This window comes from Zhongshania sp. R06B22, assembly GCF_040892595.1.
Lineage (GTDB): Bacteria > Pseudomonadota > Gammaproteobacteria > Pseudomonadales > Spongiibacteraceae > Spongiibacter > Spongiibacter arctica.
The window spans coordinates 1,381,974-1,497,316 of the sequence record NZ_JBFRYB010000001.1; the positions used below are offsets into that span (position 1 = coordinate 1,381,974).

The 115,343-nt window shown below is 49.6% G+C and carries 105 protein-coding genes (2 of these 105 cut by a window edge); 59 read left to right on the forward strand and 46 right to left on the reverse strand.

From position 1 onward, the window contains the following. Nucleotides 1–140 carry the 3' end of a cytochrome P450 gene (locus tag AB4875_RS06275; RefSeq protein ID WP_368375196.1) on the forward strand. It extends 1,279 nt beyond the left edge of the window, so only the last 140 of its 1,419 coding nucleotides appear in the window; the start codon falls outside the window, past its left edge; it ends in the stop codon at nt 138–140. A 13-nt stretch (nt 141–153) separates the two neighbouring features. On the opposite strand, the gene AB4875_RS06280 is transcribed toward AB4875_RS06275, so the two are convergent. Then, nucleotides 154–582 (reverse strand): DUF3010 family protein, encoded by a 429-nt coding sequence (locus AB4875_RS06280; RefSeq protein ID WP_368375197.1) that lies wholly within the window; start codon nt 580–582, stop codon nt 154–156. A gap of 52 nt (nt 583–634) precedes the next feature. Further along, a complete protein-coding gene (locus tag AB4875_RS06285; RefSeq protein WP_368375198.1) occupies nt 635–2,146 on the reverse strand; it encodes a protein adenylyltransferase SelO in 1,512 nt (503 codons plus the stop codon). A gap of 281 nt (nt 2,147–2,427) precedes the next feature. Between AB4875_RS06285 and plsB the strand changes: the two genes are divergently transcribed. The 5 genes from plsB (at nt 2,428) to trpC (ending at nt 9,202) form a co-directional block, all read left to right on the forward strand. Continuing rightward, nucleotides 2,428–4,905 carry a glycerol-3-phosphate 1-O-acyltransferase PlsB gene (plsB, locus tag AB4875_RS06290; RefSeq protein ID WP_368375199.1) on the forward strand — a complete coding sequence of 826 codons (2,478 nt, stop codon included), beginning with the start codon at nt 2,428–2,430 and terminating at the stop codon, nt 4,903–4,905. A 328-nt stretch (nt 4,906–5,233) separates the two neighbouring features. Continuing rightward, a complete protein-coding gene (gene trpE, locus AB4875_RS06295) occupies nt 5,234–6,754 on the forward strand; it encodes an anthranilate synthase component I (RefSeq protein WP_368375200.1) in 1,521 nt (506 codons plus the stop codon). Beyond that, the gene (locus tag AB4875_RS06300) at nt 6,754–7,338 is read left to right on the forward strand and encodes an aminodeoxychorismate/anthranilate synthase component II (protein ID WP_368375201.1); all 585 of its coding nucleotides are present in this window, start codon (nt 6,754–6,756) and stop codon (nt 7,336–7,338) included. Before trpE ends, AB4875_RS06300 begins: the two co-directional genes overlap by 1 nt. 5 nt (nt 7,339–7,343) lie before the next feature. Then, nucleotides 7,344–8,399 carry an anthranilate phosphoribosyltransferase gene (gene trpD / locus AB4875_RS06305; RefSeq protein ID WP_368377054.1) on the forward strand — a complete coding sequence of 352 codons (1,056 nt, stop codon included), beginning with the start codon at nt 7,344–7,346 and terminating at the stop codon, nt 8,397–8,399. Continuing rightward, the gene (gene trpC / locus AB4875_RS06310) at nt 8,396–9,202 is read left to right on the forward strand and encodes an indole-3-glycerol phosphate synthase TrpC (protein WP_368375202.1); all 807 of its coding nucleotides are present in this window, start codon (nt 8,396–8,398) and stop codon (nt 9,200–9,202) included. Before trpD ends, trpC begins: the two co-directional genes overlap by 4 nt. Before the next feature lie 21 nt (nt 9,203–9,223). Here the strand turns inward: trpC and crp are convergent, their stop codons facing one another. Further along, nucleotides 9,224–9,862, reverse strand: a complete 639-nt coding sequence (gene crp / locus AB4875_RS06315; RefSeq protein ID WP_368375203.1) for a cAMP-activated global transcriptional regulator CRP — start codon at nt 9,860–9,862, stop codon at nt 9,224–9,226. 176 nt (nt 9,863–10,038) lie between these two features. On the opposite strand from crp, the gene AB4875_RS06320 reads away from it, so the two are divergent. Together AB4875_RS06320 and AB4875_RS06325 are read left to right on the forward strand one after the other, a co-directional pair. Next, nucleotides 10,039–10,461: an OsmC family protein gene (locus AB4875_RS06320; protein WP_368375204.1), complete on the forward strand. Its 423-nt coding sequence runs from the start codon at nt 10,039–10,041 to the stop codon at nt 10,459–10,461. After that, nucleotides 10,454–10,864, forward strand: coding sequence for a VOC family protein (locus tag AB4875_RS06325; RefSeq protein ID WP_368375205.1), 411 nt, complete (start codon nt 10,454–10,456; stop codon nt 10,862–10,864). Before AB4875_RS06320 ends, AB4875_RS06325 begins: the two co-directional genes overlap by 8 nt. Nucleotides 10,865–10,868: 4 nt before the next feature. On the opposite strand, the gene coq7 is transcribed toward AB4875_RS06325, so the two are convergent. From coq7 to AB4875_RS06385, 12 genes are all read right to left on the reverse strand, one after another. Then, nucleotides 10,869–11,510 (reverse strand): 2-polyprenyl-3-methyl-6-methoxy-1,4-benzoquinone monooxygenase, encoded by a 642-nt coding sequence (coq7, locus tag AB4875_RS06330; protein ID WP_368375206.1) that lies wholly within the window; start codon nt 11,508–11,510, stop codon nt 10,869–10,871. Between the two features lie 40 nt (nt 11,511–11,550). Next, a complete protein-coding gene (locus AB4875_RS06335) occupies nt 11,551–14,346 on the reverse strand; it encodes a response regulator (protein WP_368375207.1) in 2,796 nt (931 codons plus the stop codon). Continuing rightward, nucleotides 14,297–15,574 carry a phosphoribosylamine--glycine ligase gene (purD, locus tag AB4875_RS06340; protein WP_368375208.1) on the reverse strand — a complete coding sequence of 426 codons (1,278 nt, stop codon included), beginning with the start codon at nt 15,572–15,574 and terminating at the stop codon, nt 14,297–14,299. Before purD ends, AB4875_RS06335 begins: the two co-directional genes overlap by 50 nt. A gap of 144 nt (nt 15,575–15,718) precedes the next feature. Next, nucleotides 15,719–17,299, reverse strand: a complete 1,581-nt coding sequence (purH, locus tag AB4875_RS06345; protein ID WP_368375209.1) for a bifunctional phosphoribosylaminoimidazolecarboxamide formyltransferase/IMP cyclohydrolase — start codon at nt 17,297–17,299, stop codon at nt 15,719–15,721. 58 nt (nt 17,300–17,357) lie between these two features. Continuing rightward, on the reverse strand, nt 17,358–17,669 hold the full coding sequence (fis, locus tag AB4875_RS06350; RefSeq protein WP_368375210.1) for a DNA-binding transcriptional regulator Fis: 312 nt from the start codon (nt 17,667–17,669) through the stop codon (nt 17,358–17,360). Continuing rightward, the gene (gene dusB / locus AB4875_RS06355; RefSeq protein WP_438273519.1) at nt 17,666–18,655 is read right to left on the reverse strand and encodes a tRNA dihydrouridine synthase DusB; all 990 of its coding nucleotides are present in this window, start codon (nt 18,653–18,655) and stop codon (nt 17,666–17,668) included. The genes fis and dusB overlap by 4 nt, the downstream gene beginning before the upstream one ends. A 121-nt stretch (nt 18,656–18,776) precedes the next feature. After that, nucleotides 18,777–19,628 (reverse strand): zinc-ribbon and DUF3426 domain-containing protein, encoded by an 852-nt coding sequence (locus AB4875_RS06360; RefSeq protein ID WP_368375212.1) that lies wholly within the window; start codon nt 19,626–19,628, stop codon nt 18,777–18,779. Nucleotides 19,629–19,645: 17 nt separating this feature from the next. After that, nucleotides 19,646–20,533 carry a 50S ribosomal protein L11 methyltransferase gene (gene prmA, locus AB4875_RS06365; RefSeq protein WP_368375213.1) on the reverse strand — a complete coding sequence of 296 codons (888 nt, stop codon included), beginning with the start codon at nt 20,531–20,533 and terminating at the stop codon, nt 19,646–19,648. A gap of 101 nt (nt 20,534–20,634) precedes the next feature. Then, on the reverse strand, nt 20,635–21,975 hold the full coding sequence (gene accC / locus AB4875_RS06370) for an acetyl-CoA carboxylase biotin carboxylase subunit (RefSeq protein ID WP_368375214.1): 1,341 nt from the start codon (nt 21,973–21,975) through the stop codon (nt 20,635–20,637). A 61-nt stretch (nt 21,976–22,036) separates the two neighbouring features. Beyond that, entirely contained in the window at nt 22,037–22,495 is a 459-nt protein-coding gene (accB, locus tag AB4875_RS06375) for an acetyl-CoA carboxylase biotin carboxyl carrier protein (RefSeq protein ID WP_368375215.1), read from the reverse strand. Nucleotides 22,496–22,528: 33 nt separating this feature from the next. After that, a complete protein-coding gene (gene aroQ, locus AB4875_RS06380; RefSeq protein ID WP_368375216.1) occupies nt 22,529–22,969 on the reverse strand; it encodes a type II 3-dehydroquinate dehydratase in 441 nt (146 codons plus the stop codon). A gap of 180 nt (nt 22,970–23,149) precedes the next feature. After that, entirely contained in the window at nt 23,150–24,850 is a 1,701-nt protein-coding gene (locus AB4875_RS06385; protein WP_368375217.1) for a protein-disulfide reductase DsbD family protein, read from the reverse strand. Between the two features lie 157 nt (nt 24,851–25,007). Here AB4875_RS06385 and AB4875_RS06390 point away from each other — a divergent pair, with 157 nt between their 5' ends. From AB4875_RS06390 to AB4875_RS06400, 3 genes are read left to right on the forward strand one after another with little or no spacing between them, the layout of a single operon-like run. Beyond that, nucleotides 25,008–25,472, forward strand: coding sequence for a copper chaperone PCu(A)C (locus AB4875_RS06390; protein ID WP_368375218.1), 465 nt, complete (start codon nt 25,008–25,010; stop codon nt 25,470–25,472). After that, nucleotides 25,472–26,506, forward strand: coding sequence for a DUF2333 family protein (locus AB4875_RS06395; protein WP_438273520.1), 1,035 nt, complete (start codon nt 25,472–25,474; stop codon nt 26,504–26,506). Before AB4875_RS06390 ends, AB4875_RS06395 begins: the two co-directional genes overlap by 1 nt. A gap of 3 nt (nt 26,507–26,509) precedes the next feature. Further along, on the forward strand, nt 26,510–27,097 hold the full coding sequence (locus tag AB4875_RS06400; RefSeq protein ID WP_368375219.1) for a YajG family lipoprotein: 588 nt from the start codon (nt 26,510–26,512) through the stop codon (nt 27,095–27,097). Between the two features lie 79 nt (nt 27,098–27,176). On the opposite strand, the gene AB4875_RS06405 is transcribed toward AB4875_RS06400, so the two are convergent. Beyond that, entirely contained in the window at nt 27,177–28,172 is a 996-nt protein-coding gene (locus AB4875_RS06405; protein WP_368375220.1) for an adenosine kinase, read from the reverse strand. A gap of 164 nt (nt 28,173–28,336) precedes the next feature. On the opposite strand from AB4875_RS06405, the gene mrcB reads away from it, so the two are divergent. Then, the gene (gene mrcB, locus AB4875_RS06410; RefSeq protein ID WP_368375221.1) at nt 28,337–30,631 is read left to right on the forward strand and encodes a penicillin-binding protein 1B; all 2,295 of its coding nucleotides are present in this window, start codon (nt 28,337–28,339) and stop codon (nt 30,629–30,631) included. A gap of 20 nt (nt 30,632–30,651) precedes the next feature. On the opposite strand, the gene AB4875_RS06415 is transcribed toward mrcB, so the two are convergent. Both AB4875_RS06415 and AB4875_RS06420 read right to left on the reverse strand, forming a co-directional pair. Beyond that, nucleotides 30,652–32,106, reverse strand: a complete 1,455-nt coding sequence (locus tag AB4875_RS06415; RefSeq protein ID WP_368375222.1) for an ATP-binding cassette domain-containing protein — start codon at nt 32,104–32,106, stop codon at nt 30,652–30,654. Nucleotides 32,107–32,190: 84 nt separating this feature from the next. Further along, nucleotides 32,191–33,066, reverse strand: a complete 876-nt coding sequence (locus tag AB4875_RS06420; protein ID WP_368375223.1) for an LOG family protein — start codon at nt 33,064–33,066, stop codon at nt 32,191–32,193. 272 nt (nt 33,067–33,338) lie between these two features. On the opposite strand from AB4875_RS06420, the gene nhaA reads away from it, so the two are divergent. Both nhaA and AB4875_RS06430 read left to right on the forward strand, forming a co-directional pair. Further along, nucleotides 33,339–34,523 (forward strand): Na+/H+ antiporter NhaA, encoded by a 1,185-nt coding sequence (gene nhaA, locus AB4875_RS06425; protein WP_368375224.1) that lies wholly within the window; start codon nt 33,339–33,341, stop codon nt 34,521–34,523. 200 nt (nt 34,524–34,723) lie between these two features. Beyond that, on the forward strand, nt 34,724–36,283 hold the full coding sequence (locus AB4875_RS06430) for a cation:proton antiporter domain-containing protein (RefSeq protein ID WP_368375225.1): 1,560 nt from the start codon (nt 34,724–34,726) through the stop codon (nt 36,281–36,283). Nucleotides 36,284–36,350: 67 nt separating this feature from the next. On the opposite strand, the gene AB4875_RS06435 is transcribed toward AB4875_RS06430, so the two are convergent. After that, the gene (locus tag AB4875_RS06435) at nt 36,351–36,671 is read right to left on the reverse strand and encodes a hypothetical protein (RefSeq protein ID WP_368375226.1); all 321 of its coding nucleotides are present in this window, start codon (nt 36,669–36,671) and stop codon (nt 36,351–36,353) included. A gap of 86 nt (nt 36,672–36,757) precedes the next feature. On the opposite strand from AB4875_RS06435, the gene AB4875_RS06440 reads away from it, so the two are divergent. From AB4875_RS06440 to AB4875_RS06455, 4 genes are all read left to right on the forward strand, one after another. Then, nucleotides 36,758–39,250 carry a YadA-like family protein gene (locus AB4875_RS06440; protein ID WP_368375227.1) on the forward strand — a complete coding sequence of 831 codons (2,493 nt, stop codon included), beginning with the start codon at nt 36,758–36,760 and terminating at the stop codon, nt 39,248–39,250. After that, nucleotides 39,244–39,771, forward strand: a complete 528-nt coding sequence (locus AB4875_RS06445) for a hypothetical protein (RefSeq protein WP_368375228.1) — start codon at nt 39,244–39,246, stop codon at nt 39,769–39,771. The genes AB4875_RS06440 and AB4875_RS06445 overlap by 7 nt, the downstream gene beginning before the upstream one ends. 249 nt (nt 39,772–40,020) lie before the next feature. Beyond that, nucleotides 40,021–41,334: a DUF2157 domain-containing protein gene (locus tag AB4875_RS06450; protein WP_368375229.1), complete on the forward strand. Its 1,314-nt coding sequence runs from the start codon at nt 40,021–40,023 to the stop codon at nt 41,332–41,334. Next, on the forward strand, nt 41,327–42,331 hold the full coding sequence (locus AB4875_RS06455) for a GDYXXLXY domain-containing protein (protein ID WP_368375230.1): 1,005 nt from the start codon (nt 41,327–41,329) through the stop codon (nt 42,329–42,331). The genes AB4875_RS06450 and AB4875_RS06455 overlap by 8 nt, the downstream gene beginning before the upstream one ends. Before the next feature lie 193 nt (nt 42,332–42,524). Here AB4875_RS06455 and AB4875_RS06460 read toward each other — a convergent pair whose 3' ends face one another. Beyond that, complete coding sequence (locus AB4875_RS06460; RefSeq protein ID WP_368375231.1) at nt 42,525–43,748, reverse strand: acyl-CoA desaturase; 1,224 nt, start codon at nt 43,746–43,748, stop codon at nt 42,525–42,527. A 417-nt stretch (nt 43,749–44,165) separates the two neighbouring features. Between AB4875_RS06460 and AB4875_RS06465 the strand changes: the two genes are divergently transcribed. Continuing rightward, nucleotides 44,166–46,682, forward strand: a complete 2,517-nt coding sequence (locus AB4875_RS06465) for a TonB-dependent receptor (protein ID WP_368375232.1) — start codon at nt 44,166–44,168, stop codon at nt 46,680–46,682. A gap of 85 nt (nt 46,683–46,767) precedes the next feature. Next, nucleotides 46,768–47,775, forward strand: coding sequence for a 2-dehydropantoate 2-reductase (locus AB4875_RS06470; protein ID WP_368375233.1), 1,008 nt, complete (start codon nt 46,768–46,770; stop codon nt 47,773–47,775). Here AB4875_RS06470 and AB4875_RS06475 read toward each other — a convergent pair. The 5 genes from AB4875_RS06475 to AB4875_RS06495 form a co-directional block, all read right to left on the reverse strand. Continuing rightward, nucleotides 47,755–48,528 carry a hypothetical protein gene (locus AB4875_RS06475; RefSeq protein WP_368375234.1) on the reverse strand — a complete coding sequence of 258 codons (774 nt, stop codon included), beginning with the start codon at nt 48,526–48,528 and terminating at the stop codon, nt 47,755–47,757. The genes AB4875_RS06470 and AB4875_RS06475 overlap by 21 nt on opposite strands. A 250-nt stretch (nt 48,529–48,778) precedes the next feature. Beyond that, nucleotides 48,779–49,186 carry a hypothetical protein gene (locus tag AB4875_RS06480; protein ID WP_368375235.1) on the reverse strand — a complete coding sequence of 136 codons (408 nt, stop codon included), beginning with the start codon at nt 49,184–49,186 and terminating at the stop codon, nt 48,779–48,781. A 115-nt stretch (nt 49,187–49,301) separates the two neighbouring features. After that, on the reverse strand, nt 49,302–49,550 hold the full coding sequence (locus tag AB4875_RS06485; RefSeq protein WP_368375236.1) for a DUF6868 family protein: 249 nt from the start codon (nt 49,548–49,550) through the stop codon (nt 49,302–49,304). 105 nt (nt 49,551–49,655) lie between these two features. Continuing rightward, nucleotides 49,656–49,979, reverse strand: coding sequence for an Mpo1-like protein (locus AB4875_RS06490; RefSeq protein ID WP_368375237.1), 324 nt, complete (start codon nt 49,977–49,979; stop codon nt 49,656–49,658). A gap of 13 nt (nt 49,980–49,992) precedes the next feature. Then, on the reverse strand, nt 49,993–50,754 hold the full coding sequence (locus tag AB4875_RS06495; protein ID WP_368375238.1) for a class II aldolase/adducin family protein: 762 nt from the start codon (nt 50,752–50,754) through the stop codon (nt 49,993–49,995). Between the two features lie 144 nt (nt 50,755–50,898). Between AB4875_RS06495 and AB4875_RS06500 the strand changes: the two genes are divergently transcribed. The 5 genes from AB4875_RS06500 to AB4875_RS06520 all read left to right on the forward strand — a co-directional run bounded on the left by AB4875_RS06500 (nt 50,899) and on the right by AB4875_RS06520 (nt 57,026). Further along, nucleotides 50,899–51,597, forward strand: coding sequence for a Crp/Fnr family transcriptional regulator (locus AB4875_RS06500; protein WP_368375239.1), 699 nt, complete (start codon nt 50,899–50,901; stop codon nt 51,595–51,597). Between the two features lie 528 nt (nt 51,598–52,125). Then, nucleotides 52,126–53,868, forward strand: coding sequence for a circadian clock protein KaiC (gene kaiC / locus AB4875_RS06505; RefSeq protein WP_368375240.1), 1,743 nt, complete (start codon nt 52,126–52,128; stop codon nt 53,866–53,868). Continuing rightward, on the forward strand, nt 53,868–54,167 hold the full coding sequence (locus tag AB4875_RS06510; RefSeq protein ID WP_368375241.1) for a circadian clock KaiB family protein: 300 nt from the start codon (nt 53,868–53,870) through the stop codon (nt 54,165–54,167). The genes kaiC and AB4875_RS06510 overlap by 1 nt, the downstream gene beginning before the upstream one ends. Continuing rightward, a complete protein-coding gene (locus AB4875_RS06515; protein ID WP_368375242.1) occupies nt 54,164–56,524 on the forward strand; it encodes a bifunctional diguanylate cyclase/phosphodiesterase in 2,361 nt (786 codons plus the stop codon). Before AB4875_RS06510 ends, AB4875_RS06515 begins: the two co-directional genes overlap by 4 nt. A gap of 256 nt (nt 56,525–56,780) precedes the next feature. After that, nucleotides 56,781–57,026: a hypothetical protein gene (locus tag AB4875_RS06520; protein WP_368375243.1), complete on the forward strand. Its 246-nt coding sequence runs from the start codon at nt 56,781–56,783 to the stop codon at nt 57,024–57,026. Between the two features lie 182 nt (nt 57,027–57,208). On the opposite strand, the gene AB4875_RS06525 is transcribed toward AB4875_RS06520, so the two are convergent. Continuing rightward, nucleotides 57,209–57,706 carry a TspO/MBR family protein gene (locus tag AB4875_RS06525; RefSeq protein ID WP_368375244.1) on the reverse strand — a complete coding sequence of 166 codons (498 nt, stop codon included), beginning with the start codon at nt 57,704–57,706 and terminating at the stop codon, nt 57,209–57,211. 35 nt (nt 57,707–57,741) lie between these two features. Beyond that, nucleotides 57,742–58,257, reverse strand: a complete 516-nt coding sequence (locus tag AB4875_RS06530; protein WP_368375245.1) for a thiol-disulfide oxidoreductase DCC family protein — start codon at nt 58,255–58,257, stop codon at nt 57,742–57,744. A 178-nt stretch (nt 58,258–58,435) separates the two neighbouring features. On the opposite strand from AB4875_RS06530, the gene AB4875_RS06535 reads away from it, so the two are divergent. After that, entirely contained in the window at nt 58,436–58,771 is a 336-nt protein-coding gene (locus tag AB4875_RS06535) for a c-type cytochrome (RefSeq protein WP_368375246.1), read from the forward strand. A 206-nt stretch (nt 58,772–58,977) separates the two neighbouring features. On the opposite strand, the gene AB4875_RS06540 is transcribed toward AB4875_RS06535, so the two are convergent. From AB4875_RS06540 to AB4875_RS06550, 3 genes are all read right to left on the reverse strand, one after another. Continuing rightward, the gene (locus AB4875_RS06540; RefSeq protein ID WP_368375247.1) at nt 58,978–59,715 is read right to left on the reverse strand and encodes a DUF481 domain-containing protein; all 738 of its coding nucleotides are present in this window, start codon (nt 59,713–59,715) and stop codon (nt 58,978–58,980) included. Between the two features lie 89 nt (nt 59,716–59,804). Then, nucleotides 59,805–60,629, reverse strand: a complete 825-nt coding sequence (locus AB4875_RS06545; RefSeq protein WP_368375248.1) for a mechanosensitive ion channel family protein — start codon at nt 60,627–60,629, stop codon at nt 59,805–59,807. A 184-nt stretch (nt 60,630–60,813) separates the two neighbouring features. Next, nucleotides 60,814–61,608 (reverse strand): glucose 1-dehydrogenase, encoded by a 795-nt coding sequence (locus AB4875_RS06550; RefSeq protein ID WP_368375249.1) that lies wholly within the window; start codon nt 61,606–61,608, stop codon nt 60,814–60,816. A 189-nt stretch (nt 61,609–61,797) separates the two neighbouring features. On the opposite strand from AB4875_RS06550, the gene AB4875_RS06555 reads away from it, so the two are divergent. From AB4875_RS06555 to AB4875_RS06570, 4 genes are all read left to right on the forward strand, one after another. Continuing rightward, nucleotides 61,798–62,274 carry a hypothetical protein gene (locus AB4875_RS06555; RefSeq protein WP_368375250.1) on the forward strand — a complete coding sequence of 159 codons (477 nt, stop codon included), beginning with the start codon at nt 61,798–61,800 and terminating at the stop codon, nt 62,272–62,274. 76 nt (nt 62,275–62,350) lie between these two features. Then, the gene (locus AB4875_RS06560; protein WP_368375251.1) at nt 62,351–62,617 is read left to right on the forward strand and encodes a DUF4404 family protein; all 267 of its coding nucleotides are present in this window, start codon (nt 62,351–62,353) and stop codon (nt 62,615–62,617) included. 146 nt (nt 62,618–62,763) lie between these two features. Next, entirely contained in the window at nt 62,764–63,291 is a 528-nt protein-coding gene (locus AB4875_RS06565; protein WP_368375252.1) for an O-acetyl-ADP-ribose deacetylase, read from the forward strand. Between the two features lie 25 nt (nt 63,292–63,316). Then, nucleotides 63,317–64,153, forward strand: coding sequence for a DODA-type extradiol aromatic ring-opening family dioxygenase (locus AB4875_RS06570; RefSeq protein ID WP_368375253.1), 837 nt, complete (start codon nt 63,317–63,319; stop codon nt 64,151–64,153). Here AB4875_RS06570 and AB4875_RS06575 read toward each other — a convergent pair. Beyond that, entirely contained in the window at nt 64,142–64,600 is a 459-nt protein-coding gene (locus AB4875_RS06575) for a TlpA family protein disulfide reductase (RefSeq protein WP_368375254.1), read from the reverse strand. The genes AB4875_RS06570 and AB4875_RS06575 overlap by 12 nt on opposite strands. A gap of 86 nt (nt 64,601–64,686) precedes the next feature. Here AB4875_RS06575 and arsC point away from each other — a divergent pair, with 86 nt between their 5' ends. The 4 genes from arsC to sppA all read left to right on the forward strand — a co-directional run bounded on the left by arsC (nt 64,687) and on the right by sppA (nt 67,925). Further along, complete coding sequence (gene arsC / locus AB4875_RS06580; RefSeq protein ID WP_368375255.1) at nt 64,687–65,040, forward strand: arsenate reductase (glutaredoxin); 354 nt, start codon at nt 64,687–64,689, stop codon at nt 65,038–65,040. Nucleotides 65,041–65,114: 74 nt separating this feature from the next. After that, complete coding sequence (gene wrbA / locus AB4875_RS06585) at nt 65,115–65,708, forward strand: NAD(P)H:quinone oxidoreductase (protein ID WP_368375256.1); 594 nt, start codon at nt 65,115–65,117, stop codon at nt 65,706–65,708. A 7-nt stretch (nt 65,709–65,715) separates the two neighbouring features. Then, on the forward strand, nt 65,716–66,108 hold the full coding sequence (locus tag AB4875_RS06590) for a DUF2069 domain-containing protein (RefSeq protein ID WP_368375257.1): 393 nt from the start codon (nt 65,716–65,718) through the stop codon (nt 66,106–66,108). Continuing rightward, on the forward strand, nt 66,105–67,925 hold the full coding sequence (gene sppA, locus AB4875_RS06595) for a signal peptide peptidase SppA (RefSeq protein ID WP_368375258.1): 1,821 nt from the start codon (nt 66,105–66,107) through the stop codon (nt 67,923–67,925). The genes AB4875_RS06590 and sppA overlap by 4 nt, the downstream gene beginning before the upstream one ends. Nucleotides 67,926–68,120: 195 nt before the next feature. On the opposite strand, the gene glpE is transcribed toward sppA, so the two are convergent. After that, nucleotides 68,121–68,441 carry a thiosulfate sulfurtransferase GlpE gene (gene glpE / locus AB4875_RS06600; RefSeq protein WP_368375259.1) on the reverse strand — a complete coding sequence of 107 codons (321 nt, stop codon included), beginning with the start codon at nt 68,439–68,441 and terminating at the stop codon, nt 68,121–68,123. 42 nt (nt 68,442–68,483) lie between these two features. Here glpE and AB4875_RS06605 point away from each other — a divergent pair, with 42 nt between their 5' ends. Beyond that, a complete protein-coding gene (locus AB4875_RS06605) occupies nt 68,484–68,870 on the forward strand; it encodes a diacylglycerol kinase family protein (RefSeq protein ID WP_368375260.1) in 387 nt (128 codons plus the stop codon). Here the strand turns inward: AB4875_RS06605 and AB4875_RS06610 are convergent. From AB4875_RS06610 to cls, 6 genes are all read right to left on the reverse strand, one after another. Next, nucleotides 68,867–72,010: an efflux RND transporter permease subunit gene (locus tag AB4875_RS06610; RefSeq protein ID WP_368375261.1), complete on the reverse strand. Its 3,144-nt coding sequence runs from the start codon at nt 72,008–72,010 to the stop codon at nt 68,867–68,869. The genes AB4875_RS06605 and AB4875_RS06610 overlap by 4 nt on opposite strands. Next, nucleotides 72,007–73,263, reverse strand: a complete 1,257-nt coding sequence (locus AB4875_RS06615; RefSeq protein WP_368375262.1) for an efflux RND transporter periplasmic adaptor subunit — start codon at nt 73,261–73,263, stop codon at nt 72,007–72,009. The genes AB4875_RS06610 and AB4875_RS06615 overlap by 4 nt, the downstream gene beginning before the upstream one ends. A 112-nt stretch (nt 73,264–73,375) precedes the next feature. After that, nucleotides 73,376–75,697 carry a PqiB family protein gene (locus AB4875_RS06620; RefSeq protein ID WP_368375263.1) on the reverse strand — a complete coding sequence of 774 codons (2,322 nt, stop codon included), beginning with the start codon at nt 75,695–75,697 and terminating at the stop codon, nt 73,376–73,378. Next, a complete protein-coding gene (locus tag AB4875_RS06625) occupies nt 75,690–76,310 on the reverse strand; it encodes a paraquat-inducible protein A (RefSeq protein ID WP_368375264.1) in 621 nt (206 codons plus the stop codon). The genes AB4875_RS06620 and AB4875_RS06625 overlap by 8 nt, the downstream gene beginning before the upstream one ends. Further along, entirely contained in the window at nt 76,307–77,005 is a 699-nt protein-coding gene (locus tag AB4875_RS06630; RefSeq protein ID WP_368375265.1) for a paraquat-inducible protein A, read from the reverse strand. Before AB4875_RS06630 ends, AB4875_RS06625 begins: the two co-directional genes overlap by 4 nt. Next, nucleotides 76,945–78,411: a cardiolipin synthase gene (gene cls / locus AB4875_RS06635; protein WP_368375266.1), complete on the reverse strand. Its 1,467-nt coding sequence runs from the start codon at nt 78,409–78,411 to the stop codon at nt 76,945–76,947. Before cls ends, AB4875_RS06630 begins: the two co-directional genes overlap by 61 nt. 280 nt (nt 78,412–78,691) lie before the next feature. On the opposite strand from cls, the gene AB4875_RS06640 reads away from it, so the two are divergent. From AB4875_RS06640 to chrA, 8 genes are all read left to right on the forward strand, one after another. Next, nucleotides 78,692–79,150: a MaoC family dehydratase gene (locus AB4875_RS06640; RefSeq protein WP_368375267.1), complete on the forward strand. Its 459-nt coding sequence runs from the start codon at nt 78,692–78,694 to the stop codon at nt 79,148–79,150. Nucleotides 79,151–79,314: 164 nt separating this feature from the next. Then, entirely contained in the window at nt 79,315–80,517 is a 1,203-nt protein-coding gene (locus AB4875_RS06645; RefSeq protein WP_368375268.1) for an amidohydrolase family protein, read from the forward strand. A gap of 166 nt (nt 80,518–80,683) precedes the next feature. Continuing rightward, a complete protein-coding gene (locus tag AB4875_RS06650) occupies nt 80,684–80,968 on the forward strand; it encodes a hypothetical protein (RefSeq protein WP_368375269.1) in 285 nt (94 codons plus the stop codon). 228 nt (nt 80,969–81,196) lie between these two features. Continuing rightward, nucleotides 81,197–81,883 (forward strand): PAQR family membrane homeostasis protein TrhA, encoded by a 687-nt coding sequence (gene trhA, locus AB4875_RS06655; RefSeq protein ID WP_368375270.1) that lies wholly within the window; start codon nt 81,197–81,199, stop codon nt 81,881–81,883. A 29-nt stretch (nt 81,884–81,912) separates the two neighbouring features. Continuing rightward, nucleotides 81,913–82,185, forward strand: a complete 273-nt coding sequence (locus tag AB4875_RS06660) for a hypothetical protein (protein ID WP_368375271.1) — start codon at nt 81,913–81,915, stop codon at nt 82,183–82,185. A gap of 36 nt (nt 82,186–82,221) precedes the next feature. Beyond that, on the forward strand, nt 82,222–82,608 hold the full coding sequence (locus AB4875_RS06665) for an acyl-CoA thioesterase (protein ID WP_368375272.1): 387 nt from the start codon (nt 82,222–82,224) through the stop codon (nt 82,606–82,608). A gap of 169 nt (nt 82,609–82,777) precedes the next feature. Beyond that, nucleotides 82,778–84,565 carry a DEAD/DEAH box helicase gene (locus AB4875_RS06670; RefSeq protein ID WP_368375273.1) on the forward strand — a complete coding sequence of 596 codons (1,788 nt, stop codon included), beginning with the start codon at nt 82,778–82,780 and terminating at the stop codon, nt 84,563–84,565. A gap of 67 nt (nt 84,566–84,632) precedes the next feature. Next, nucleotides 84,633–85,760, forward strand: a complete 1,128-nt coding sequence (gene chrA, locus AB4875_RS06675; RefSeq protein WP_368375274.1) for a chromate efflux transporter — start codon at nt 84,633–84,635, stop codon at nt 85,758–85,760. Between the two features lie 77 nt (nt 85,761–85,837). Here the strand turns inward: chrA and AB4875_RS06680 are convergent, their stop codons facing one another. Next, nucleotides 85,838–86,719: a LysR family transcriptional regulator gene (locus AB4875_RS06680; RefSeq protein ID WP_368375275.1), complete on the reverse strand. Its 882-nt coding sequence runs from the start codon at nt 86,717–86,719 to the stop codon at nt 85,838–85,840. Nucleotides 86,720–86,832: 113 nt separating this feature from the next. Here AB4875_RS06680 and AB4875_RS06685 point away from each other — a divergent pair, with 113 nt between their 5' ends. The 3 genes from AB4875_RS06685 (at nt 86,833) to AB4875_RS06695 (ending at nt 90,337) form a co-directional block, all read left to right on the forward strand. Then, nucleotides 86,833–88,275 carry an HAD-IB family hydrolase gene (locus AB4875_RS06685; RefSeq protein WP_368375276.1) on the forward strand — a complete coding sequence of 481 codons (1,443 nt, stop codon included), beginning with the start codon at nt 86,833–86,835 and terminating at the stop codon, nt 88,273–88,275. A 90-nt stretch (nt 88,276–88,365) separates the two neighbouring features. Further along, a complete protein-coding gene (locus AB4875_RS06690; protein WP_368375277.1) occupies nt 88,366–89,781 on the forward strand; it encodes a wax ester/triacylglycerol synthase domain-containing protein in 1,416 nt (471 codons plus the stop codon). Nucleotides 89,782–89,941: 160 nt separating this feature from the next. Beyond that, entirely contained in the window at nt 89,942–90,337 is a 396-nt protein-coding gene (locus tag AB4875_RS06695) for a group II truncated hemoglobin (RefSeq protein ID WP_368375278.1), read from the forward strand. 7 nt (nt 90,338–90,344) lie between these two features. Here AB4875_RS06695 and AB4875_RS06700 read toward each other — a convergent pair whose 3' ends face one another. Then, nucleotides 90,345–93,092, reverse strand: coding sequence for a winged helix-turn-helix domain-containing protein (locus AB4875_RS06700; protein WP_368375279.1), 2,748 nt, complete (start codon nt 93,090–93,092; stop codon nt 90,345–90,347). 555 nt (nt 93,093–93,647) lie between these two features. Here AB4875_RS06700 and AB4875_RS06705 point away from each other — a divergent pair. From AB4875_RS06705 to AB4875_RS06735, 7 genes are all read left to right on the forward strand, one after another. Then, nucleotides 93,648–94,400, forward strand: a complete 753-nt coding sequence (locus AB4875_RS06705) for a glucose 1-dehydrogenase (RefSeq protein WP_368375280.1) — start codon at nt 93,648–93,650, stop codon at nt 94,398–94,400. 37 nt (nt 94,401–94,437) lie between these two features. Further along, complete coding sequence (locus AB4875_RS06710; RefSeq protein WP_368375281.1) at nt 94,438–94,929, forward strand: flavin reductase family protein; 492 nt, start codon at nt 94,438–94,440, stop codon at nt 94,927–94,929. Between the two features lie 14 nt (nt 94,930–94,943). Continuing rightward, on the forward strand, nt 94,944–95,264 hold the full coding sequence (locus AB4875_RS06715; RefSeq protein ID WP_368375282.1) for a 2Fe-2S iron-sulfur cluster-binding family protein: 321 nt from the start codon (nt 94,944–94,946) through the stop codon (nt 95,262–95,264). A 45-nt stretch (nt 95,265–95,309) separates the two neighbouring features. Beyond that, complete coding sequence (locus AB4875_RS06720) at nt 95,310–96,374, forward strand: LLM class flavin-dependent oxidoreductase (protein ID WP_368375283.1); 1,065 nt, start codon at nt 95,310–95,312, stop codon at nt 96,372–96,374. A gap of 15 nt (nt 96,375–96,389) precedes the next feature. Then, a complete protein-coding gene (locus AB4875_RS06725; protein ID WP_368375284.1) occupies nt 96,390–96,980 on the forward strand; it encodes an NUDIX hydrolase in 591 nt (196 codons plus the stop codon). A gap of 83 nt (nt 96,981–97,063) precedes the next feature. Then, entirely contained in the window at nt 97,064–97,834 is a 771-nt protein-coding gene (locus tag AB4875_RS06730) for an SDR family NAD(P)-dependent oxidoreductase (protein WP_368375285.1), read from the forward strand. A gap of 202 nt (nt 97,835–98,036) precedes the next feature. Further along, a complete protein-coding gene (locus AB4875_RS06735) occupies nt 98,037–98,447 on the forward strand; it encodes a hypothetical protein (protein ID WP_368375286.1) in 411 nt (136 codons plus the stop codon). Nucleotides 98,448–98,755: 308 nt separating this feature from the next. On the opposite strand, the gene AB4875_RS06740 is transcribed toward AB4875_RS06735, so the two are convergent. Further along, nucleotides 98,756–99,781 carry an NADP-dependent oxidoreductase gene (locus AB4875_RS06740; RefSeq protein ID WP_368375287.1) on the reverse strand — a complete coding sequence of 342 codons (1,026 nt, stop codon included), beginning with the start codon at nt 99,779–99,781 and terminating at the stop codon, nt 98,756–98,758. A 330-nt stretch (nt 99,782–100,111) separates the two neighbouring features. On the opposite strand from AB4875_RS06740, the gene AB4875_RS06745 reads away from it, so the two are divergent. The 5 genes from AB4875_RS06745 to AB4875_RS06765 all read left to right on the forward strand — a co-directional run bounded on the left by AB4875_RS06745 (nt 100,112) and on the right by AB4875_RS06765 (nt 109,067). Then, nucleotides 100,112–102,478 (forward strand): TonB-dependent receptor, encoded by a 2,367-nt coding sequence (locus AB4875_RS06745; RefSeq protein ID WP_368375288.1) that lies wholly within the window; start codon nt 100,112–100,114, stop codon nt 102,476–102,478. A gap of 888 nt (nt 102,479–103,366) precedes the next feature. After that, nucleotides 103,367–104,671, forward strand: a complete 1,305-nt coding sequence (locus tag AB4875_RS06750) for a porin (RefSeq protein ID WP_368375289.1) — start codon at nt 103,367–103,369, stop codon at nt 104,669–104,671. Between the two features lie 49 nt (nt 104,672–104,720). Then, nucleotides 104,721–106,346, forward strand: coding sequence for a BCCT family transporter (locus AB4875_RS06755; RefSeq protein WP_368375290.1), 1,626 nt, complete (start codon nt 104,721–104,723; stop codon nt 106,344–106,346). 78 nt (nt 106,347–106,424) lie between these two features. Next, nucleotides 106,425–108,305, forward strand: a complete 1,881-nt coding sequence (locus AB4875_RS06760; protein WP_368375291.1) for a DUF294 nucleotidyltransferase-like domain-containing protein — start codon at nt 106,425–106,427, stop codon at nt 108,303–108,305. A gap of 9 nt (nt 108,306–108,314) precedes the next feature. Beyond that, nucleotides 108,315–109,067: a 3'-5' exonuclease gene (locus AB4875_RS06765; protein WP_368375292.1), complete on the forward strand. Its 753-nt coding sequence runs from the start codon at nt 108,315–108,317 to the stop codon at nt 109,065–109,067. A 57-nt stretch (nt 109,068–109,124) separates the two neighbouring features. Here AB4875_RS06765 and AB4875_RS06770 read toward each other — a convergent pair whose 3' ends face one another. The 4 genes from AB4875_RS06770 to AB4875_RS06785 all read right to left on the reverse strand — a co-directional run bounded on the left by AB4875_RS06770 (nt 109,125) and on the right by AB4875_RS06785 (nt 113,615). Beyond that, complete coding sequence (locus tag AB4875_RS06770) at nt 109,125–110,756, reverse strand: long-chain fatty acid--CoA ligase (RefSeq protein WP_368375293.1); 1,632 nt, start codon at nt 110,754–110,756, stop codon at nt 109,125–109,127. A 91-nt stretch (nt 110,757–110,847) separates the two neighbouring features. After that, nucleotides 110,848–112,098, reverse strand: coding sequence for a cytochrome P450 (locus tag AB4875_RS06775; RefSeq protein WP_368375294.1), 1,251 nt, complete (start codon nt 112,096–112,098; stop codon nt 110,848–110,850). Nucleotides 112,099–112,190: 92 nt separating this feature from the next. Continuing rightward, nucleotides 112,191–113,141, reverse strand: a complete 951-nt coding sequence (locus AB4875_RS06780; RefSeq protein ID WP_368375295.1) for an alpha/beta hydrolase — start codon at nt 113,139–113,141, stop codon at nt 112,191–112,193. Nucleotides 113,142–113,165: 24 nt separating this feature from the next. After that, nucleotides 113,166–113,615 carry a DUF3237 domain-containing protein gene (locus AB4875_RS06785; RefSeq protein WP_368375296.1) on the reverse strand — a complete coding sequence of 150 codons (450 nt, stop codon included), beginning with the start codon at nt 113,613–113,615 and terminating at the stop codon, nt 113,166–113,168. Between the two features lie 441 nt (nt 113,616–114,056). Between AB4875_RS06785 and AB4875_RS06790 the strand changes: the two genes are divergently transcribed. Next, nucleotides 114,057–114,434: a carboxymuconolactone decarboxylase family protein gene (locus AB4875_RS06790; protein ID WP_368375297.1), complete on the forward strand. Its 378-nt coding sequence runs from the start codon at nt 114,057–114,059 to the stop codon at nt 114,432–114,434. A 71-nt stretch (nt 114,435–114,505) separates the two neighbouring features. Here AB4875_RS06790 and AB4875_RS06795 read toward each other — a convergent pair whose 3' ends face one another. Beyond that, nucleotides 114,506–115,343 carry the 3' portion of a spinster family MFS transporter gene (locus AB4875_RS06795; protein ID WP_368375298.1) on the reverse strand. 494 nt of this gene lie beyond the right edge of the window, so 838 of the gene's 1,332 nt are visible here — the last part of the coding sequence; its start codon lies beyond the right edge, outside the window; it ends in the stop codon at nt 114,506–114,508.

Genomic DNA, 115,343 nt, shown 5'->3' on the forward strand with positions numbered 1-115,343 from the left:
GAGAGTTTTTATTGCGCACCAAAAATATGACAATAAGTGGTGATGCGCCGTTTGTCGCTTCGATGTTTGCCCATACTTTACAAAAACTACCGCTACGTTTTGATGTTGTCATAGCGGAGTCTCATGAGCGCGCGGCCTAGTGGCCGCGACTATTTATACCGTGGCTTGGAGGGCGATATAGGCGGTGACAAAGGCGGCTTCTTGAAAGCCTTTTAGCTCGGTGTCGGCAAACGGAATTTGCAGAGGATTTTCCCCTAAAACGGCTTTGGCCTGAGACGAGGTGATTACGATTACATCGATGTCTGCGATCAACTGAATGCATGCTTCCAGCTTGAAGCTGACTGCGCCACCGGCAAACTTACCTTTTGGCAAACGACCCTTGATCGCGACTTTGTCGACTTTATAGTCTTTCATTAGTTGCGCGAAAGCGGCCTGAAATTGCTTTATGTCATATTGATTGTGTTCTTTGGGTATGCTCAATTTGCGCACCCGGCAGTCCGGTATATTAAATTGTTGGTTTTCTAAATTAAGTAAGCAGACAACGGCATCGCTGCCGGTGAGTTCCACGCCGCAAATTCTCATTTTGTTTCCCTGGTGTTAGTTGCTGATATTCTGTTGTAAGCGCGAAGCATTATTAGGTTCCGCAAAAGGTATTTAACACCCTTTCGTTTGGTTTGGCCGGCATGGCGTAGCGCTGATTTTCTGGGTCGAAAGTATGGGGGTTTTCGAGCACGTCTACTAGCTGGTTAAAATAACTAAAGTCACCGTTGCTTTCAGCGGCAGCAATGGCTTCTTGGACCAAGTGGTTGCGAGGGATGAAAACCGGGTTTGCTTTAAACATTTTCGCTTGGCGTTGAGCGGGCGATTGCGAGTCGCTATTAAGACGCTGGCGCCACTCATGTAGCCAAGTAGTGAAGGTGTCGTTGAAGTCAAAAAGTTCGCGAATACTGCTATTAACGCAGGCGGCTTCATCGGCCAGCTCGGCAAGGCGACGGAAGCACAGGGTGAAGTCGGCTTTTTCTTGTTCCATTAGTTTGAGCAGGTTTTGATACAAGTCGTCATCTTGCTCGGTGAACGTAGCGATTCCCAATTTGTCTTTAATAATGTTTTGGTAGGCGCTGAGGAATAAGTCGGGGAAGGTGTTCAGCGCTTCTTGCGCAATGGCTATGGCGCGCTCTTCCTGGGTGCTTTCATTGTTATCAAGGCTGTTATCCAAAATCGGGATTAGGGCTTGAGCAAGTTGCGCCAGATTCCAATGGGCAATGCCGGGCTGATTGCCATAGGCGTAGCGGCCCTTTTGGTCGATGGAGCTAAATACTGTTGCAGGGTCGTAGTTATCCATAAACGCGCAGGGGCCGTAGTCGACAGTTTCGCCGCACAGCAACATATTGTCGGTGTTCATCACGCCGTGAATAAAGCCGATAGATTGCCATTGCGCAATAAGGGTAGCTTGGCGCTGAATGATCTTATTGAGCATGGCCAAAATTGGATTGCTGGCTTGAGCGGCCTCGGGAAAGTGGCGATTAATGAGATAGTCGCTCAGGCTTTGCAGTGCGGCGGTGTCTTGGCGGGCGGCAAAATACTGCATGGTGCCGACCCGAATATGACTTTGTGCAACACGGCTGAATACCGCGCCGGGCAGCGCCTGATCTCGAAAAACGAGCTCGCCGCTAGTCACCGCGCCGAGCGCGCGGGTCGTTGGTACATTGAGTGCCGCCATCGCCTCGCAGAGAATATACTCGCGCAGTACTGGCCCCAAGGGCGATTTACCGTCGCCACCTCGGGAGTAGGGCGTGCGACCTGAGCCTTTGAGTTGCCAATCGTAGCGGATGCCGCTGTCCGCAAGCAGTTCGCCAAGTAAGACAGCCCGCCCGTCACCCAACTGCGGATTCCAACCGCCGAATTGATGCCCGGCATAAACGGTGGCGATGGGTTCAGCGCCGGCAGGAATATGGTTGCCGGCCATGCTGGCAATGCCCTCGGGCGAGGCCAGCCACTGTGGGTCTATGCCTAATTCGCTCGCCAAGTGGACATTGATACGAATTACATTCGGCGCCGGCACTGAGCTTGGAGCCTGCGCGGTGTAAAATTGCTCGCCTTGTTTGACATAGCTATTGTCGAAAACGGGGCTGTTGGTAGATGTCATGGTATGGCCTGCATAAAGCGGTAAGACAATATCAGCTAAGGTTTTTATACCTTGGATTGCAGCTAATTATACAGTAATCGCGTGTTCCGGGGGCGCGGACCGTTGTTGCGGGCACTGCTTGCAAGGGGCCATCATTCGCATGCTCGGGTGCGAAAAACGCGACGCGGCGAGACAGACCAAGTAAAATCGCTGCCGATGGCTCATTTTGCTAATAAAAAGTCCCATGCCGAGCGACTTAACGGTGTGGACGACCGGCATCAGTTTATAAGGATTTGCGTATTATGCCTTGGTTTACCCGTTTATTTTTTGTGCTGTGTCGGATGTTGTCCGCGCCATTTCTTGCCGGTATTAAACCCAAGTTGGTGCAGTTCGATGAGTCATTACATGCGGAATTAGACGGCAAACCGGTTTGCTACGTACTCCGGCAGCATAGCTGGACCGATCGGTTTTTGCTGGAGCGCGTTTTTAAGACCCACAAACTACCGCTATTGAACGCCAGAGCGGGGAAGTTACCTGATGTTGATCGCGCCGCGTGTTTGTATTTGCCGGTATTGGGCGGTCAGCGAGGTGGTTCTCGGGGAGTGAATACCATGGCGGCCTTGGTTGCACAGGCGGCTGAAGGTGACTACCCCTTGCGGATTGTGCCGGTATCGGTGTTTTGGGGTCGGGATCCAGGCAGTGAAACCTCGTTTTTCAAATTATTATTAGGTGACGGAGAGCGGGCGGGTGCTTTTCGCAAGCTTATGGTTATATTGGCTCAGCGTCGCAATGTACTTATCCATATTGCCCAGCCTGTGCACTTCAGTACTTTTGTTGCCCGCAAACAGGATCCGGTGGCCGCGGCCGCAGTCATGGCACGCATGCTGTCGTTTTATTATTCCAGGCGCAAAACCGCAAGTCTTGGCCCCACCTTATTATCGCGCCAGCAAATAATTGATGTGGTATTGCGTCGTCAGTCGGTTCGCGATGCCATTGCTGAAGAGCAGGAAACATCCATTGCCAAGCCGGGCGTGGTCAATAAACAAGCCCGCAAAATGGCCGAAGAAGTGGCCGCCAATTTTGATGGGCGAATGATTCGAGCCCTCGAGTTGATATTGAGTTGGGCGTTTCGGAGAATTTTTTCTGGTTTAAAAATTCATCATATCGAGCGCCTGCGCGAGACTGCCAATAATCGGCAGTTAATTTATATGCCATCTCACCGCAGTCATTTCGACTATCTGCTGATTTCTTATACCCTCTATGTGCAGGGTCTAGTGCCACCGCATATTGCGGCAGGTGTGAACCTGAATTTTTGGCCAGTGGGTGGTTTGCTGCGTCGCGGTGGCGCCTTTTATATACGCCGTAGTTTTAACGGTAAAAAATTATATTCAGCGGTGTTTAAGTCGTATTTAGATGTGCTGTTGGGTCGGGGCTATCCGGTTGAGTTCTTTCCTGAGGGTGGCCGAAGTCGCACCGGACGTTTGCTGCCGCCGAAACGCGGTATGTTGAAAATGACAGTCGAGAGCTTTGTGCAGCAGCCTGGGCGCAAAGTGGCCTTGGTGCCGGTTTATGTTTGCTATGACAAGCTTGTGGAAAGTGCCTCTTACGTCAAAGAACTGCGTGGTGCGAGCAAGCAAAGTGAGTCGGCAAGTGGCTTATTAAAGGCCCGCAAAATTTTTAAGTCTTCCTATGGCAGTCCCCATGTGGCCTTTGGACAACCGATAAGTCTGGATGAGTGTTTTAGTCATATCGAGCCCAATTGGCGCAAGCTCAGCCAATCTGGGGACAATTCCTTTGTGCCTGCGGTAATTGATTATATTGCGCAGGAAAATATGGAGCGGATAAATGCGGCGGCGGTGGTTAATCCCATCGGCTTAGTGGCGATGATTTTGCTGTCTAGTCCGCAGCGCGCGATGGCCGAAGACGAGTTGCTGCTGCAAATAGATCACTTTATTGCGATTTTACGACGCCTGCCCTATAGCCCAGATATCACATTGCCTGAAGGCAGCGCAAAAGAGATTTTTGAGCAGGCGGCGCGGACAGCCGGCCTGTCTCGAATAGATCATCCCTGGGGCCCGATTATTACCGCTACCGGCCGCGAGGCGGTGATGCTGACCTATTACCGCAATTCGGTTATGCATGTACTGGCCTTGCCGAGTTTGATTGCGCGTTTCTTCCGCCACAGTCAAACCGTGAGCGAGGCAGAGCTAATAGAGGGTTGTGTCCTTTTATACCCCTTTGTTAAAAATGAATTATTCCTGCGGGTCAAACTTGAGGACTGCGCTGCGGCTGTAAAAGAGCAAATTAATAATCTCGTTGCGCTTAATCTACTTACTCGAGAGAGTGCGGGTGACAGTCTCAGTCGGGCCAATGTCGGCACCGAAGGCTATGCGGTGTTAACGGGCTTGGGCCGAATTTTGCGTGAGACCTTTGAGCGTTACACTATTACCAGTTTGCTTTTGGTGCAGGATATTTCTGAAGTACCCGCCCTGCGGGACGATGTTGAGCTACACACTATTGAGATGGCCCAGCGTCTGGCAATCTTGAGTGGTCGAGAAGCACCGGAATACTTTGATAAAAATCTTTTCCGTGGCTATATCGACACCTTGATTGAGCAGGGTTTATTGCTCGCGACTGAGCATGAGATGGGCGAGTTTCTGCGGGTTGATAAACGCTTGGAGGCTTTGTCGCAGCGCTGGGTGGCCTTGCTCGGACCCGACGTACAGCAAAGTATGCAGCAGCTTATCCGCAAGCCAGTAATGAATGAAAGTGATCAGTGATGGTATGAATGCCTTGGCTTGAAACATCCTACTTAAAAGCTTGGGTTGGCAGCGCCTTAGGCTCCTAATATTATCGGGCGTCTGATGCGGGCATAGGGCGCACTGATCGGCGCCTGCAGGGGCAACTATTTTTGAGGTTTCCCCAGGGTGCTGCCTCGGTTACAATATCCGCTATTCTAATGACGTGTGACGAGTCCGAAAAAATGGCGCATAACGCCCGCATAACACCGCTGTGTGATTGCCGTCGATGGCGATGGTAGCTCTTGCAATAAGCAAATTACTGCAACCAGCAGATTACTAAGCCGTCCCCCATTTTTAAGGATTTATCATGCAAGCCCAGCGATACAATGAACTGGCGCAGCAAGGCTATAACCGGATACCGGTTTATCGCGATGTGCTCGCCGATCTTGACACCCCTCTCAGTGCCTATTTAAAACTCGCCGCAGCGCCCTACAGTTTTCTGTTCGAGTCTGTGCACGGTGGCGAGAAATGGGGGCGTTACTCTATTATTGGTTTGGGCGCGCGCACGGTGCTGCGGGCCGAGGGCAAACAGGTCACCATTTCCTGTGATGGCGATGTAATAGAGACCCATCAATGTGAAGACGCGCTTGCCTTTGTAGAGGCTTTTCAGGCTCGCTATCAGGTGCCTGAAATCGACGAGCTGCCTGCATTTTACGGTGGTCTGGTCGGTTATTTTGCCTACGATTGTGTGCGTTATATTGAACCCAAGTTGTTGGCGGGTACGCCAGCTGACGTCTTGGGAACACCAGATATTTTATTAATGGTGTCAGAGGAATTACTGGTTTTTGATAATCTTTCTGGCACCGTTAAGATTATTACCCACGCTGATCCGGCGGATGACAAAGCCTATAAGAAAGCACAGCAGAGACTGGATTCCTATGAGCAGTTGCTGCGTGGTGTGTCACCGCTGCTACCAGAGCTAAATCTAGACGCCGACGGTGTCGCTGAAGCAGACTTTGTGTCGAGCTTTGGCGAGGATAATTTCAAAGATGCCGTCGAAAAAGTGCGTGAATATGTGCTGGCAGGTGACGTGATGCAGGTGGTGTTATCTCAGCGTCTAAGTATTCCATTCACTGCCTCACCACTTAATTTTTATCGCGCGTTGCGGCACCTCAATCCCTCTCCATATATGTACTATCTCAATCTAGACGACTTCCATATTGTCGGTTCTTCGCCGGAAATTTTGGCGCGGCTGGAAGATGGCGAGGTAACGGTACGTCCTATCGCAGGTACGCGTCGTCGCGGACATACTGAAGCCGAAGACTTGGCGCTTGAGAAAGAATTGCTGGCTGATCCTAAAGAGATCGCCGAGCATTTAATGCTCATCGATTTAGGTCGCAATGACGCCGGCCGGGTTGCCAAAACAGGCACGGTGGAGTTGAGTGATAAAATGGTGGTGGAGCGTTACTCCCACGTTATGCACATTGTGTCTAATGTTCGCGCGCAAGTGCGTGACGATATTACCGCCATGGATGTGCTGCGGGCCACCTTGCCCGCTGGCACATTAAGCGGCGCGCCGAAAGTCCGTGCCATGGAAATTATCGATGAGTTAGAGTCGGTAAAACGTGGTGTATATGGCGGTGCGGTGGGTTATTTAAGTTGGAATGGCAATATGGATACCGCCATTGCGATTCGCACCGCAGTGATCAAAGACAATCAACTTCATATTCAAGCCGGCGCCGGTATTGTTGCCGATTCCCAGCCCAGGCTGGAATGGAAGGAAACCATGAATAAGGCGCGAGCGGTATTCAAAGCGGCCTCGATGGTGCAGGGGGCGGTAAAATGCACGGCAGCCAGTGAGACCAATTCAAGAGGGGAGGCGTCATAATGTTATTAATGATCGATAATTACGACTCCTTCACCTACAACGTCGTACAGTATTTTGCTGAGTTGGGCGCCGATGTAAAAGTGCTGCGCAATGATGAGATTAGTATTGACGAGATCCGCGCACTGGCGCCCACCCACCTAGTGATCTCTCCTGGCCCCTGTACGCCCAATGAGGCGGGTATTTCACTGGCGGCCATTAAGGCTTTTGCTGGCGAGATTCCCATTCTCGGTGTGTGTTTGGGTCATCAGAGTATTGGTCAGGCATTTGGCGGCAAGATTGTGCGCGCGCGTGCGGTGATGCACGGTAAAACCTCGCCTATGCACCATCACAATAGCGGTGTATTCAGCGGTTTAAATAATCCGCTAGTGGCGACCCGCTACCACTCTCTAGTGATTGAAAAAGACAGCTTGCCGGATTGCTTGGAAGTCACGTCATGGACCCAACACGCCGACGGATCAGTAGATGAAATTATGGGCGTGCGCCACAAGATCTTAGATATTGAGGGCGTGCAGTTTCATCCAGAATCGATTTTGTCAGAGCAGGGCCACGAGCTGTTTAAAAACTTTTTGGAGCGCAGCGCATGAGCGATATGAATATTAAAGATGCACTGGCTTTGGTGGTGCGCAGTATAAGCTTGAGTACCGACGATATGGCGGCGGTAATGCGCGATATTATGACTGGTAAATGCAGCGATGCTCAGATTGCCGCATTTCTTATTGCGCTGCGCATGAAAAGCGAAAGTCTGGATGAGATTGAAGGTGCCGCCCGAGTTATGCGCGAGTTAGCGACACCGGTGAATATCGATGGCCTTGACCACGTGGTGGATATTGTTGGCACCGGGGGCGATGGCGCCAATTTATTTAATGTCTCCTCGGCCAGTACCTTTGTTATTGCCGCGGCGGGTGCCAAGGTGGCAAAGCATGGCAACCGCTCGGTGTCATCTAAAAGCGGCAGTGCCGATGTATTGGAAAGCGCCGGCATTGAACTCAATTTGAATCCCCAGCAGGTTGAACGCTGCATTCGCGAAGTGGGCCTTGGCTTTATGTTTGCGGTTAATCATCACAGCGCCATGAAATACGCAATTGGTGTGCGCCGTGATATTGCCCAGCGCACGATCTTCAATATCTTAGGGCCGCTGACCAACCCTGCGGGCGTGACGCGTCTAGTGTTGGGTGTGTTTAGTTCCGAGCTCTGCCGTCCCTTAGCTGAGGTCTTGAAGCGTTTGGGCGCCGAGCATGTGATGGTAGTTCACGCCAAAGACGGTTTGGATGAAATTAGTTTGGCGACCGCCACGGAAGTGGTGGAGCTTAAAGATGGCGAGATTCGTGAATACCTGCTGACACCTGAAGATGTGGGGATAAGCAGTCAGAGTTTGGTGGGCCTGGATGTTTCAGACAGCAAGGCCTCCTTGGCTTTGATTCGCGATGCCTTAGGCAAACGTGAAACCGAAGCGGGTAAAAAAGCGGCGGATATGATTGCCCTTAATGCTGGCGCCGCCTTATATGTGGCGGGTGTTGTCAGTACTTTAAAGCACGGTGTGGCCTTGGCCGAGGACACTATTCATGGTGGCCAAGCGCTAGAAAAAATGGGTGAGCTGGCGGCTTTTAGCCAGGGCCTGAATCCCACTCCTGAGGCCGAGCTATGATGACTAATAGCAGCACCCCAACGGTGCTCAAAAAAATTCTTGATCGCAAGCGTGAAGAGATCGCTGAGCGCAGTGCGCGGATGTCGATCGCTCAACTGCAAGAGCAAATACACAGCGCATCGGCGCCCCGCGGTTTTGTGCAGTCTATAGAAGCCAAGCTGGCTGCCGGTAAGTCGGCGGTGATTGCCGAAGTGAAAAAAGCGTCACCCTCCAAGGGCGTGATTCGCGAAGACTTCAATCCAGCCGACATCGCATCAAGCTATGAAATGGGCGGAGCAGCGTGTTTGTCAGTATTAACCGATGCGGATTTTTTTCAGGGTGCGGAGGCGTATTTACAGCAGGCGCGTGCGGCCTGTTCGCTGCCGGTGATCCGCAAAGATTTTATTATAGATCCCTATCAGGTTTATGAAGCGCGCGCGATTGGTGCTGATTGTATTTTATTGATCGCCGCAGCGCTGGATGATGAGGCCATGACAGACCTCAATAAACTGGCCCAAAGCTTGGGAATGGATGTTTTAATTGAAGTTCATAACGCCGAGGAGTTGGCGCGAACCCTACCACTGGGTAATCGCTTGGTGGGCATTAATAATCGCAATTTACACAATTTTGAAACCTCGCTGCAGAATACTTTCGATTTACTGACGTCGATCAGCGCTGATTATATTGTGGTGACCGAAAGTGGTATTCACACCGCAGAGGATGTGTCTGCAATGCGCGAACATGGGGTGAATGCATTTTTAGTGGGGGAGGCTTTTATGCGAGCGCCTGAGCCCGGCGAGAAATTGGCAGAATTATTTGCCTAAGTGATGCGGCATCTGAGCGCGCTAGCGGGTGCCGTAGACCACCATGGTTTTACCTTTTACTTGCACCAAACCCTGTTCTTCCAAGGTCTTTAATACACGGCCAACCATTTCCCGGGAACAGCCCACGATACGACCAATTTCCTGACGGGTGATTTTGATTTGCATGCCGTCGGGATGGGTCATGGCGTCGGGTTGCTTACAGAGGTCTAAGAGCGTGCGAGCCACGCGGCCGGTGACATCTAAAAACGCGAGATCGCCGACTTTGCGTGTGGTTAGTCGCAGCCGTTTGGCCATTTGCTTGCCCAGCGCCAAGAGGATGTCTGGGTATTGCTTATTGAGCTCGCGAAATTTGGTATAGCTGATTTCAGCGATTTCGCACTCGGTGCGGCTTTTAACTAAGGCGCTGCGAGTTACTGGAATATCTTCATCAAAAACCCCCATTTCTCCGAAGAAGTCGCCTTTATTGAGGTAGGCAACGATCATTTCGCGACCTTCGTCATCTTCAATAATGACGGTGACCGAGCCTTCGGTAATGTAGTACAGGGCATCACTGGCGTCGCCGGCGTAGATGAGCGTACTTTTACTGGGGTAGCGCCGCCGATGGCAGTGACTGAGAAAGTTCTCTAAATCGGCTATTTCTGGTTTTAAGGGATTCAACACAGCTTGGGGCTCTCGTTAAAACAGTAAATCCATTTACTAAGTTGCGGGCAGATTTAAATGGTGTTTTCGGCCCATGGCTGCCCTCAGTATGACCTGCTTTGCTGGCCATGGCGAGCTAGAATCTGGGCGCTGTGGTAAGCTTAGTCCAATTTTTTTGGTATCGCTATGAGGGTAAAATGAAAGCGACGGTTAAGTGGGTAGATGGTGTTATGTTTCTCGGCGAGTCGGGGAGTGGTCACTCGGTAGTGATGGATGGTCCAGAAGACCATGGCGGCCGTAATATGGGAATTCGCCCCATGGAAATGCTGCTAGTGGGCATGGGCGGCTGCGCGTCATTTGATGTGATGACAATGTTGAAAAAGTCGCGTCAAGATGTGACGGATTGTCGCTGTGATCTGGATGCCGAGCGCGCCGATGCGGTGCCCGCCGTTTTTACAAAAATACACCTGCATTTTGTTGTTAGTGGTAAAAATTTAAAAGCAGCACACGTCAAACGTGCGGTGGAATTGTCCGCTGAAAAATATTGTTCCGCGTCTATTATGATGGGAGCGGCGGGCGTCGAAGTCAGCCATAGCCACGAGGTCATCGACAGTGTCTGAGAAGCTAGTTCGTCCTAATCCACATGGTGGCATGCGCCATATTGCCCTGTTTGTGGAAAAATTCGACGAGACCCTCTGTTTCTATACTGACGTTATGGGTATGACGGTGGAGTGGCAGCCAGATCCAGACAATATCTATTTGTGCTCGGGCAATGATAATCTTGCCCTGCACCGCTATCAGGGGCCGCTTCGGCCGGTGGCTGGGCAGCGTCTAGATCATATTGGGTTTATTTTAAACGCCCCAGAGGATGTGGATGCTTGGCATGCGTTTTTATTGGCGAATCAGGTGAGTATTAAGACCGAGCCGCGCACTCATCGTGACGGTGCCCGCAGTTTTTACTGTCTTGACCCCGACGGCAATTTGGTACAACTCATTTTTCACCCGCCGATTAGCGGGCGCTAGCTCGCTATACGTAGTAAGTGCTGCCGGTCATGACCTTGGACATCAAGCTCATGGCTTTTTTTACTGGGCTTGGAAAGACCTGTCCGCCTGCTGCTATTGCTGTGGCGGCGTGCTCGGCTTCGTCTTCTAGCATCTGCTGCAGTATGGCGCGCGATTTTTGGTCATCAGCCGGCAGTGTTTGCAGGTGTTCGCGCAGATGTTCGCAGACCTGATCTTCAGTGGCGGCAACAAAACCAAGACTAATTCTATCGCTAATCACACCCGCCGCAGCGCCAATCGCAAATGAGGCGGCGTAAAATAGCGGATTTAAATGACTGGTATGGCTTTGAAGCTCGTGCAGGCGTTGCTCACACCAGGCAAGATGGTCAATTTCTTCGGCCGCGGAATGTTCCATAGAGGCTTTAACATGGGCATTTTTTGCTGTTAGTGCCTGGCCTTGGTACAGGGCCTGTGCGCAGACTTCGCCGGTATGATTAATTCGCATTAAGCCGGCGATATGGCGACGATCCTGGTCGGCACTGGGCGAGCTGCTAATGTGTTGGGCAGGGCTTTGGCGCCGGGCAGTACTACTGCCTGTAACAAGGGTTTTTAGACTTCGATCTGCTCCCATCAGGGCGCGATCAAGTAAGGTGTATTGTCGAGTCATGGCCTTGACCTCCGGAGGATATTGTAGCCGAATTAGGGAGTCATGACTTGTTTTTCTGATAGCCGGTCCAGCGTTTGATGGCCTCGGCAAGTTCCCATAAGCGGATTGGTTTTACCAAATGTAGATCCATTCCCGCGCGCAAATAGCTGTCGCGCTGCTCGTCTAGGGCATTGGCGGTTAAGCCAATAATGGGAGTGCGCTCGCGCTCTTCGTCTTTTTCAAACTGGCGGATTTGGCGAGTCGCTTCATCGCCATCCATGATCGGCATTTCGATATCCATGATCACCACGTCAAAGCGTTTGCGCATAAATATATTGACCGCTTGCTGGCCATTTTCAACGCGATGCACGGTGATTCCGAGGCTGCTTAGCATGCGGGTTAGGACTTGGGCGTTGGTGGGATTGTCTTCGGCGATTAAGCATTCCAATGAATTTAAGGTGAGGGCATCGGTTTGGTATTGATCGGGCAAGTGGCTAACCGCATTGGCGTCAAAGTGACATTCGGCGAGCAAGGCGCTGCGCAGAGCAATGCCGGTGAGCGGCTTGCTCAGCACTCGGCGGATACCCGCGGCGCGCAGTTTGTCGCGGTCGAAGATAATATTGGCGTGAGCGAGCATCAGGCCTATGGGCGTGTTTCGTTGATCCTTGGTTTCGTCGTATATTCGCTGAGCTAGTGTTAGCCCGCCACCTGGTAGAGTGTGGTCGATGAGAATAATGTCGATGGGGGCGTTTAAGAGCGACTGATTGCGGATAGTGGCGATTGCCGCGCTGTCGCTATTGGCTGTAAATGCGGGCATTCCCCAGTTGCTGCACTGTTTGCTAACGACTTTGCAGAATGTCTGGTTACTGTCTACAACTAGCAGTCGCTTATTGCTCAGTAAGCCCGTGCGAATTTGCAAAGTATTAACGTCATCATTATTCGGCACTCCCAACTGTATGGAAAAACGCAGAGTGTGCACCCCGGTAGGCGATGTTCGCACCGCAGCGCTGCCGTTCATTCGTGCTATTAGCTGTGAGACGATGGCTAGACGGGTATTGATGATGCCGTCTTGCTCAGACGTTGAGCCGTTAAGGGCGAGTTTTTCCAGCGTGCTAAAGGGTTTGCCGCGATGGCTTAGTTCAAAGTTAAGTAAGCCTTGTTTAAGGCTTGAAGAGTAGACTTTGAGGAGGATATAGCCTGATTCATAGTGTTCAAAGGCATTATTCATCACGTGCGACAGTAACTGGCGAATGCGCGAGGAATCGCCGATAAGCTTTTCGTTTACATTGCTATCAATGTCGCAAATAAATTCTAAGGATTGTTCGGCGGCAATATTGCGGAAACCGGAAACAGATTCGTCGATAATTTCCGGCACGCTCAATAGCTCATTGCTGAGTTCAATGTCATTTTCGTTAAAGCGGGTCGCTTGACTGGCTTCTTCCAGTAATTGCAGGAGTTCGTGGCCGGAGCGTTGCAGGGTGCGCACGTGGTCTTCTTGATTGGCGGTGAGCCGGGTCTCCTGCAAGAGTTCTGAGACACCGAGCATGGCGCTCATTGGTGTTCGAATGTCATGGGTTATGCGCGCGAGAATGTCGGTTTTGGCACGATTGACGGCGCCCAAGATGGTGATACTTTGCTCGTCTAGATTCTGTTTGCGCTCGCGCTGGTGATGCCGGACGATTAATAGCGCGGTGTGAGTGGTGCCGGTCACAGTGGCCAAGAAGATTAAGATCAAGTTGGTGCTGGTGGCAGTGATGATCGAGAGGCTATAACTAAACATTGTTAAGCTTAGAATCAACACGATTAGAATTCGCGCGACTATATAGTAAAAAATCAGTCGGTTGTAAGTTTGGAAAAAGGAGCTAAGGGCAATAAATAATAGCGCGATGGAGTTCAGCGGGAACAGTGTGTAGATGGTGATGACCGCCGTAGTGTCATTGCCGATGATGCTGAGTGCCACACCCACGATATCGACGATGATCAATAGGCGAATGATGGTGGGCCACCGACCGGGATTGCCGAGTGGGAAAACCGGAAGTCGCAGCGCGTAGACTAAATCAACCAGACTGATACCTAAAATAACGAGGATAAGACCGTAGCCATTCCACGGGGGTAATAATCCTTGCGGGGCGCCAATATAGCCCCAGGCAGTGACTTGCCCGCTAATAACAAGCAGGGCGTAGATCGCGGTAATAAGAAACAGCGAGTCACGGTGTAGCACCGCGTTGATGAGATTGAATACCAGCAGATTGATAAGAATGCCGAAAAATAATGCGTTAAGGAATTCCCGCTGGCTGACATCACCCAGAAAACTGGTGTAATCGTGCAGGGTTAGCTCGAGCTGGCGGTCGAAGGGATATTCGAGGGAGAGGTAGTAGCTGGTACTGCTGTTGGCGTTCACTGGAATAGAGAATAGAGTTTCGGTGCGAATTAAGTCGTCGGTGGACATTGGCGCGATGTGTTGTCCAGCTTCTGTGTATAGCTGGGCTGCGTTGAGATCTACCGGCATGACTTGTAGCAACTGCTGGATTATTTCATTGCTGGTATTACTGAGAGTAAAGCGAAACCAATATCTGCCAATGCTCTGGGATAGATTGAAATCACCACTTTCTGCGGGACGAAACTGACGATTAACGGCGGTGCTTAAAATATCGTCGATGCGGTAGAGTTTGTTTGCGTCTTCGATGAGGTCGCTGAAACCATTAAGCGAGATTGCGCCCTGATTTGAGGTCACCGTTAAGATTGGCGCTGCGTGTGCGGTAATAGATAGCAGTAGCAAAACCGCACACAGCAGGTGTTTGGCCAGCTTACTCTCGGGCAATGGCGCGGTAAGCAATGTCGTTACGGTAGAAGGCATCTCGCCACTTTATCTGTTTGGCAATTGAATACGCAAGTTGTTGTGCGGCACTAACCGTGTCGCCCATTGCGGTTGCGCAGAGTACTCGGCCGCCGTTAGTGACTAAATTGCCGTTTTCCAATTGGGTGCCAGCGTGAAAAACTTTGCCACTGCTGCTTCCTTCGGGAATACCACTGATCGTATCACCCTTGTTATAAGCGCCGGGATAGCCGCCCGCAGCTAGTACCACGCCAACTGCGGGGCGAGGATCCCAATCGGCACTGACGCTGTTTAGTTTGCCGGCTATTGCCGCCAGGCACAGCGCCACTAAATCTGATTGCAGGCGCAACATAATCGGCTGCGTTTCAGGGTCACCAAAACGGCAGTTGTATTCAATGACCTTGGGGTCGCCGTTGGCATTAATCATTAGACCGGCATATAAAAAACCAGTATAGCGATTGCCTTCACTCGCCATGCCTTTCACGGTGGGAATAATAACCTCATCCATAATCCGTTGGTGGATTGCGGGTGTCACCACTGGCGCTGGGGAGTAGGCACCCATGCCGCCGGTATTGGGGCCACTATCGCCGTCGCCAACCCGCTTGTGATCTTGGCTGGTGGCCATGGGCAGAATATTTTCGCCGTCCACCATCACAATAAAGCTGGCTTCTTCGCCTTCTAAAAACTCTTCAATGACCACGCGGCAGCCGGCATCGCCAAAGGCATTGCCGGATAACATGTCGCGCACTGCATCTTCTGCTTGCTCAAGGGTTTCGGCAACAATAACGCCCTTACCTGCGGCAAGACCGTCGGCTTTTACCACAATCGGCGCACCCTGCTCACGCAGATAGGCCAGTGCCGGTTCAAGCTCGGTAAAGTTCTGGTAGCTGCCGGAGGGAATGTTATGGCGGGCGAGGAAATCCTTGGTAAAGGCCTTTGAACCCTCTAGTTGAGCAGCACCTTTGCTGGGGCCAAAGCAGGGAAGTTTGCGCTCATTAAAGTAATCTACCACGCCGTCGACTAGCGGAGCTTCGGGACCAACGATGGTCAGGCCGACATTGTTACTGGTGGCAAAGTCTGCCAGCGCGGCGAAATCATTGATGGCGATAGCGATGTTTTCAACGCCTTGCTCAAGTGCGGTACCAGCGTTGCCGGGTGCGACAAAGACGGTGGCGACGTCGGCAGATTGAGCTGCCTTCCACGCTAGCGCGTGCTCGCGACCGCCATTTCCAATAATCAATACATTCATGGTTTCGCGACACGTTGAGCGCAATATAAATGATTCGCGCCCTCTGACGTGTACTTCCTCCTGCTACAAATAAGAAGCGGCTGGCTTTAGCCGCCATAATTACGATTGAGCGCCCCAGAGGGCACTCGACAGATTTTTTCTTTCTTAGTGGCGGAAGTGACGCATGCCGGTAAAGGCCATGGCGATGCCGTGTTCATCTGCTGCGGCAATCACTTCATCGTCGCGAATAGAGCCGCCGGGCTGGATAACACAGGCAATCCCGTTGGCAGCGGCATTATCTAAACCGTCACGGAAGGGGAAGAAGGCATCTGATGCCATGACGGCACCTTTAATCGTAAGGCCGGCATGCTCAGCCTTAATTGCGGCGATACGCGCAGAGTTAATACGGCTCATTTGGCCTGCGCCGACACCAATGGTTTGACGATTTTTAACGTAGACAATGGCGTTTGATTTCACGAACTTGGCGACTTTCCATGCAAAAATCATATCGTGAATTTCGCTTTCTTCGGGCTGGCGTTTAGTCACAATTTTCAGCTCGTCGGCGCCGATCATGCCAAGATCGCGGTCTTGCACAAGCAGGCCGCCGTTAACACGCTTATAGTCGAATGCTGGGTTGCTAGCACCCCATAGGCCACAGGTGAGCAGCCGCAGGTTTTTCTTTTCTGCGACGATGGCTGCCGCTTCTTCGCTGACGCTGGGGGCAATAATAACCTCGACGAATTGACGGTCACAGATCGCTTTTGCGGTGGCCGCATCGAGTTCGCGGTTAAAGGCAATAATACCCCCAAAAGCGGATTCAGGGTCGGTGGCAAAGGCCAAATTATACGCTTCGTGAATACCGTTTAAAGACACTGCCACGCCGCATGGATTGGCGTGTTTAACGATAACGCAGGCGGGCTTAACGAAGGACTTAACGCATTCTAGTGCGGCGTCGGTATCGGCAATATTATTGTATGACAGCGCTTTGCCCTGTAGCTGAGTAGCTGTTGCGACTGACGCTTCGCTAGGGTGGCGCTCAACATAAAATGCAGAATCTTGGTGTGGGTTTTCACCGTAGCGCATGTCTTGGGCTTTAATGAACTGGCTATTAAAGGTGCGCGGAAACTTCTCAGTGCCACCTGGTACCAGGCGGCCAAAATAATTGGCGATCATGCCGTCGTATGCGGCGGTGTGCTCATACGCTTTGATGGCTAGATCAAAGCGAGTGGCGTGAAGAGTACAGCCATCGTTGGCGCGCAATTCGTCTAAAATAGTTTGGTAATCTATGGCGTTAACAACGATCGCCACGTCGCGATGATTTTTAGCTGCCGCCCGAACCATAGTGGGGCCGCCAATATCGATATTTTCGATGGCGTCTTCCAAGGTACAACCGGGTTTGGATACGGTCGCTTCAAAGGGGTATAGATTGACAACAACCATGTCGATGGCGTCGATGCCATGCTCGCTCATGATACCGTCATCAATGCCGCGACGTCCCAAGATGCCGCCGTGGACTTTGGGGTGTAAGGTCTTCACCCGGCCATCCATCATTTCGGGGAAGCCGGTGTAATCAGACACTTCCGTTACCGCAATGTCGTTTTGATTCAGCAGAGCATAGGTGCCGCCAGTAGAAAGCAGCTCTACACCCAATTGGCTGAGTTCACGGGCGAAATCGACAATGCCGGATTTATCAGAAACACTGATAAGGGCGCGTTTAACGGGGCGGGCCTGGTTGTCTGTAGTCATGCCTAGTGGGTTACCTTGAGTTTAAATAATAGCTACGGGGAAGCGGTGTCGAACGGTATTACAGTAAATCGTATTGTTTGAGCTTTTTGCGAAGGGTGCCGCGGTTCAAGCCCAGCATCTGAGAGGCGCGGGTTTGATTGTTGCGGGTGTAGCGCATCACCTCTTCGAGCAGTGGCGCTTCTACTTCTGAGAGCACCATATTGTAGACATCGCAGACGTCTTGGCCATCGAGGGTGGCAAGATAGTTGTTCAGGGCAATCGCCACGCTGTCGCGCAGGGTTTTTGCTTTGCTGATGTCGTCGTTAGCGGCGGTTGTTGGGGCAGTGGTGGTTTCGGCGACTGGGGCGCTGTCTATGCTGGTCAAATTCATGCTGCGGCTTCCTCTAGGTTTTGTTCGTGCTGTTCAAAGTAGTGATGTACAGCATCTTGTTGTGCACTGGTGGACTCAAGGCGGTTGAATATGCCGCGGAAACCACTGGTGGGGTCGAGCTCCTGCAAATACCATGCACAGTGTTTACGTGCGATGCGCAGTCCTTGGTGTTCACCGTAAAACCGATAAAGGGCGCTGAGATGATTCAGCATTACCTGTTTTATTTCCCCTGGTGTTGCTGGGGCGGCTAGCTTGCCGGTCGCCAGATAGGTGTTGATCTCGCGGAACAGCCAGGGCTTACCCTGCGCGCCGCGGCCTATCATTACACCGTCGGCACCGGTGTAATCCAATACCTGCTTGGCTTGTTGTGCCGAGCAAATATCGCCATTGGCAAATACCGGAATATCGATGGCCTGTTTTATTGCCGCGATGGTGTCATATTCAGCATTCCCTAAATAGCGACACTCGCGAGTTCTGCCATGCACTGCCAGTGAGCGAATGCCACAATCTTGGGCAAGCTTGGCAATGTCGATTCCGTTGCGTTGGTCGCGTGACCACCCGGTACGAATTTTTAGCGTAACGGGTAGATCTACTGCTGCGACAACCGCAGTTACTATTTCTTTTACTAATTCCGGTTCTCTTAATAACGCCGAACCGGCGGCTTTTTTACAGACTTTTTTTGCTGGGCATCCCATGTTGATGTCGATGATGTCGACACCCATGTCTGCACAGCGTCTTGCTGCATCCGCCATCATTAGCGGGTCTGCCCCGGCAATTTGAACAGCGCGCGGCGTGTTGTCGTCATGGGCTAGGCGCAAATAACTCTTGCGGGTGTCCCATAGTGCGGCGTCACTGATCAACATTTCGGATACGGTTAAGCCGGCGCCGAACTCGCGGCACAGGCGGCGAAAGGGCAGATCGGTAATACCTGCCATTGGCGCCAATACGGCACGGGCAGGAAGCTTGTGAGGACCAATTTGGATCATCGCCATGCCCGTAAAGGGAAATTAACCGTGGGAAAACAGGGCAGCTATAATACTCGTTCAAAGACGCCACCGGAAGTCTTGCGCTCAAAAAATAACCAGTTTTGAGCGTAAAAAATCGGCTTTACGGCAGCAGCTGTAACTGGTAGTTAACTGCTGCTGGGCCGGGGTCGACGATTTCTAAAGCGATGTGAACGGGTTGCTGGCTTGCCAGGCTGGCGTCGGCTGTGAGTTCGCCAGCAAGGTATTCCGCCGGCTTGAATGAACGGGTGGCAATGGTGCGGTCGTTAATATCGCTAAAGCGCAGCTTTAATTCAGGGAAGCTGGTACTGGCTGGGCCGCGGTTTAGCAAGATGGTGTCGACCAAAAGTGCATTGTCTATTGAGGGGTGCTTGCGGACCACCAGCTTGGTGCTGACAACATCGGTTACCGCCGAACTACGTTTTTGTGCTGGGTCTTCGCAGATTGACGGATGCAGCGGGCAAAGTTTACGGAGCTCGTCCCCGATGGGGCTGGCGAAGAGGGAGGCTTTTTGCCAAAGTGCAATTTGCCCGATAAGTACCACTAGGGCGATGGTGTTGGCGACTAGCCAAAACCACTGGACGCCGCCGCGACGCGGCTGGTGGTATTCAAAGTCGTGATTGACGGTACTTAGGCCCGTCAGCAGGTCTAACTCCGGCGGTTCGCCGCTGAGGGCGCCATCGTCCTCGGCGTTTAAGTCTTTTAATGTAGTTTCAATATTCGGCGTTGGCGACGGCGCTTGCTCTAGTTCACGATCAGTGTTGAGTGTCTTGTCGTCTAGGTCTGTTAGCAGTATCGAGGCATCGGTGTGTTCATCAATGCCGCTGAAAATACTCATGCAGACACTGCACCTCACTAAGCCGTCCGCAAGTAGCAGCTGCTCGGCTTTTACTCTAAACCGGGTTTTGCATTGCGGACACTGAATGCTTTTTGGGGTGGTATTTATTGTATTCATCTCGGTGTTTCGTCGCTTTAACTATGGTTTTTAGTGCCGCATATCCTAACCCACTCGTCTTTTGTGGTCAGATTAAGCGCGTTAAACCACTCTTGATAACAGCCCATTAGCTCTTCGGCTTGGCTTTGTAATATACCCGATAAACAAATGGCTGCGCCCTCGCTGAGCGTGGCCGCAAGGCTCGGTGCCAATGAGGTTAATGGACCGGCAAGTATATTGGCAACCACCATATCACCGTGCAAACCGTCGGGAATATGCTCGGGAAGTAGACATTCGATGCGGGCGTCGTCGATATTATTGCGGCGGGCATTGTCGCGGGTGGCGAGTAGCGCTTGCGGATCGTTGTCCACCGCGATGACTTTCTTGGCGCCCAGGAGCAGTGCGGCTATGCCCAAAATGCCAGAGCCGCAGCCATAGTCGATCACTGTGAGTCCGCTCAGATCTTGTTGGTCTAGCCACTGCATGCACAGCCAAGTTGTGGGATGCGTGCCGGTGCCAAAGGCGAGACCGGGATCAAGGAGCAAGTTTACCGCTTTGGGGTCGACAGGCTCGCGCCAGCTTGGGCAAATCCACAGGCGCTCGCCGCATTGAATGGGATGATAGCTGTCCATCCATTCTCTAATCCAATCACGGTCTTCTAATATTTCTATGCGCAGCGCAGGCAGTGCTTGGCCGTAATGGCTTTGTAGCTCCGCGAGTGTGGCTGTCATATCGGTGTCGGCGGTGAACAAGCCTGTTACTCGGGTGTGTTGCCACACTGGGGTTTCACCCACGCCGGGTTCGTACACCGGCTGGTCGGCATTGTCTTCCATAGTTACGGCGGCGGCACCTACGTCCAAGAGCGCGTCTTCGAGTATGGAGGCAGTGGCGGGGTCGGCGTCGAGTCGCAGTTGTAACCAGGTCATGAGGTGCTCTTGTTGTTGAAAATACTATTGCTAATGGCGTTGGAAATGAAAAGGGGTCTATTCGAAAATAGACCCCTTGATATGTTACAGACTTAGCATGCTTAGAGCTTAAGTTTTTTCTCTAAATAATGAATGCTGACGCCGCCTTTTTTAAACGCGGCATCGCGCACTAAGTCACGATGTAAGTCAGTGTTGGTACGAATACCGTCAATGACTAATTCATCGAGGGCATTGCGCATCCGGCTCAAGGCAATCTCTCGGCTGTCACCCCAGGTAATAATTTTTGCAATCATTGAGTCGTAATGGGGTGGCACTGTATAGCCGCTATATAAATGCGAGTCGACCCGAACACCGAGGCCGCCGGGTGCATGATAATGCTTTACAAGACCGGGGCAGGGCAAAAAGGTTTTGGGGTCTTCAGCGTTGATACGGCATTCAAAGGCATGGCCTTTGATTTTGATATCGTCTTGGGTGATTGATAATTTCTCGCCGCTGGCAATCAGCAATTGCTGTTTGATGAGGTCAATGCCGGTCACCATTTCGCTGACGGGATGTTCAACCTGAATACGGGTGTTCATTTCTATAAAGAAGAATTGGCCGTTTTCATAGAGAAACTCGAAAGTTCCGGCGCCGCGATAGTTTATGGCGATACAGGCATCGACACAGGACTTGGCAACTTGATTGCGGATCTCATCTGGAATGCCCGGCGCGGGTGCTTCTTCAAGTACTTTTTGGTGACGGCGCTGCAGCGAGCAATCGCGGTCACCTAAATGGATTGCGTGACCTTGACCGTCCGCCAAAACTTGAATTTCTACATGACGCGGGTTCTCGAGGAATTTCTCGATATAGACTGTCTCATCACCAAAGGCCGCTTTAGCCTCTGACTGGGTGACATATACCGCATTCAGCAGGGCGGCTTCACTGTGAACAACACGCATGCCACGTCCGCCGCCGCCCGCTGCAGCTTTAATAATAACGGGGTAACCGATACGTTTGGCCACGGCTAGGGTGTGATCATTATCATCGGTAATAGGACCATCTGAGCCGGGCACGGTAGGAACGCCAGCTTTTTTCATCGCTTTGATGGCTGAGACCTTGTCGCCCATCATTCGAATTAGGTCGGGGGTGGGGCCAATGAAAACGAAACCACTTTTCTCAACCTGCTCGGCGAAGTCGGCATTTTCTGCCAAGAAACCGTAGCCGGGGTGGATGGCCACGGCGTCGGTGACCTCAGCCGCACTGATAATAGCGGGTATGTTTAAGTAGCTAGCTGGTGACGGTGCGGGACCTATGCAGACCGATTCGTCGGCTAGACGGACATGCATTAGATTGCGATCTGCAGTGGAGTGGACTGCGACGGTCTTAATGCCAAGCTCTTTGCAGGCGCGAAGTATGCGCAGTGCAATCTCTCCACGGTTGGCAATGACAACTTTTTTAAGCATTTGAAATCAATCCCTTTTCGGTATGTTGATCGGACAATTGTTTGTTCCGGTTAGGCCGGTTTTACACAATAGTGATCAGGGATTGATCGAATTCAACGGGTTGTGCGTCGTCTACAAGTATGGCTTCGATCACGCCCGATTTGTCGGCTTCGATCTGGTTCATCATTTTCATGGCTTCAACGATACAGATAACGTCGCCGACTTTGACGTGCTGACCCACTTCGATAAAGGAGGGGGACGACGGTGATGGCGAGCGATAGAAAGTGCCAACCATTGGCGACTTGATAATATGGCCATTGGGCTCTGCTGCTTTTGGTGCTTCTGCCGGCGCTGCGGCTGGTGCGGGCGCAGCTGCTGGGGCTTGCATCATCGGCTGGCCAATATACTGTTGCGCTAGCATGCCTTTGGCGGCGCTGTTGCGGCTGATGCGCACAGACTCTTCGCCCTCTTTAATCTCTAGTTCGTCGATATTTGACTCTTCGAGTAGCTCGATCAATTTTTTTACTTTTCTAATATCCATAGTCGCTCTCTTGAATAGGCTAAGTTTAATTCTTTATTGGTTTAATTGATCCATCGCTGCATGTAGCGCTAATTGGTAGCCCTGGGCTCCCAGGCCGCAAATGACGCCGAGCGCGATGTCCGAAAAATAGGAGTGATGACGGAAGTCCTCACGGGCGTGCACATTGGACAGGTGCACTTCAATGAATGGAATATCGACCGCCAGCAAGGCATCGCGCAGGGCGATGCTGGTGTGGGTAAACGCAGCCGGGTTAAAAATAATGAAGTTAATACCCTCTGGCCGTGCTAGATGAATACGGTCTATTAATTCGTATTCGGCATTGCTTTGCATTGACTGCAGATGGTGGCCGCGCTCTTTGGCAATAAGCTGCAACTCGGCGTCAATATCTGCCAGCGTGTTGCTGCCGTAAACGCCGGGTTCACGCGTGCCTAGTAAATTCAGATTGGGGCCGTGAAGAACGAGTATCGATGCCATAAGTCACTGCTTGAACGTGCCATCTAGAGTGTATGGCGATTGTGCCTTATTTGGTTTTTAGAGTCCAATGCATCTCGTAAATTTTTTTAAGATAGCAGCCGTTGTCTGCAAGTTTGCAGAAGATCGCTGGCGTTTTGCCGACGCCAGTGTTTTCGGTGCTAACACTGTTGGCCGCTAATCTTATCGGTTTAGCAGCTCGAGAATCATCGCTTTGGTCAATACCTGCGGCAGCATGATCTCTGTCGCATTGAGGTCGGCAGGGTAGTAAATATAGAGGGGAATGCCATTGCGCTTATAGTCAGCCAATAGCGAGGTAATGGCGGGGTCGTAGCGGGTCCAGTCGGCGATGACATACTCGACATTATGCTCTGTAAAGGCATCGCGAATAGTGTCGGTGTTGAGCACTAAGGTTTCGTTGGCAATACAGGTAATACACCAGTCAGCGGTTATATCCAGGAATACATTGCGGCCCTGCTCACGCAGCGCTTGTATTTCGTTTTGGTCAAAGTTGCCACTTTTGGATGCGGTGTCATCTGGCGGGGTTGCGAGTGTGGTAGTAACCGCGGCGAGCGCAGCGACGATAAGTACGGCGGCGACTAATTTCTTCTCCTTGCCGTGCAGCCACAGACCAAAGGCGATGACTAGCCAGGCTGACAAGATGAGGGCCATGCCGTCTACACCCGTTTGACGACCGCTTACCCAGATAAGCCAAATGGCGGTGGCTAGTAAGGGAAAAGCCAAAAATTGACGTAGGCTGATCATCCACTGACCGGATTTGGGAAGACGTTGTAAGCCGGCAGGGAATAAGGTTAGCAGTAAGACTGGCAGTGCCAAGCCTATGCCGATACAGCCGAAGACCAGCAGGGCGATAAACGGAGGCTGACTGGCGGCAAAGCCCACTGCAGTGCCCATAAAGGGCGCGGTGCAAGGGCTGGCCACGACAGTGGCGAGCACGCCGGTAAAGAAGCTGCCGCTGTAACCGCTTTGGCGACTGAGATCGCTGCCGATATTTGCCCAGCTACCACCGATTTCAAAGAGCCCCAGTAGGTTTAAGGACAATACAAAAAACAAGCACGCTAGCAGGGCGACAAACCAGGGTGTCTGTAATTGAAATCCCCAGCCGATGGCTTGCCCGGCCTGTTGCAAGATGATGAGCAAGGCGGCAACCGCAAGAAAACTAATTACGACGCCCGCGCTATAAACAAGGCCGTGCTTTAGTGGGGTGCCGTGATTGGCGTTGGTAAAGCTTAATACTTTAAGTCCGAGTACCGGGAATACACAGGGCATAAGATTGAGGATGGCGCCGCCCAAAATAGCAAAAATTAGCACTAGCCAAAGTGCGCGATCACTATCGTCGTCGCCAGAAAGTGTAATGGCCTTACTTGAGTTCAAACGCGGTGCGCTTTCAACTGCCACGACATTTTGCTGCTGGGGATCAATTTGGTAGTGCTGGGTTTGTGGCGGATAGCACAGCCCGGCATCGGCGCAACCCTGAGAAGTGACACTCAGAGTAAATGTCGTAGCGGGTAAATCCCTTAGGATTATCGTGGTATTGTGATAGTAGACTTCGGTTTCGCCGAAGTTGGGGTCTTGTTTAAGTTTACCGGTTTCAAATTCGCTATTAAGTGCAACCGCTTTGCCGTCGATAAAGGCCTTTAGTGCAAAGCGCTCTTTGTACAGATAGTAGCCATCAGCGGCGGTCCAGCTAAGCAATAAATTTCCTTTATTCCACAGCAATTGTGACTGGTAGGCTTGCTCTACCGGCAAAAATTGCGGGCTGCTATCGCTAAAGCTCACTGCTGACGGAGCAGAAAAAAAGTCGTCTGCTGCCTGACTGTTGCTGGCAAACAGAAAAATAACCAATAATAAAATCTGTTTCATAAATACAATCACTAAGGCGGTGGCGGTATGATACGTTAAATCAGCGGTGTTAGACCGTGAAGTATAACCTTGCTGCCTACCCAGTTGCAGCTTGCTAGAAGATTTGTAGTGTCACGGTCGAATGCTTGGCGCACAAATTCATTAATCGGAGGACGTTGTGGTAAAGATATGGAGGGTGGTAGTAGCGGCGTTGGCGCTAAGCCCATTGGTGGCTCAGTCTATTGAGATTAAAGACGCCTACGTCCGCGGACTGCCGCCAACTCAGCGCAATACAGCAGCATTTTTTACCGTACTGAATGCCAGCGACAAACCCGTTGAGTTGATGGCGGGTCGTTCTGATGCTGCCGAGCGTTTGGAAATTCATAGTCATCAACATCGCAACGGCATGATGTCGATGCAAAAGCAGGCATCAGTTAGTATCGCTGCGGGCGAAAGCCTGGTGTTTGAATCTGGTGGCTATCATTTAATGTTGATTAATCTTACTCGCGCTGTGCGTGATGGTGATCAGTTAAGCTTTAGCCTTACTACTGACGATGGTGAAGAAGTCACTGTGCTTGCACCGGTGATCAGCGTTTTAAAAGAATCGTCCGCTATTAAAGAACATGCAGGGGTGCACCAATAATGAAGCAAAAAATAATGGAACTAAATTCTAGAATTAAAGAAGCCTTGCAGGACTGGATGGGCGACGGTGTGCTCTGGCGGGTGGCAGCGATTGTGCTGCCCTTGTATATATTATTGGTGATAGTGCTGGGTGTTTACTGGAGCTTTACACCGGAGATACCTGCCACTCGCTATATGCAGCAAGATGCGTCCTTGGCGGTGGTGGGCACCGCGACAAGCTCGGCGCTGATTGACGTTAGTGAGGTGCTATTGGATAAACCCGGCGGCTTCATCAGCAATGATGTGACTCCGCCCGGTCTTTTTATGGATAATATGCCCGCCTGGGAATATGGGGTATTGATTCAGGTGCGCGAATTAAGTCGGTCGATGCGTGAAAGCTTTAGCCGTTCGCAATCTCAGTCGCGAGAAGATCGCGACTTAGCGAAATCTGAACCGCGGTTTAATTTTTCCAATAATAGCTGGGCAGTACCCGCGTCTGAGTCTGAGTACCGCCAAGGGATTAAGTATCTCAAGGCTTACCGTCAACGCCTTAGTGATGCAGGTGACCCACAGGCGCAGTTTTACGCGCGGGCTGACAATTTACGGTTCTGGCTGGCGGGGGTAGAATCTCGATTAGGGAGTTTGTCGCAGCGCTTAAGCGCAAGCGTGGGTCGTCCGCGTTTGAACACAGATTTAGCCAATGATCCCAATGCGCGCCAGTCTACGCCGGCGCCTAGTGATGAGCGGGTGAAAACCCCCTGGCTGGAAATAGACAATGTGTTTTATGAGTCCCGTGGCACCGCCTGGGCATTGATCTGTTTCTTGCGCGCCATAGAAATTGATTTTGCCGACGTCCTTGCCGACAAAAATGCCGAGGTAAGTATGCGACAAATTATTCGCGAGCTAGAGGGCACCCAGCAGGCGATGTTTAGTCTAATGGTGTTGAATGGCAGCGGTTTTGGCCTGCTCGCTAATCATTCGTTGGTTATGGCTTCGTATATTACCCGCGCCAATGCTGCGATTACTGACTTACGTGATTTATTATCCCAAGGATAAATGATGAGCTATACAACTTTGATGAAAGGCTGTGTTTTAACGGCGGCGCTGCTGATAACGGCCTGCGCGCAGAGCCCCCAAGCCATTCAGGTGGCGCCGGAGTTCCCCGCCCCGACGCAGGTCAATGGCGACGGCAATCCGGTGCATATTCGGGTTAGCGACCAGCGCGCGAATAAGGTGTTGGGCAGTCGTGGCGGCGCCTACCGTGAAACCTCGGTTATCACCCTCGCAAACGATCTGTCTTTACCTGTCGAGACGGCCTTGTCTGCTTATATGGCCGCCATGGGCTACGATGTTAATAGCTTGGATCCAAATACCACAGACGTGCATGTCATTTTTAGCTCCTTGGTTTACGACCATCCTAAGGAATATGGCCTAGGCTATGACATGGATATGATGGCGGGCGTAGAAGTTGAAGTAAGGCGTGGCAATGAACACTACGAGGGTCGCTACCGTATAAAGCGCAATCAAAAGTTTTTTAATGCGCCCAGCAATTCCCACAACAGTCAGCTGGTGAATGACCTAGTGGCAGAAGTCTTAGTCAGTATGTTTTCAGATCCAAAATTAGTGGCGTTTCTGAAAAGAAATTAAGATCGGATAAATTATTAGAGCGATAAAAAAGGCAGAACTCCTTGCGGGGTTCTGCCTTTTTCGTGCCCGAGCGCGTGTTTTAGGCAAGACGTGCCAGTAACTCGCGGTGACGTGGCCCGGCTAGACGCGGGCCGTATTGAGATACCACCTCGGCAGCAGCGAGACTCGCTAATTCGCCGGCTTTCTTAAAGTCGTGGCCGTGGGTGATCGCATAAAGAAAGGCACCTGCAAACATATCGCCGGCACCATTAGTGTCTACGGCTTTCACTTTATGGCCGGCAATGGTGTGGAGCTGTTCGCCATCGAACACCAATGCGCCTTTGGCGCCGAGGGTGATGGCAAAGGTTTTGCTGATCTTTTTCAGCGCAATTACCGCGTCATCAAGTGATTCACTTTGCGCCCAGCCCAAGGCCTCTGCTTCATTGCAGAAAATAAGGTCTACCCCATTGCCGAGCATTTCCGCTAAACCATCGCGGAAGAAACTGACCATGCCGGGGTCTGAAAAACTCAGTGCGGTTTTAACACCGCTGCGCTCGGCAATACTACGACCGGCAACGGCGGCGGCGCGGCCGGTGTCAGAAGTGACCAAATAGCCTTCGGCATAGAAGTATTCGGAATCGCTAAGTGCGGCTTCGTTGATCTCATCAATGGACAGCGTTGCACTGATGCCTAAGTGCGTATTCATGCTGCGTTCGGCATCAGGGCTAATTAAGACTAGGCATTTTCCGGTGACACCGGCGGCCTTGTCGCCGTCGAAATCGGCATCAACACCGGCCGCTTTAATATCGTTCATAAAAAAATCGCCGTGCTCATCGTTGGCGACTTTGCAAGAATAGTAGTTTGTGGCGCCAAAATACGCGGCCGCAACAACGGAGTTACAGGCCGAGCCACCGCTGGTTGAACTGGCATGAACCATATGGCCGCTGAGCTTGTCCAACAATTCTTGTTGGCGAGGCTCATCAACGAGTGTCATAAGGCCTTTTTCAACGCCGAGCGTGCCTAGCTCTTGGTCGCTAATTTCAATTTCGGTATCGACGAGTGCAGCGCCAATACCGTAGAGGTGATATTTTTTCATCTTATTTGCCAGTTACTTGCGGTAAAGTGCCGCTATTATCCGGTTTGAAGATCGATTTGCAATGCGTTAGCGCTTGAATACCGATGACAGGGGGCGGCTGTGGCAGTATTGGCGCTGTATATAAAGTGTTATGTGTATTAATGAATATTATTTGGTTGTAATCCATGGCTAAAAAATCTCCAAAGAACCTTGCTAGTAAGTTTCGAAATATTCGCTGGCTGAGTCTAGGCTTGAAAGTCTCCCTAGTGGGTTTGGTGTTGTTGCTGATTTTGTTTGCCTACAGCGATGCCAAGGTACGTGGCGCGTTTGACGCCAAACGCTATGAGCAGCCAGCCAAAGTTTATGCCCGGCCATTAGTGCTGGCGTCGGGTGCAATTTTGACTGCGTATGAGCTTGAATCAGAGCTGGGCGAGCTGGGTTATCGTTCAAGGCGCTTGGTGAATGAGCCTGGAACCTACTATCGACAGGGCGATCATTTCTCGATATTTCTGCGCCCATTCGCGTTTGCTGATGGTGAACGGCCCGCGCGTAAAATAGAGTTAGAGATGGCCCCGACCACTGTTGGCGTGGTGCGCGATACCTTGGGTGAGCGCATCGCCGAAGAGCAATTAGATCCCATGGTGATCGGTGGGGTGTATCCGGGCCGCCATGAAGACCGTCTGATGCTTGGCCTTGCGGAAGTCCCGCAGATGTTAGTGGAAACCTTGGTGCAGGTTGAGGATCAGCATTTCTATAGCCATTTCGGTATTTCACCGCGCAGTATTGCTCGCGCATTGCTGGTGAATATTAAAGCAGGTCGCACTGTGCAGGGTGGTAGTACCTTGACTCAGCAGCTGGTTAAAAACACCATTCTCAGCAATGAACGCAGTCTTTGGCGCAAGGCCAAAGAGGCGGTGATGTCGATTCTCACTGAAATGCATTACAGCAAAGATCGCATTCTTGAAGCCTATATTAATGAAGTGTATCTGGGGCAGGAGGGCAATCGTGCGATTCACGGTTTTGGTTTAGCGGCACGCCACTATTTTAACCGGCCTTTAAATGAGTTAAATCTGGCGCAAATATCGATGTTAGTTGGTTTAGTCAAAGGTCCGTCTTACTACGATCCTTGGCGCCACCCCGAGCGCGCTAAAAATCGCCGAAATATTGTTATGGGCGAATTGGCTGAGCAAGGTTGGTTAACGCCTGCGCAGTTGTCCGCTTGGCAGAAAGAGCCCTTGGAATTAGCGAAGACCTCGGCATTGGACGGGGTATATCCGGCTTATGTTGATTTGGTTCGTCGACAGCTTAGTCGCGATTATCAAAGTAAAGAATTACAGAATAGTGGGCTGCGAATTTTCACACCCTTCGATCCGGTATTGCAGCGGCGGGCTGAGAAAGCCACGGTTAGATCCTTGGCGCGGCTGGAAAGCCGCCAAAAAGATCTGCAAGTCGCGATGGTGGTGACGCGGGTTAATAGCGGTGATGTGGTGGCGGTGATCGGTGGCAAACGACCGCGATATGCTGGTTTTAATCGGGCCTTGGATGCCCTGCGCCCCATTGGCTCTCTGGCTAAGCCGGCGGTATTTTTGGCGGCATGGAATCAGCCGCGTTCCTATAATTTACTTACCCGAGTTTCGGACGCGCCGGTCAGTATACCGAATGCCGACGGTTCACTCTGGAAGCCCTCTAATTACGATCATAAATCCCATGGCGATGTGCCTTTGCACACCGCACTGGCGCATTCTTACAACCTTGCCACTGCCCGTTTGGGAATGGAGGTGGGTTTGAACAATGTGATGGATATGTTTCAGCGTTTGGGGATTAAGCGGCCGCTGCTAGAGGTGCCCTCAATGTTGCTAGGCGCGGCAGAATTGGCGCCTATAGAAGTCGCCGCCATGTACCAGACGATTGCTGCTGACGGGCGCTATACACCGCTGCGCACTATTTACGCGATCGCTGATAGCGACGGTAAATTATTGGCGCGCTATCCGCAAAAGCCCAGGCAAGTTGTGAACCCAGCAGCGGTGCATATCTTGCAATACGCGATGTTGGAAACCGTCCGCGAAGGCACTGGCAAGGGGGTTTACAAGGTTTTGCCAAAGGATTATCGGGTGGCAGGTAAAACCGGGACCAGTAACAAAACCCGCGATTCATGGTTTGCCGGTTTTGCCGGTGATTATATGGCGGTGGTGTGGATGGGTTTAGATAATAATGCGTCAACAGGATTAACGGGGGCCAGCGGCGCGCTGACGGTGTGGCGACAATTTATGGCGGAGGCCAGCACCGAGCAAATGCCCTTCTCCCAAATAGCGGGTGTGGATTACCAATGGGTAGATGGAGAGACGGCCAAGCTCACCCAGTCTTGGTGTGAGGGCGCACGCTATATGCCCTTTATGAGTGGCAGCGCGCCGACTGAAAGTGGTGGTTGCGCCCCCGACGGTGAGAAAATGTGGCGCTGGTTTAAAGGCGTCTTTGATTGATTTCAAACGCCTTTATATATTTAAGATTCACGGATTTGGGCGGTATAGCCGCCTTGGTCCGAGGGTACTAAATCCAAAAATTGGTTTATGCACTCCGGTACTTCTTCGCTGCGATGACTCACAAATAGAATCCGAGTTTGGCCGTGGCTGGCAATTTGATCGACCGCACCTAATAGTTTAGATTTCTGTTCATTGTCTAAACCAATACAGGGTTCATCTAAAATTAAAATACGCGGTGATTTCACCATTGCCCGCGCCAGCAAAATCATGCGCTGCTCACCAAAAGACAAGCGATCAAAGCGATGTTCCTTGAGTGGTAATAGCTCAAGTGCCTCAAGCCAAGCGACTAGTAATTGGCGCTGAGTTTCACTGTAATCGGTATACAGGCCTACCGAGTCGAATAGACCAGACGCAACCACGTCGATGACTTTGGTGCGCTTTAAATTACTCATTTGCATGCTGGCATTGAGCAGGCCGAATTGAGATTTTACCTCCCAAATACTTTCGCCACTGCCGCGTCGGCGGCCAAATAAAAATACTTGTTGGCCGTAGGCTTTGTCATTTTCACCGCACAAGAGACCGAGTAAAGTGGATTTTCCCGCGCCATTAGGGCCACTGATACAGCAGTGCTGGTGGGGCATTAGAGTCCAATTAATGTCGCTCAATACTTGCTTGCCGCGGAAGTTGACACTGATGTCTCGCAGTTCCAGCAAGGCAGTATCTGCTGGATGAGCTGGCGCTTCGGCAATAGGTAGAGGTTTGGCGTAATGATGGACGGTTTTGGCTTGTCGCTTTGCCTCTGCGGCTGAGCATTCACCAAGGATCTTGCCGTGTGCCATATTAAATACCGTGTCGATGGCATCGGGAATATCGTTGGCGTCCTTGGTGAGCAGCACCAGTGGTGTGCTAGAGCCGACTAGCTCTGCCAATAGGCTATGCATTTCCGCTTGGGCTTTTACGTCTAAGCCCTCAAAGGGGTTGTCTAAAATGAGGGCGGCGGGCTTGGCGAATAGTGCGCGTGCCAGCAGGGCTTTTCGGCTTTCGCCGGTGGAAATATAGCGAATGCCTTGGTCGAGAATATGGCCTATACCCAAGCGCGAGCAGAGATGCTCAAACTCTGCAGTGGCTGGCTGTCCTTGCAAGACAATATTTTTGACGGTGGTGCCAACGTCGAAGGCGTCTTCTCTGGTTTCGCTATCGTCGAATCGACTGTCGCGCTCCATTAGTTCACGTTGTAAATCAAAGGATATATAGGCAATGTCGGCGGGCCCAATACTGTCGGTATAATGCACTTCGCCGCTGTTTGGCCGCAGGGTATCGGTAATGAGTTTAGCTAATGTGGTTTTGCCCGCACCATTGCCACCAAGAATTGCGATGTGCTGCCGCTGCGGCCACTGCCAATTAAAATCGTCAAGGATGGGGTCGAGTTGATAGGCAAAACGAATGTGCTCAAAGCGGACGATTGGGGCAGACATGTGAAACCGTTTAACTGAAAAATAATCGCTAATGATATCATATAGAAGAGCGCCAATAGAGACCTTGGCGCTCGATCCTTGTCGCTAGCAGCTTAAGCACTCGCCGGGGCTTAGCTCGTAGAAATCAACGATTTGCTGCCAAGCTTGTTCAGCGGTATCCACAATCGAAATCATATTGACGTCGTCAGGGCTGATCACGCCTTCGTCACGTAAAAATTCGAGATTGATCGCCTGGCGCCAAAACTCATGACCAAGGAGGATGACCGGCACCCGTTTGGACTTGCCGGTTTGAATCAGTGTGAGGGCTTCGAAGAGCTCGTCAAAGGTGCCAAAGCCGCCGGGGCAAACAATGACCGCCTTAGCGCGCAGCATAAAGTGCATTTTGCGTATGCCAAAGTAGTGAAAGCGAAAGCAAAACTCCGGGCTAATATAGGGATTGGGTGCTTGCTCGTGGGGCAGTACAATATTTAAGCCTATGGATTTACCACCCGCTTCCATGGCGCCGCGATTTGCCGCCTCCATAATTCCTGGGCCGCCGCCGGTCACGACGTAGAGTTGTTCGCTGGGGTCACAGTTCGATGAGTGCGCGGTAATAAGCTCACCTAAGCGTTGCGCTTGCTGGTAGTAGTGACTATTGCGTTGATCACGTTTGCTCGCGCGGATTTTAGCCGGGTCACCGCCGGCCTCGGCGGCTTTGAAGGCAATATCGGCGTCCTCTGGCGATAAAAATCGAGCGCTGCCAAAAATAACGATTGTCGACTCAACGCCGTGCTCCTTGAGGATCATTTCCGGCTTTTGTAATTCTAAGTGAAAGCGCAGGCCTCGCAGTTCCTCGCGCAATAAAAAATCTTGGTCGGTATAGGCCAGTCGATACGCCTCTGGCATGTCTTCTAGCTTGCTGGGCATTTCCTCGCGGGCAGAGGGGAAGTTAGCGCCGCGCAGTTTTGATTTGTTCGCCATTTATTATGTCCTTCCTAGTGACTTGCTCCTTATGCTGCGTCAAGTTGTGTTTGGGAGCAAGGCTTGTTTCGGTGCTACTATTTTAGCTGTAGCGAGTGCTTGTCATTCAGTTTGTAAAGAACATCAAAAAACTCAGTATTTCTTGTGTTGGCTAGGCCAGTAGGTATGATCCTTGCTGTTAAGCGCTGGAATGCAGTGCTTAGCCAAGATCAGAGCCGGTGCGTGCATCTGTTTTTTGGTGCAATATTATAATGACGTAGTTGTAGGTGTTTATGACCCAGTTAGATGACTCATTTATCAAAAATTTTTTAAAACAAGAATCGGCCGGTGGCATTATATTGGTTTTTGCTGGCGCCTTAGCGATGGTGTTGGCGAATAGTCCCCTCGTCAGTTTCTATAATTTATTGATCGACACCCCCGTGGTAGTGCAAGTCGGCGCACTCAAGCTCGCCAAGCCGCTGCTATTGTGGGTGAATGATGGCTTTATGGCGGTGTTCTTTTTACTAGTTGGTTTGGAACTCAAACGGGAGTTCATAGAGGGCGAGCTGTCAGACTACCGCAACGTGATATTGCCCGGCTTGGGCGCTGTAGGAGGCATGGCGGTGCCTGCGTTAATCTATATATTTCTTAACCCCAACGATCCGGTGGCGCAGCGCGGTTGGGCAATTCCCACTGCGACGGATATCGCCTTTGCCTTAGGCGTTTTGAGTCTATTGGGATCACGTGTACCCCTTACCCTAAAAGTGTTTCTAACCGTATTGGCGATATTCGATGATATTGGCGCCATACTCATTATCGCTTTTTTCTACACCAGTAATATTTCGACGACAGCGCTAATGGTCGCGGCGATATGTATTGTGGTGCTGTGGTATTTAAATCGGCGTGGCGTCGATGAGTTTAGCCCGTATCTTATCGTTGGTCTGGTGATGTGGGTTGCCCTAGTCAAGTCGGGTGTCCACGCTACTTTGGGCGGCGTGGTGCTGGCGATGTTTGTGCCCATGCGTGCTAAGGATCCAAAAAAGAGTTCCCCCGCTAAGTCTTTGGAACACGATCTTCACAGTGTCGTGGCGTTTTTTATCTTACCGGTGTTCGCGTTCTGCAACTCGGGGATTAGTTTTAGTGGCATGGGCTTAGAGCATATTCTGCACCCAGTGCCTCTGGGTATTACCCTCGGTTTGTTTGTCGGCAAGCAGCTAGGTGTGTTTTTGTTTTGTTGGGTGGGCATAAAGCTTAATTTCACTCGCTTACCCGACGGTATGTCGTGGGCATCCTTGTATGGTACTGCCTTACTCTGTGGTATTGGTTTTACTATGAGTCTGTTTATTGGCTCACTGGCGTTTGAAGAGACGGGTGTTAACCGCATGTTCGATGAGCGCTTGGGGATAATTTTGGGATCGCTATTATCCGGCGGGCTTGGCTATATTGTGTTGCGCTACAGTTTGAAGGCCGAGAAATAGTTAGAAACGTCGTACTAATCGATGGAGCTTTACGTCAAGTGCGGTGCCGTCTCGCATAGAGTATCTGACTTTTATGGTGTTGCTACCCTTTGTATTGACCGGCGTTTATGGCGTCGCTATAGGGGCGGGCCGCTCATATATTTACTGGGCGTAGAACTTGCTTGGGGTGTTTTGCAAATTTGAGGAATGGGTAAATACTGATGATTGAGCCTGTATTGGTGGGCGTCGCTTTTTTGGCGGGTTTAGCGTTTCGACGTGTTGGCATGCCGCCGCTACTAGGATATCTATTAGCAGGGTTTTTAGCCGGCGGTTTACAGCTTGGCGATGCAGATGTTATCAATGTGTTGTCGGATGTGGGCATTATCCTGCTGCTATTCACTATTGGTTTAAAGCTTAATGTGCGCGAGTTACTGGCGCCGCAAATATGGGCCACAGCATCTTTGCACACCATCATTGTGGTGCCGCTAACGTCACTAATGTTAATGGGACTAGTGTTGTTAATGCCCGGTATTGGCGGCATGGACACGACTGTTGCCTTGACGCTAGCCTTTGCCTTATCGTTTTCCAGTACCGTATTTGCAGTCAAAATTTTTGATGAGCGTGGTGAGGGCTCCGCCTTACACGCTAAAATCGCGATTGGTATCTTAATTGTTCAAGATATTTTTGCCGTCAGTTATTTAGTTTTATCAGCCGATCGCGCGCCATCACCCTGGGCGTTTGCCTTGCTGGGCTTGCCCTTACTGAGACCGCTGCTGGTGTTTTTGTTAAAACAGGCCGGACATGGTGAATTGCTGGTTTTGTTTGGTATTGCCGTTGCACTCGGGAGTGCAGAATTATTTGAAATGGTCCATCTGAAGGCAGGCTTAGGTGCCTTGTTATTTGGCATTTTGTTGTCCGGTGTAGATAAGAGTGTGGAACTCTATAAGAGCCTCATTAATTTTAAAGATATATTCCTCACTGCCTTTTTCCTTAGTATTGGTTACACCGGTCTTCCTAGCGGTGACATGCTATTGGTTGCCCTGGTGATTGCGTCATTAATTATTATTCGGCCACTGATTTATTTTGGGCTTCTACTGATGTTTCGGCTGCGGGCGCGAACCTCACTACTAGTGGGTCTGTCGTTGTTCAATTATAGCGAGTTTGGTTTGATTGTGGCTGCAATGGCGGTCAAGGGTGGGCAGCTTCCCGAAGTATGGTTAACGACCTTGGCGGTGGCGATGGCCCTGTCGCTGTTTATTGCCGTGCCCTTCAATACCCACGTACATTCACTCTATGCTCGGTTAGCGACTCGTCTGCAGAAAATGGAGCGCAGCGAGCTGCTAGTGCAGGAGCGCCCCGTTGATTTGGGCGAAGCCGAAATAGTGATTTTTGGTATGGGCCGCATTGGCAGTGGTGCTTATGACTACCTGAGTCAGCATTACCCAGATAAGATCGTTGGCGTTGAGGAGAGTGCAGACAAAGCCTTAAAACTGCGCTTGGCTGGTATATCTTGTGTGCCGGGAGACGCCAGTGACCGCGATTTTCTAGAGCGCGCGGAACTCCATCGCCGCAAGATGGTATTGGTCAGCTTGACCAACCATTCTGAAAATGTCGATGTTGTTAAGCTTCTTCAACAGCTTAATTACAAAGGCAATATTGCGGTCGTCTCGAGGTTCTCCGATCAGCAGGAAGAATTGATAAGTATGGGATGCATCACCTTTAACCTCTACGCAGAAGCGGGTCACGGTTTTGCTGAACGAGTAATGGAAGAGATGGTTTAGAATACTTGCCGTGACAAGACCGTGCCTCATGTTTTTCTAGTGGGGCTACCTGTATATTCCACTAAATTTACCATCTTCCGAATATTTTTGAATTGACGCTGATCCGCTTCAGATGTGAATACGTAGTTACCCCTATAGCAAAATAATTAAAACGGCTAAAAAGCCGGAAATTAGGGGTAAAAGGCTTGCCTAGGTCGGTCATTTTTAGTGATTTATCACGCTGGATTAAAGTCGGAGGACAGCAATATGGTGCTGTGCCGTGCGTCTGTTTCCGTGTTTTTTTAGCTCCTTTAACGTTTTCAGTCAAATCAAGCCCAATACTATCGCTCGCGCTGCTGACAATTAATTCGATTGTTTTGGTGGCCTTGTTGCGTTCTTTAATCCTCAAATTTTTAGTCCTTCCGTTCAATTTGCTGTGCGAGTTGTCGGTATTTCGTGTGCCAAAGTCCCACCGTCTGCCTATGGAGGCAAATAATGAAAATTAATAATAAAAGATGGCAACTTAAATTAGGAAGTTCGCAAGCGACTATACATGGTCGCGTTCGTGGAACTCTATTGAGTGCGCTAATTACCCTGCCACTGCTTTTGGGTGGCAATGAAAGTGCTGCTTTTGAATGTACAGATTCCGGCGCTCCCGGCAGTGTCGCTTCTGACGACAACGGTGTGGTTAGCAATACCGCCTGTGGCAACGCTGCGACGGCCGCTGGTACCGAATCAACTGCGATTGGTAACGAAGCTTCAGCTATTGGTGTAGATGCTACAGCTGTTGGCACAATGGCAAATGCAAACGGTAATTCCACTACAGCGGTGGGCGGAGAGTCGATTGCAGATGGCATCGCCGCTACAGCTTTTGGCTGGAAATCCAATGCGACTGGCGAGCGCGCACACGCGCTAGGTCATCTTGCTACTGCAACAGGTGATCGCACCTTGGCTGTTGGCGAAGCTGCTGCGGCCGCAGGCGAACAGGCCAGTGCAATCGGCAACGAAGCATCTGCGACCGGTATTGATGCAACCGCGATAGGTACGCAATCGCTTGCTAATGGTAATTCGACCACAGCCGTTGGTGGTGAGTCTACTGCTGACGGTCTAGCGGCGACGGCCTACGGTTGGAAATCTAATGCCACTGGTGAGCGCGCGCATGCCGTGGGTCATCTTGCCACTGCAACAGGTGACCGCACCTTGGCGGTTGGCGAAGCTGCTACGGCCGCAGGCGAACAGGCCAGTGCAATCGGCAACGAAGCATCTGCTACGGGTGTGGATGCAACCGCGATCGGTACGCAATCACTTGCTAATGGTAATTCGACCACTGCCGTTGGTGGTGAGTCTACCGCTGACGGCCTAGCGGCAACGGCCTACGGTTGGAAATCCAATGCCACTGGCGAGCGCGCGCATGCCGTGGGTCATCTTGCCACTGCAACAGGCGACCGCACCTTGGCAGTTGGCGAAGCTGCTATCGCAACTGGAGAGCAGGCCAGTGCAATCGGTAACGAAGCATCTGCTGCGGGTGTTGATGCAACCGCGATAGGTACGCAAGCAGTTGCTAATGGTAATTCGACTACTACCGTCGGTGGAGAATCTGTAGCCACGGGTCCAGGTGCGACCGCATTTGGTTGGCGGTCAGGTGCTAACTCAGAGCGCGCTACTGCGCTCGGTCATTTAGCGCAAGCCGATGGTGTGCGCTCGACAGCTGTTGGTGAAGCTGCGTCTGCACAAGGTTTGGAGTCTGTCGCGATTGGTAATGAATCGAGTGCAACAGGTATAGACGCGATGGCGATAGGTACGATGGCTGTTGCTAACGGAAATTCAACGACAACGGTGGGCGGCGAATCGGTTGCGACTGGCCCAGGCGCAACTGCGTACGGCTGGAAATCTGGTGCTAATGCAGAACGTGCAACGGCCTTAGGTCATTTGGCGCAGGCAGATGGTGTGCGTTCTACGGCGGTCGGTGAAGCTGCGTCTGCACAAGGTTTGGAGTCCGTCGCGATTGGTAATGAATCGAGTGCAACAGGCGTTGATGCCATGGCAATAGGTACGATGGCTGTTGCTAACGGAAATTCAACGACAACGGTGGGCGGCGAATCGGTTGCGACTGGCCCAGGCGCAACTGCATTTGGCTGGCGGTCAGGTGCGAACTCCGAGAGAGCGACTGCGTTAGGTCATTTGGCGCAGGCAGATGGTGTGCGTTCTACGGCGGTCGGTGAAGCTGCGTCCGCACAAGGTTTAGAGTCTGTCGCCATCGGTAATGAAGCCAGTGCAACAGGCGTTGATGCAATGGCGATAGGTACGATGGCCGTTGCAAACGGAAATTCTACGACTACCGTCGGTGGTGAATCTGTTGCGACAGGTCCTGGTGCGACAGCCTATGGTTGGAAGTCAGGTGCAAATGCAGAGCGCTCAACAGCGCTTGGTCACTTAGCGCAGGCTAACGGTGTTCGTTCCGTAGCGGTGGGTGAAGCGGCGACTGCGGGCGGTGTTCGTTCGGTTGCGATTGGTGACGGCGCTAACGCGGCTCAGGATAACGCCATAGCAATTGGTGCAGGTGCTACAACAAGTCGCGCAAACCAAGTTGTATTGGGTACGTCAACGAGTACTTACACAACACCTGGTATAACGTCTGCAGCGAGTCGCGGGGCTCAGTCCGGACCAACTGAGATCGTGACGTCGGACGCTAATGGCAATTTGGCAACGGATGGTGGTGCGACATTTGCCCAGATGCGGGAAAATCGGGAGTCAATTGATGATAACCGTGGTGGTATCGCCCTAGCGATGGCATTGAGCACACCTTATGTTCCCGCTGGTCAAAGATTTGCGTTGAGCATTGGTGCAGGCTATTTTGAAGGTGAGGAAGCCACTGCGCTGTCAGGCGCTATTCGCGCTACCGAATCTGTTCAGTTTGAATTCGGTGTTGGTAGCGGCAAAAGTAATTCTACTGTAGGTGGCCGTGTTGGGATGACTGCTTCATGGTAAGACGTTTGACTACGATGGCCCCCGATTTTCGGGGGTTTGTTTTGCTTAGGTCGATGTTTTTGGTGTGCATGTTTTATGTAATATCTTGGAATGCGCACGCTGACGACGATGTGAAAAAGTTTGAAGTCGGCGAAGCTGCTCGGGTTTTGTGGTCTACTTTTTTAGCGATTGAGCAAGGTAATGACACCTTGAATTATTCGGTGTTTCGAGAAATTGCCGCACCGGAGTTTCAGCGCAAAAATACGACTGACGATATTGCTGAGTTGTTTCTTGGTTTGAGAAAGTCAGGTGTCGATCTAAGTCGGGCTTTATTGCTTCAGCCAGAGTATGAGATTGCACCGCAGATTGGAGCGACGGGTTTATTACGTATGCGCGGTAAATTCGCTTTGCCTCCGGAGGTGGTGAATTTTGATTTGCTCTACCAGATGATTTACGGTGAGTGGCGCCTTTTGGGTGTTGCCGTCGTGACTGGAATGGAAAACGCTACAATAGAAAAACGACGTTTCTGGTTTAGAAGGTAATCGTTGTTTTTTTGTATGAAGATTCGTCTTCCTACAAAAGTAAATTGCCGGCGGTGCGGCTACGTATGTTATACATACTAGTGTCTGCATCGCTTTTTTTATGCCAAAAATTAGCTAATGCCATAAAAATCTATTATTTACATTCCCTCTTAAGCTCTTTAATACCGCAGCTTGCTTGCCCATAATACCGAACAGGAACATGATTTTTGTTGGGTCTTTTATCCAGTAATCTAGTTTTGCAGGAGCAATATGGAAAACAATAACCCTTGGTTACGCGCCGAAATTGCGCAATGGCTGCGGGAAGGTATTATCAATGACCAGCAGGCTAATGCTTTGTATGCCCGCTATCCGGCGTTTGTCGCATATCGTGCCAAAGGTGATGGTGCTTGGGGTAGAGTGATATTTGCATTGCTGGGTGCTGGTGTTTTTGGGCTCGGGGTTATTTTACTGTTTGCTTATAACTGGGACGGCATGGACCGGTATGTAAAGTTAGCGGTGATCGGTCTTGGTCTTCTGGGCGCTCATGGCAGTGCTTTGCTCTTGGCCAAAAATGACAAGTCTAATCCCCGCGTAGCGGAAAGCTTACACATGCTGGGCACCATGCTTTTTGGCGCAGGCATTTGGTTGGTGGCGCAAATTTATCATTTTGACGTTCACTACCTCGATGGTTTTTTACTGTGGTGTCTGGCGGCGCTGAGTTTGGCGTGGGCCTTACCTTCTGTGGCTCACGGGGTATTGGCAACCATTTTATTATTGTTGTGGAGTGGTCTGGAAACCTTTGAGTTCGGCCGGCATGTGCCTATTGCTAGCTTGGTGTTATTGCTGGCTTTGTTGCCCTTGGCGTGGCTGCAGCGCTCGGCGTCTTTATTGGCTGTTTTATTGCTCGCCGTGCCGCTGTCCTATTCGTTCACCGTGCCTGGTATTGGTGAAAAGTATTTCTTTGCTGTTGGCCTCTTGCTGGTGGGGAGTTATTTTGCAATGGCTCGTTTGGTGGCAGTGAGTGCTTATCCTGCAAGTGCAAAGGTATTGACGCTGTGTGGTCGCGTTCTGTGGTTGCCCCTTATTTTTGTCGGCACGTTTACCGGTCTTCCGCTGCTGTCAGGCTTATATGAGTTAGCGGGGTTTGATTCACTGTATATATTACTGCCCTTATTACTTGCACTAGTGAGCTGGGGAGCTGCGCTACTTCGCGCTAGTACTCGCCCTGCATTAGCCGAACAGTGGGTAGATAGTGGCTTGGTCTTACTGGTATTAACATTTTCGGTGTTGCCTAGCCTGCTGGGCGCTGACGTCAGTGATGTGAGCCGGCTAGTCTTTAATGTCGCATTTTTGGGCTACAGTTTGCTATTCGTATACCGCGGTACCCAGCATCTTCAGGCTCGAGTTTTATCCTTGGGTTGCATTATGCTGGTCGTATTGGGGGCGGCGCGTTTTACCGATTTATTCCAGAGCCTATTGGCGCGTTCAGCGATCTTTTTGTTGCTGGGCTTGCTGCTCTTTATTATCGGTTTGCGTTATTCCAAGCAGAGTACCCGTCGCAAGCTGGAGAAGCCCCGTGCGTAAAGCCTTGATTATAGTTTTGGTGCTCAGTCAGTTTGCCGTGCTTGCGTATATGGCTGCTGAGCGTGAATGGATACGCTACGGGGGGGAGCGAGTGTTTTTGCGAACAGCACCGATTGATCCTCGCGATCCATTGCGCGGCGACTTTGTCCGGCTTAGCTACTCACTCAATACCGTCGATGCGGCACATTTTAAGTCGTCGCGACCAGCCAGCTCACTGCAGCGTGAAGAGATGATATATGCGGTTTTAAAGCCGGCTTCGACAGACTTGTATGAGCTTAATTATCTTACTGATCACAAGCCTAGCGGCGGTGTCTTTCTGCGCGGTCGCGTGAGTCGAGAAGTAGGCGATGGTCGAATACACCTTCGCTATGGTATTGAACAGTATTTTGTTCAGCAGGGTAGCGGTATTGAAATTGAGCGTCAGCGCGGTTCGGGTGACGGCCTGCAAATTCCAATGGAAGTCGAAGTGGCGATAGGTCGCGGTGGTGTTGCGGTCTTAGCAGGATACCGCTGGAGTCACATCGGTATCCGTTTAGAGCAAAATACCGAGCTTACTAATGATGATCGTGGCGACGGTGCACCGCCGCGGAGCCCAATGTTAATACTCACTCTCAAAAATGTATCAGACGCGTCCTTACAAATTGCCGACAATGAATTGCGCTGTGGTTTTTCATTGCAAGCTGAGGGCGATACCGGGCGGCGATACACTATGGCCGACACCCGCTGCAGTCCGTATATTTTGGCGGAAGATGACATTATCACGCTGGCCCCCGGTGAAGAGTATCGAGCGGCATTAGACACCGCCTTGCCGCGTTGGTACGTCTTGCAAGACGGCCTCGCTGGCTCTGGGTCTCTGGCCGCTATAGCGCCAAATGAGCGCTTTCGAATGATCTATCGACCACCCGTTGTGATGCCGGGTATGAACACCGACGCGACCATGTTATGGCAGGGCGAGTTAGCGTCGGCGGCATTCAACGCTCGGGGCAGAGTGGATTGAGTCTGGCTTGGTAACGGCGGTGGGATATTTGGGGTTTACCGTGCAGGAGAATTTCCCTCAACGTCCGCTAAATGTAGCCGAAACGCCGGTATGACTATGAATTGATGCTGGTCTTTGGTTCCGCCGGCCACTCTCAGTGTGTGTAAAGAGAGTGGCGCTTCCTCGCTAGGGCGTTGAGATATGAATGGCGCTACTATGCTATTTCCAAGGTCAGCATTTGCAGGCGTTTGCGCTGCATTTTAAGCGCGTACTCCAGTTCTTGTAAGCGACTGCGCAGCGTGGCGTGTTCCCATGCTTTATGCAGATTGTGCTGCAAGGTTTCTTTTTTGCCTGCAAGATTTAATTGTAGCGCATCTTTCTGTTCGGCTAGGTGTTCTCGCTTGGCGTCCACCCAGCGCTGGCTCACCGCATTCCAATCATTCAAGTGATCGCAGAATTGCTGGTATTCCTGCTCTAAAAACGCGGTAAATTGATTGGTGTCAGCGCCTTTGCGATTGCGCAGGGCCTGCTCTGCCTTTTTGAATTGCATGGTGATGATGGCGCGCTGGATTTTGAAATCTGGAATTTTACGCAGGTCCCACGTCAGGCCAACCCATGAGGCCGTTTTTATCAGCCACTTGGTGGGGTCGTAATGCCACCAACGGATACCGTTGCGATAGTCATTTTGGAAGATATGGTGGTAATTATGGTAGCCCTCACCGTAAGTGAGCAGTGCCAGAAAGTCATTGTCGCGGGCGGAGTTTTCGTCGGTATAAGGACGGCGGCCCCAAAAATGCGCCAGGGAATTTATAAAGAATGTGGTGTGATGGCTGACGACTAATCGGAGTACACCGGCGAGCAAGATATTTTCGAGCATATGGCCGGTAATAAATCCTAGCGCAACGGCGGGAGCAATATTCATAAACAGCACTAAAGGAAGATAGTAGCGGTGCTGCCACATAACAATTTTATCACGCTGTAAATCTTTGGCGTTGGAGAAGTCGTCTGCGCTGGCAGGGTAGTCACGCAACATCCAGCCAATATGGGAATACCATAGGCCTTTCTTGGCCGAATACGGATCGTTATCCACGTGATCTACATGTCGATGATGACGGCGATGGCCAGAAGCCCAAATAAGAATACTATTTTGGGTGGCAGCGGCGCCAAATAGGGCAAATAACACTTTCAATATGGGGTGAGCTTTATAGCTGTTGTGAGCCCAAAGGCGATGGTAACCTGCCGTAATAGACATGCCGTTAGCGCCCAGAATAAGGACAAAGCCCAGCCAGCCGGTCCAGGTGAAACCTTGGCTAATGCCATACCAGGGCACACCGATCAGGGCGATCAGCAAGGTGCTGGAAAATAATATAGTCTGCATCCAAAGTAGTGGTGGCTTGGTGTCAGCCGCGATGTTGTCGGGCTGTGTTTGCTCGGGCATGAGTGATTGGCCTCGGGTATTGGGTATTCACAGTGATCGATATTTTACAGAAAGCCTGCACTTAAGAACAGTTACCACTTCATGACAATTGCCCCGTGCTGAGAGTCTAACCTTCAGCGGACTATTGAACTTTGTCATTTAGGTCGCCAAAATTACTAGCAAGGGCGGCAGCGCGGCGGGTATTGTGACCGTTTGCAGCTGCCGAAAGTCGCACTGTTCGAATCCTAGCGTACAGGTGAATTTTGCTTGTGGATATGCGCAATTTCCCTGAGCGATATCTAAAGGTAATAGAGGTTCCTGTGACGTGACCTTGTGGTATGGTTATCCCGCCATTCAGTGAAGGCATAGATATGTTGATTGAATCGGCGATGGTGCTTGTATACGAACTTCAAAATAACTAATCAGAAATGGAATCCGATGACGTTTAAATACTTCAGTACACCCTTTAGCTCAGTGCGACCACACCCAGTTAACAGCCTGAATTCATTGCGGCGGATACTCGCATCTGTAGCTATCGGCGGGGTGTTATTTAATACCCAGTCCGCATTGGCGGCCGATGCGGCGCGTCTCGAAGAGGTATTGGTTAGCGCCAGTAAGAAAACTGAGTCGCTACAAGACACCCCAATTTCCCTGACGGTCTTTAATGAAGAGCGCTTAACCGTAGAGGGCATTAGCGGCCTAAAAGATATTGCCAGTAAAGTGCCAGGCCTGACTATTGAGCCGTTTCCGATTAATGGCGGCAGTTTGCGGATCTATATTCGCGGTATTGGTATTGGCGATATTCAGGTGACCCAAGACACGCCTGTTGGCCTGTATATTGATGGTGTATATATCGCCAGATCCAGCGGTACCTCAATGGATGTGGCTGAGCTGGCGCGGATTGAAATTTTACGCGGCCCACAGGGCACCTTATACGGCCGCAATACCACTGGTGGCGCCATCAACTTAGTAACGCGTCGCCCCAATGTCGATGAGCTCGAATTTAGTCAAATTGTGTCGGCGGGTGATCGCGCCCTGTTCCGCTCCAAGACCAGCCTCAACCTGCCTATCACTGATTCCTTGGCAGTTAAGTTTGCGTATTTGACCGAGAGCCGAGATGGGTTTGTGGAGAATACCGGCCCCGGTGGTGACTTTGGTGATCGCGAGATTCAAGGCGCGCGTTTTGATTTGGGCTGGGATATTAGCGAGCGACTGCGGCTCGACTACAGCTATGATCGTTCAGAATTAGAATTTTATAATTACACCTTTCAAGCGGTCACTCCACCTGACCCCAATGGTAATAAGGGGCAGTCCAACGCCATTAAAAATAGTACCCAAGCGCGCAGCCGTTTTGGCGAAAATATGTTGGGTTCACTGGCAACCACCGCGCCGCTAGAAGCCTCTAATAGCGATGTGGAAGGGCATGCTCTAATACTTAGCGTTGACACCGATTTTGGCGTGTTTAAATATATTGGCTCTTACCGCGAGCTAATAGACGCCGCCTACACCGACCTCGGTGGTGGCCTTGGGTCGCCAGATTATCGCCTCGATACTAATCGCTACGATGGCCCGGCAGCGCAGTTTGCAAACGGTGGCGAAACGCCGCTGGTAAGGCCTGAAGTGCGGCAAGACCAAAGCTCACACGAATTACAATTTAGCAGTGCCGTCGATGACTGGGGTCTAGAGTATGTGGTCGGGGCCTATTACTTTGAGGAGTCAGCGGTTGAAGACAATAGCCCGTTTCATTTGCAGCTCACCGCGCCTATCGACGGCTTTGAAGACGCGCATATCGTCAACTTAGTCAGCCAAAAATATGAAATAGAAAATCAGGCGCTCGCGGTGTTCGGTCAACTTACTTGGACGCCAGATATTCTCGATAAGGCTCTTCACCTAACCGTCGGTGCTCGGCATTCTCGAGATCATCGCTACGCGCTTAAAAATCAACGTGATGAAGTATTTATTGAGTATTCGCCAATAGCGGGTCTGCCTTTTGTACTGCCCTTGGCTCAGCTGGCCCAAAATCCGGTATTGGGCCCTGTGCTTGCCCCTATTTTCATCCAAGCTGGGCTGCCGGGTGATCGACGCTTTGACAATGCCTCCGGCGACCGTCGCTTTAAAGACGACTCTTTCAGTTTTGTGACGGAATATGAAATCAATGATGACATCAATGTGTATGGCAAGTTTGTCGAGGCCTATAAAAGCGGTGGTTTCAATACTCGCGATCCCCAGTTAGACGGTAATCAAGGCGCGGCGTCCGACGGTATCGATTATGGGGTTGGTTTTGCTGATGGCTTTGGTGAAGAGAAAGCCGTGACCGCTGAGCTGGGTATCAAAAGCGAATGGCTGAATGGTCGCTTGCGGATAAACGCCGATGTGTATCAAACCCGGTTTGACGATATGCAGATTAATTTTCTCCTCAATGGCACCATTGCCGATACCAAGGTTTTGAATGCCGGCAAGGCTAAAATGTCGGGCTTTGAATTTGATGCCAGGGCCTTAGTGGGCGACGACATTATTGTCAGCATGGAATATGCCTATATCGACGCCGAAATCACTGAAGTCATCGACAGCTTTGGCAATAACGTCACTCAGCGCTACGCCTTTTCTGCGGCGCCGGTCAACAGCTATACCGCATCGGCAGATTGGATTGCGTGGCGAGGGGAGTCCGCGCTAGTGCAAGTTAATATTAATACCAGCTATATGGATACTCGCTTGGGCGGCGGCGATGTGCAGAAAGCTTTTACGATTTTGCGTGACTATCAATTGTGGAATGCTCGCGTAAGCTTGGATGACATCGGATTTGCCAGCGGCAAAGTAAGCGTGTCGCTGTGGGGTAAAAATCTACTCGACACCGAGTACGAAACCTATGCTATTGATAATTTACCCCATGCAGATCGCGCAGTTTTATGGGGTGAGCCCTTAAGTTACGGAATTGATATTGCCTACCGATATTAGCGATGCATTTTGCAATGGTGTGCTGGCAATTTAAAAACAAAGCAGCGCGAGTTTCACAGTAAAAACAGTGAGTGCGGAGTAATACATGGCCTTGCGAGTAGGAATAATCGGCGCCGGTAGCATTGGATGCTATGTGGGTGCAGCATTGCTAATGGGCGGCGCTGAAGTCAGCTTCTTGGGTCGTGAGCGTATTGCCGCTGTAGCGGCTGAGCATGGTTTACGAATCACTGATTTTCGCGGCTTAGATCATCATTTGACGTCCGCACAGCTGAGTTTTTATACCGATATTGCGGCCATGGCCGATCGAGATTGCGTCATCGTTACCGTGAAGTCTGGTGACACCGCAGCGGTCGCCGCAGATCTCGCCAAAGTTTTAAACACCAGAACCATTGTGATTAGCCTGCAAAATGGCGTCGGTAATGCCGCCGTATTACAACAGGCCATGCCGAATAATAGGGTCTTGCCCGGCATGATTGGCTTTAATGTGTTGGAGGGTGATAAGGGGTGTTTTCACGCTGGCACTGACGGCGAGGTGATCATCCAAGACGCGCCAATCGCTCAGGAGTTAGCGGGATTTTTTGCGGCGAGTGGAACGCCCTTTGAAACCCACGCTAATATGCCTTCGGTGCTGTGGTCTAAATTACTGTTGAACTTAAACAACCCCATCAACGCGCTTTCGGGTGTGGGTTTAAAAGAAGAGTTGTCGCAAAGAGGCTATAGGCTATGTTTGGCCGCCCTGCAGCGCGAGGCACTGGCCGCAATTTCGGCTGCTAATATCCCCATACAAAAGTTGACCGCGGTGCCTGCTCGATGGCTTCCAGCTGTGTTGAGTTTGCCAGATTTCGTTTTTAGACGGCTTGCGCAGCCAATGTTGGCGATAGACCCCTTGGCGCGTTCGTCAATGTGGGAAGACTTGGAGCGCGGGCGCAAGACAGAAGTGGAGTGGCTCAATGGTGAGGTGCTACGTTTGGCTGCGGACTATGGTATTGCGGCGCCGATAAATGCACGGGTGCGGGAGTTAATTCAGCTGGCGGAGCAGGGTGGGCGCAAAGATTATAGCGCTGATGAGCTTTTAGCGGCTATCCGCGCTTAGCGTTAAATTGGCGGCCATCGTTGCCACTACACGCTTGCCGCCGGAGTAGCTAACCACCATTCTGCCTGCCATCAGCCGATAAGAAAATTGTAGGGCCCAATCGTCACCATTTTCTGCCGTATAAACTTTACCATCCACTGCTTTCCAGCGCTGTTCCTGAGCTTTCAGACAGGGATCTTGCGCTAATGGCGGCTTGCGGGTGTCGACGGTGTAACGGTGTTGGCACAGCATGCCATTGTCCATAAAACGAATAGTCCACTGCTGACCGGAGTAGGGCTGGGCTGCGCTGCCTGCCGGCTCGGTGGCAGTGAGCCACGTGCCTAAAATAGCTGTGTCTATTGGGGCTTGCTCGGTGTTAGCAATGAAGCTCAGGCTTTGGCTGATCTCGCCATTTTTATCGCGTAAGCTTAGACGCAGACTATTGTCACTAAGACGTTTGATTTCAAAGCGGCGCTCGCCGCGGAAGGTATCTGCGCTTCCCATCAAGGGGGTGTAGCTGCCGGTAATTTGATCCTTGCTTAGCCCGCCCATTAGCAAGTAGCGATTGCGGGTATCTCCCATTTGTAATTTGGCGGTAATCATCGATTGGAAGGTCATATTGGGATCTAATTGCAGCACCCAAGTGCTGCTATCCACCTCTGCAAAGTAGCGGTTTTGAAAACCTTTTACCTCGGCGTGGAGGAATGCTGAACAGAGCAATGTGGCAAGCCCAAGGGCCAGAACTCTAGCGGCTAAGTGCGCATTTTCGATCATTATCATATTCCCCTTGTTTATTATTTGACTGGGGCTGCTAAATTCTCAATGTCACATCATAGAGCATTTGCTTCAAGATATCTAAAACCGGCCATATTGGGTAAACCGGTGGTGAAAGGGCAGCTAAACAAAGGGGTGTACCATGGTTAAAAGGTGTCGATGATGAACCGTCTTTTATCGAAGCGAGCCGCTCTCTAAAAGGCGATTAAAAGCTAAACGCTTAAGGCGTAATATACATCGCTCCGACCGGCTAATAGTTGTCTAGACGCCAGCCCTGCTCGGTTTTTACAAGCTCTACTCGATCTTCTTTGACGATGGAGTCTCCCGCTTTAAAATCGCCAAACTGCATCCGCATCGTCATCAACTTGAAGCCGGCGCCCACTGTCTCAAAGGGCGAATCACCGGGTTCATTGATGACTTGATCGCTCAGCTCTTCAAAGCCCTTTTTAAAGGTAAGTTTATAGCGAATATCGGCAATATAGAGCTGCTCATTTTTGGCTAGTCCGTTGGTTTTCTCGAAGTCAGAAAGCTCGTAAGTTTCGGCGCCGCCGTCACTAAGCACAAGCTCTGAGACTAATTGCTCAATTTGCCGATCACTGGGCTTCCCAGAACAAGCGACTAAGGCAAGACTGAGGAGAACAAGACATATTTTTTTCATGGTGCATCCATCTCTGCAATAGCTAATTAGCTAAGGTGATTAAGTAAGTAAGCAGCTGAGTAAGCGGCTAAGTCTTTGGAGTTTAACGCAGTCTGCTAGTAAGGCGGAAATGTCCTTACGTTTGAATAATCCAGAGTGCCAAGAAGGGTGCAAAGTTAAAGACTAAAATCAGGATTTTGTAGATGCCCAAAAATTGGTACATCTGGGTGTTGAACGATTCTCTTGTCAGATTAAAGAGCTTGCTGTGAACGCGGTATATGGCATCGGGTATCAGCGAAATGGCGAGGCTGCTGAACAAGAGGCAGCTGAAATTAATGATGCAGCACCACTTGAAGAAGCTGCTGAGCAGAAGAATATCCATCATGGCTCCTATTGCTGAAGGCCTGATTTAAGACCTGTTTTTTGTAACAGCATAACGCAAATAAATGAGGGGAGCTGGCCGTTCATTTATTTGCGCGGGAGGGTATGTTTAAAATGAAATTTTACCAGTTAGCATGTCTTTAGCCATGACCCAGTCGCCTATAAAACTATACAGCGGGTGCTTAAAGGTCGCGGGCCGGTTGTGCTCAAAAAAGAAATGTCCCACCCAGGCAAAGCCGTAGCCTATTACCGGTAGTAGCCATAGTAAAACCCAGTTTTGACTGAATATTGTACTTACCAGTAGCGTCAAAACCAGAGTGCTGCCAATAAAGTGCAGGCGGCGACAGGTTTGATTGGCGTGCTCCGCCAAATAGAAGGGATAGAATTCAGCAAAGCTATTGAAATGCTGTAGTTCCTTATTTGTTGTAGCCATCGTTAACTCCTAATTATTCCGCGTAACCGGGGTTTTGGCGATCTAGTTTGCGCAGTAGTCCCGGCCATGCCAGCCCACCAAATAAACCTTTAGTCACAATTTTGGCGGCTTCTTTAACGCCCTCAACAATGCCTGGCTCGATGGGCGTTAATTCACGACTACCGGCCAGCGCGCGTACCTGAATCATACAGGCGGCCTCAAAGAAATACATAGCGAGAAAGGCATCTGCGGGATTATTGCCCACGGTCAGCAAACCATGATTGCGCAGCATGAGAAAGGTGTTGTCGGAGAGGTTAGCCACTAAACGTGGCTTTTCTTCTTCGTTTAAGGCAATGCCTTCATAATCGTGATAGCCGAGGCTGGCCAAAATCAGCGTGGATTGCTGCGACAAAGCCAAAACACCGTCGCGCTGGGCCGATACTGCCACACCATTTATAGAGTGGGTATGCATTACGCATTGGGCGTCTTCACGAGCTTGATGAATCGCGCTGTGAATAGTAAAGCCGGCGGGATTGACTGGGTAGGGAGACTCTTCCACTTTCTCACCGTTAAGGTCTATTTTTACCAGTGATGAGGCGGTAATTTCTTCAAACATCATGCCGTAAGGGTTGATGAGGAAGTGATGCTCTGGGCCGGGAACCCGCGCTGAAATATGCGTGAAAACCAAGTCATCCCAGCCGTATAAGGCCACCAGTCGATAGGCTGCGGCAAGGTCTACGCGCAGCTGCCATTCCTCGGCAGACACCCGATCTTTTACTGAAGTGGTTGCTGTCATGCAGTCTTCTCCTTATTGTTTTGCTATTCAGAGTTTAATGTATAGCCTAGTGTCGTCGTTCTGTAGTGAATAATCTGTCAACAACGTTACAGTGTCTTCGCAAACAAGGCGATAGCTCAAAAGTGCTTGCTAATATGGAAGTCTATGGTGGTTGATAAACGTGAAATTTTGGCGGCTAACCCGCTGCTATCGGGATTGCCCGAAGGTGTGGTTGAAGAGCTAATGGCAGTGAGTGTGCTGCGGCAATTTGCCGACGGCGACTGTGTTTACGCCAAAGGTGATGATGGCGACGGTTTGTTAGGTGTGGTGCAAGGCCGCATACGCCTGAGTAATAGCAGTCGAGATGGCAAAGAGCTGTTGGTGATGTTGATTGAGCCCGGTGACTGGATCGGTGAAATATCGCTATTGGATGGCCTGCCGCGCAGCCTCGATGCATTTGCCATGGGTGACTGTGCGGTACTATTTTTACCCCGAGCGCGCTTTGATGCTTTATTAAAGGCCAAACCCGAGCTCTACCAGTATTTTATTCCTATGCTCTGCCGAAAATTGCGGTTGGCGCTGAGTTACGTTGAAGGTGTTGCCTTATTTCCTTTGCCAGCTCGTCTGGCGCAAAGGATTTTAGAGCTGTTGACCTTCTATGGGATAGCGGACGACAAGCCCGGTATTTTAATTGATATGCATCTCCCCCAAGAAGACTTAGCAAAAATGCTGGGGGTGTCTAGGCAGGCGATTAGCCGAGAGTTAAAGCGCCTGGAGGCCGGGCATATTATCGAGCTTGCCTATGGCCAACTTAGAATTTTGGATAAAGCTGCCCTGCAGCAGGAATTAGATCGGCACGCCTAGAGCCAAAGGGAGTCCATGTCAGGCTAAAAGGGTCTTAAAAGTACAATACATATAATAACACTGGCTGTGTCTATGTTAGCGGTATTCCGCTTTTCACAGCCGTTTTAGGTCAGGCTGATATCCCGAAAATGTGCGGTGAACGCTTGTTAAGTTCAGATACGGCAGGTCGCTGCGTCTTACCCGTATGGTGAATCTCCGCAAGTGGAATATACTCAGTGGAGTTGGCCAAGAATCTCGACAGCTAGGCGCGAAAAGTTCCTAAATTCCTAGTTAAAACGCCTATCACTGCCTCATTTTTCTAACGGTTGAATTATGTCGAGATATTGAGGCTTTGCTAAGCGCCTGGGGCTTTGGAGCTAAGCAAAGAAATACGGTGTAGAGTAGGTGCTCAGTAAGTGACGATGAGCGCGAAGTTTAGCTGGGCAGATACTTTATAAGTCTGGTTCCACTGCGGCATCGCGCGCTACTCCGATCAAGGACAGTTAAAGCGTAGCCTGATCGAGCCGTGTTCCTACCAGAGGTCAATGTATGAAATCCACGATCAATGCACCAGGCACCGGCCTAAAGAAAGCTTCTACTGGGGTTATCGGTCTCGACGAGATCACGGGGGGAGGACTACCCTGTGGCCGCACCACCCTGCTGGTGGGTGGGCCAGGCTCGGGCAAGACTATCTTTGCCTTGCAATTTCTTGCTCATGGCGCCAAAAACTGCGACGAGCCGGGCATCTTCGTCGCATTCGAAGAAAATGCCGACCGCATTCTGATCAATGCCGATGGCTTCGGTTGGAAGCTTCTGGAATTGCGCGAGAGAAAACTGTTCTTCATTGACGCTCAGCCGTCGCCAGATCTAATCCAGTCGGGAAGTTTTGACCTGGATGGCATGTTGGCCGTTCTGGAAGGCAAGATCTCTGAGATGGGTGCCCGGCGCATCGTGTTCGATGCCCTCGATGTTGTGCTTGCGCTGCTGCCAGACGATGCGGCAAGGCGCCGCGAGGTCTACCGCTTGAATGCTTGGCTGCTTCAGAATGAAATGACCTGCATCATCACTTCCAAGGGGGTTGGAGAGGTCACAACACCCGAAGACAAACAGGCCGAGCAACCTTACGGCTTCATGCAGTTTATGGCGGACTGCGCCATCATACTCAACCACAGCGTGATGGACGGGGTTTCGCAACGCAATCTACGCGTGCAGAAATATCGTGGCTCAGGCTTCGACGAGAACGAAATTCCGTTTATGATCTCCAATAATGGCTTAGAGCTGGTCGTCGCGCGTCAGCTCGGCAACGGCGTGCTGGAGGTCAGCAAGGAGAGGGTCTCCAGCGGCGTCAATCGGCTCGATACTATGCTTGGCGGCGGCTATTACCGCGGCGCCACGGTGCTGATCACCGGTCTTCCGGGAACAGCTAAGACGACCTTGGGCGGCACCTTTGTCGAAGCGGCCTGCAAGCGCGGCGAGCGCACTCTATTTGTGAGCTTCGATGCCGATGCCAAAGAGGTGGTTCGCGACCTCTCCTCGGTTGGCATTAATCTCAGCGTCCATTTAGAGAGCGGCTGCTTGCGCATGCTTTCCGCGCGCAGCGTGACCGGCAGCGCCGAGAGTTATCTGCTTCGCATTAAGTCCCTCGCGGAGGATATGGGAGCGCGCTGCATAGTGATAGATCCGGTCTCCACTTGGATGAAGGTTCGCAACGGCAGGAGTGGCTACAGTGTCGCCGCACGCTTGATCGACTGGTCCAAGTCCGAAGGTATCACTCTGCTGTGCACCAGCCTGCTGGACGAAACTCCCCATCGCCAAGACGCTATTTCCTCACTGCAGATATCTACCCTCGCCGATACCTGGATTCAACTCAACTATATGGTCCACGCCGGCGAGCGCAACCGCAGCCTGGCGGTTATCAAGTCGCGGGGAACCTCCCATTCTAATCAAGTGCGCGAATTAATCCTCAGTAATGACGGCGTCACCCTCGCTGATATCTACACCGCAGGCGGCGAAGTCCTTATGGGCACCATGCGCTGGGAAAAGGAAAGCGCCGAGGTCGATGCCGCGGAGGTCGATGCGGTTGCAACCAAGCTCAAGCGCGTCCGCCTCAGCGCGGAGGAGGCCGAACTCGAAGTTCGGCTTAAGTCGCTGCAGACCGAACTTCTCGCCAAGCAGATCGAGAAGGAGCTTCTGCAGACCACAACGGCAACTCGCGAACGGCACCTGACTCACGAAGACAGTCGTTTGCGTGAATTGCGCGGCGGGGATGTGTCGCCGACGGAGGTCGAGTGATGCCGAACGTAAACGACCCCGTAAAGTATGAATTCCGGCTCTTTGTTGCGGGGGATACTCCTAACTCCCTGCAGGCGATCACCAACCTGAGAACGCTGTGCAAGACATATCTGCCGGATCGCCACACAATCGAAATTGTGGATGTTTACTCCGCACCCGCCCGCGCGCTCGCCGATGGGGTTTTTATGACGCCGACCTTAATCAAGATCGCGCCACGCCCAACTAGACGCATCGTGGGCACCTTGAGTCAGCTGCAGGTGGTCTTACAGGCGCTGGATCTGGAGGATATCGCTACATGAACGACGACGAATCAGCGTTTTCCAGCGCCGTAGACAAGGAAATGACTGCCTTGATCGCAACGCTCCATGAGGCTGGGCGGCGCTTGGAAGAACTCACTGGCGGCGAGGTCGACGCCGTGCTTGGACCCGATGGTACGCCGTTCTTACTGCAGCATGCACAGGAGAAATTGCGCCTTCACGAAGTGGCAAGACAAGCCGCTATCCTCAACGCGCTGCCGGCCCATGTTGTTATGGTCGACAATCAGGGCAGCATTGTTTCGTTTAACCGAGGCTGGCAGAAATTTGCCCAGTCAAATGGGCTATCTACCGAGCTAACTGGGATCAATTATCTAGACGCTTGCGGTGATGGTGGCGAAGTGGCCGAGGGAATCCTTTCGGTATTGGCGGGTGACTCGAGCAGCTTTGCCATCGAATACCCCTGTCATTCACCGACTCAACAGCGCTGGTTCCTAATGACTGTGACGCCCTTGACTCACTCGGCCAGCACTGGTGCCGTGATCATGCATCTGGATATTACCGATCGCGTGCAGGCCGAGGTCGAGATGAAGAGCTTAAACCGCGTCTATGCAATGCTGAGTCAGATCAATGCGCTTGTGGTTAGGGTGAAAAACCTTGATGAGTTGTTTGCAGTTGCCTGTCAGGTTGCCGCCGACGCCGGTGATTTTCGTATGTCGGCAATAGTGATGGTGGACCCTAAAACTAAACAAATGACATCAATCGTATCAGCGGGCAAAGATGAGAAGCTTTTAACTGATATTAAGAAGCTGCTGGCGTCCCCAGAGGGAATGAAAAAGTCTATTGTGTCCACGGTGATTGAGAAGGGCAAGCCAGCCATCTCCAATAATGTAAAAATCGACACTAGATTTGTATTTGGCGATCAATATGCGGATGCTGGGGTTAATTCGGCGGTGGTTTTACCGCTGCTGATTTCCGGCGAGGCAGTCGGTGTTTTTGCCTTGTACGCCCGTGAAATCGACTTTTTTCAAAAAGACGAAATCAAACTACTTGTGGGACTAGCGACCGACGTCGCCTTTGCCATTAATAATATAGAAAAACAGAAACGACTAAACTTTCTCGCTTATTATGATGAGCTCACGGGGCTTGCCAATCGCAATTTGTTTTTAGAGCGCTTGTCGGCATACATGTATAAAGCGAACAGTGAGGGACACCAGCTTGCTATTGGTCTGATCGATTTGGATCGTTTCAAAAATATTAATGATAGCTTCGGTCGCTTGACCGGAGATGCATTATTGAAAAAGGCTGCAGAATGGTTGAAAGATAGATTTTTGGATACCACCTATCTAGGGCGTATTGAAGCCGACTGCTTCGCCATCATACTGCCCTTAGTTAAGTCAGAGGGCCATCTGGAAAGCTTAATAGAAAACACAATGTCTGCCTTCCTAGCGCACGCTTTTGAGGTTAATAGTAATGTGTTCCGGATTAGCGTTAAATCGGGTATTGCGCTATTTCCTGATGACGGTACCGATGCTGTCAGCCTGCTTAAGAACGCAGAGGCCGCAATGAAAATTGCGAAAAAAAGCGGTGTAAATTACCTTTTCCATACTCAGAGTATGACAGCAACAACGGCAGATAGGCTCGCCTTAGAACTTCGCCTGCGTGAGGCCTTCGATAAAGACGAATTTACACTGTATTATCAGCCCAAAGTGAATATTGCTAGCGGTAAGATGGTGGGCGCTGAGGCACTGATACGCTGGAATGATCCACATATAGGCCTGATCCAGCCCGATACATTTATACCCATTTTAGAAGAAATTGGGCTAATCAATGAGGTCGGACGCTGGGTAATAAAACAAGCCATCAAAGATTATTTGTCGTGGCGCGAAGCTGGCTTAAATGCCGTTCGTATTGCGGTAAATGTTTCATCTTTACAATTGCGCAATCGTAATTTTGCCGACGACATTGAGCAGGCAATTGCCAGCGATCCGCGTGTTGCGGCGGGCCTCGAGATTGAGGTGACAGAAAGCGTGATTATGGGGGATGTCGAACAGAGTGTTGAAATTTTACAAGCTATTCGTGACCTGGGTATTCCCATCACTATCGATGATTTTGGTACTGGCTTTTCTTCACTAAGCTATTTGAGCAGACTGCCGTTGGATATATTGAAGATAGATGGTGCTTTTGTGCGGGAAATGCATACTGAGAAAGGCGGTAAAATGGTGTCTACCATCATTCTGGTAGCACACGCTCTGAAGCTTAAAGTAGTTGCCGAATGTGTGGAGACTGAAGAGCAGTTACTTCAGCTAAGAAAACTTGATTGCGATCAAATGCAGGGCTATCTCTTCAGTAAACCGGTGCCTGCAGATGTCTTTGAAAAGCAGTTTCTGTCACTTTCTTAATTTTTAAATACAACTTTACGTATTCATTCCTTCCGACCACTATTGCCATGCGTGGGTGCCCTGCACTAGGGTGTGAATTAAGAGACTCAGAAAATACTTCACAAGGTGACATAAAAATACGGACTCAAATCCATCAGCTAGCGTTGATAGTAAAGCACAATACCTAGGCTCTGCCTGGCAGTCGTTCTGTTCAGCGAGGTGGCTGGGGTTTATACTGAAAGGCTGTAATATACTTTCATTGCTACGGAGTAAAACTATGCCAATCGATAATCTAAATGCCCTGATCAGTGATTTACATGACAGTTTTGGTGATGATGAAACCAGCCCGCAACAACAAGAGTTAATGCGACAGCTGGAAGCTTACGTGCACGATATTAATACCGCTGAGCCGGTTCCACCCAGTCTTATAGAGTCTGCAGAAATTTTGATAGAAGAAAGTTACCCTCAAACAGCGGCGATTATCAGAGAAGTTATTAACGCCCTCGGCAGGATAGGTATTTAACACCCTCGCAGTGTGCGGTCTTTGCAGGATCGCGCTGTGCTTTTATGCCTTAACATTATTTAAATAGATCCGTAATTCCCGTTTTCCGCTGTTTTTCTAATGCGATAACGGCTTCGCTATACTCAAATTTTTCAGTGGGATTCCACTAGTGCCAAGCAGATGAACTCAGATCGCGGCACCGCTTACCCAAGAATCTGGGGGTTAAGTTGCCAGAGGGTGTAGTTGAGTGCGCCGGCGAAGCTTACCCACAGCAAATAGGGGATGAGCAGCGCCCCAGCAAGTGGTCTGATGCGCCAGAACAAAACCAGTGTTGTCGCAATCAAAACCCACAGTAGCACTATGTCAGCGAAGGCTAATGCGCCCAACTGCCAAGCAAAGAAAAGCCAGCTCCACAGGGCATTAAAAAAAAGCTGTACTAGAAATAGCGTCAGCGCTTGCCGATTGCTGCGGAACCCTTCGGAGCGCCACACCAGCCAGGCTGCTATACCCATTAATGCAAACAGCACCGTCCATACCGGACCAAAAACTGTGGGCGGCGGCGCCCAGCTGGGTTGAACAAGTTGGCCGTAAAACGTCTTAGCTTGAATGGATGCAACGGCGCCAATAGCCGACGCGGCAAAACTAACTAGCAGCCAAACTGCAAGACCGATAATTTGTCTTTGCTTTGAAAGTGAGGGCATTCGGTTTCCCAATAGATTATTTACAGTCGGAAAAATTAATTTTTAAGATCTGTTTTATTGGCCGGCGGTGCCGGTAGCTCGCAGCTAGCGCAGCGTCTTTGGCCGGTTAGCAGCAATGCAAGCTGGTGCCGGTAGCGTGCAAATACGCGGTAAGCTAGCAGTGTTATCGGGCGCAGCCAACGCCAATTCAATGGTGCCATCCAATGCCCTTTACCTAGCGCTGCCCACACGGCATAAGTGGCATCTACTCCCCTCAAGGTGGCACCATCCGATGTAAATGCCAATAAGGATTTTTGGGCATCGTCGATATCAACTTCCGGGAAGGCGATCATGGCTTCGGTAGACAGTAAATTGACAAAGGCGACTGATGCCGACGTATTCCAGCGATTCAGCATTCGAATCTCTTTCATACAAAGAGGGCACTGACCGTCATAGAAAAACGTTAATTGGGGGGTGTTGCTAGCAGCAGAGGCCTCGAAATCCTGACATTGCTGCGCGCTAGTGTCACATGGGGAATCTGCTGCGGACTTTGAAGACCTTGAGGCTTGCATACCTTAATCCTAGTAAGACGTGGTTTCTTTACGCGCTTAGCGGAGCTTTGGTTTAGATGGACGATGCAAACATTTGCGCGTGACAAGATCTAACAATATAAGGCTGTCGTAATGTTAGTGGTTATGTTAAACAGTCATTCCCCTAACAATTTTAGGGTAACACAGCGGGAGCTAAGCAATGTCATTTACAAAAGTATTACGGCCCTTCGGTAGAGGCATGGGCTGCCTTAGCCTTGCGGCGGTGTTATCACTCTTTTCGCTACCACTGCTTGCGCTTGATGCGCCGGCAAAAGAGGTTACCTGCCGCGCCTGTCACGGCGCTGGCGGTGCAGCCCCCATTATGGGTAGTTACCCAAAGCTAAACGGGCAAAATAAAGACTATTTAGTGCAGTCGCTTAAAGCCTACAAGGGTGGCCAGCGGTCTGGTGGTATGGCGGCGGTAATGGTGGGGCAGGCGCAAATGCTGAGCGACCAAGAAATTGACCAGCTTGCTGAGTACTACTCTGCCCAGTAGCTAGGCTAATAAGTACTGCTAGTGAGTTTGTAAAATGATTGCCGCTGTAAAAACGGAGGCAAGGCTCAGGTAAAGCTTATTTAAGTTTTGGCGAGTAGGCGATAAGTTAGTTTTATCGCCTACTCGCTATTTTATATTAAAGATACTGCTAATCGGTATTGAGCTTATTATTGGCTCTCGGTGCCGTAGTAATCAGCAATCAGCAATCAGTAATTATAAACCAAGGTAACGGATGTCTCGCGATCTAGATGCACAGTTTCATTGGGGACAACTTCGTTGTATTCCATTGTATAGCTGATCTTTAAACCTAAACCGCCAACAATCTTGGTCTTCAATGACGTGATTGATCTAGACACAGTATTTTGATCACCGCGCTCAACCGCTAGCTTCTGTTCAAAGGTTGCGGTTTCAGATAATGCCCACGCGAAGTCAGTCGACAGGCGTAAAATCGCTTCTGTGATTTGACCGTCGCCCGCATCGCTGGGGTTCTCAAACTCGCTAACCCGTGCACCGGGGCCGATTTCAGCATCCCAAGTGAAGCGGTCGTTTTTTAGTAAGCGTCGGCCATAACCACCCGCGATAGTCGCTTGATAGACAAAACCACTAAAGCGGTCTTTATCGGCTGAGGCGTAGCCGAAGGTATAGTTGAATTCACTGAAATCGTAGGCTAAACGATTACTTAAAAAGTAGCGCTCGGCTGCACGTATGCCGCTGGCTTCACTATTCTGTCCTTCAGCGCTGATGTCGTAGGTCCATTTGCCGCTGCTACGCTTGGCATTGGTTTTGCCTATCACGCTGGATTCTTCGGTATTTCCTTCTTGCTGGTAATAGCCAAATTCTACATCACCTTTCCAGAGCTTTGTTGCTGCTGCGTCTTGGGCGAATACGCCGTTGGCCGCCACGGTGGCAGCGACGGCTACCAGGGTGCTATTAAGATATTTCATTGTGTCCCTTAATTTTGAAGTTAATAAAACCTTGTAATGCTTATGTTGAGAGAGCGCTGCATAGCGCTCTCTGGTCACGGTTAATTCTCTTAGGCTTGCTTGTGAAAATGCACATCCATTTGTGGGTAGGGTATGCCTACGCCGGCAGCGTCAAATTCAGTTTTGATGTCCTCGGTGAGCTTCCAGCGTGTTGGCCAGTAGTCGGAGGTGGCCACCCATGGGCGACACACTAAATTGACTGAGGAGTTAGCAAGCTCAGACACCGCGATGGTTGGCGCGGGGTCCTTTAGGATACGTTCGTCAGCAGCAACTAGTTTTTGTAAAATTTCTTTGGCGACGCGCATGTCTGCGTCGTAGGAAATACCGACTATTAAATCAATACGGCGGCGCGGCATGGCGCTGTAGTTAGTAATCGCGTCGCTCATGACTTTGGCGTTGGGTATAACGATGCGCTTGTAATCACCGGTCAGTAATATGGTAGAAAATAAGCTAATACTCTCTACAGAACCTGAGCAGCCACCCGCGTCGATCCAGTCGCCAACGCGGCAGGGTCGGAAGGCAATCAGCAAAACGCCAGCGGCAAAATTTGCCAGCGAACCTTGTAATGCCAAACCCACTGCCAAGCCTGCAGCACCTAAGGCGGCAATTACCGAAGCGGTCTGGATTCCCGCGTGGGCTAGAGCGGGTATCGCTGCCAGCGCAAAAAGAATGCAGAACACCAGTTTGGCGAGGAAGTTCGTTAGCGTGGAATCAATGTCACGTTTTACCATCGCTTTACGGGTGAGGCCGGAAATGAACTTGGCGGCCCAATAGCCGATTAATATCATTGCCAAGGCACTCGCCGCGCGAATCCCGATGGCCATGGCGTCTGGGGCGTATTGTGCGATTATTTCTTGGAGGGCAATTGCGTCCATATATTTATCTACCTTGCTGGAGATTGTTGAGAATTTAGGCTTACTGAGAGCTGATGATTATTGCTTCAATTTAGAAATTCAGCCGTAATTATACACATGGACAAGATGCTAAGCACAATAACAGCGCAGGCTGAATAGCCTGCGCTGGGGGTGAGGTGGGCAGTGGTTTCACTATTTTTAGGAATTAAAAAGGCCAGGTAGTCGATTCGGCGCCGCCGTCTACCTCGATGATTTTACCGGTAACCCAGCGGGACGCGGTGGAGGCAAGATACAGCGCCGCAGCGGCAATATCCTGGGGCTCACCGAGGGCTTTCATGGGCGTTAAGGCGGTCATTTTTTCTTGAATTTCTTCGTTGAGATACTGACCTAAAGCCTCTGTTAAAATTGTGCCGGGGGATATGCCGTTGACGCGAATGGTGGGGGCAAAGTCTGCCGCCAGCAATTTTGTGAGATGCTCAAGTGCGGCTTTAGCTGTGCCATAGCTACTGAAGCCTGCTTGGGAATAGCGCGATGACGCCGAAATAATATTGATCACTCGGCCCTTGTGCTCCTGTAGGTAGGGGTGGCAAAGGCGAGTGAGATTAAAGGCGCTGGTGACATTGAAGTTGAAATCGCGATTAAAGGTTTTGCCTGTGGTTTTAAGCGGATCATTGGGGTAAGCACCGCCGGCATTGTTCACCAGAATACTAATTTTCCCGAAGGCCTCGGCGCTTTTCTTGACGAGTTCTTCGAGCGCGCTTTCGTCACTAACGTCGCAGCTCAAGGCGATGGCTTTGGCGCCACTATTGGGGTGATGTTCCTGTAAGGCGGCGTTGCAAAGAGCGGCGCACTCATCAATATCGGCCTGGGTTCTGGCAGCACATATTACCGAGGCGCCAGCCTCAGCAAAGGCGACCGCGATACCGCGACCAATGCCGCGGCCAGCGCCAGTGACTAAGGCGACGTCTCCAGAGAGTGAGAATAATTGCTGAATACTCATGGTTTTATCCTAGTTATTAGTTTTTTTAGTCTCGCTAAGCAGCGGTACTTGGGTCAATGGCTAAACAGGTCTTTGACGTGTCCTTTTTGGGAGATGTGGCGAAGGGCATAAATTATTGAACTCGAATACTTTAAATGATAATCATTATCATTTAATATCTTCTGTTGTGACACCACACAGGAGATCGATATGGCGATGCAATTTTTATGTTCCACTCATCGGCGGCAGCTTAAGCGCTGCACCCTGGTGGCAGAAAACCGCTGGGATGAATGGATGGAGGCCGGTCGGCAAGCCTTTGCGCAGCGCGACTGGCAGGCCGCACTTAAATACTTGGGCTGCAGCTTTGAGTTAAGTGAAATGCTCTTAGAGGGCGATGATTTACCGGCATTGAGCAATATTGACCGGTATATGGTGTCGGGACATTTTTTGGCTGAATGCTTTGGCCGTTGCCAAGATCGCTGCTTGCAGCGTCATTGCCTGCTGGCAGTGCATCGTCACCTGTTAAACATGTTACGAAGCCCGCAGGGGCGGGGTCTGTCCTTAAAACGCAATGTTGAGATCTCGCTGCAGATGCTGTCTCGTCACTATCAGTCTGCGGGTGAAGAGGCGATGTTGCAGGACTGTTATGAAGAAAGTATGCGTTTATTGAAACACCGCTGTCATTAACACTGTCTTGGCCATGCTTGCTGTGCGTATTTGGTAAGACTTGCTATGCTCATAGTTGACGTAGTGGAGAGCAGAAATGGATCCAAAACAGTTACACGATCAGTTAAACCAGCTTCAGAAAGAAATTGATGTTTTAACCATCGACGGTGGAAGCCGTGCCAAATTGCACGCTTTGGTCGATGACATCGATCGCGAATTGGGCTGCGGGCCGCAGTTTGTGCTGGAAGATTCAAGTTTGCAGGATAGGCTGGAAGAGTTGGTGGCAGGTTTTGAAGTGGAGCACCCAACCGTTGCCGGTATTTTAAAAGATATTATGGTGAAGCTCGCCAGTATCGGCGTTTAGCTCATTGTGCTGAGCGCGTTTAGCATGGGCTGGCTTGATATCAGCTCGGCTACTGGCGGCCATTTTTATAGACCTTCCCGATTGTATGTCTATCAAACCTTATTAGAATTTATGGCTCGCAATGAGAGCGAGTGAGCGGCAATACCGTGACAATATTTAAACTATTTCAAGGCGATATTTGCAGCTTGGCCGTAGACGCCATTGTGAATGCGGCAAACAATAGCCTGCTCGGTGGTGGTGGCGTAGATGGCGCTATTCATCGCGCAGCCGGGCCAGACTTGCTGGAATATTGTCGTAGCTTAAAAGGCTGTGATACCGGTGATGCAAAGATTAGCCCGGGTTTTTTATTGCCGGCAAAGTACGTGATCCACACCGTGGGTCCCATTTGGCACGGCGGTGCGCAAAACGAGTCGGCCTTATTAGCCTCTTGCTATCAACGCAGTCTAGAAATCGCCGCTCAGCAGGGTCTTGGAAGCGTGGCCTTTCCCGCCATTAGTTGCGGGTCTTATGGCTATCCCCATGAGGCGGCGACGCGAATAGCCCTTGAGGCCTTAGTGACCAGTATGGCCGGCGAGCAATTCCGGAGCGCGATTAAGGAAATTATACTGGTGGCCTACAGCGATGAAATGATGAGCCATTGGCAGGCCGCATTAAGGTATTCTGGGCTGAGTTGAATTCAGTATTAAGGGTATATACAACGTGGTAGAAACAGTGATACCAAAACAGGTAGTTCCGTCACCGGACTTAGCCCCGGTGTTATTTATTCCCCACGGGGGTGGTCCCTTGCCCTTATTGGGCGAACCTGGACATCGCCAGCTCTGCGCTTTTTTGCGGAATATCGCTTCTCAACTGGGTAGACCGGCTGCCATCGTTTTAGTGAGTGCTCATTGGGAGGCACCTCAGGCGACGGTGACGGGCGCGTCTCATCCCGAGCTGATCTATGATTACAATGGTTTTCCCGCCGAAAGTTATTCTCTTAAATATCCTGCCAAGGGCAGTCCCGCATTGGCGCATGATGTCCGCCAATTATTAAATGACGCCGGTATTTCCGCCTTAATTGACCCCGCGCGCGGCTATGACCACGGCATGTTTGTGCCGCTCACCTTGATGTATCCCGCGGCGGACATCCCATGTATTCAGCTTTCCCTGCTAGATTCTCTCGATCCAGCCGCGCACATTGCGCTGGGACGTGCGCTGGCTGTACTGCGCGAGAAAAACGTTGTGGTGATTGGTTCGGGTTCGTCGTTTCACAACCTACAGGCATTTTCATATGCCGATGCAATCGCGCGTGCGGTGGTGTTTGATGACTGGCTTGTTGCAACGTGTACCGACAAAGCACTGAGCTCGGTTGAGCGTGAAACGCGCTTGCTTAACTGGAGCTCGGCGCCGCAGGGGCGATTCAGTCATCCTCGTGAAGAGCACTTATTGCCCTTACACGTCTGTTATGGCGTGGCCGCCGAACACAGCTCCGCAGCGGAGCTGGTGTTTAATGATGACATGATGGGTATACGTGTTAGTGGTTTGCTATGGCGCTGATGCGCCTGCTTTGGTAATTGCCGCGCTTAAGGTGTCGGCGGTTTGCGGGCCCACTAGGGTTGCTTTTAGATTACCTTTAGGATCAATTAACAAGGTCGTTGGCAGCACGCGGGGACGGGGAATATTTAGCTGCGGCGCTGGGTCGGCCAGCATGGAATCAAATTCAATACCCATCTCGGCAATAGCCGCGTTTAAAGCCTCACCGCTTAAATTGTCGTAATTCACGCCATAAATTTTAAGGTCGGCGCGTTTTAACATAAATTCATTAAGGTCTGGAATTTCATCGCGGCAGGGTCCGCACCAGGTAGCCCAGTAATTGATGATCAACCATTTGCCTTGCGCGAAATTACCGCCACTGCCAGATACTGTGTTGAAATCAGGTTTACTGCAGGCTGCCAAACTCATAAATAGCAGGCAAATTACAAAACGGCTAACTGAAGTCTTCATTCAAATGCTCAATGCGGGTCAGACTCGGTGAGGGGCGTGTATAATACGCGAAACCAATTTTATTACCGTGTCAGACAGAGAGTGATATGCCCGAGTATACCATTTACCACAACCCGCGCTGTTCCAAATCTAGACAAACGCTGCAACTGCTAGTCGATAATGGCGTAGAGCCGGAGATCGTTTTGTATCTTGAAACGCCGCTCAACGCAACTCAGTTAAGCCAATTACTAAGCAAGCTTGGCATGACGCCCCGCGATCTGCTGCGCAAGGGCGAAACCGCTTATAAAGAGGGTGGTCTGGCGGATTCCTCTTGGTCTGATTCGCAGTTGATTGCCGCAATGGTGGCAGAGCCCAAACTTATTGAGCGGCCGGTCGTAGTAAAAGGTGAGCGCGCTATATTAGGTCGTCCACCGGAGAATGTACTTTCCTTACTGGCCTAGCCGCCGCTGTCTTGGTCGCGGACTCTGTTCGCTATGGCCCTGCCATTTAATTCACCATTTAAAGGAAGATCACTGTGAGCGAAGCTTACGTACTGGTGTTGTATTATAGCCGCCACGGCGCTACTGAAAAATTGGCGCAACATATCGCCCGTGGTGTTGAGCAGCTCGGAATTGAGGCGCGGTTGCGCACAGTGCCAGCGGTATCTGCGGTTTGTGAGGCAAGCCAAGAAGATATTCCGGAAACCGGTCCTTTGTACGCGAGTGAAGATGATTTACGTCACTGCGCCGGCCTAGTGATGGGGAGTCCTACCCGTTTCGGCAATATGGCGGCACCGCTAAAATATTTCCTGGATGGTACTTCTGGCCTGTGGATGAGTGGCGCCCTAATTGGCAAGCCGGCGGCGGTATTTACCTCCAGTGCAAGCTTGCATGGTGGCCAGGAGAGCACCTTGTTGACCATGATGATGCCCTTGCTGCACCACGGTATGTTAATTACCGGTATTCCCTATAGCGAGGCGGCATTAACCACCACGCAAACCGGTGGCACGCCGTATGGTGCCTCCCACGTTGCAGGGCAAAATGGTCGGGCGGTTGACGACACAGAACTTGAATTGGCGGCGGCGCTGGGTAAGCGCGTCGCAATGTTAAGTAAACAATTGCAACACTGAGGTGGTCATGACCGCATTAGAAAAACGCACTGCTTTTGCAGGCATGTTAATGAAGCTGAGTTATGTCGGCTTTTTGATTACCCTAACCTTGGGAACCTGGGTGTGGGTTCAAGAGGGGCGTCAGCCCAGTATCACCATTTGGGTGATTCGTCTTGCGCCGATGCTGATGTTTGCGCCGGGTATTTTTAAAGGCCAATTACGTCCGATTGCGTGGATGTGTTTTGCCAGCTTGCTGTACTTTGTGATGGCGGTGACTGAGGCTTTATCTTCCATGGCTATTTGGTTTAACTATATTGAACTAGCGATGGTGGTTGTGCTGTTTTGCAGTGCGACAATATTTATTCGTTGGCAGGCACAAGTCTGGCGCGAGAGAACAGCACAGAGGGATGATGCAGTATGAGCCAGAATAAAAAGCGTGGTTTCTTTTCCAAGCTCGGCGGCTTTATCGACGGCGCAAGACGCTGGACCTTAAACATCATTTTTCTGGTGATTATCGGCAGTATTGGGATGGCGATTTTCACCTCGGTAAGTCACGTCTCAGTGCCAAATGGCGCAGTATTAGTGTTAGCACCCGAAGGGGTAGTGGTCGATCAATTGTCGGCGGTAGATGCGTTTTCGCAGCTCAGTGCGCAGGGCTTGCCCAGAGAAACACTGCTGGCAGATTTGATTGAAGCTGTTCAGCTGGCGACAGACGACCCGCGTATCGAGGTGCTGCTCTTGCATCTTGATGAGCTTGACCATATTGGCATGAGTAAGACCTTGGAATTGTCTGAGTCAATTAAGGCCTTTCGCGAAAGCGGCAAGACCGTGGTTGCCAGCGCGAATCACTACAATCAAGACCAGTATTTATTAGCGAGTTTTGCCGACCAGATTTTTGTTCATAATATGGGCGGGGTCGGGATTGAAGGTTTCGCGGTTATTCGCAACTACTTTCGCGATGCTATAGATAAATTAAAAATACGCTTTCATGTATTTAAGGTTGGCAATTTTAAATCTGCAGTCGAGCCGCTGCTGCGCAATGATATGTCAGAGGCCGCCAAAGAGGCGAACCGGGCGTGGTTGGATGAGCTCTGGACCTTATATCGCGATACCGTGGTTGAGCGGCGCGGAATAAGCGTGAGCAAGTTTAATAATTACGTCAATCAGATCGATCGCGTGATGGCCGATGTAGGTGGCGATGCGGCGCAGGCATCCTTAGATTATGGCCTAGTTGACGGGATTATTAGTCGACCCATGCTAAGAGAGATGCTAATTGAGCGGGTTGGCAAAAATAAAGACGGCAGCTTTAAGCAGAGTTACTTTCGAGACTACCTATCTTTAAATCGCAGCTTATTAGTTGAAGTTAAAGAGTCGGTTGGGATTATTGTTGCCAGCGGTAATATTGTGGACGGTGTTCAGCCTGCTGGCACAATCGGCGGCGACAGCTTGGCCTCGTTGATTCGACAAGCGCGTCTTGATGAGAATGTTAAGGCCTTGGTATTGCGCATAGACAGCGGTGGCGGCTCTGCCTTCGCCTCTGAGGTGATTCGCGCCGAATTACAGCAGCTACAAGAAGCCGGTAAACCCTTGGTAGTATCGATGGGCAGTATGGCGGCATCCGGTGGCTATTGGATTGCTGCGGGAGCCGATGAAATATGGGCTACGCCAGCAACCCTAACTGGATCTATTGGTATTTTCGGCGCGTTTCCAACAGTAGATAATTTATTACAGGACTTGGGTATCAGCACTGACGGGGTTGGCACTACCGCTGTCGCTGGCAAGTTGCGCCCGGATCTGCCATTAGATCCTATCTTGGCCAGTGCAATACAATCCGGGGTTGAATATGGATACCGACGGTTTATAAAAATTGTCGCCGATGGCCGAAACAAATTAGTGGAGCAGGTTGAACCCATTGCTGAAGGGCGAGTTTGGAGCGGGGTGGATGCGCAAGAATTAGGCTTGGTAGATAAACTTGGTGGCTTACAGCAGGCCGTGAATTCTGCGGCCAGCTTGGTGGGTATAAATCCGGCTAATACTCGCGTGTTGTCACTGCCACTCAGTCCCGAAGAAGAGCTGATGCGGATGATCCTTGGTTCTGGCATGGTCAAAGCCGCACTGAGCACATCATCGCCACTGCTATCGGTTTTAAACAGCGTATTGCCGGCCTGGAGTGATGTCTTAAAGCTTAAAGATAGTCGTGGCGTCTACGCCTACTGTCTGATGTGTGTGGCGCCCTAATGGCGCCACTCGCTGGCCTTTGAATAAAGTTCCTAACTAGCTCCATGGCTAGACTGTAAGCTCACTCCAGAGCATGCAGTCTTGGCTACCGCTTGTTGCGTTTTTGGCGTCCTGCCGCCGCAAAGGGTCTTTCAAGTATTTCGCTAATATCGCCTAACACTCTTCAATCAGTTTTGGTGCTCACCACTCGCCGTATTAGGTGTTGGCGGTATTTTGCGGAAATAATTGTCGCCACATTTCAAAGCCACCATCCATGCTATAGACCTCGGTGAAATCTTTCTCTACAAAATACTGGGCGGCGCTTTGGCTGCTGTTGCCGTGATAGCAATAAATAATGAGCGCTTTATCAGGGTCGGCTTGTTCAATAAATTGCTGCAAACCCTGGTTGTCTAAATGATTGGCGCTTGGAATGTGGCTCATTGCGTAGGACTGTTCATCTCGAATGTCGGCGAGCTGGCAACCCGCCTCTATCATTGAGTGGGCGTCTTGGGGTGAGATGTGTTTGAATTCAGGCATGACATACCTATCAGTTTAAATTAAAGGGCTTATGGTACCGCGATGAAGCAAAAAACAGAACGCCGTCAACGCCAACAAGGCTTTTCCTTGCGGGCGCGACTAGCTAGTTTTTCTTATGCATTTAATGGCTTACTTACAATGGTGGCTGAACAGCACAATGCGCGACTGCATTTAGTGGCTGCAATGTCCGTGGTGGGCTTGGGTGCGTTGACGGGCCTAACATCGCTGGAGTGGATGTTCGTGCTGCTAGCGATTACGCTGGTATGGATGGCTGAGGCCTTAAATACGGCCTTGGAATATTTGGCGGATGCTGCGGTGCCTGAAACCCACGAGCTGGTTGGCAAGGCAAAAGATGTTGCCGCAGCGGGGGTGTTAATTGCTGCGGCCTTTGCACTTATTGTTGCCTTGTGGGCATTTTGGCCCTTTTAAGTAGTAGTGCTGGCGACTTCCTTGGAGGTCCCACCGACTAGACGCTTAAAGTCATCTAACACAATATATAAGCAGGGAATTAAGATCAGGGTAATCACCGTGGCAAAGATAATTCCAAAGCCCAAAGATACCGCCATGGGAATCACGAATTGTGCCTGTACGCTGCTTTCTAGCAGCATGGGTAGCAGCCCAAAGAAGGTGGTTAATGATGTTAGTAGTATCGCTCTAAAACGCAGGCAGCCTGAGTCGACCACAGCGTCTAGCAGGCGTTCACCGCGTGCAATGGCCGAGTTAATAAAATCGACCATAATGAGACTGTCATTAACAACCACGCCGGACAGTGCGATTACCCCAAAGAAAGACATCATACTGAATGACATATTTAGCACGATATGTCCGAACACGGCGCCAATAATACCAAATGGGATTACGCCCATTATGATCAGCGGCTGTAGGTAAGATCTCAGTGGTATAGCTAGCAGCGCGTATATGCCGAATAAGGCGAGTACAAAGCCGATGGCAAGGCTTTTCATTAGGACACCGCTCTCTTCACTTTCACCGCTTAACTTCACAATGACCGATGGATATTTGTCGGGGAAGATTTCGTTTACCAGCGTTTTCATCACATTGGCGGTGACTTTGTCTGGTGACGTAAAGTCCTTGTCAACTTGCGCTGTTACCGTAATTGAGCGTTCACCGTCAATACGTTTGCGCTGGCTGAAGCCAGGTTCAAAATTCATATCGGCGACGCTGCTTAAGGGGACATAGGCCTTGTCGGCAGAACGGATATACATGTTTTGTAAATCTGATATTGCTTGTCGCTCTTCCGGCGGGTAGCGAACCATGACTTTTACTTCGTCGTTGCCGCGTTGCAAGCGTTGCGCTTCTGCACCGTAGAAAGCATCGCGTAGCTGGCGCCCCAGCGATGCCGATGAAATACCCAACACCTCGGCGCTAGGTTTTATATCCAGCACAATTTCGTCTTGGATGGCACTGGCGCCGTTGCGGATGTCGAATACGCCTTTGTAATGACTTAAGGCTTCTTCAACCTGCTTGGCTGCAGCTTCTAGTTCAGTGTTTGAATTACTGCTGAGCTTGAGCGAAATTGATGGACCTGATGTTTGATCGGCGCTGCTGACAGACAAGATTTTTGCCCCGGGAATGTCACCAATCTCTTTGCGCCAGCGCCGTGCAATTTCACCACCGTCAATATCGCGCTGCTCATTTTTAGTGAGCTCTACCATAAAAGTGAGGGTTCTACCCGAAGTGCCGAATGCCTCTACGTGATTGATCAAGCGCTTGTTCGATGAGTTTTCATGGGCGCTTTGGTAATCAGCGTCTACTTTGCGGAGTGCGCTGTCGATATAGTCAAAAGCTTGCCGAGTTTGCGCTTCGGGTGTGCCTTCCACCATTTCCAAGTTTGCTTTGATGAAATCCGATGGGACGTCAGGGATCATCACAAAACGAACAATGCCGCCGGCAATTATGCCAAACGTAATGATTAACATAGCGCTAAAAATTGAGCCCGTGAGATAGCGATTGGCAATGGCTTTGTGAATAAAAGGCCGGTACAGGTGCTCAACAAAATAGTTTAGCTTGCCATTAAAATAGCGTGGAATTTCATCTATCTTGAGCCAGATGCCGGTCGTGCCGGGCCGGCTATGCGCCAGATGAGCGGGTAAAATTAACTTGGATTCCACCAGTGAAAAAGTTAGGCAGAGAAGCACTACCCAGCCCACTGCTTCAGGGAACGGTGAAAAAGCGCCTTCGGTAAATAGCGTCGGCGAAAATGCCATGATCGTGGTCAGCACACCAAAGGTTGCGGGTGTGGCTACTCGCAGTGCGCCGGTGATGACGCTGTCGATGGAGTGACCTTTGATTTCGGTCTCGGCGTAGGCGCTTTCGCCAATAATAATGGCATCATCAACCACAATACCAAGCACTAAAATAAAACCGAACAGGCTCAGCATATTCAAGCTGACCCCCACAATAGGCATCATCGCAAGCGTGCCTAAAAAGCACATTGGCAAGCCAACCATCACCCAAAACGCGAGTTTAATATTCAGGAACATGCCCAATACAATGAAAACCAACAGCGCACCCATGCCGAGGTTTTTCATCATCATGGTCATCCGACCTTCGAGATAAAATGTGATGTCGGCCCAGGTGGTAATGTTCACGCCTTCGGGAAGATTATTACGTTTTTCAGCGACGTAGCGTTTGGCGGCATCAGATACTTTGATTAAATCTTGATTGCCGACGGCGAATACCTGCAGGCCAATACTGTTTTGACCATCAAAAAATGAGAAACCGTCTTTTTCGACAAAGCCGTCGTTGATAGTGGCGATATCACCGATGGTTACACGAGTGCCGTCGGGATTGGAGATAAGTACCACGCGCTCGAATTCGTACTGGCTGCGAGCTTGACCGCGGGTGCGCAGAAGAATGTCGCCATTGACGGTTTTTATTGAGCCACCGGGCAGGTCTAAGGAAGAGCGACGAACAGCCTCGGCGACCTCATTGAGCGTTAAGCCGTACTGGAGCAGGGTATGTTCAGGAACCTCGATGCTAATCTCAAAATCTCTAGCGCCGTTAATTTGCACAAATGCGATGTCTTCATCGAGAGTGAGTTCTTGTTTGACTTGCTCCGCCAGCTCCTTCAAACCGCGTTCATCGAGGTCGCCATAAAGTTGGACATTGAGTGCGTGGTTATTGAATTCAACCCGATTGACGGTGGGGCGCTCAGCTTGCTCTGGAAAACTCACGATGCCGTCAATAGCGCTTTTGATCTCGTCCATGACCGCGTTGGTATCGTAATCCTCGTAAATTCCAGCGGTTATGGTAGCGAAGGATTCGTCGGCGGTTGATTGAATACTTTCGATTGACTCGATATCTTTGAGTGCTTCTTCAATCTTTAATACCACGCCGTTTTCGACTTCGTCTGGCGTCGCGCCGGGGTAAGCAACGGTAATCCGTATCACGTTTATTTCAAAGTCAGGTTGAATTGTGCGTTGAATATTAAACGCAGTACCCAAGCCGATGGCGATAATGACAAACATGAGGAGGTTAGAGGCTACCGAATTACGGGCAAACCAAGGGATTATCCCCTTGTTGGTATCAAATTCCGGTAAGGGATTCATAGCTGGCTCGCCGTTGTGTCTAGGGCGGAAATCGGGTTTGACGTCGAGGTGACGAGGGAGCTAGTTTTTATCGTGCTATTTACTTTCACCTTGGTGCCAGCGATGACATTGGGTATTGTCGATAAGCAAATAACGTCGCCGGCATTTAGACCTTCGTAAACATAAACGAGCTTGCCCTCGGTATGAAGAATTTTGAGGTCGCGATTGCGAATGCGCTGCTCTTCATCGAGCACCCAGACTTTATTCCCGGTGCGCAAAATATAGCGCGGGATGGCAATCAAGCCATCAATTTTTTTACCGCTGATGTCAGCTTTTACGAAGCTGCCCATTAGCAAGGTGTCACCACCGCCTTCTAATCCATAGGGGTCGTCTATTTTTGCGATGGCAAATAACACTCGACTGCGTTCATCTAAAACCGCTTCGGTACGAACAATATTGCCCTGCCACTCGAGGCCTAATTCATTTTTTAAGACTACTGCCGGCGAGCTTTGGTTGCCGTTGCTATTTGGAAGCGCCAGATAAGCGAGGCGGTCAGTAGGAATAGGAAGTCGAACTTCAGCAAAATCTACCGCGAAGATATGCCCTAGTTGCGTTCCTGGGCTAACAAATTGGCCCAGATCAACACTTCGCGCCTTGATAATGCCGCGGTAGGGCGCGCGAATTTCGGTGCGATCTAAATTATTTTTGGCGTGAGCAATGTCGGCTTTGGCCGAGTCTAAGCGTGCCTGCGCCTCTTTCAATTGTGGAAGTCGCATGGCGAGGTAGCGGGCTTCTTTGCTGGCGAATTTGCGGGGATATTTTTTTATATCTTGCTTGGCAACTGAAACCCGGCCTTTCTCCTGAATTAAGTTGCTAAAGGCGGCGGCAGCATTGGCCTCGGCGCGTTTGACTTCGACGTCGTAGTTACGCGGATCAACACGCAATAGTAACTCGTCTTTCTCTACTAAGCCGCCATTTTGAAATTGCGCTGCAACCTCGATAATTTTGCCTGACACTTCGGTAATGAGGGTGGTTTCGGTTCTTGGTTCAACCGTGCCCTGGGAGTTAACGGCAATAGATAATGTTTGTTTCTCGGCAATGGCGACGTCGATATAAAGAGCCGGTGGCGTGATGGTGACGGTTTCTGGTGGCGGCTTCAGAGCAAAGACAATGATCGCGATGATAAAAGCAGCGGCAATAACCGCTGCGGAAAGCAAAGTTTGTTTCGAGGTTTTTAACACACTGACGTTCTCTAATTGCGTGATTACACCCAAGTATTCTCTAGATCGTGGCTTAAAACGACATAGGCACGCGAAGCCCGCGTGCTCTGGGTATCAAAGTATGGCTATTGTATCGTTATCTGTACGCTGATGTTGTGACAACTTGTTAATCCGCTCTTATCCAGTTTTCACCGGTATCGACTTCCTGCGGCAGGGCAATCTGGGGCTTCCAGTCCAGCCAGCGTTGATCCACCGATTGATGAAGGGCAAAACTCTTGCCGTCGTTCACAACCGGCGCTAGTGGCGCCGTGTCTGGAGTAGCAAAGGCGATGCCACCTTCTAATAAGGATTCAATGGATTTGCTGCGAATGGTGGCGCCGCTAAATAGGCCGAATTTTACGGCGATACCGCTGGAGTTCCAAAATTGGCTGTTTTCGCGGACCAGGCCTGCATATCGTGGCTCGATATTAATGTGGATAAGGGTCTGGCGAGCATCCTCAGCCAGCTCGTAGCCGAATACCTCACCGACCGGGATGTCTCGATAAAAGACCTTGACGCCATCTTTGATAGAGCCACGTTGGGCGGCGGTAAGAATTAAGTTCAGACCATTGCCGGGCTTGCTGAGCGGCGGGGGATTATCGAGAGCGACGAATTCGTTAGTGCTGCTGCCATAACCGGGGCGAACGGTAATATAGCTGCCGGTGACTAGGGTTTCTAAATTTCGAGTACCGATAAGTCCGAGTTGTGGGCGCACCACCCAGAACTGACTGCCGGCGCGAGCCAGCGCTTTGGCGGAGGGCGCTAGGCGCGCGCTGACTTTGACGCGGTCCATATTGTCATCTAATTCTAAGGCGACGACGTCGCCGACCTTAATACCTTGGTACTTGATTTCGGTACCTTTGTTGATGTTGTTGCCAGTGGCAAAGTACAGGTGGATATCTCGGCCTTTTTCATCCGAAGTGCTTTGGAAATCGGGGTACAGGGTGTAGCGCAAGCCCTCCCATGCCAGCTGTGGTTTTTTGATCACTGGGGTGTGAAAAGCAATGCCGCCAGCAACAATTGTTGCCAGAGAGTCGGCGTGGATGTCTAGCCCGCTTAAACCGCCGGTGATACTTAGTCCGCTAGCATTCCAAAATTGAGATTCACGATGCACCAAATGGGCGTAGCGCTGGTGTATAAAGATGCCGATATTTACGCCGTCTTTTTCGAGATCTACAGACTCGATTTGGCCTACAGCAATTTTGCGATAATAGATTTTACTGCCGACACTCACCGAGCTGAGTTCATCGCTGCGCAGCGTCAGCCGTAGGCCAGGCTCCTGAACACGGCTCTCTGGTGCTTTAACTAGGGCGGTGTACTGCTTGGGAATAGTTCCGCCTTTGCCCGCTACTCGAAGGTTGATGTAAGGGCCACTTATTATTGCATCTAAGCCACTCACGCCACTGCTGGAAACCTCGGGCTTCACCAGCCAGAACTGGGTATTTTCGTTCAGGTAGCGGTTGTAAGGAGGGGATACCGCAATCTGGATATTGGCACCGAGATTGGGATTGTCATCGACAAACGTCAAGCTATCTACCTTGCCGATTTCCATGCCCATCAGCTGCGCTTTGCTACCGACCTTTAGGCCATCAGGGTTTCTAAAAAAGACGGTGATCAGATCGCTACCTTTGGCTCTGTCATGGCTTTTAAACAAGTTGAAACTCGCCATATGACTCGCTTCAGGGGCCGACTTTACGGGGGTATCAAAAGCGATGCCGCCGGCTAAAATACTCGCTATCGATCCGGTTTCAATATCGATGCCTTGCAGGCCGGCATTTACCTTTATGCCGCTTTGCACCCAAAAGCGTGAGCTACTATTAACCAAGTGGCGGTACTGCGGATCTATGCGGACGCTGATTTCAATCTCATCGCCCTTGAGTTGATAGCCTTCAACCGCCCCCACATCAATTTTTTGATATAGCAGCGGCGCGCCGACGGATAGCGACCCCAGCTCCTCGGCGCTTAATACTAAGCGTAATCCGGGCAGGTTGTTGGTTTGCGGCGGCGGCGTATTTAATGCCGTGAAATGCAGGCTAGGTTTACCATCGCCGGGCTCGAAACTGATGTAATTGCCCGCCACAAGGGTGTCCAGACCAGAGACGCCAGACAGTGATATTTGGGGTTTTACTAGCCAGAATTGGGTGTTCTCCTTAATAAGTGGCGCTATCTGCTGTGATAATTCCAGCGTTGCGGTCACTCCCTCTAGGTCGTCGTCAAGCTGCAAGCTTTGCACGTGACCAACATCAATGCCCTGATAAATAACCGGCGTTTTGCCGACATTAATGCCGCTGCCATTGTTAAAGGCGAGGGTGACGTTCAGACCGCTGTCATTGAGGCTCTGATACATAAGCCATGCGGCGATGCCTAAGGCAATCAGCGGCAGCAACCAGATGGCCGAAAGGCCGCGTTTAGGCGCCAGTACAGCGGACGATATATTGCGATCAGTCATTATCTAAGTCCCATAATAAACGCGGGTCAAAACTGTTTGCGGCAAAGAGGGTTAATACCACCACGGCGGCGAAGGCAGTGGCAGCGGGGCCGCTTTCTACTGTGGCGATATTGCCTAAGTGTACCAATGTGACCAAAATCGAGATCATGAATAAGTCGAGCATGGACCAGCGACCAATAAAGTGAATAAAACGGTATAGCGTGGTGCATTGCTGGCGGTTTAAGGGGAGTTGCAACTGCACAACTAGCATTAATATGATCAGAATAATGAGCTTTATTACCGGCACCGCAATGCTGGCAATAAACACGATGGCGGCGATGGCTTGGAGGTCAGCCACCCAAAGCTTAACAACACCAGACATGATGGTGTCAGGATCACCCTGACCAAAGCTAATGACGGTGAGTATGGGTAAAAGATTTGCTGGTAACAGCAGGGCTATCGCTGCCAGGGTATACGCCCAGCTGCGCTGTAAGCTTTGGAATTTGCGGAAGCTTAGTGCTGTGCCGCAGCGTGGGCAGGTGGCGGCAGTACTGCGGTTGAGGGCCGGCAGATGACTGAGTTTGCCACATTCAGTGCAGCGAGCGATGCCGCGTTGTTGGGCGCTAATAGTCATGTGGGTTTGTTTTTCTCCCAATGCTGCCAGGCCTGTTCTTCATGAAAATACTGACTACACAGAATAATACACAGCAGCAGGGCGCTCACGCAGAACGTGCCGCCAGAGATTGTGACCTCTCCGTCGTGCATCATTTTAACGTAGGCGACAATGATACCCATTGCATACACTTCGAGCATATTCCAGCTTTGCATCCAGCATTTGTATTTGAGCCAGAGTGGGAAGTGGCGAGGAAAATGATTTAGTCGAATGCTCAGGCAAACTACCGCAGTGAGTACTAAATGCATAAGCGGTGCGACCAAAGAGCACAGCAGGATTAGTACTGCGAGCATTCTCTCCTGTTCCAGCCACATGCTGTAGATGCCGCCGAGCAGAGAGTTGCTGCCGTGTTGACCGACCATGGTGAATTTTAAAATGGGTAGTGTGACCGCTGGGTAAAATAAGATTAAACCGCTGATTGCCGCTGCAAAGCTAATGGTGTCTGTGTGTTTGGCTGAATGCCATAGTACCGCGTTACAGCGAGGGCAGCGGCCTTCTAGATGATGATCGAGCTGCGCGGTCTGCAATAGCAGATCGCAGTCGGGGCAGGCCGTGAGTTCCTTAGGAATATGACTGGGTATTGTCATGGGGCTATTTATTGCAGCGGTGCGAATAGATAGGCGCAGCGGCTGAGGATGCGGCGTGTGAGTGACCATTGTGCCACTTCGCGTGGCAGCAACTGGGTACATTTTTCAAAATCGTTGTTGAGCATCACTTCCATTTTGCTGGCAAATTCCACGCTGTGATTGATAACACAGAGTTCAAAATTGAGACGAAAGGATCGGTTGTCCAAATTGGCGGTACCGACCACGCTGATATCATCATCTACTAACATTACTTTCTGATGCAAGAAGCCGGTTTGGTAGTAATAAAACTGTACGCCTCTGGGGAGGGTTTCTTTGATGGCGGTAAAGGACGAAAGTTGAATCATTAGTTTGTCGGGTTTAGCTGGTAGCATAATCCTGACATCCACACCGCGCATGGCAGCGAGTTGCAGGGCGTGAATAACTGGCGCGTCTGGAACAAAGTAGGGGCTGACTATCCATAGTCGCTGGCTGGCTTGATGAATCATATTTAAGAAGTACAGCTCGCAGCTGTCGGTATTGTCGGCGGGACCGGTGGCTAATACCAAGCTGTTTAAGGGGCCGTCTACGCTAGTGGCTTGCCAATTGAGCGCTGGCAGCGACTCGTTTGCCCAGAACCAATCTTCAGCAAACGCCAATTGCACTGATTGCACTGCGGGGCCAGCTATCGCAATGCCGGTGTCGCGCCAGGGAGTCAGTACCGGGTGCATATCCCGGTATTCATCGCCAATATTCATGCCGCCGATAAATGCGTAGTTGCCATCACACACGACAATTTTGCGGTGATTGCGAAAATTGAGTTGCAGGCGGTTACCCAAACCCTTGGTGCTATTGAAGGAACATATATTGACGCCGTTCTTGCGCAAGTTTTTCACGTAATGATTGGGGAGTTTAAGGCAGCCTATTTCGTCATATACACAGTAAATACGCAGTCCTTGCCGGGCTTTTTTAATCAATAGCTCTGCCAGCTCACGGCCTATTTGATCATCACGAATAATATAAAATTCTAGTAGTACATAGTCTTTTGCCGCTTCTATGCGCGTGAATATCTCGGCAAAGGCATGCTGACCATTAATAAGTAGCTGGCAGTCATTGCCTGAGCAAAATGGCAAGGTAGTGAGTTGCTCTAGCGCGACCAAACGTGGGTCATGACTGCTCTTTTCGGCGGCTAGGGCGGGGAAATCTGCGAGGAGCTTATTGGCTATTTCATCAATTTGTAATTGGTTGTGACGCTTGGCCAGAGCGTAACCGCGGAATTTGCGGCGACCAAATATCCAGTACAGTGGCACAAATACCGGGGGGAAGCCGATCAATACAATAGCCCATGCAACTGCACCTTGTGCTGTTCGGGTTTTCATAATGGCTTCTACGGCTGACAAAATACCTAATATGGCAAAGGTGGCGGCTAATAGTGCGCCAATACCGGCTAGGTTGCCGATAATCCAGTGCCATACTTCTGGTACGGGGTAGGTCGCCATGTGGTATTGCGTATCCCTGTATTAATTACTAAGGCTTTTCTCGCCTCGATTATATAGTGCGCGCTTCTGTAGACAAGGTGCTTGTGTACTGGCGTCTAGTTTGACAAACAAAGGTGAGCGGTCATACATAGCCGAGAGCGGGAGCTCGTCGTCTTCTTAGACTATGCCTCAGCATTTATAGGCAATGGTAAAGTTGGCGAATGTAAATCAGAATCCCAGTCGCTTAATTTAAGCGGGTGGCCAAAACATAAAAAGATATCGGCCAGACACCGGAGACCCCATGACCACCGTATTTAAGCAACCCCAAGAACTCTTCTCGGCACTTGGCGCCGAGCTAGGCACTAGCGATTGGCTGGAGCTCGATCAACAGCGCATTAATTTATTTGCCGATGCCACCGGCGACCATCAGTGGATACATGTGGACCCGGAGAGGGCAAAGGACGGGCCGTTTGGTAAGTGTATTGCTCACGGCTATTTAACGCTGTCTTTGGTGAATTTGTTCTTGCCTCAGATTGTTGATGTGCAGGGCATTTCTATGGGTGTGAACGTGGGCTGTGACCGGATTCGATTTCCTGCTCCTGTGCCTGTTGGCTCCCGAGTGCGCGGCAGTGGCGAGTTGATTTCTGTTGAAGAAATAAAGGGCGGTGTTCAGGCCGTGGTCAGAGTGACGGTAGAAATTGAAGGCAATGATAGGCCCGCATGTGTGGCTGACACGATTAGTCGCTACTTCCCGGCATAATTGATTCTTTTGTAAATCCATATTAGCGCGATGTCTCAGCGGTGAGCTTTTTTGTCACCGCTTAGTGGTGACTGCGGCTAATGTTTTTGTCTGAGAGCCGGCGTAGAGTGGTGTTGAGTCCGCTTATCAGCCCAGCCACAGGTCCAGTTATAAGGCGCATTGCTATGAATCCACTTCCCTATTCTCTAATCGATTGCGACAACCATTATTACGAGCCTGACGATTGCTTTAGTCGGCATATAGAGTCTCGCTTTAGGGATCGCACGGTGTGGGTTGAGCGCGAGCGCGATGACGGCTTTGGTATTATGAGGCTGGGTGAGGAGCGCTTAAATTTCTTTAGCGTTGGCGTGGGGGATTATGTTGGCGCCCCCGGAGCCATGAAGGCCTTTTTTAAAGGCGATGTTGATACCGGCGGGGCAGTTAATGCCAATGCGATTCGCGCCATCGACTGCCCTGAGTTTATTAATAAGGATGCGCGCCTTAAGCGGATGGATGAGCAAGGCGTAGAAGCTTGCGTGATGATTCCAACCTTGGGATGCGGTGTCGAATATCAGCTCCGCAAGCCTATGCATCATGATATTGCCTACCCAAGTATTCGTGCCTTCAATCGCTGGGTCGCTGAGGATTGGGGTTGGGGCAGTGATGGCAGGGTGTTTTCCACCGCCATGATGAGCCTGCTAGATGTGACGCAGGCTTTGCTGGAGTTAGAGCGTGTTATAAAAGAAGGCTGTCGTTTAGTACAAATTAATACCGGTCCCATAGAGGGCAGATCGCCGGCCGATCCGCATTTTGATCCTTTTTGGGCTCGGGTGCAGGAGGCGGGTCTGATCGTGACCTACCATATTGGTAGCGGTCCGTTTACCGAACTTCACGCAGCGCCCTGGGGCGAGCCCGCCAACCCGCCTTCGCATCGTTTTACGGCATTTAATATGTATGTTGGTATGGGCGAGCGCACGGTGGTCGATCAGCTGGCCGCGACTATTTTTCAAAATCTATTTGGGCGTTTTCCCCGCCTGCAATTCTTAATTGTAGAGTTTGGTGCGGCGTGGTTGCCACATTTATTGAAGACCATGGATAAAATTTATCGGCTTGGTGATCACAAGAGTCGCTGGCCTTATGGCAAACCCGAGCTTCCGAGTGAGGTGTTTCGCAAGCACTTTAAAATAGTGCCCTTTCATGAGGATGATTTTAGCCATATCGCTAAAAGTGTGGGGGTGGACGTCATTCTAAATGGATCTGATTATCCCCATCCCGAAGGCTTGCTCTGGCCTGCGGAGATGGTAGAGGAGATGGAGGGATTTTCCGAGAGCGAGATCTACCAGATGATGCGAGGCAATGCGGCAAAAATGCTGGGTATTGACGCATAAATACGCATATATACTTTTTTGTTATACAGCTGCCTATGAATAGATGTGCTTTGATCTAATTTGGGGGGCAGGATTTTTACTAGGCTTGTGATATAAAGAGGATGGCAATAAGGATACTATTCGTTCAAGTACTTATTGAAATATGAATGTAGCACGGAGTCAGTCAATGGATTTGACACATGGCAGTGTATTGCAGGGTGATCGGGAATTGTTATCTGACGTTCCCATGTACATTTCCACTAGCAAGAAATATGTGAAGTGGGGTGGCTGCCTGCATTTAAATAAGCAGATCAGCGAGCGTCTAGACGGAACGGATTATAGTATCCGCCTGCGCGATGGCCGCTTGGGCCAAATTCGAATTCGCAAAGTGGTAAACACCAACGGTTCCCTGCATGTCGAGTTGCTCTTCGACGGCCTTGGTAGTCTGGATGCTGAAGTCGGCGCTGCTTGAACGTGTAATTGCTTCTCCCCTGGTCCATATTCGTGCGTAGTTATCTGCTTTACTTGTCGAATACCCCTTCTCTAGTCCGTTTCAGGCGCTGGCGGCGCAAAGGGGGGGCGACTTTCTCTCTTGATCAGCTTTGCTGGTTAAATTGGCGTATCCATTTTGCCGCGCTCTCCCCGCTAAAAACCCATACCTAGAATCCAATATCTGTTAAATTGACGTTCGAATTAGCGCATGTCCGCAATTTTTTGCTCTGATGTTTCTTGTGAGCCAGTAATCAACGATTCAGGTGGTAATAGCATTTTGTATAAGGGCGAGCGTTTTAACAGCGTGTCTCATCTTGCGGGTGCCTTAGCGGCAGTGCTTGGCAGCGCGGCGCTGATATGGCCGGCAGTGCAAGATGCCGAGGTCTGGAAAATTTTAGGCTTTTCGATTTACAGTGTATCGCTGCTATCGCTTTATACGTTTTCAACCCTTTATCATAGTAGTCAGGGCGCGAGTAAGGCTCTGTATCGGCAGTTAGACCATTTGGCGATCTATTTACTTATTGCCGGCACGTATACTCCATTTTTAGTGGTGACACTCCGTGAAGCCGGCGGTTGGTGGATGTTTGCTGTGATTTGGTCTTTGGCGGCGGTGGGTATGATCCTTGAGGTCATTCCTAAGGCCGGTCGGCGCGCCTGGTCAATCGCTGTTTATTTGCTTATGGGTTGGTTGGCGGTATTCCTGATTAAGCCCTTGAGTGCTGCGTTGCCAGAAGGTGGCTTTAGCCTGCTATTGGCGGGTGGTATTGCCTACACCGTGGGTATTGTTTTTTATGTGTTTGATAAGAAAATCACCCACTTTCACGGTATATGGCATCTTTTTGTCTTAGCCGGTAGTGTGTGTCATTTCTTTACCATCTATTACTATGTCGCCTGATGCAGCGCGATAACTAGAGGTCAGGCTTCTTGATTTTATGTCGTATTACAATGGCTTTTGGTCTGCTAAATGCACTGTTGTTGCTGATTGCCACGCTGATGCCGTTGCCTTTTAATGGGCTTGAATATGGTTGGTCGCAGGCGTCGTCGCTGATGATTTTGCAGGGGATTGTAACGGCGGCGATGATATATGCCGCTAGTGAAAAATTGCGCGGCAGTGATATAGGGCTAAAAGCTTTTCCGGCGTCAATAATGAGTTATGTGCTGTGGCTGTGTATGTTCCTGCGGTGGGTAGCTCAGTAAACTAATTCCGCCTATGGCGGTGAAGGATAGATAAAGATGTTGCTTTGCACTATGGAGCCTCGGTTCTGTGAAACAGATGCCTTGGGCCATATAAATAATACTGTTGTGCCCATGTGGTTTGAAACCGGCAGGACGCCGGTTTTTGAGATATTTAATCCCGGTCAGCATTTAAATACGTGGAATGTGATTTTACGTAAGATAGATGTCGATTTTGTGGCGCAGATTTATTACGGCCACCCTGTTGAGATCAGAACGCGCGTTGGTCATGTCGGTAGCTCCTCTTTTGTCTGCGAACATGAGGCTTGGCAGCGTGGCAGTCTTGTCGCCACGGGCAGTGCGGTGATGATTTATTTTGACTTTGAACAGCAGCGCAAACAGGAAATTACCGCGGCTTTGCGCGCCGAGTTAGAAAAACTGCGCTAAGGGTGGGCTTTACGCGCCACTCTTGGGGTGGCAATGCCAAAAAAGGCCAAAGGTTTCAAGGTATTTCTGCTTTCATGTCGGTATAATGCGGCCTCAACGCCATTTATGCGTTCGGCCGAGTGTGAGGTCTAATGTTGCGGCGACTCTTGCATTTTTTACGGTAGCGATTATGCCCTCAGATACGGCCGCGGCAGCGGAAACTATTACTTTTGATGATTTGGGTTTAGCACCCATGGTCCTTGCCGCTGTAAAAGCGGTTGGTTATGAAACACCTTCGCCAATTCAGGCGGCAACAATTCCTTTTATCCTAGCTGGCAGAGACCTCGTTGGTCAGGCCCAGACTGGTACCGGCAAAACAGCAGCGTTTGCCTTGCCTTTATTATCTCGTCTCGACGTAAATAGCCGTCGTACCCAGGCTTTGATTTTGGCGCCAACACGTGAATTAGCGATTCAGGTAGCGGAAGCGCTGCAGAGCTATGCTTCGCATATGCCTGGTTTCCACGTTCTGCCTATATATGGTGGTCAAGATTATCGCGGTCAACTGGCGGCCTTAAAACGCGGTGTTCAGGTTGTTGTCGGTACGCCTGGCCGGGTAATGGACCATATGCGTCGCGGTACCTTAAAGCTCGATGATTTGAGCCATTTGGTATTGGACGAAGCAGATGAAATGCTCCGTATGGGCTTCATCGATGATGTTGAATGGGTTATGGCGCAAATGCCTGCCAAGCGTCAAATTGCCTTGTTCTCAGCTACTATGCCATCGGCTATTCGCCGCATCGCTAACACGTATTTGAACAACCCCGAGCAAGTCACCATTCAAACCAAGACCTCGACGGCGATAACCATCCGTCAGCGTTATTGGATGGCCCGTGGTTTGAATAAACTGGATGCCTTAACCCGTATTCTGGAAGCCGAACCTTTTGATGGCATGATTATTTTCGTGCGCACCAAATTGGTGACCACCGAGCTTGCCGAGAAATTGCAGGCCCGCGGATACGCCGCAGCGGCTTTGAATGGCGATATCGCCCAGGCGCAACGCGAGCGCACGGTTGAACACCTGAAAAATGGCCGCTTGGATATCATTATTGCTACTGATGTCGCTGCACGTGGTTTGGACGTTGAGCGTATTAGTCACGTTATCAACTACGATATTCCACATGACACCGAAGCCTATGTTCACCGTATCGGCCGTACTGGTCGTGCTGGTCGCAGTGGTGATGCGATCTTGTTTGTGGCACCGCGTGAAAAACGTATGCTGCAGGCAATCGAACGCGCTACGCGTCAATCTATTGAAGAAATGGGTTTGCCGACGGCAGAGAATATCAATGCATTGCGCGTTGACCGTTTTATGCAGAAGATCACCGAGACCCTCGCGGGTACTGATCTCAGCTTCTTCCGCAAGATGTTGCAGGAATATGTAACAAAGCACGATGTGTCTGAACTCGATGTGGCTGCGGCTTTGGCGAGTCAGTTGCAGGGCGACAAGCCACTGCTAGTAAAAGACGCGCCCAAGCTGATGACTGAAGCGCGTTCTCGCGACAAAGTTGGCGGCGGTGGCAAGCGTGCGGCAGAGTCAACGCTGCAGCGCTACCGTTTAGAAGTTGGACGTGAGCACGGTGTGAGTGCGGGTAATATTGTTGGTGCTATCGCCAATGAAGCCAATATTGATAGTGCTAATATCGGTCGTATTTCAATCTACCCAGAGTTCAGCACCGTCGATCTGCCTGCGGATTTACCTGCTGGTGCGTTTGACTGTTTGAAAACCACCCGTGTTGCTGGGCAGGCTTTGAATATCTCCGTTCATGAAGGCGGTGATATGCCTATTGAGCGTGAGCGTCCCCGCAAGCCGCGTGTTAGCAAGACCGGTGAGAAAGGTGGTCGTAAGCCAGTCACAAAAGTGATTAAGGCTAAACCTAAGACGCCGACAACGCCAAGAGAAAAACGCGGCAAGCTATAAACCGCAATACGCTTGGTTTACACTCTTTCCACTTTATTAAAGTGATAATGAGGGAGAGAGTGTAAACGTGCTGTGGCGTATTTTTCTGCAATTCCTCTATTTGGGCTGTGTTAGTTTTGGTGGCCCAGCCGCACATATCGCTTATTTTCGAAAAATATTTGTTGAGCAGAAGTCTTGGTTAAGTGAACAGGAATTTGCCGCTGATCTCGCATTATGTCAATTTTTACCTGGCCCCTCCTCTAGCCAACTTGGTTACGCGATCGCCTGTCGGCGTGGCGGTACTGCTGCGGGTGTTGCGGCATTTTTAGGTTTTACTCTACCGTCTTTTCTTCTTATGTATGGTCTTGCTGTTTGGCAGCTAGATCTTGTCCAAGGTTCTCTTCAATACGGTGTTGTTAGCGGTTTAAAGCTGTTAGCGGTGGCGGTGGTGGCCGATGCAGTGTGGGGAATGGCCAATCAGTTTTGCCGACAGCCGCTAAATATTGCACTTACCTTGCTCAGCACTGCGGTACTGAGCTGGGCGATGACGCCGCTGTGGCAGTTTTCGCTAATGGCTGTCGCCGCGGGATTGATGGCGTGGCGAGCAGTGCCTGTGCAGAGCGTCGCGAGTATTGTGACGGATTACACGCTGCTGATTTGTGTGACGGCGTTCGCGCTGTTGTTCGCGGCTGCCATGGTGTTTCCCGAAGCGATCTTTTCAATATTTTATCAGGCGGGCAGCTTGGTCTTTGGCGGCGGCCATGTTGTGTTGCCGCTGCTGGAGCCGTTGGTGGGCGACGCCTTGAGCAAAGATCAGTTTTTATTGGGCTACGCCGTCGCGCAGGCGATGCCGGGGCCGATGTTTTCCTTTAGCGCGTATCTTGGCGCGGCTATGCGTCCTGATGCTGCGCTGTCATACGCTGTTATTGCGACGTTAGCTGTCTTCGCACCGGGTTTCTTGTTGTTGTCGGGGTTTAGAGGGATATGGCAGCAGCTATCAATACGACCGCGCATTGTCGCCGCGATCGCGGGTGTTAATGCCGTCGCTGTGGGTATGTTAGCCGCGGCATGGATAGATCCGGTGCTCACGAGCGCGCCGCATAATGGGCTTGCACTTGTGCTGGTGGTAACGGGGTTTATCGCTCTTCGAAGTAAGCGGCTTCCGATCTTGGTGATTATTGCGGCGTTCGCTTTGTGTGGCGCGGCTTTTTATTAGTGGCGCTTAGCTGTAATTCAAAAAATAATAATGATGCCCGCCTAAGCCAAGCTACTTTAAATGTCCTTGTCCCCATTCTACTTTGCCAGAATATTAACCAGCGCTGCTGCCGGTGCCGATAGTTCAAACTCCTGCCGGTGGGCGCAACATACGCTCAGCTTTTCGGCAGAGGTAAAGCCGAGGATGGTGAAGCGTTTTAGAAACTCGCGATTTTGCAGATAATTTTGTCCCACTGTTGCCACGGCGTCGGTCGCGGCGACTACTTCGCAGGCCAGTGGAAAGTGACCAATAATATGTATTGGGTGGTCAGGCGGTATTTCGGTGTCGCCAAATAAGCGGTTGGTGATTTCGGGAGAGGCCCCGTCTCTCTCGGGAAGTACCAGTGGGTAGTTTAAAATATGCTTTGATGACACCGCCCGTCTTTTAGTTAAGGGGTGATCGCGGCGGGTAAAGAAGTAGGCGTCAAAGGGTTGTAGTGGAATAATTTTAAACTCGCGTCTTTCTTCAAGCGCCCGCATTGGGCCAATGATCAGCTCAGAATCACCGGCTCTTAACAGACTGATTGCCTGCTCTGTGGATACCGATTTTATATCTACCTTTAGGCTCGGGTAGTGCGCGAGTAACTGAGGTAGGGCGGGATTCATGATGGTTATCAGCGGTGGCGGTGAAATACACAAGCGCAAATGAGACTCTCGGTACGCTCGAAATTCCTTGGCATCCATATCTAGGCGTTCAATATCGGCGAGAATCCGCGCCGCGCGGTCAATGATACTGCGGCCCTGGGGAGTGGTAATGACACCTCTTGCGCGGCGCTCAAATAAGGCTATGCCCAATTCCTTTTCCACCTCGGCGACGGTTCGGGTTAGGCTGGGCTGCGAAACGTGAATGGCCGAGGCGGCAGCGGTCATCGAGCCAAATCGATCAACGGCGACAATGTAACGTAATTTATTGGTATTCAATGGTATACGTTTTCCAAATATTACAGTAAAAATAGTATTGGACTGAATATTAGTTACGTTGTCAAATGAGACCATATTCGCAGTCACTTGAATGATCTAGGAGCTAACCCGGTATGCACCCTTATACTGAAATCACGGCAGAAATTGATAATGCTCCCGCAGGGCCTCAGATCGCCGCGCTGTTTGATTTTGACGGTACGATCATCGAAGGCTATTCGGTCTTTAGCTTTCTTCGTGAACAGGTACGCCGAGGCGACTTAGCGCCATTCGAAATACTGGCGACGGTCGACGCCGTTGCGCGTTTTGGCTTGGGCAATGCCGATTTCACTACGTTAATGTCACTGTCTGCCCATAGCATGAAAGGCTTAAAAGAAGAGGATTACCTCGATGTGGCCCAGAAGCTTTTTGAGCGCGATCTAGCAAAAAAAATCATTCCTGAAACTCGCGCCTTAATAGAAGCCCATATGCGCAAAGGCCACACGGTGGCAATTATTTCCTCCGCGACCCCATATCAAGTTGTGCCCTGCGCGAAATATCTTGGCATCGATAAGGTCGCTTGCAGCACCATTGAAGTTAAGAACGGCATCTTTACCGGCGAACTGGGTGGTCCACTTTGCTTTGGTGTCGGCAAAGTTAATGCAGCCCTAGCATTGGCTGAGAGCAATGATGTCGATCTAGACAATAGCTATTTTTATTCTGACAGTACTGACGACATCGAACTCCTCGAGTATGTCGGCAAACCGCGTCCCCTTAATCCGAGTAACAAATTAAGAGATATTGCTGAGAAACGTGGCTGGCCGGTACGGGTCTTTAAAAGCCGCTCAAGAAAATCAGTCATGGGTCTAACTCGTAATATCGCCACTAAGGTTAGCCTTGTTGGTTCGGTTTTAGCGGGCTTGCCTATATGGGCGCTCACAGGCTCTAAGCAGGAAGCTCGAAATTTTTCGATGTCGCTATTCGGTGACCTAGCGAGTGCAGTTGCTGGGCTCAAGCTTGAGGTTGTCGGTGAGAAAAATCTTTGGGCAGCCCGACCCGCAGTGTTCATCTTTAATCACCAAAGTGATATCGATGTCATGATTTGCGCCAAGCTGTTACGCCGTAACTTTTCAGGTGTCGGCAAGGCCGAGATTAAGAAAATGCCACTGATTGGCGTAGCTATGGAATACTCAGGCGTTGTGCTGATTGATCGCAATAATAGCAAGGGTGCGATTGCGGCCCTGGATCCCTTGATCGACAGAATCAAGCAAGACCAGATTTCTGTTGTTATGGCGCCAGAGGGCACCCGCACCCATTCGAAGAAACCCAAGCCGTTCAAAAAGGGCGCATTTCATATCGCGATGCAGGCGGGGGTGCCGATTATTCCCATCGTTATTCATAACGCCATGGACGTATCCCCAATGGGTGATACCTTGTATTACCCGGGTACTGTCGAGGTAGAAGTTCTCGCTCCTATTGATACCAGTGATTGGACCACAGCTAATCTCCACGCGCAGGTGTCAAAAGTAGAGGCGCTTTATAAAGCCGCCCTAGACAAGTCTACGGCCGTTGGTGAATGACTAGTGTGATTTTTATACGTTAGTAGACTTTTGATCTGCGGTCTCGGCCCTACTTGAGACATATCATTACAGCATTAAGCGAGAGCGAGCATGGAACAAATAAAACCCCAAGACGCGCAGTTCCTTTATACCGAAACAGACGATAATTTTAATCACATCACAGTGCTACTTAACTTTGGTGGTCCCGCTGACGATAGCGAAAGCGCGGTTGACTGTGATGCAATGATAAAGTTTTTAAAGCAAAAGCTAGAACAGCATTCAATGTACTCGCAACGCTTGGTGCGTTTACCTGCTGAGCTGGATTACCCCTACTGGGTTAACGACGAAGACTTCGACCCTGATGCGCACTTTAAAGTGTTGCCGCTTGCTGCGCCGGGTAATTGGCATGCCCTGCGGGAGGCTGCGTGCTACCTGCATTCGCAGCCCATGGATATGGAATGTCCCCTATGGGATGTCACGATATTTACCGGTGTTCATTGCAACGGCGCCAATAAAAACGGGTTCACCATTGCTATGCGGCTGCATCATGTCGCCATTGACGGGGTGGGGATGGTAAAGCTGTTGGCAAGCTTAGCAATGCCCGCAACCGCACTCGATGCTGTCCCAGTAGCCGAGCCTAGCGAGCAGGGTAGCGTATTATCTTGGTCCAATGTGGCGGGGCGGGCAGTCGCCAATAGGCTGCGTCAATCCATCGACCTGGGCGGCACCTTATTAAAAGGTACCAAGCTTATCGCACCCTCAGCGCTGCGCTACCTTAACACCAAGCCCTCAGAGCGGCAGCGTGTGCCCGCCAGCCGTTTTAATACTGGCGTTGGTGGCGACAAGATATTTGACGTGATTAATGTCGATCTTAAAGTCTTGAGTGCCCTGCGGCGTCTTCATCCGGGGGCAACGGTCAATGATGTTGTTCTGAGTATTTGCTCGGGTGCCTTGCGTCGGTACTTGGATAAACACGGTGAGCTGAACTCGCAATCTTTGGTTGCCTGGGTACCAATTAATGCTAGGACGGCGGAGAGCGAAAAAGGCGGTGACACCGGCAATAATTTAAGCGCGTTTACGGCTCCTATATACACAAATATTGCCGATCCAGCGGCCAGGCTGGACAAGATAGTGACGGCTACTCAGAATGGCAAGAGTGGAAAATCTGGAGCGGGTCTCCTTCTTAATATCACTAAATGTCTATCTGCTCCGGAGCAGTATTTATTCGCCCGCGCTATTAACGCAACGTCGGCTGCCAGCTCAACCTGTAATTTATTCGTCTCCAATGTTCCTGGCCCCGCCCAGCCAATTTCCTTGGCGGGGTATCCTTTGGAAAGTACATCGGGACTGCCACCCCTGGGCGAAGGCATGGGGCTCTTTATTGCCACGCCTAGCTACAACGGCAAACTGTATTTCAATGTGATTTCAACTGCGGCAATTTTGCCGGATATTGAGTTCTTCATGGAATGCCTTCAAGAATCGTTTATTGAGATGCAGGCATCACTGGCAGATCTGGGCAGCAGTTAAGTCTTAGGGAATACGCTTCATGTTTTGGGACGTGGCTTTACACAGAGAAGCTTGAGCTAGATCAAGGACAGTCGAGTCCAAGTCTTGTGTAATGCCAAACTCAAATCACAAGGACAGATGTCGCCGCGCGGATTGCGGTGCATCTGTGGAGAGTTAGCGAATGCCCCAAGAGCAAAGCCCCTATCAGATCTTGGGTGAAGACAAGATCAGGGCGCTCGCCAGCGCCTTCTATGAGGTCATGGACGAATTACCCGATGCCAAGCGAATCAGAGAGATGCACGGCAAAAGCTTGGTCGATATTAAGCAGAAATTGGCCGAGTACTTGATCGGCTGGTTGGGTGGGCCTCCGCGGTATTACGAAAAGCACGGCACCGTCTGTCTCACCAAGCCCCATACTCCTTATGCTATTGGACCTGAGGAGCGAGATCAGTGGTTGATGTGTTTCGACCTAGCTCTTGAGCGTATTGATGCAAGCGAAGATCTTAAACTTATGTTGCGCACCCCGGTGTCCCGTTTGGCCGATATGATTAAAAACCGCGATGATTCGGTGAGTTAGGTTTGCTTTAAAGTTGAAAGTGCCGCGCGACTGTCACAGCGGCAGTGCGGTTAGCAACGCGCAATTTTGCGTAAAGATTTTTCAAATGCCATGCAATGGTATGCTGACTAACACTCATTTCTATGGCGAGCTCTTTGTTTTTTAGTCCCTTGGCAAGGAGTCTTAGCAGGTCTAGTTCCCTAGGGGTGAGTGGTTCTATGTCATTAATGTCAGTGGTAATCTCTTCTATGGTAGAGCGGCTGACGCCAAAATTTTCTTTTAGCGTAGTGAGGTATTGTTCACCCTCAAGGCTGCTGTTTAGATCGTCATCATTTGGCCAGCGCGATAGCGTCTTCTGGAACGCGTCGTGGAGTGCCGGATCAGATTCAATAAATGTCTGTAAGAAATTACCCTTGGCACCAAGTTGGATTGATTCAGTAAGCCGATTAAGAACACTTCTATCCTTGCCAAGTTGCAGCAGTGCACTTGCTTCAATTAGCAGTATTTTAATTAAGTGGCGATCTTGATTTAGCTTTCTGGCAAGTGCGGATTGTCTGTTCAGAATGGGAATAGTCTGTTCGGGCTTGCCGATACCTAGGAAGTACATGCATGCACCCATATCAACATAGTATTGAACCTCAGACCAATATTCATGACTGCTGCTATCTTGCCGCATATTCAGTGTGCTGAGTTTTTTTAGATCGATGAATACAGTCTCCGCCGACTCAAGCTTGCCATGCTTGCATAAGAGTCTAATTCGTTCAGACAACATCGCTGCCACTAAGCGACTGTAATTATCTTTTTTACCTATAGCTTCGCCTTCCGCGAGAAACTGCAAAGCTTTCTCAACATCCCCTTCAGCGATAGCGAGCTTAGATGATGTTTGGTAGTAGCAAACTAAGGGCTCGATTACTGAAGATTCGTGTCTAACAACTGCGCTATTTTGAATGCATTCAGAGGCGCGAGAAAAATCACCCCACTCATAATATATTTCGGCAGATAGCGCGCTCGGCACAGCGAAGGGCATCCACTGATCTTTAAAACCCTTACCTGCGATAAGTTGGGCTTTTTCGTAAAGTTCATTTGCTTGTTTCAGGTGGCCAGAAAGACGATATCCGAGGCCTCGGAAAATGAGTATGTACACAGTTGCACGGAAATTATTTATGTCTCCTGAAATGTCATTTTCTATTGCGAGACGATGCCCCTCATCAAATCGTCCCTGATGCATTAAGGCATAAACTAATGCAGCAATATAGGTATTGCGAAAGAATATATGTTCTTTTGATATGTTAATTTCGACGGTATTCGCAAATTCAGAAATTTGGATTTCATTGTCACTGACTACAGTAATAACCCCCTTCTGGGCCTCAATGTTACTCAGTAGTTTATCGAGTTTATGTTTGGCTACGGTATTTTGTTCTCTAGCTAAAACCAATGTCGACTCTGCTTTGCTGCAGTGCATAATGGCAGTAGAGAAATCTCTTTGGAGAATGGCGACCCAACCTAGTCCAAGTTGCAGGCACGGATTTTCTTGTACATATTGAACTGGTAGACGATTAATCCATTTTGCTAGAGTCGCTAGTCGGTTTCTTGATAATAGCATTTCCAAACTATTTTCTATGGCGTCGGCGGCGTAGTCCCAGTCCTCTACTACTAGCATATGATTTATAGCTTCATGTAGTAAATTGTTAGCTATACACCACTTATATGCTCTCCGGTGTATTAGATGCAGATCTTTATTTGTTCTTGACGACATTTTTGTTTGAAGAAAGCTGCGAAAAATATGATGGTAGCGATAGCAAGAAAGCTGCTCATCTAAGGTGACAATAAATAAATTCTTTCGACGTAATTGAGCTAGTATCGAATCGCTATCATGTCTTTCGGTTACCGCATCACAAAGCTCTGGTGTAAGTATCTCAAGTATTGATGTTTCAATAAGAAAATTCTTAATCAAATCTGGCAGTTGAGAAAAAATATCATATTCTATGTATTCGGAAAAGTCTGATTCCCGCCCCGAAAATCTACGTATATACTCATCGATATTGCTATCTTTCTTTAAAGATAAAGATGCTATATAAAGCCCGTTTATCCAGCCGTCGACCCGTTCAAGTAGTAATCCAATATTGTCATTACTCAGGCTTGGAAGTGACTTGCTCGAAAGTATTTTAACTGCTTCAGAATAGTTTACTCGTAAGTCGTCAGCAGATATTTCTATGAGATTTTTGCGTGCTCGGAGTTTCCCGAATTTAGCAAAAGACGATCGGCTCGCAATGATTATTCTAAGATTGTCGGGGCCACTACCGAGTAGCTCTACCATTATATCTTCAATATCAGCTGAATCAGACCGGTGAAGATCGTCTAGAATTATCGTAATAGGTTCGCCAAAAGACAGTATCTCGTTCATCAGGGTCGTCAGAATAACCCTAAAAGATAGCACCATTCCTGAACCGATTAATGCCTGGGATGCGACCCCTATATTCTTTCCTAGCGATTGAAGGGCGTAAGAAATCCCGGTCAGAAAGTGGATGGGGTCAGAGTCATTTTCCGAAACTGACAACCAGGCAACTTGTTTATTCTCTAATTTTAGCTGATTAAAATACTGAACAAGAAGACTTGTTTTGCCAAATCCTGCGGGCGCAGAGACTAAATAATTACCATTAGAACCGTGGGATTCTTGTAAAAGAGTCAAGCATTGGCGCTCAATTAGCTCTATTGAGCTTTTGGGAGGACGAGTTTTCGCCAAATTGACTATGCTTCGGTGATTCAGTTCATTCACAATGCGGGCTTCGTTATTGCTTATAATTGATGTTATTGATTGGATGAACAATACACTCTACATATTCAATACTCAAGGTTGGTTCTGGGCTCGCGGCTGAGCTTGCGCCCGGCCCGAAATCGGCACGAAAAAGCAGCAGCCGGCGCTAGCTAGCTAATAATTTATATCAAAACTTGTTCAATTTTTGATCAGGTTGCTATGTGGTTTATCGTCAGTCCTTAGCGATATATCTCTTAGCAACACTCAAAAGCCTAGTTGCCTATTCCGTCAGCCTTCCCTGTGGTCTACGTTGAGTCGCTAATGTACTGCGATGCCTGATCAGATCAGCTCGACAGAGCGGCTTGCTGTTTTTCTTCAGGCAGATGTACTAGTCCAGCGCCAGTAAATTCAATATCAAACTCCCTAGCTCCCCCCCCCCTCAGATTAATGGCAATCATTATTACCTGCTTGGGTGGTTATTATTATCTCTAAGGTTACTACGATGACGTCATTGCAAGTGAGGTCTGCGGATATCGATTGACTTACGCAAGCCCGTAATTATAAAGGTGAGCCATTATGATAAAAGAAAAAGTAATCATCATTACAGGGGCCGGGTCAGGTATTGGCAAGGGAACCGCTCTAGCTATGGCTAAAGAGGGGGCGAAGTTAGTACTTGCTGATATAGACAGCGAAGCGGGTGAGAAGGTTTGTCTGGAGTTACTCGATCTAGGTTATGAGGCAACGTTTGTGCAGACCGATGTTACCGATCCGGTACAAGTAGAAAATATGGTTGCCCATGCCGTAAATACCTTTGGTCGCCTTGATTGTGCGTTTAACAACGCCGGGATTGAGGGACAACTTGTTGCCTTAGATGAAATCGATCTTGATCACTTTGAGCACACCATCGCTGTAAATCTGAAGGGTGTCTTTTTATGCATGAAATATCAGCTAAAAGCGATGCTGAAAAACGGTGGCGGCGCGATCGTTAATAATTCATCGGTGATGGGGCTAGTGGCGGCGCCGATGATATCGACTTACTGCGCAAGCAAACACGCAGTAGTCGGTATAAGCAAAAGCGCGGCGCTTGATTACGTTAAACATAATATCCGCATTAATGCTGTTTGTCCTGGTGGCGTCGCGACTCCCATGGTTAGCCAAGTACTAGCCGAGACACCTGATGCTCTAAAAGACATTTTGGCTGCGGTACCCGCGAAGAGATTAGCCACTACAGCTGAATTGGCGGAAGCAGTTATCTGGCTTTGTTCCGATCGTTCAAGTTTTGTCACTGGAATAGTGTTGCCAGTAGATGGCGGATACACAGCGCAATAATGCTCCGACTTAATATTGCACTAGGAGGAGCGGGTTTATGACGATTGATTCTCGAGAGTTACGCAATGCACTGGGCTTATTCACCACTGGCGTGACGTTGATGACAACCACCTCAAAAAACGGTGACGTGATTGCCATGACCGCAAATTCTTTTTCTTCATTGTCTTTGCAGCCGCCACTGGTGCTTTGGTCTATAGATTTAAACTCCAGTATTTTTGAGATTTTCAATAGCGCCGATCGGTTTGCGGTAAATGTTTTAGCTATAGATCAGCGCGATATGGCAGATACTTTTGCCCGCTCTAAAAATGATCAATCTGAGCTCCTAAAGAGATTTGATATTGGTGATTATGGAAGTCCAGTCCTAAGTGGCTCGCGCGCAGTGTTGGAATGTGAAGTCGCTGCCAAGTATATCGTCGGCGATCATCAAATCCTGATAGGAAAAGTACTTGGATATGAGGTCGATTCAACAGTTGCGCCACTGGTTTTTGCCAGTGGTAAGTATCACGAACTAGGCCCTCAGATTAGCTGAAAGTAGGTGTGAATATGGTGAAAGTGAAGTTCGTATCCGCTAATGGTGGCGTCATAGACGCAGAATGTCAGCCGGGTCGTACTCTGATGGAGTGTGCCGGCGATTATATGGTGGCAGAGATTGAGGCGCAGTGTGGTGGTGGGTGTGCCTGTGGCACTTGTCATTGTTACCCGCGGAAGGAGTGGTTAGATAAGTTACCTCCAATGGAGGACATTGAGGCCTGCACATTGGAGGGTGGGATGGCAGAGATTAGGCCTACTAGCAGGTTGGCATGTCAGATCGAGCTGACCGAGGAACTGTCTGGGCTGATTATTGATTTGCCGGAAATTGCTTGAGCAAAAATCGAACTTAAAAAATAACATTAAGATTGGAGAATTATAATGGAAAAAATTGGCTTACAGATAATGTTTCAGAACTATGGCAGTAGCATGTCAGATGTCGATCATGTTCAAGAAGAAATTGCGATTGCCGAGATGGCAGAACCAATGGGATTCGACGAAATATGGCCGGTGGAGCACCATTTTACTGACTATTCAGCGTGTCCAGACAATACCCAATTTTTATCTTACCTCGCCGGCAAAACATCAACAATAAAGCTTGCAACCGGTGCTGTAATTCTACCGTGGAATGACCCGCTTCGGGTTGCCGAGAAGATCAACTTCCTAGATCATTTGAGTAATGGCCGAGCCATTCTAGGTGTGGGTCGCGGGCTAGCGCGTTGCGAGTATCAAGGTTTCGGTATCAATATGGAAGAGTCGCGTGATCGCTTTGATGAATCGGCCGAAATGATTATTAGAGGCTTGGAAAGCGGCTTTGTAGAAGGCGATGGAGAGTTTTACAAGCAATCCCGAGTGGAGATACGTCCGCGGACTATTTCTACCTGGAAAGACCGTTTCTACTCCGTAGCCATGTCGCCAGACTCAGTCTTGCAAGTAGCCAAACTTGGCGCGCAGATGATCCTCTTCTCTAATAAAACTGACGAGAAGCTTAAGGACTCTATCGATATGTATAACACTGAGTATCGTAAATACCATGACGATGAACCTAAGCCACCGCGTCTTTGCGATTTTGTTGTGTGTCATGAAGATGCTGCGGAGGCAAGGAAATTAGCTAAAGCGCATATTGGTGGGTATTTCGCGTCAGTGATGGATCATTATGAGTTAGCTGGCGATCACTTTAAAAACAGTAAAGTTTATAAATCTTATGGCGATGATATCGATATATACGAGAAGACCAATTTCGATACACTCATGGATGCGTATATAGACTGTAATTTGTACGGTACTCCTGAGCAAATCATCGAACGAGTTGAGCGTCGCCGAAGCATTATTGGTAATTATGAGCAGAATATCTGCGTAAAATTCGGCGGTAATACTCAGCAGGTCGCTATTCATACTATCGAGTTATTTATGGCTAAGGTGCTCCCAGCGCTGAGAGCGAAGTAGGCAGAGGGCGCTTTATTGTCTGAACTTGCTGGAGGTGTTGCTATGAAATATTGTCAATTCTGTGGTTCGTCGGTGAGCTTAAAAACCCCGGAGAATGACACTTTGCCGCGTCATACGTGTAACTCCTGTGACAAGGTCTACTACAGAAATCCAGTCGTTGTTGCAGGTTGTATACCTTTTTGGAAAGGTAGGGTGCTCCTGTGTCGCCGAGCCATTGAACCGGGCTATGGTTGCTGGACGGCTCCCGGCGGCTACGTGGAAAGTGGTGAAACTGTTGAACAGTGTGCGCAGAGAGAGGCTTGGGAAGAGGTCAGAGTAAAAATAAAACTTGGTCAAATACTATCTGTAACAAATGTGACTGCTGCAAACCAAGTTCATGTTTTTTTCCGCGCAGACATGATGTCAGCAAATTTTGAAGTGGCAAGTGAGTGTCTTGAGGCGCGCCTTTTCGACCCTAAAGATATCCCGTGGGATGAAATTGCTTTTTACAGCGTAGAAGAGACCTTAAGAAGAGCGCTAGAAAGAGACAGTACCCTATTTGGTTTGCAACGATTCCCATTGAATTTAACGTCCTTAAGACCGCCGCGCAGATCTGTTTCTACTTAGTCAGTGTTAGGCGCTGCAGATGAGTGGTGTTATCAAGATATAAGATCATGAAAATTATGTGGATTCTAGTATAAGGCAATATTATGACCAATGACTTATTTTCTATCAGCGGAAAGCTTGTGCTAATTACCGGTGCGTCATCTGGGATAGGATACTCTTTAGCAAAAGGGCTTTCTGCCGCTGGAGCAGTGATTGTTGCCGCAGCACGACGTGTCGAGAAGTTAGACGATCTCCGAAAAGAAATTGAGTCAAGCGGCGGTAAAGTGATAACCGTCAGAATGGATGTCAGTGACAGAAATAGCGTTAACGCGGGTTTTGATCGCGTGAATGAACAGGTCGGTGTCATTGATACTATTGTCAATAATGCTGGTATAGCGGCTCCCGGCAGCTTCCTTAAAATTGATGAAGAAAGTCGTAATTCTGTTATGGATACAAATTTCAACGGTGTCTGGAATGTCGCTCAAGAGGGCGCGAGACGCATGATTGAAGCGGAAAAGTCGGGTTCAATAATAAATATTTCTTCTGTTCTAGCACTGGGTGTTAAACCAGGTCAATCAATCTATTGTGCATCGAAAGGGGCAGTTGCTCAGCTAACTCGCGGTATGGCACTCGACTTAACTAAATATAATATTCGTGTCAATGCTCTCGCCCCTGGTTGGTTTGAAACGGAGATGAGTAAAGAGTTTTTTGATTCCAAGGAAGGCCAAGAGTATATCGCTAGAATGCCAGCAAAACGCTTGGGAAATCTGGATGAGCTCAACGGTCCCGTCATTCTTTTAGCCAGCGAAGCGGGTTCTTTTATAAACGGAGTTGTGTTGCCGGTAGATGGAGCCCTTAACGTAGTAACCATATAGTACGACAGTTTTTCAAAAATCTATATGAAGACAGATTCGAGCTATGTGACCATCTAGCGGCTGCTAGTGAATAATTTCAAAATAGCTGGATAGTAAAAAAATATGATCAATATCTATAGCTGTTAATGATCATTTTAAAATCATGAATGTAGTGGAGTTACATCGCTACATTTTTATAAAAGCAGTGACTTTAGGGGATATAATGATGATAGAAAATACAATAAAAATTGCTCTAGCCGCATTCCTGGCATCAATTTGTAATCTAAGTATGGCAGGCCCGCTAGCGTCGGTAATTGATGTGCTTACTCAGTCAGCTAATTTAAGTTCGGGCCTCAGCGGAATAGCAAATTTGAATGCTCCTCCAATTGAGTCCTTGGTAGCTTTAGGTGGACTTTCAGACTTAGGTGGTGGCTTTTCAGGATTAACCGTATTGCCAGTTGATATTATTTCGTTGTCGGGCAGTGAAGGATCAGATCAACCTAGTATAGTTCTGCCATTTAATCCGCTGCCTCTTACTATAGAAACTGTAGGCAGGCTTCCGGCGCTGGATACAGTGCCGGGAACTCCAGTAATTTTACTTTTTCTGGATATTCTGGCCCTGAGCCCGCTCTGAATAATTTTCTGCGTCATAATTGGATTTCGGCAAGCAGTCTGGGTTTTGTTCCTGCTGCTAGCATGAATACTCTTCAGTTGTCGCTCACCGTTAAATGAACTCATATTGCTCCGGTGAGCACTATGACAGATTTTTATTGAAATGATATCGCTAGGCGAAAGACCAGATCGAGTACTAAGTGAGCTAGGGGCGGAATTCTTCCTGTAGTATCGAAGTAGCGTAAAATTCGATCCTTTTCAGTGGGGCTAAAACTGGAGTGATATTCTAAATTCCCCGCAGCTGGTCATGCTAGGCGGGGAACAGGTTTGTTAGGGCTCTAAGATCAATTTTCCGAAGTTGCCCCCATCAAAAAGTAATTTGAAGTATTCACCGAAGTGATCAATACCTTGGCGAATATCCTCTTTAGATTTTATTTTTCCTTGCTGGATCCATTCGCTGAGCTGACTTACTCCCTCGTGGTAGCGTGAGTAGTAGTCTAGTACTACAAAACCTTCCAGCCGAGCACTTTTAAACAGGATCGGAATGTAATCAATTTCGGCCCTTATGTTTAAGCCTGAGGCATTATATTGTGATATCGCTCCACATATGGTGACTCTGGCCTTGGGATTTATATGATTTAGCGCTGCGTCAAGTGCCGCCCCCCCGACATTGTCAAAAAAGACATCAACACCGTTAGGGCAGCTCGATGCTATGGCGTTATTTAGGTCTTTTACATTTTTGTAGTCTATTGCGCTATCAAATCCAAGTTCCTCTACCAGGTATCGGCATTTTAGCTCGCCGCCTGCGATGCCTACGACATTACATCCCTTTATTTTGGCGATTTGCCCTGCGATGCTGCCAACAGCACCTGCTGCGCCAGAAATTAGAACCGTGTCGCCAGATTGAATTTTGGCTACATCCATTAAACCGAAGTACGCAGTCATTCCCGGCATGCCAAGAATGCTGAGGTACATCGATTTATCTACATTTGAAGGCTTAGTTATATCAATTTTTTCGATTGCATAGGCGCTATTGAGTTTACAGAATTTTTGAACCCCAAACATACCAGATAATATGTCGTTCTTGGCGAAAGAGTCATTCTTCGACTCAATCACCTCTGCCAAGCCTAAGGCACGCATAGTTTCATCAATTTGGACAGCTGGCATGTAGGACTCTACATCATTGATCCATCCTCTCATTGCAGGGTCAACTGAAATATACATCACTTTAACAATAAACTCGCCAGGCTTTAGGTCTACATCCATATCTTCTTGAATGAGCTTCCAACAATCAGGGCTGACATTTCCGTCGGGTCTTTTATTAAGAACAATTTTTTTGTTATGTACTGTCGACATGACATTCTCTCCGGAAGTAAATATCAGTCTACTTTAGCGGTTTTTCTTGACCACTAACCTATTAGTAATAGGGGGGAGTAGGTGCTACTTGATGTGATGGTTTGCCCGCGTGTCTATTTAGATAGTATCTGGTAGTTGAGACTAAGGGTCTTGCTGAGGCATGGGTTTTGATTTTTTGACCATGAAGTGTGGGTCGCCTAATGACCATAATAAAATTTATGTGCTTTGGTTTTTGTTGTCTCCGAAAACTGATATGGATAGTGGTCAATTTAAAAACACATGCCTATTTATTGGTATGTGATTGGGATAATTAAAATAAGGATAAAATGAATGAAAGAGACATATAGTAATTTTTCTAAAAGTATATCCTGCGCAGTAATACTTGGGGCATCTGGTCTTGCCAGCATCTCGTCCTTCGCTGAACCTAACAATAGAAATCGAATGTTAGAAGAGGTTGTGGTTACTGCGCAAAAGAGGGAGGAGAACTCTCAAGATGTTCCGATTACGATGGCTGCCTTGGGAAGTGAAAAATTGGAAGCGTTTGGTATTGAACAAACGGCTGACTTAGAGAAAATCATTCCGGGTCTTACGTTCACTCAGCAGTACGGATATACAGTGATTTATTTGCGTGGGGTAGGTAGCGAATCATTTCTACCTAACTCCGAGCCGAGTATCGCTTCTTACGTAGACGGTATTAACATTGCGTCTGCTCATGGCAAATCCGATGCAGTAGGTCCCGTTGAGCGTATTGAGGTCTTGAAAGGCCCTCAGGGCACTTTATACGGAAGAAGCGCGACTGGCGGCGCCATCAATATTATTTCAAAATCGCTACCGGCGGAAGGCTATGAAGGTTTTATTAATTATGGTGCTGGGAATTACGATGACCGGCATGCGCAAGGTTATTTTGCTGCGGCACTGACAAATAGCACAGGCGTGAGCTTTTCTTATTATAAGGATCAACGCGACAATATAAACGTGCGCGCGGTGAATGGCGTAGTACAGCACGGAGACAAAGAAGATTTTTCTGAGAGCTATCGAGTTAAATTGATCCAAGATTTCGGTGACAATATTCGTATTACCGGTATTGCTCAAAAAACAGACGTTCAGTTAGCCGATGCGGATAAAAAAGTTAATATTCGTCCCGCCGGCCTTTCTATCGGTGCTCAGGCCCAGCAACCGAGTCGCTTAGTGGAAAACGACAAAGAAGGGCAAATGCGCACAGATGCTGAGCTTTATGGCTTGATATTTGAGTGGGAATTTGATGCCGTAGCGCTTAAGTTTGTGTATTCCGATCAAGAGTCTTTAACTTATGATCGCACCACCACAGATTACGACGGCACCAGCTTAAATAAGGTTAGCTTTTTTACTTACAACGAACCTGTTTTTCAGAAAACGTATGAATTCCAGCTTAGCTCTACAGAAAATAGCTGGATGTCCGACAAGCTTACATGGGTAGCTGGATATTACCATTTGGAAGGCGGTGGTGGTTTTGAGCGTATTTTCTTTGAACTCTCACCTGAGCTCGCTAGCGGACTTGTTACTGGTTTTGCTGGATCAGTGGGAGATTTGTTAAATGACTTGCTATCACCCGTCACCAACACTTCCGTATATTTAGAGGCGGGCGGAAAGATAACCATCGATTCCGACTCCATATTCGCCGAGGCGACATATTCACTGACACCCAGTTTGAATCTTACGCTGGGGGCGCGCTATCAAGAGGAAACGCGTGGTCTAATTAATAGTTATTTTGATATTGTAAATCCTATTTTTGGAACGCCAACGGAGGAGTATTTTGATAGTGATGATCGAAGTCGAAATATTCGAGTTGGTACGTTCAATAAGCCCGAACTCGAAGATGTTTCTGTCGCACCGCGAGTCGCCTTACAATGGTTTGCCAGTGATGATGTACAGGTTTACTCTTCTATAGCAAAGGGCTTTAAGAGCCAGACATACAATATCCTCAATTTCTTTTCGGAGCCTGATGAGGTCGATAAGTCTGAAACAACGTCACTGGAGATTGGCTTTAAATCTGATCTGCTGGATAGCACGCTGCGTCTAAACGGCGCTGTCTTTAATACGATTACCAAGAACCCTATTTCGGCGTTTGTTGGTCTGACATCCGGCGGGGTAGTTAATTATTTTAATGCCAAGGAATCCACGACAAAAGGCGTGGAGGTGGACTTACTGTTCCAGCCGATGGCCAATTTAAACCCAGGTTTAGTTGTTTCTGGCGGCGCATCGTATATAGAAGCTGAATTTTCTGATTTCAAAGACGGGCGAGGCTATGACGAAGATACAGGATTGGCATATGGGCCTGGGGCCTTAACATTACTGGCTGAAAGAGATTTTACTGGCAATGATGTGCCGCGGACGCCGACCTTCAGTTCCAATATTGCGATTAATCAAGGTATTGAGTTAGGCGATTTCGGCTATATTGAGCTGGCGGTCGATTATGCGTTTAAAGACAGCTTTTACTATACAGCGTCAAATACGCCTCATGCGGAACAGGCCCAATACGAGCTTTATGGTGCCCGGATGAGCTGGATGTATGAGCCCAAAGGTATAACCTTAACGGCTTATGTAAATAACATTAAAGATGAGGATTATTACGTGGCGATGGTTGAGAATGACTTCGGGGTGTCGGCTGCATTAGCACCGCCGCGCTTATATGGTGCTAAGATTAAGATCGATTTTTAGATCGTATTATTCTACCGATGATGGGCGGGGGATCAAAACATATAGAGTTAGGCATCTCCCATCCTAGTTACATTGCGCACCTTTCGTGCGTTTTTTTATGGTGTTTTATCTGGCTACATGCTCGTCGGGGATGATAGTCACTAGGCCTCGGTTTGTTGGCGTCCTGGTTTCCAGAGTTCCATATTGGTTTAATATCTTGCATTTAAGTTAAATTTTTAAAATAATAATACGCAGTTAAGTGTAGGCGGAGAGTAAGTTGAAAATTAATAGTGTAGTTTATATAAAAATATCTTGAGATAAGTAAAGTATTTGCATCCGGATTTGTTGTGTGTTTTATTCGTAAAAGATGGTTTAAATCAATAAATTTTACTTATCAAGCTGCTGGATGACGACTTAATAGTGTGAATAATCCAGTTATTTCCAGTGCTATAAATATAATAACAAAGGGTCTGATGTCCCGGGTTTGGAGTAAACCGTTATCGGCGCGGTTTTTGTGTTAGACTGCTTGTCCATTCATATTAAATCCCTCATAGCCACCTAGTAGGTCAAGGTAAGGCACGATTTTAGAGAACCTTGCAAAGCTGTATCAGCAGAGCTCATGGTTAAGCTATTTTTGCTCATTGCTAGGTCAGCGGCACTAGTGCTTATACCTAGGGCTAGTATAATTCAGTTTTAGCTCTTTCTCGCCAAAAAAGTAAGTGTCTATCTTTTTTAATAGCGACTTAATCGCGTGTTTACAGGTATGCAGTAAGGTGTTTTTGAAAGTACTTTGCCGATAGTTGATTAGACTAAAAAGATGGATTTATTTCGCCAGTACATCGCCAACTGCTTCCAATAAGTTGCGCCTGACTCATTGAGTCAATCGAATTGTTATCACAGGAAATTACTATGACTAAGCATCTTTTGCTGTCAATTGCGCTCGCAAGTACATTTGCCAGTCCGATATATGCACAAACTATAGAAGTTTCAGCAGCGGAGCTTGCCAAGCTCAAGGCTCAAATCTCGGCATTGCAAGCCAAGCTGGTGGAGATTGAAGAGCAAGCAAATGAAACAACCTCAGAAGTAGCGGTAAATACTCAAACCCTAACTGCGCAGAAAGTCGCTGAGGCCGAGCCAGTCGATGTCGAGTCTGAAGACGGTATTACCATAGGCGGCGCAATTCGCAGTAATTACAATTACACCTCCTATAGCGAGGGTAATAAAGATCGTGGTGGGGACTTTGATTTTGATATCTTTCGCATAAATGTTCGAGGTGAAATAGGCGACGTCTCGCTCAATGGAGAGATTCGATTCTTCGATTATATGAGGGCGATTAAATACGCCTATGTTGGCTATCAATTCAGCCAGAATTGGGAAGTGCAGGCGGGTATTACTAAAGTGCCATTTGGTAATAGCCCATATAATTCGCAAAACTACTTTTTTAGTACTAATTACTATCTCGGTTTGGAAGATGACTTTGATTTGGGTGTCGTCTTTAAACGTAGTGTCGCTGATAGCTGGCAGTTGGATTTAGCGTTCTTTAAAAACGATGAGTTAGGCGGCGTAGATGGTTATGTGGATAATCGTTCTGACCGTTATTCCTACGATATTGTTGGTAGTCGGGCGCCAGGTGATGGAATTTATGATGAGCCAGCGCAGCCCTTAGGTGAATACAATACTTTTAGTGGTCGCCTTGCCTATCATTTTGAGCAGGGAGAACTGTCCACTGAAGTAGGGATATCAGCATTAAGTGCGGGCATTCACGACGGCGATAGGCGCGTTGGTGATTATCAAGCCTGGGCACTGCATAGCAATAGCCAATATCAAAATTGGCATTTGCAGTTGCAACATAGCGAGTATAGCTACGACATTGCTCAGGTCGATCGTATCGCCGTAGGCGCCTACTCTTTCTATGACTCTATTGCCGCTGAGGCCACCTCATCTACGGCGAACTTAGCTTACGACTTGGCTGTGAACTTTGGTCCGGTAACAGGGCTGCAATTTTATAATAACTACGGCATCGTTTACGACAAGTCAGACAGCAGTGCCGATACGGTCATGAACGTGACTGGGGTGTCGGTAGCAGCAGGCGGACTGTTTACCTATTTTGACTGGGTACATGCCAAAAACCAGCCGTTTGTAGGTGGCAGTGCAGCCGGTGATAGCAGCGAGTATGAGCAGCGCTTTAATATCAATATCGGTTATTACTTCTAGGCTAAAAAAGCGTCACACGTTTTAAAACAAACACAGTAAGGACAATCTGATGACAGATAATAAGGATCCTATGGTTCCTGATGGAAGGGTCAACGCGATTGATACCGACTATCAAGTAGGCCAAGACAATATTCTAGTTAATCTCGGCCCTTTTGGTTTAGATATACACAATAGAGTTTTTGCTATCTCAGCACTTATGGTAATTGCCTTTGTTGCTCTTACTCTATTTTTCCAGGAACAAGCCGAGCCCATGTTTAATGGGGTAAAAAACTGGTTAACCACTAATTTGGACTGGTTTTTTATTAGTGCGGCAAACGTATTTGTGCTGATCTGCTTAGGTCTTGTGGTTTCCCCTTTAGGGCGAGTGCGCTTAGGCGGTACTGAGGCGACTCCGGATTACAGTTATTTAGGCTGGTTTTCGATGTTGTTTGCCGCAGGTATGGGCATCGGATTAATGTTCTATGGCGTCTCGGAGCCACTGACACATTTTACGACCTCTTTTGCCGGTACGGCAGGCGAAAGCGGTATGCGCACTGATTGGGCTCCACTGAGTGGCGCCGCAGGGAATGCGGAGTCAGCAGAACGCTTGGCAATGGCCGCCACTATTTATCACTGGGCATTACATCCCTGGGCGATTTACGCAGTGATGGCATTGGGTTTGGCTTTGTTTTCTTTTAACAAAGGTTTACCCCTGACTATTCGCTCCGTATTTTATCCGATTTTGGGTGAGCGAGTATGGGGCTGGCCTGGTCATATCATCGATATTTTGGCGGTGTTGGCAACCTTGTTTGGTTTGGCTACCTCCTTGGGTTTGGGTGCATCTCAAGCTGCTGCCGGCTTGCACCATCTGTTTGGTATTGCTCTAGGGGAAACGACCCAGATCTTGTTAGTGATTGGGATCACCTCTTTAGCGCTGATCTCAGTGGTAAGGGGCTTGGATGCGGGGGTCAAAAAATTATCTGAAATCAATATGATTCTTGCACTGCTGCTACTGTTCTTTGTAGTGATCGTAGGCCCGACCCTCGCTATCGCGACAGGTTTCTTTGAAAACATCGTAGCCTATTTCCGTTATTTGCCAGAATTAGCGAACCCTGTGGGACGTGAAGATAGTAATTTTGCCTCCGGTTGGACTGCATTTTACTGGGCGTGGTGGATATCTTGGAGTCCTTTTGTGGGCATGTTCATTGCCCGGGTGTCTCGTGGTCGCACAGTACGTGAATTTATTATTTCAGTATTGTTGATACCCTCGGTCGCCTGTGTATTTTGGATGACCGTGTTTGGCGGTACAGCGATAAAACAAGTGGTGGTAGACGGTTTTCAGAAGGTAGTTGAGACTGATTTGCCTTTGCAGCTGTTTACAATGCTTGAAGCGCTGCCCTTGTCCAGTATCACCTCGTTCATTGCCATTGTGCTGGTGATCGTATTTTTTGTGACCTCATCTGATTCCGGATCGCTGGTCATTGATGTGATTTCCGCGGGCGGCAAGGTTGAATCGCCAACCCCACAACGAGTCTTCTGGTGCGTATTTGAAGGTCTGGTTGCGGTATCTCTGATTGTGGGTGGCGGCTTAGTTGCCTTACAAGCGATGGCGATATCTACTGGCTTGCCATTTACCTTGGTGCTGTTGGTAGCCGCGTTTTCCACGGTCAAAGGTTTGATGTCAGAGCCTAGATAGCCAGCGACTTGGCGTGCGCTCGCCTTGAAGCCATAATGCTTTGAGGCGAGCCAAACTAGTAAAGTAGGGAGCTGAATAATGCAGGCTGATCAATCCGAAGTGTTGGATTTTTTTCGGCGTCACCCACCATTTTCGACTTTACCTGACAAAGTGCTGGGCGAGGTTGCCAATAATATTGAAGTCGCTTATTACCGAGCGAAGTCGGATATATTGCCTTTAGGGCAAGATAATCATCAGTGGTACGTCATCCGCAGCGGCGCGGTAGAAGTATTTCGCCGAGACGGACAATTATATAATCGCCTGAAAGCGGGCGAATTTTTTGGCGAACAAAGTTTAATGCTTAATCGCCCAGTTCGTTTCCCCGTTACCGCTCTTGAAGATACCCTCGTGTACCTTATCGGCGAGGAAACCTTTAATTATTTATTCGATAATTTCGAGCATTTTGCAGATTTTGTCGAAGTGGAAGATCAAACCCGTTTACGCCAATCCATGCTCAAGCGGGAAGACGATAATAACTTGCTAACGGCTAAAGTGGCCACTTTAATCACCGCCATACCCGTCACCGTATACTCCACCACCACGGTGCATCAAGCCGCCATTCGCATGACCGAGGAAAACGTCTCCTCATTATTAATCATTCGTTCCGAACAAGATCAGACAGACCAAGAAGCTCCAGTTATCGGCATTATTACTGACTTGGATATTCGTGAGCGCATGGTTGCACAGGGATTAAGTAGTGATATTCCGGTGGCGGATGTTATGACGTCTGAACTGATTTATGTGCAGAGTAATCAGTTTGTGTTTGAAGCGATGATGCTGATGCTAAAACACAATGTGCAGCACCTACCTGTGCTGAAGAAACAAGTGCCTATCGGTCTTATTAGTCACCTCGATATTTTACGTTACGAATCGCAGAATAGCCTATTCGTGGTAAGGAGTATTTTTAGCGCCCAAAGCGTCGATGAGTTAGCGGCGCTTACTCAGGAAGTGCAAGGCTGTTTTACACGCATGGTGCACCAAGACGCCAACTCGCAAATGATTGGCAGTGCGATGGCTGTCGTGGGGCGTAGTTTTAAGCAGCGCTTGTGTGAGCTTGGCGAGGCACGATTGGGGCCGCCCCCAGTGCCATATTGTTTTTTAGCGTTAGGTTCAATGGCGCGAGGCGAACAACTGATAGTGACCGATCAGGATAATGCCATTATTTTAGATGACAGCTTTGAGCCCAAGTTGCACGACGACTATTTTAGGACCTTGGCCGCCTTTGTCAGTGACGGTCTAGCGCTTTGTGGTTATAGCTATTGCACGGGAAATATAATGGCGAGCAACATTCAGTGGCGACAACCATTGGCTGTTTGGCAGCAATATTTTAGTCAGTGGATAGAGCAACCTAGCGCCGAGTCATTATTGCACAGCTCAATATTCTTCGACCTAGAAGGCGTGTGGGGTCAGACCAAATGGGCGGAACAACTTAATCGGTTTATCCGCCAAAAGGCACAAAAAAATCCGCGATTCTTAGCATGTATGGCACGTAATGCCTTGCTCAGAACCCCGCCCCTGGGATTTTTTAAAGATTTTGTGATGGAAACAGACGGCCGCCACACTAACTCTATCAACATGAAGCGCCGGGGCACCGCCCCGATCGCCGACCTTGTGCGTCTACATGCATTGGCAGTGGGATCGTCTGCGCGAAATACCTTTGACCGCTTGGAAGATATTATTGAGGCGGGGATATTGCCGCCTGGCAGAGGGCTGGATTTACGCGATGCACTCGAATTTATTGCTATGGTCAGGATCCGTGATCAAGCCGTAGATGTTGAATTAAAGCGAGAGCCGGACAATAATATTGAGCCAGAGAATTTGTCAGATTTTGAGCGCAAAAATCTTAAAGAAGCATTTCAAATATTAAGTAGCGCTCAGCGCTTTATGAAATTCAGATATCAACTCGGCAGGGTAAACTGAGGAGCACATATGTTTTATCTTGCCAAAAAACAGTTTGCTGCTCAGGGCGACGCCATATTGCAAGGCAAACAGCTGGACTGGTCAAGTCGTTTTGCATTACTGGCTAAAACGAGTAAATATCCTGCCTTAAAAGCGTTTTATCAGCAGGGCGTAGTTCCACCCTCAACGCTAATTAGCGAGGTGCCTATGGTGGCCCTAGATTTTGAAACTACCGGTTTGGACCCAAATCAAGACAGCATTGTCAGTATTGGTTTAGTGCCCATGAGTATCAGTCGCATACGTTGCAATGCCGCTAGACACTGGATCATAAAGCCAGAAACACGCTTGCATTCAAGCTCTGTTGTCGTTCACGGTATTACCCATTCGGCTGTGGCTGATGCTCCTGATTTTTCTAGCTTAATCGATAAGTTGCTAGGGTGTTTACAGGGTAAGATTGTAGTCGCCCATCACAGCCCTATAGAGCAACGGTTTTTAAATGCGGCGCTTAAACGTCATATTCACGAGGGCATCGAATTCCCAGTTATCGATACCATGGCTCTCGAGGCGCGCTTCACTCGCTCTATTCGTAAAATTTTTTGGCGCAGTCTACTGGCCCGGCAATCGGAATCCATTCGCCTGACCGACAGTCGCACTCGCTATCACTTGCCTTACTATCGACAACATAATGCTTTGACCGATGCTTTAGCCTGCGCCGAGCTACTTCAAGCCCAGTGTGCAACGAATCTGACAGCAGATACGCCTATAGGGGCTATTTGGAGTTAATTGGGGAAGGTGAGCTTTACTTTATTTGGGATTTGATACTCGCAGTCACTTAGTACCTTATGATTTGGTAATGTAATTGGCGAACTGACTACGGAGATCTTTTTTACTAACTTTCCCTGTAGCGGTATGGGGAAGTTCATCAACAAATACCACATTTTCGGGTATCCACCATTTAGCGACTTTGCCGTCTAGATAGGATAGAAGCGTTTTTTCGTCGATTTTTTCTCCGGCTAATTTTACGGCAATGAGTAGCGGGCGTTCACTCCACTTTACGTCTGGTATACCGATTACCGCTGCTTCAAGAATTGCCGGGTGACCTACCGCTACATTTTCTAGCTCTATGGAACTTATCCATTCGCCGCCCGATTTAATTACATCTTTGCTGCGGTCGGTAATGCGCATATAGCCACGTTTATCCATACAGGCGACATCGCCGGTTTTCAGATAGCCATGTTCGTCATGGCTAGCCTTGCCTTCGTATTTGTAGTAAGCGCTGCAAATCCAGTTTCCTTTAATGCGCACTTCGCCAATGGACTCCCCATCCCAAGGCTGGATGCTGCCGTCGTCGGCGACAATGCGTAAATCAACGCCGAACACCGGGCGACCCTGTTTTAGGCGAATTTGGTCTAGCTCCTTTTTGGGGAGGTCATCCATTCCTGACTTAAGGGTGTTGAACACGCCTAAGGGGCTGGTTTCCGTCATGCCCCATGATTGATGTGTATATACGTCGTGTTTTTCCTGGAACTCTTCTATGATTGACAAGGGGCAGGCAGCGCCGCCCACCACGATCCGCTTTAGACTTGATATTTTTTTGCCACTTTCTCGCAGGTAGTTCAGTAGTGCCAGCCATATAGTGGGTACCCCGGCAGAAATCGTAACCTGTTCACTATTAATTAAGCGCTGTAAGGTTTCTCCATCGCCCATTTTGGCTCCGGGGAAAACAATCTTGGCGCCCACCATTGCGGCGCAATAGGGAATACTCCATGCGTTGACATGAAACATAGGAACGATCGGTAGTATTACGTCCTTAGAAGAAAGGTTCATTGTATCTGGTAGGGCAGCTGCATAGGAATGCAGTACGCAAGAGCGATGGCTATACAATACACCTTTGGGATTGCCCGTTGTACCTGAGGTATAACAAAGCCCACTGGCTGTATTCTCGTCAATATCTGGCCAATCGAAATGATCGGCGTGGTCGGCAATAAAGCTTTCGTAGTCTTCAATATTTGATAGGCTGGTTTGAGGCATATTGGCTGCGTTGGTCAAGACTACTATCTTTGTTAGCGTCGGCAGTGTGCTTTTTGACTGTTCAAGCAGCGGAAGGAAGGCGGGATCGGTAAACAGTAATTTATCTTCGGCGTGATTAATAATGTAGTCAATTTGCTCAGGAAATAATCGCGGATTGATGGTATGGCAAACCGCGCCAGAACAGGGTACGGCATAATATAGTTCAAAATGACGATAATCGTTCCACGCTAATGTGGCGATTCGATCACCGGTTTGTACTCCTGCCGCCGCTAGTGCATTGGCGAGTTGTCGGCTGCGCCGGAAGGCATCTGCGAGAGTGTAGCGATGCAGTGGATTCTCAGCGGTAAAGGATACGATTTCGACCTCGGGAAATACGCGGTCCGCAAACTCCATAATGGACGTAATTGTGAGTGCTTGCGTCATCATCTGACCGGCTAACATTCGGCGTTTCTCCTAGAATTATCGTTTTATTTGATGGTGGATGAGGATGTGCCGACAATTGCCGGCACATCCTTAGATAGCTCTTTTAGGTTTATGAGAAGGTAACGGGATAATTACCCATTACGCGAAAGAATGAGGGTGACCAGACGATCTCCCCAGCGTTGATCTTCAGGTGTTTTGTGCGCTCAGAAAACTCGGTTAAAGCATGCCGCGCTTCCATTCTGGCCAGTTGATTCCCTAAACAGAAGTGAGCGCCACCACCGAAGGAAACATTGGCATTGCGCTCACGCAAAATATTGAAAGTATCGGGATCTTCAAAGCGCAGGGGATCGTGGTTCCCCGCCGCAATATGCAGCCAGAGTACGGCATCTTTCGGGAGTAGCTTGCCACCGATTTCAAAGGGCTCGGTTAGCACTCTCCATATAAAGTGAATGGGTGCATCGTAACGCAAGCCCTCGTCGATTACCGCGTTGACGCGGCTAGTGTCCTGACGAAAGAGCGCTAATTGATCTGGATGTTCTATCAATGAGCGGCAGCCATTGCCGATGAGTCCGATTGTGGTTTCATAGCCGGCAACAATAATTCCGATAGCCTGAACAGCTAATTGCTCATCGGGGATATGGCCGTCTTGATCGGCAGAAATGATCAGTTGACTGACAAGATCGTTGCCGAGATTTTTTCGTCTTGTCGCGACAAGTTTTTCAAAGTAATCAGCAATATCATTGCCGGCCTGTCGCAATTGTTCTTGCACTTCTGGAGGTAGGAAGCGGGCGAAGAAACCATTCGTTCTGATGGCTGTGAGGCGATCGAACATCTCTCGATCTTCCTCGGGAATACCCATGATGGTACATACCATTCTAGATGGCACAACCATCGCGAGATCTTTGATAATATCCAGGCCACCATCGGCGAGCGCCTTATCCATAACCTCTTTTACAGTTTCTATTACCGCACCTTCCATTGCGCGCACGGTCTTCATATTCATGGAACGTACAATCATTTGTCGTAGGCGGGCATGTTCGTCACCATCTTTATTGAGAACAAATTCTAGAAAACTGCCACGCCGATCTAGGGGGTCGAATCCGGGAGATAAACCGCTGGAGAGGGTTTGGCTGGTTTTGGCATTTCTCAGGATGTTCTGGATATCGTCGAAGCGATTGATGCGCCAAGTGTTAACCGGAGTGAGGTTTATTGGATCTGCCTCGCGCAGCGCGTTTATTCCTGGGTACGGGTTTATGCGATAGTCAGGGTCAAAGGGATTGACGCCTTTCCAGTCGCCAGGGCCGCCATTAGCCGCGATGTTTTCGTTATACGCTGTGTAATCGAGTTTAACGGTTTCCATAATACTTCCTTCTCGCAAATTCATGTGTGGTAATCACGGCTCGGCGCAAATAGTGACAAGCCATGATTCATTATTTATTTTCTTAAATGCGCCTAAGATCTATACCGGCCAATGAAGGTAGAAAGCTCTGTGATGGCGCTATTTGCTTCAGGCAAATACGGTGCGAAAGCGTGCCAGACATGAACCATGCCCGGGTAGACACTCAGCTCGCCTTCGCCCCCGCTAGCCAAATGCTCCCGCATAAATGTCTTAGAATCGTCGAGCAGTACTTCAGAGCCACTGACCTGCATGAGCAGTGGGGGAAGATTTTCTATCTTTGCCTGCAAGGGAGATATCTCAGCACTATTGGGATCTAGGCCTCCGGAATATAAGGCTCCCGCAGCCAAAATAGCCGGTGCTGATAGCAGGGCATCTGAGGCTTGGTTGTCTACCATCGACTTCGACTGGGCAGTGAAATCTGTTAGTGCCGACAGAGTCGCGGCGGCGCTGGGCTGTTTTTGAAGAGCGTTGCGCCGATGCAGGAGCGTCGCTAAAACCAGACCGCCACCGGCAGAGTCGCCGACCATGAATAAATGATCGGCTTCACTGCGGCCATTTGGTGAATTCATCGCTAGCCAATTTGCGGTGTTTAGGCAATCGTCTAACGCCGCCGGGTAGGGGTGCTCCGGTGCAAGGCGATAATTGACACTCAAAACCACGCAAGCGGTTTGTGCGGCAATACGAGAAGCAAGCGCCCTATGTGTAGATGCCGAGCCGGCTAGGCCACCACCACCGTGCACATAAAGTAGTCGTCGGCCCGGATCTGAATCGACATGAGTAACCCATTCGCAAACAGTATCGCCAAGCTGAATTTCCACGGTACTGCTATCTGCGCTCATGGTTAGCATAGAGAGCATGGCCTGAGGTTTATCCTCTCGACCAGTAAATATGCGCTCGACGGTTTGTCGAAGACCGTCAACAAAGTCTTCAGCTTTTCCCTGAGCAAGCTTTGCGGCCTCATTACGCATATATTCTTCTACGATATTTGCTTCGAGTGATCTCACTAGAGCGGCTCCATTCTGCTTTTATTAAAGCACTTTAAAGATGTCATATATGACTTTTCCACCGCCAAATGTCCGAAGTTTTCCGATGAAAACATATTCGTTTAGCCAAGCGTATTTTTCAGAGTTTGTTTCTATATATGGGGCAGATCGGAAGTATATTTCGTCGCCGGTGATGGTTTCGCCAGCCCCGATGCGAGCTTGAAAACTTTCGTTCATATGCACTACGCCGCTATAGTTGACGTAAGCGTGGTTTCCGTCATCGAGTAAAATGGTGAAGCGTACGTCCAGTCTCCAATGACCATTGGGCATAACTTGAATCCAGTCGCCAGCTGGCTGCTGCATTTCACCGGTGATGCCTGGCCCTTCAAAGTTTCCACGCAATACGTTGAAAATTAAGCGATTATTTATCGCGACAGGTGCATTTATCTCGCCTACTAAGGTCATGGCGTATTCGGTTTTTACATTTTCAATCATGATCACCGGCTCTCGTTGTTATAGTTAAGCTAGCATGTTGGTGGATTGTAGGTGGATGCGCCCCCCCCCTATTAGTAGCCACCCGACCTATCATTTTTAGCGGCTATGCATATTGGCGTGGTAACTATGCATACTGTGGGGCGCAGGCTTTAAAATGGTGGGGGGCTTGATGTGCATAAGCGAGTATTCGCATATCAGATACGCCTAACACAGTGACATTTTTCGTTTGCTACTCGGACGCGCGTGCTGATGATCAATGCTGCGGGTATCTGCGGGGCGTTAACGAGGGCTTTGCTATATCCATGTTATAAAGCATAGCCAGCAAGGGTGATGCCCTGCTTATTAAGAAGGCAGTTAAATAGTTGTTAGTCAGCCATATACCGATAATATTATAATTGCTTACACACTCTGTTTTAGACAAATGGCTATTAGTGGATTTTTATGAGTATTGACGATCAAAAAGCCGGCGAAGTTATTCGTCGACAGGTCATGGGCAGCGCCCATGTGGATGCTTCGCTGGGCAATGCCAGCGCTTTTGATATGCCGTTGCAAGAGGCGGCAATGGAGCACGCTTGGGGCGGAGTATGGACCCGAGATGGCCTAGATCGTAAAACACGCAGCATTGTCACGGTGTCTATGTTAATTGCGTTGCAGGCGCACGGAGAGCTGAAAGGTCATATTCGCGGCGCGCTTAATAATGGCGTCAGCCCTGAAGAGATTCGCGAAATTATCATGCATGCAGCTGCGTATTGCGGCTACCCGGCCGCGCTTTCAGCTATGCGTGTGGCGAGAGAAGTCGTCGATACATACTACGACTAGGGACATTCCCTTTGATCGTTTATTAGGCGAGGTCAATGGCGCCCTTCAATAGGCGCCCATAACTTGACGCCTCAGTCCGGCGCTAGGGCTAAATCTGCCCTCAACTGTCGTGATGCCGCGTAGAACGATATTGCCGCTAAGGCCATTATCGGTGGCACGATATAGAGCAGGGCGGTACCCAAGGCAGAGCTACCCAAACTAGGTGTGAGTATGTCGCTGAGAATGCCGACACTCCACGGCCCCAATCCTAAGCCAATTATATTGATGATAAAAAATAGCGCAGCTGACGCTGTGGCGCGCATGCCCAGACCCACCAATCCGTGAGTCATGGCAATAACATTGCCAAGAAAGCTATTTATAACAATGCCCGGAATGATAAGACACATTAGGGCCACGTACTTGCTCTCAACCGTGAATGCTGCAATGTTGAAGGGAATGCCGATAAGCAGTGCGAGCATGGGCGTCCACATATACCAGCGCTTGTCGGTTTTACCCAGCTTGTCAGAAAGGTATCCGCAGGAAATCATACCTATAGCGCCGCCCAAGCCCAATATCGCTGCCAGCCATGTACCTAGCTCGCCGGTCGTCATGCTATGGCTGCGAATCATAAAGGAGGCTATCCAGTTCGCCGTTGCGTATCCCGCAAAGGCGTTTAGCGCTGCGCCGATGGACAGGTAGCGGAATGAGTGCCGGTTCCACAGCACGGAAAATACTTCTCGCAGTGATGCTTGGGTCGAGCTTGCCTTCCTTGATTCGGATTGGCCACGCTCAGGCTCATCCATTGTAAATCTAACGATAATCGCCAGTAATATACCCGGCAGTCCAACCACGACAAACGCAACTCGCCAACCGAAAAATTCGTTTAGCCAGCCACCTAGTAAAAAGCCGAAAAGAATGCCAATACTGACC

Coding starts and splice junctions, on each gene's coding strand:
- AB4875_RS06790 (WP_368375297.1), top strand. CDS start 114,057: ATGAGTATTGACGATCAAAAAGCCGGCGAAGTTATTCGTCGACAGGTC.
- AB4875_RS06755 (WP_368375290.1), top strand. CDS start 104,721: ATGACAGATAATAAGGATCCTATGGTTCCTGATGGAAGGGTCAACGCG.
- AB4875_RS06485 (WP_368375236.1), bottom strand. CDS start 49,550: ATGATGGATATTCTTCTGCTCAGCAGCTTCTTCAAGTGGTGCTGCATC.
- AB4875_RS06760 (WP_368375291.1), top strand. CDS start 106,425: ATGCAGGCTGATCAATCCGAAGTGTTGGATTTTTTTCGGCGTCACCCA.
- AB4875_RS06530 (WP_368375245.1), bottom strand. CDS start 58,257: ATGCAAGCCTCAAGGTCTTCAAAGTCCGCAGCAGATTCCCCATGTGAC.
- AB4875_RS06395 (WP_438273520.1), top strand. CDS start 25,472: ATGAAGCAAAAAATAATGGAACTAAATTCTAGAATTAAAGAAGCCTTG.
- AB4875_RS06285 (WP_368375198.1), bottom strand. CDS start 2,146: ATGACATCTACCAACAGCCCCGTTTTCGACAATAGCTATGTCAAACAA.
- dusB (WP_438273519.1), bottom strand. CDS start 18,655: ATGATCCAAATTGGTCCTCACAAGCTTCCTGCCCGTGCCGTATTGGCG.
- purD (WP_368375208.1), bottom strand. CDS start 15,574: ATGAATGTATTGATTATTGGAAATGGCGGTCGCGAGCACGCGCTAGCG.
- AB4875_RS06495 (WP_368375238.1), bottom strand. CDS start 50,754: ATGACAGCAACCACTTCAGTAAAAGATCGGGTGTCTGCCGAGGAATGG.
- AB4875_RS06400 (WP_368375219.1), top strand. CDS start 26,510: ATGAGCTATACAACTTTGATGAAAGGCTGTGTTTTAACGGCGGCGCTG.
- AB4875_RS06745 (WP_368375288.1), top strand. CDS start 100,112: ATGAAAGAGACATATAGTAATTTTTCTAAAAGTATATCCTGCGCAGTA.
- AB4875_RS06500 (WP_368375239.1), top strand. CDS start 50,899: ATGGTGGTTGATAAACGTGAAATTTTGGCGGCTAACCCGCTGCTATCG.
- coq7 (WP_368375206.1), bottom strand. CDS start 11,510: ATGACTCGACAATACACCTTACTTGATCGCGCCCTGATGGGAGCAGAT.
- AB4875_RS06640 (WP_368375267.1), top strand. CDS start 78,692: ATGACCACCGTATTTAAGCAACCCCAAGAACTCTTCTCGGCACTTGGC.
- nhaA (WP_368375224.1), top strand. CDS start 33,339: ATGACCCAGTTAGATGACTCATTTATCAAAAATTTTTTAAAACAAGAA.
- AB4875_RS06550 (WP_368375249.1), bottom strand. CDS start 61,608: ATGAGTATTCAGCAATTATTCTCACTCTCTGGAGACGTCGCCTTAGTC.
- AB4875_RS06625 (WP_368375264.1), bottom strand. CDS start 76,310: ATGACTATTAGCGCCCAACAACGCGGCATCGCTCGCTGCACTGAATGT.
- AB4875_RS06620 (WP_368375263.1), bottom strand. CDS start 75,697: ATGACTGATCGCAATATATCGTCCGCTGTACTGGCGCCTAAACGCGGC.
- aroQ (WP_368375216.1), bottom strand. CDS start 22,969: ATGGCATCGATACTCGTTCTTCACGGCCCCAATCTGAATTTACTAGGC.
- AB4875_RS06650 (WP_368375269.1), top strand. CDS start 80,684: ATGGATTTGACACATGGCAGTGTATTGCAGGGTGATCGGGAATTGTTA.
- AB4875_RS06450 (WP_368375229.1), top strand. CDS start 40,021: ATGGAAAACAATAACCCTTGGTTACGCGCCGAAATTGCGCAATGGCTG.
- AB4875_RS06610 (WP_368375261.1), bottom strand. CDS start 72,010: ATGAATCCCTTACCGGAATTTGATACCAACAAGGGGATAATCCCTTGG.
- AB4875_RS06480 (WP_368375235.1), bottom strand. CDS start 49,186: ATGAAAAAAATATGTCTTGTTCTCCTCAGTCTTGCCTTAGTCGCTTGT.
- AB4875_RS06535 (WP_368375246.1), top strand. CDS start 58,436: ATGTCATTTACAAAAGTATTACGGCCCTTCGGTAGAGGCATGGGCTGC.
- AB4875_RS06575 (WP_368375254.1), bottom strand. CDS start 64,600: ATGAAGACTTCAGTTAGCCGTTTTGTAATTTGCCTGCTATTTATGAGT.
- AB4875_RS06685 (WP_368375276.1), top strand. CDS start 86,833: ATGCACCCTTATACTGAAATCACGGCAGAAATTGATAATGCTCCCGCA.
- prmA (WP_368375213.1), bottom strand. CDS start 20,533: ATGACCTGGTTACAACTGCGACTCGACGCCGACCCCGCCACTGCCTCC.
- AB4875_RS06460 (WP_368375231.1), bottom strand. CDS start 43,748: ATGCCCGAGCAAACACAGCCCGACAACATCGCGGCTGACACCAAGCCA.
- AB4875_RS06730 (WP_368375285.1), top strand. CDS start 97,064: ATGACCAATGACTTATTTTCTATCAGCGGAAAGCTTGTGCTAATTACC.
- AB4875_RS06630 (WP_368375265.1), bottom strand. CDS start 77,005: ATGGTCACTCACACGCCGCATCCTCAGCCGCTGCGCCTATCTATTCGC.
- AB4875_RS06710 (WP_368375281.1), top strand. CDS start 94,438: ATGACGATTGATTCTCGAGAGTTACGCAATGCACTGGGCTTATTCACC.
- AB4875_RS06765 (WP_368375292.1), top strand. CDS start 108,315: ATGTTTTATCTTGCCAAAAAACAGTTTGCTGCTCAGGGCGACGCCATA.
- AB4875_RS06470 (WP_368375233.1), top strand. CDS start 46,768: ATGGCCTTGCGAGTAGGAATAATCGGCGCCGGTAGCATTGGATGCTAT.
- AB4875_RS06445 (WP_368375228.1), top strand. CDS start 39,244: ATGGTAAGACGTTTGACTACGATGGCCCCCGATTTTCGGGGGTTTGTT.
- kaiC (WP_368375240.1), top strand. CDS start 52,126: ATGAAATCCACGATCAATGCACCAGGCACCGGCCTAAAGAAAGCTTCT.
- AB4875_RS06465 (WP_368375232.1), top strand. CDS start 44,166: ATGACGTTTAAATACTTCAGTACACCCTTTAGCTCAGTGCGACCACAC.
- trpC (WP_368375202.1), top strand. CDS start 8,396: ATGATGACTAATAGCAGCACCCCAACGGTGCTCAAAAAAATTCTTGAT.
- plsB (WP_368375199.1), top strand. CDS start 2,428: ATGCCTTGGTTTACCCGTTTATTTTTTGTGCTGTGTCGGATGTTGTCC.
- AB4875_RS06515 (WP_368375242.1), top strand. CDS start 54,164: ATGAACGACGACGAATCAGCGTTTTCCAGCGCCGTAGACAAGGAAATG.
- AB4875_RS06785 (WP_368375296.1), bottom strand. CDS start 113,615: ATGATTGAAAATGTAAAAACCGAATACGCCATGACCTTAGTAGGCGAG.
- AB4875_RS06750 (WP_368375289.1), top strand. CDS start 103,367: ATGACTAAGCATCTTTTGCTGTCAATTGCGCTCGCAAGTACATTTGCC.
- AB4875_RS06360 (WP_368375212.1), bottom strand. CDS start 19,628: ATGAATACAATAAATACCACCCCAAAAAGCATTCAGTGTCCGCAATGC.
- AB4875_RS06740 (WP_368375287.1), bottom strand. CDS start 99,781: ATGTCGACAGTACATAACAAAAAAATTGTTCTTAATAAAAGACCCGAC.
- AB4875_RS06545 (WP_368375248.1), bottom strand. CDS start 60,629: ATGGACGCAATTGCCCTCCAAGAAATAATCGCACAATACGCCCCAGAC.
- AB4875_RS06775 (WP_368375294.1), bottom strand. CDS start 112,098: ATGGAAACCGTTAAACTCGATTACACAGCGTATAACGAAAACATCGCG.
- AB4875_RS06690 (WP_368375277.1), top strand. CDS start 88,366: ATGGAACAAATAAAACCCCAAGACGCGCAGTTCCTTTATACCGAAACA.
- fis (WP_368375210.1), bottom strand. CDS start 17,669: ATGAATTTGACCAGCATAGACAGCGCCCCAGTCGCCGAAACCACCACT.
- AB4875_RS06540 (WP_368375247.1), bottom strand. CDS start 59,715: ATGAAATATCTTAATAGCACCCTGGTAGCCGTCGCTGCCACCGTGGCG.
- AB4875_RS06405 (WP_368375220.1), bottom strand. CDS start 28,172: ATGAAAAAATATCACCTCTACGGTATTGGCGCTGCACTCGTCGATACC.
- AB4875_RS06560 (WP_368375251.1), top strand. CDS start 62,351: ATGGATCCAAAACAGTTACACGATCAGTTAAACCAGCTTCAGAAAGAA.
- AB4875_RS06520 (WP_368375243.1), top strand. CDS start 56,781: ATGCCAATCGATAATCTAAATGCCCTGATCAGTGATTTACATGACAGT.
- AB4875_RS06735 (WP_368375286.1), top strand. CDS start 98,037: ATGATGATAGAAAATACAATAAAAATTGCTCTAGCCGCATTCCTGGCA.
- AB4875_RS06670 (WP_368375273.1), top strand. CDS start 82,778: ATGCCCTCAGATACGGCCGCGGCAGCGGAAACTATTACTTTTGATGAT.
- AB4875_RS06300 (WP_368375201.1), top strand. CDS start 6,754: ATGTTATTAATGATCGATAATTACGACTCCTTCACCTACAACGTCGTA.
- AB4875_RS06720 (WP_368375283.1), top strand. CDS start 95,310: ATGGAAAAAATTGGCTTACAGATAATGTTTCAGAACTATGGCAGTAGC.
- AB4875_RS06280 (WP_368375197.1), bottom strand. CDS start 582: ATGAGAATTTGCGGCGTGGAACTCACCGGCAGCGATGCCGTTGTCTGC.
- AB4875_RS06665 (WP_368375272.1), top strand. CDS start 82,222: ATGTTGCTTTGCACTATGGAGCCTCGGTTCTGTGAAACAGATGCCTTG.
- AB4875_RS06385 (WP_368375217.1), bottom strand. CDS start 24,850: ATGAAACAGATTTTATTATTGGTTATTTTTCTGTTTGCCAGCAACAGT.
- AB4875_RS06320 (WP_368375204.1), top strand. CDS start 10,039: ATGAAAGCGACGGTTAAGTGGGTAGATGGTGTTATGTTTCTCGGCGAG.
- AB4875_RS06525 (WP_368375244.1), bottom strand. CDS start 57,706: ATGCCCTCACTTTCAAAGCAAAGACAAATTATCGGTCTTGCAGTTTGG.
- accB (WP_368375215.1), bottom strand. CDS start 22,495: ATGGATATTAGAAAAGTAAAAAAATTGATCGAGCTACTCGAAGAGTCA.
- accC (WP_368375214.1), bottom strand. CDS start 21,975: ATGCTTAAAAAAGTTGTCATTGCCAACCGTGGAGAGATTGCACTGCGC.
- AB4875_RS06645 (WP_368375268.1), top strand. CDS start 79,315: ATGAATCCACTTCCCTATTCTCTAATCGATTGCGACAACCATTATTAC.
- sppA (WP_368375258.1), top strand. CDS start 66,105: ATGAGCCAGAATAAAAAGCGTGGTTTCTTTTCCAAGCTCGGCGGCTTT.
- AB4875_RS06440 (WP_368375227.1), top strand. CDS start 36,758: ATGAAAATTAATAATAAAAGATGGCAACTTAAATTAGGAAGTTCGCAA.
- trhA (WP_368375270.1), top strand. CDS start 81,197: ATGTCCGCAATTTTTTGCTCTGATGTTTCTTGTGAGCCAGTAATCAAC.
- AB4875_RS06695 (WP_368375278.1), top strand. CDS start 89,942: ATGCCCCAAGAGCAAAGCCCCTATCAGATCTTGGGTGAAGACAAGATC.
- trpD (WP_368377054.1), top strand. CDS start 7,344: ATGAATATTAAAGATGCACTGGCTTTGGTGGTGCGCAGTATAAGCTTG.
- AB4875_RS06715 (WP_368375282.1), top strand. CDS start 94,944: ATGGTGAAAGTGAAGTTCGTATCCGCTAATGGTGGCGTCATAGACGCA.
- AB4875_RS06490 (WP_368375237.1), bottom strand. CDS start 49,979: ATGGCTACAACAAATAAGGAACTACAGCATTTCAATAGCTTTGCTGAA.
- AB4875_RS06555 (WP_368375250.1), top strand. CDS start 61,798: ATGGCGATGCAATTTTTATGTTCCACTCATCGGCGGCAGCTTAAGCGC.
- AB4875_RS06590 (WP_368375257.1), top strand. CDS start 65,716: ATGACCGCATTAGAAAAACGCACTGCTTTTGCAGGCATGTTAATGAAG.
- purH (WP_368375209.1), bottom strand. CDS start 17,299: ATGACTACAGACAACCAGGCCCGCCCCGTTAAACGCGCCCTTATCAGT.
- AB4875_RS06420 (WP_368375223.1), bottom strand. CDS start 33,066: ATGGCGAACAAATCAAAACTGCGCGGCGCTAACTTCCCCTCTGCCCGC.
- cls (WP_368375266.1), bottom strand. CDS start 78,411: ATGGCGACCTACCCCGTACCAGAAGTATGGCACTGGATTATCGGCAAC.
- AB4875_RS06475 (WP_368375234.1), bottom strand. CDS start 48,528: ATGATCGAAAATGCGCACTTAGCCGCTAGAGTTCTGGCCCTTGGGCTT.
- arsC (WP_368375255.1), top strand. CDS start 64,687: ATGCCCGAGTATACCATTTACCACAACCCGCGCTGTTCCAAATCTAGA.
- AB4875_RS06430 (WP_368375225.1), top strand. CDS start 34,724: ATGATTGAGCCTGTATTGGTGGGCGTCGCTTTTTTGGCGGGTTTAGCG.
- AB4875_RS06705 (WP_368375280.1), top strand. CDS start 93,648: ATGATAAAAGAAAAAGTAATCATCATTACAGGGGCCGGGTCAGGTATT.
- AB4875_RS06510 (WP_368375241.1), top strand. CDS start 53,868: ATGCCGAACGTAAACGACCCCGTAAAGTATGAATTCCGGCTCTTTGTT.
- AB4875_RS06770 (WP_368375293.1), bottom strand. CDS start 110,756: ATGTTAGCCGGTCAGATGATGACGCAAGCACTCACAATTACGTCCATT.
- trpE (WP_368375200.1), top strand. CDS start 5,234: ATGCAAGCCCAGCGATACAATGAACTGGCGCAGCAAGGCTATAACCGG.
- glpE (WP_368375259.1), bottom strand. CDS start 68,441: ATGCCTGAATTCAAACACATCTCACCCCAAGACGCCCACTCAATGATA.
- AB4875_RS06335 (WP_368375207.1), bottom strand. CDS start 14,346: ATGCCTTCTACCGTAACGACATTGCTTACCGCGCCATTGCCCGAGAGT.
- AB4875_RS06605 (WP_368375260.1), top strand. CDS start 68,484: ATGAAGCAAAAAACAGAACGCCGTCAACGCCAACAAGGCTTTTCCTTG.
- AB4875_RS06415 (WP_368375222.1), bottom strand. CDS start 32,106: ATGTCTGCCCCAATCGTCCGCTTTGAGCACATTCGTTTTGCCTATCAA.
- mrcB (WP_368375221.1), top strand. CDS start 28,337: ATGGCTAAAAAATCTCCAAAGAACCTTGCTAGTAAGTTTCGAAATATT.